This window comes from Vagococcus sp. WN89Y (genome assembly GCF_052220145.1).
In the GTDB taxonomy this organism is placed as follows: domain Bacteria; phylum Pseudomonadota; class Gammaproteobacteria; order Enterobacterales; family Enterobacteriaceae; genus Kosakonia.
Map to the genome: position 1 here is coordinate 1 of NZ_JBQPOM010000012.1, position 114,785 is coordinate 114,785.

Sequence of the window (114,785 nt, forward strand, 5' to 3'; positions counted from 1 at the left end):
TACCACGGCCGGAGATAGAGAATACGTCTTCGATCGGCAGCAGGAACGGCTTGTCAATTGCGCGCTCCGGTTCCGGGATGTAGGAATCCAGGAAGCCAGCCAGTTCGATGATTTTCGCTTCCCACTCGGCGTCGCCTTCCAGCGCTTTCAGAGCAGAACCACGAACGATCGGCGTGTCGTCGCCCGGGAAATCGTACTGAGACAGCAGCTCACGCACTTCCATCTCAACCAGTTCCAGCAGCTCTTCGTCATCAACCATGTCGCATTTGTTCAGGAACACGATGATGTACGGAACGCCTACCTGACGACCCAGCAGGATGTGCTCACGGGTCTGCGGCATCGGGCCGTCAGTCGCAGCAACAACCAGGATCGCGCCATCCATCTGCGCAGCACCGGTGATCANACGAGCAGCACCGCCGTAGGTTTTAGCCAGAACGGTAGTGATTGCAGCTGTCAGGGTAGTTTTACCATGGTCAACGTGGCCGATAGTACCGACGTTGACGTGCGGTTTTGTACGTTCAAATTTTTCTTTAGACACGGCTATATTCCTTACTATAGTGCTCTCTCCTTCTGGAGAGAGCACGGGACTTTGGTTTTAACCCTGTGGCTTATTTACCACGGGCTTCGATAACGGCCTGAGCAACGTTGTTCGGTGCATCATCATACTTCAGGAATTCCATAGTGTATGATGCACGACCTTTGGTCAGAGAACGCAGCTGAGTTGCATATCCGAACATTTCAGACAGCGGTACTTCAGCATGGATCTTAACGCCAGTGACTTCAGATTCCTGACCGCGCAGCATACCGCGACGACGGCTAAGGTCACCGATAACATCACCAGTGTTCTCTTCCGGGGTCTCCACTTCAACCTTCATGATAGGCTCAAGCAGAACTGGTTTCGCTTTCTTAAAGCCTTCTTTAAAGGCAAGAGACGCAGCCAGTTTAAACGCCAGCTCAGAGGAGTCAACGTCGTGGTAAGAACCGAAGTGCAGACGCACGCCGAGATCCACTACCGGGTAGCCAGCCAGAGGACCAGACTTCAGCTGCTCCTGGATGCCTTTATCAACGGCCGGGATGTATTCGCCAGGAATCACACCACCTTTAATGTCGTTGATGAACTCGTAACCTTTCGGGTTAGAGCCCGGCTCCAGCGGATACATGTCGATAACAACATGACCGTACTGACCGCGACCACCAGACTGTTTGGCGTGTTTACCTTCAACATCGGTAACTTTCGCGCGAATCGCTTCACGGTAAGCAACCTGAGGTTTACCAACGTTAGCTTCAACGTTGAATTCACGTTTCATACGGTCAACGATGATGTCGAGGTGCAGCTCACCCATACCAGCGATAATGGTCTGGTTAGATTCTTCGTCAGTCCATACGCGGAATGACGGGTCTTCTTTCGCCAGACGGCCCAGAGCCAGACCCATTTTTTCCTGGTCAGCTTTGGTTTTCGGTTCTACCGCGATGGAGATTACCGGTTCCGGGAATTCCATACGTTCCAGAATGATCGGATGTTCCGGGTCACACAGGGTGTCACCAGTGGTCACATCTTTCAGACCGATAGCAGCAGCGATATCGCCCGCGCGAACTTCTTTGATCTCTTCACGTTTGTTAGCGTGCATCTGAACGATACGACCGAAACGCTCACGTGCAGATTTCACGGAGTTCAGGATGGTATCACCAGAGTTAACAACACCAGAGTACACACGGAAGAAGGTCAGGTTGCCCACGAACGGGTCGGTAGCGATTTTAAACGCCAGAGCAGAGAACGGCTCATCATCGCTCGCGTGACGCTCAGCCGGAGTATCTTTACCGTCGTCCAGAATACCGTTGATCGCAGGTACATCAGTCGGGGATGGCAGGTAATCAATTACCGCATCCAGCATCGCCTGAACACCTTTGTTCTTGAACGCAGAACCACAGGTTACCAGGATGATTTCGTTGTTCAGAACACGCTGACGCAGAGCTTTTTTAATCTCTTCTTCAGTCAGTTCTTCACCACCCAGGTATTTTTCCATCAGCTCTTCGGAAGCTTCCGCTGCGGATTCGATCAGGTTCTGGTGCCATTCTTCAGCCAGTTCCTGCATATCAGCCGGGATGTCTTCGTATTCGAAGGTAACGCCCTGATCTGCATCGTTCCAGTTGATGGCTTTCATTTTCACCAGGTCAACAACACCGGTGAAACCTTCTTCAGCACCAATTGCCAGCTGCAACGGAACAGGGTTCGCGCCCAGACGGGTTTTGATCTGACCAACAACTTTCAGAAAGTTCGCACCCATGCGATCCATTTTGTTAACGAACGCAATGCGTGGAACTTTATATTTATTAGCCTGACGCCATACGGTTTCAGACTGCGGCTGAACACCACCAACTGCGCAGTAAACCATTACCGCACCGTCAAGAACACGCATTGAACGTTCAACTTCGATGGTGAAGTCAACGTGCCCTGGGGTGTCGATGATGTTTACGCGATGCGGTTCATACTGTTTCGCCATACCAGACCAGAATGCGGTAGTCGCAGCGGAGGTAATGGTAATACCACGCTCCTGCTCCTGCTCCATCCAGTCCATGGTTGCGGCGCCGTCATGAACTTCACCGATTTTGTGGTTAACACCGGTGTAGAACAGAATACGTTCGGTAGTCGTGGTCTTACCGGCGTCGATGTGCGCACTGATACCAATGTTACGGTAGCGTGCGATGGGTGTTGTACGAGCCATTTGATTCCTCGTTTATCTCTTTAAGGCGCTCAATTAAGTTACCCAGAGCGGGCCGCTTAGCTGAAGCGCCCGTCTGGTGACTAAAACTCCGCAGGAATTACCAGCGGTAGTGTGCGAACGCCTTGTTGGCTTCGGCCATACGGTGAACGTCTTCACGTTTCTTCACTGCAGTACCTTTGTTGTCTGCAGCATCAGAAAGTTCGTTCGCCAGGCGCAGAGCCATGGATTTATCACCGCGTTTACGAGCAGCTTCAACGATCCAACGCATTGCCAGAGCATTGCGGCGAACCGGACGGACTTCAACTGGAACCTGATAAGTAGAACCACCAACGCGGCGAGACTTAACTTCGACAGTCGGGCGCACGTTTTCGAGAGCGATCTCGAAAGCTTCCAGTTCAGTTTTACCAGAGCGCTGAGCCAGGGTCTCCAGCGCGCTGTATACGATTGATTCTGCAGTAGATTTTTTACCGTCTACCATCAGGATATTTACAAATTTAGCCAGCAGTTCTGATCCGAACTTCGGATCCGGCAGAATTTTACGCTGACCAATAACACGACGACGTGGCATGGAAATACTCCGTTGTTAATTCAGGATTGTCCAAAACTCTAAGAGTTTATTTTGACATTAAAGTTAAAACAGTTTGGCCTTACTTAACGGAGAACCATTAAGCCTTAGGACGTTTCACGCCGTACTTGGAACGAGCTTGCTTACGGTCTTTAACACCGGAGCAGTCAAGCGCGCCACGTACAGTGTGGTAACGAACACCCGGAAGGTCTTTTACACGACCGCCACGGATCAGGATCACGGAGTGCTCCTGCAGGTTGTGACCTTCACCACCGATGTAGGAAGTCACTTCGAAACCGTTTGTCAGACGAACACGGCATACTTTACGCAGTGCGGAGTTCGGTTTTTTCGGAGTGGTGGTATATACACGAGTACATACACCACGTTTTTGCGGGCATGCTTCCAGCGCAGGCACGTTGCTCTTTGCAACTTTGCGCGCGCGTGGTTTGCGTACCAGCTGGTTAACTGTTGCCATTAAATAGCTCCTGGTTTTAGCTTTTGCTTCGTAAACACGTAATAAAACGCCCTCATATATTATGAGGACGCAGAATTTTATGGCTGTGCTTAAAAGGTGTCAAGAAATATACAGTGATCCTGGGTTACCAACACATCTGAACAGCATGTTTTACCGTCAGACTTACGAAATCATTATAGCTAACCCTGGCGACACTGCTCGAAATTTGACCAGAAAGACCTCGCGCATCAACGTCTTCAGCCAGCGCATAGACATTAATGGGGGCGTTTAACAATAATGCAAGATAATGACTGCCTTCAAGCGCCGCCGTCACCCCGTCGCTGAGCAGCAGCACGTCATCGCCGGGGCTGAGCAGGCGCAGCAGGGCAGCCATATCGCAATGCCAGGGAGAGTGGGCCAGAGTATGCAACATAAACGCCTCAGAAGGTCATCACGACGTGGTAGTGGGAGAGTTTTTCACGCAGTGCTTCCGGCTCCAGGCGCTGCACGGGTAATACAAATGCAGTCTCTTCGCCTAAGCCGCGCTCGCGCAGCGACGCCGCACACAGCCAGCACTGCTCGATATCGTAAAGCGGGAGCACTTTAAATGTCGCGATATAATCCCGCGCCAGCACCGCGCCAGGCTGCTGATTTGCCAGCACCTGAAACACCCCGTCGCCAACAAAAAATACGCCGATATCATCGCTGAACGCAGACGTTGCCAGCAGTGCATCCAGCCCTTCGCGCCCGGAGGAGGAACCGTGTGGCGCTGAGGTAAACACAAAAGCGATGCGTTTCATCAGAACTGCACCACCCGATCGCAGGAGAGCGCGGCTTCAGCCAGCGCGCCCAGGCCGGTGAGCGCGAAACCTTCTTGCAGGTTTGCCGCAGGTAAACCCAGGCGCTGCGCTTCGTTCTCATCCACCACGCCACGGCGCAGCGCTGCCGCCACGCAGATATGCAGCTCAACCTGGTGTTCTTCATGCAAACGACGCCATGCCCGCACAAGGTCAAACTCATCGCTGGCGGGCGCGGTGAGCGCATTGGCGTTGCTCACCCCTTCACGATAAAAAAAGACGCTGGCGAGCGTGTGGCCCGCAGCCAGTAATGCCTGCGCGAACTGATAAGCGCTGCTGGCTTGCTGGGTGCCGTACGCCGGGCCAGTGACCATTAACGCAAAACGCATCACTTGTCCTGCCCGGAAAAATCACCGCTCTTAAACTGGCGGATATAGAGATAGACCGTGTGTTTGGAGATATTCAGGCGGTCGGCAACCTGGTTTATCGCGTCTTTGATATCGAAGATGCCTTTTTCGTAAAGATTCAGCACTATCTGGCGATTCTTGGCGTTATTAGAAACGTTACGGTCAGCGTTCACTTCTTCGATGGTAAATTCCAGTGTTTGTGTCACCAGGTCTTCCACGGAGGAAGCAAAGTTTACCGCAGAGCCTGCATCAGGCGTTTCCGGCGGGATAAAGGTGCTCATGATTTGCGAGAACGGTACATCGAGGTTCATGTTGATGCACAGCAGGCCTATCACCCGGTGGTCACGATTGCGGATAGCGATCGTCAGCGATTTCATCAGCACCCCGCTTTTGGCACGCGTAAAGTAGCACCGGGAGACGCTACTGTCGGCGCCTGTCATGTCATGCAACATGCGCAGCGCGAGGTCTGTAATGGGGGATCCTATTTTACGCCCTGTGTGTTCACCGTTGGCGATACGGATAGCAGAACATTTCAAATCTTGCAGGGAGTGCAACACGATTTCGCAATGGGAACCGATGAGCATCGCTAACCCGTCCACCACCGCTTCATATGATTTGAGGATATCGAAGTCGGTCTGATCGAAAGGACGTTGATCCAGTAAGTCAAGCTCACTGGTTTCATTGGTTAATAGCGACCTGGACATGAAAAAAAACACTCCTTTTCAGGAGCCTGTCGTTAAGTTTTCAGGGCAGGCTCATTATTTACATGGGATCTAAATTAATACATCCCAGGACAGGCTTTCCACACATTTATCTTTTTAGCCCTAAAACCCCATAAAAAAAATGCCGCCCGAAGGCGGCGTTGTCGCTATTTTACTTCTTGCTGCTGTCCGCAGCTTTCGCGTCGGCAGCGTTTGCCTCAGCGGCTTTATCGCCTTCTTCCGCTTTCGGCGTGGCTTTCACATCCAGCAGCTCGACGTCAAAGACCAGCGTGGAGTTAGCCGGGATGCCCGGAACGCCGGTTTTACCGTACGCCAGTGCCGGTGGGATAACCAGCTTGATTTTGCCGCCTTTTTTGATGTTTTTCAGGCCTTCGGTCCAGCCAGGGATCACGCCGTCCAGACGGAAAGAGAGCGGTTCGCCACGGGTGTAGGAGTTGTCGAACTCTTTACCGTCAATCAGCGTACCTTTGTAGTTAACCACCACGGTATCGCTGTCTTTTGGCGCATCGCCGGTACCTTCTTTCTCAACTTTGTACAGCAGGCCGGTAGAGGACGTTTTCACGCCTTTCTCTTTCGCAAAGGTGTCGCGGAAGGTTTTGCCTTTTGCTTCGTTCTCAGTGGCTTCTTTTTCCATGCGCTCCTGCGCGGCGGTTTTCACGCGGGTTTCAAACGCTTGCAGAGTCTGTTCGATTTCCTGATCGCTCAGTTTGCTTTTATCAGCAAACGCGTCCTGAACACCGGCAATCAGCTGGGTCTTATCCAGTTTGATGCCCAGTTTTTCTTGCTCTTTCAGGGAGTTTTCCATGTAGCGGCCCAGAGATGCACCCAACGCATAGGCAGATTTCTGGTCGTCGTTTTTAAACGCCGCTTTGCTGTCCGCTGCGGTAGCAGTGTTATCTTTTGCGGCGGTCTCTGCAGCAAAAGAGAGCGGTGCATTAAGGGCTACGGCCATTGTGGTCGCCAGCAGCGTAACTTTAAACAGTGATTTCATCCATTTCTCCAGGGCCGGGGCATCTCGCCCCGAGGTTAAACATAAAGTAAGAGACGTACTATAAAACGTTGCGGCGGAAAGCAACATAAGGATGCTCTCCGAAATGCTCTGTTTTGAGACTATTTTTGTTTAAATTAGTTTCTGCTTTCCCTGAACTTAAGCTGTATCGCGTGGCAAAGTTCAGTAAAATCCGCCCGAAGAGTGAAATTTGTGCCGGACGCAGAAGCGAGGTGAAAAATGCAAGCGTTAACAACAGAAGCGCGACTGGCTGAACTGGAAAGCCGACTGGCTTTTCAGGAGATGACCATCGAGGAGTTAAACCAGACGGTGACCGCCCATGAGCTGGAGATGGCGAAGCTGCGCGAGCACCTGCGTTTGATGGCGGAAAAGCTGAAGGCCAGCCAGCCGTCGCATATGGCATCGCCATCAGAAGAAACGCCCCCGCCCCATTATTGAGGCGTAAAAAAAGCGGGTTGCCCCGCTCTTTCGTATTACTGGTATTACTGATATTACGCAATGGCTTTCGCGCTGAAGGAAGGCGGCAAGTCTGAGAATCCCCGGGAGCATAGCTCACTATGTGACCGGGGTCAGAAGACGCAACCAACGCACCAGCAGCGTGAGACGACGCGTATTACGCAATGGCTTTCGCGCTAAAGGAAGGCAGCAAGTCTGAAAATCCCCGGGAGCATAGCTCACTATATGACCGGGGTTAGAAGACGCAGCCAACGCACCAGCAGCGTGAAAGACGACGCGTATTACGCAATGGCTTTCGCGCTGAAGGAAGGCGGCAAGTCTGAGAATCCCCGGGAGCATAGCTCACTATGTGACCGGGGTTAGAAGACGCAGCCAACGCACCAGCAGCGTGAAAGACGACGCGTAATTTAGTGACAGCCGCAACCGCCGCCGCCACAACCACCCTTACCGCCGTGGTCATGGCCATGCTCGTGACCGTGGCCGCCGCAGCAACCGTCATGGTCGTGATCGTGGTCATGATCGTGACCGTGCGGGCCGTGAACGTGGCCATGCGCCAGTTCTTCAGCCGTTGCTTCACGGATTGCGACAACTTCAACGTTAAACTTCAGATTCTGGCCCGCCAGCATGTGGTTACCATCGACGACGACGTGATCGTCTTCAACTTCGGTAATCTCAACCGGTACCGGCCCTTGATCGGTTTCAGCCAGGAAACGCATGCCAACCTGCAGCTCGTCAACGCCCATGAAGACGTCTTTCGGTACACGCTGTACCAGGTTTTCGTCGTACTGGCCGTAAGCGTCATTCGCCGTCACAGCAACATCGAATTTGTCGCCAACATCGTGGCCTTCCAGCGCGTTTTCCAGACCAGAAATCAGGGAGCCGTGACCATGCAGGTAGTCCAGCGGCGCGCTTACCGGAGACTCATCAACCAATACACCGTCTTCTGTACGTACCTGATAGGCCAGGCTGACCACCAGGTCTTTTGCTACTTTCATGATATCTCCTGAGCGTGGGAAAATTACTGGCGCAGATTGTAGCGGAATTCTGCACCCGTGTACCCTTTAGCTTAAAAAAACCTGCCTGATATCGCTAGTCCGGATGAAAAATCCCTATCACTTGCTCTTCTTTGCGAACATGCTCGCGGGCTTCTTTATCTGCCTCGCGCATCTGATGACCGCACTTAACACACTCAACAATATCAATATTATTTTCGCGCCACATCGCCAGCGAATCCTTTTGCTGGCATGAGGGGCACACGGCCCCGGCGATAAAACGTTTACGAACAGCCATTCGATACCCCTTATTCAAACTCGTCCCAGCCATCCAGCTGGCGACGCTCTTGTTGCATTTCACGCTGGAAAATCTCCTCCAGCTCGCGCCGCGCTTCACGGGCGCGGGAAATCTGCACCGTATCCGCCTGCACCGGCATCAGCTCGCGCAGCATACGCATATCGAGACGCCGGAAGTGCAATTGCGCGCGCTGCGCCTGGTGCGGATGCATACCCAGCGACACCAGCGTTTTACGCCCCAGCTCCAGCGCACTGGAGAAGGTTTCACGCGAGAACTGCTTGACGCCCGCCTGCAATAATTCGTGGGCTTCAACACGCCCGCGCGCCCGCGCAAGAATGGAAAGGTGTGGAAAATGTTGCTGGCACAGCGCCACCAGCTTCATGGTATCTTCTGGGTCATTACAGGTAATCACGATAGATTGCGCCGCTTCAGCCCCTGCCGAGCGCAACAGCTCCAGCTGTGTCGCATCACCGTAATAGACTTTATAACCGTACTTACGCATCAAATTGACCGCGCTGATATCACGCTCCAGCACGGTGATCCGCATCTTATTCGCCATTAACAAGCGGCCAATCACCTGACCGAAACGGCCAAAGCCCACCACAATCACCTGCGGTTTATCGTCCTCCACCCACGGGGTTTCGCTCTCTTCTTCCGGGGTATTAAAACGCCGGGAAAGGAACGCATCGATAGCGCGCATCAGAAGCGGCGTGGTCATCATTGAGAGCGTAACGGCCACCAGCAGCAGCGCCATCTGGTCGTCGTGGAACAGGCGTTGCGAAGAGGCGGTGGAGAACAGCACAAAAGCGAACTCCCCGCCCTGGCTGAGCACGCCTGCAAACTGCATGCGTTCCGAACTACGCAAACCATACACACGCGCCAGCAGGTAGAGCACCAGCGTTTTAACCGCCACCAGCACCGCGACGCTGCACAGCACCCACAACAGATGGGTATAGAGCACGCCCAGGTTTAGCGCCATGCCGACAGAGATAAAGAATAGGCCCAACAGCAGCCCTTTAAACGGGTCGATGGCTATCTCCAGCTCGTGGCGATACTCGCTCTCTGCCAGTAATACGCCGGCAAGAAACGTTCCGAGCGCCATCGACAGGCCAAGTGCATCCATAAACAGCGCCGAACCCAGCACCAGCAGCAGCGTCGCCGCGGTAAACACCTCGCGCACGCCGGAGCCAGCAATAAAGCGAAACACCGGGCGCAGCAGGTAGCGCCCGCCAATCAGCACGCCGACGAAAACCAGCACTTTGATGCCGAACTTTATCCAGTCAGGGTGATCGTCACCGTTTCCGGCCAGTAGCGGAACCAGCGCCAGCGCCGGGATCACCGCCAGGTCCTGAAACAGCAGCACCGAGAAACCAAGCTGCCCGGCCTCGCTGCGGTTCATCCCTTTTTCGCGCATCAGTTGTAGCGCCATCGCGGTCGAGGACATCGCCAGACCAATACCGCCCACCACCGCCGCCTGCCAGGAAAATTGCGACAGCATCAATAGCCCGGCGAGGATAGCGGCGCTGAACAACACCTGCGCGGCACCCACGCCAAAAATCGAGCGCCGCAATTCCCACAGCTTCGCGGGGTTCAGCTCCAGACCGATGATAAACATCAAAAACACCACGCCCAGCTCGGAGAAATGCAGGATTTCATCAACATCGCTGATAAAACCCAGCCCCCACGGGCCAATCGCGATCCCTGCCAGCAGATAGCCAAGCACCGCGCCGATGCCCAACCTGGCGGCAAGCGGCACGGCGACTACCGCCGCAAAGAGAAAAAGTACCCCCGCCAGTAAAAGTGCTGAGCCTTCCATCATCGACCTCCAGCGGGAAGCGGTGAGGCGAGCCAGTCACCGTAAGCTTTGGCGTGCAGTTCCAGTTGCTGCGGCGTTTGCCTGCGCGCCCAGTAGACAATGATAGGGCTAAGCCAGTGCATACGGCACATCGCCGCCGTCAGCTCAAACGGACGCAGGATTTCGCTCACCGGGTAACGGTTCAGCCCGTCGTGGCGGTAGGCGGTTTCCGGCTCGCCGGTGGTTATCACGCTGCGCCAGTATTTGCCCGCCAGTTGGTTTCCGCCGACGCCGCTGGCAAAGCCGCGGGTTAATACACGGTCCATCCACTCTTTAAGCAGCGCCGGGCAACTGTAGGTGTATAACGGGTGCTGAACCACAATGACGTCGTGCTCGCGCAGCAACGCCTGTTCATGCGGAATATCAATAAAAAAGTCCGGATAACTGGCGTACAGATCGTGCACCGTTACGTTTTGCAGTTGCGAAGCCGGTTTAAGCAAAACCCGGTTAGCCACCGAGTCCTGTGATTCCGGATGGGCATACAGCAGCAACACTTTCGCTGTCTGCGACATCTATTCCCCTCCCGGGTATGGAGCCTGTAAATGCTTCTGGCAAATTAGCGATTCGCGCGGCCAGAATGATTTTGTCTATCGTCTTCATTTTGGGCTACCATTGCGGGCCCGGTGCGACATTGGCCGCAAGCTTACATTATCACAATCACAAATTAACATAGTCAGAACATACGGCGCCTTATGATTGTTTTCTCCTCGTTACAAATTCGTCGCGGTGTGCGTGTCCTGTTAGATAACGCCACGGCCACCATCAACCCTGGGCAGAAAGTGGGCCTGGTGGGTAAAAACGGCTGCGGCAAATCCACCCTGCTGTCACTGCTTAAAAACGAGATAGGTGCCGATGGCGGCAGCTTCACGTTTCCGGGCACCTGGCAACTGGCATGGGTGAATCAGGAAACGCCTGCGCTGGACGAGGCGGCCATTGATTATGTGATAGATGGCGATCGCGAGTTCCGCCAGCTGGAAGCGCAGCTCAACGAGGCCAACGCGCGAAACGATGGTCACGCTATTGCGACCGTGCATGGTCAACTCGACGCTATCGACGCCTGGACCGTGCGCTCGCGCGCCGCCAGCCTGCTGCACGGGCTGGGGTTTTCTAACGCGCAGCTGGAACGCCCGGTCAGCGACTTTTCCGGCGGCTGGCGTATGCGTTTAAACCTTGCGCAAGCGCTGATTTGCCGCTCCGATCTGCTGCTGCTCGATGAACCGACCAACCACCTGGATCTGGATGCGGTTATCTGGCTGGAGAAGTGGCTGAAAAACTACCCCGGCACGCTGATCCTGATTTCGCATGACCGTGATTTTCTCGATCCGGTGGTGGATAAAATTCTGCATATTGAGCAGCAAAGCCTGTTCGAATACACCGGCAACTACAGCGCGTTTGAGCGCCAGCGCGCCACACGCCTGGCACAGCAACAAGCCACCTATGAAAGCCAGCAGCAGCGCGTTGCCCATCTACAAAGCTTTATCGACCGCTTTAAAGCCAAAGCCAGCAAAGCCAAACAGGCGCAGAGCCGTATCAAAATGCTTGAGCGCATGGAACTGATTGCCCCGGCGCATGTTGATAACCCGTTCCATTTCAGTTTCCGCGCGCCGGAAAGCCTGCCAAACCCGCTACTGAAGATGGAAAAAGTGAGCGCGGGCTATGGCGATCGCATCATTCTGAAGGCGATCAAACTTAACCTGGTGCCCGGTTCGCGGATTGGCCTGCTGGGGCGTAACGGCGCGGGCAAATCCACGCTGATTAAAATGCTGGCAGGCGAGCTTGAACCATTAAGCGGGGAAATCGGTCTGGCTAAAGGCATCAAGCTGGGTTATTTCGCCCAGCATCAGCTGGAGTATTTACGCGCCGACGAGTCGCCGCTGCAACATCTGGCACGCCTTGCGCCGCAAGAGCTGGAGCAGAAGTTGCGCGACTACCTCGGTGGTTTTGGCTTCCAGGGCGACAAAGTCACCGAAGCGACGGCGCGTTTCTCCGGCGGCGAAAAAGCACGCCTGGTGCTGGCGCTGATTGTCTGGCAGCGCCCGAATCTGTTGCTGCTTGATGAACCGACTAACCACCTGGATCTGGATATGCGCCAGGCGCTGACCGAGGCGTTAATCGAGTTCGAAGGCGCACTGGTGGTGGTCTCGCACGACCGGCATCTGTTGCGCTCGACCACCGACGATCTCTATCTGGTACACGACGGCCAGGTCGAACCTTTCGAAGGCGATCTGGAAGATTATCAGCAGTGGCTGAGCGATGTGCAAAAGCAGGAAAACCAGCCTGCGGAGAGCGCAAAAGATAACGTCAACAGCGCCCAGGCACGCAAAGATCAAAAACGTCGCGAAGCCGAACTGCGCGCACTTTCGCAGCCGCTGCGTAAAGAGATTGCCCGGCTGGAAAAAGAGATGGAGAAACTCAACGCACAGCTGGCGCAGGCGGAAGAGAAGCTCGGCGACAGCACCCTGTACGAGCCAGCCCGCAAAGCAGAGCTGACCCAGTGCCTGCAACAACAGGCGTCGGCGAAAGCGGGCCTGGAAGCGTGCGAAATGGCCTGGCTGGAGGCGCACGAGCAGCTTGAAACGATGCTGCAAGGAGAATAATTCGCCTGATGAAACCGGACATCGCCAACGACATCACCTTTCGCAAACTTGCGATTTTCATGACCTTTATGGAGAAGGGAAATATCGCTCGCGCCGCCGAAGCGCTCAACCTGAGCGGTGTCAGCGTGCATCGTGCGCTGCATACGCTTGAAGAGAACGTGCGTTGCCCGCTGTTTGTTCATAAAGGCCGCAACCTGCAACCATTACCCGCCGCGTTTACGTTGCTGGAGTATTGCCAGGAAGTGGTGCAGTTGATGGAGCGCGGGCTGGACGAGGCGCGTAAAACTGCCGGAGTCGGCCAGGGGCGTCTGCGTGTGGGGACGCTCTATTCGCTGACGCTGGAAACCGTGCCGCGCCTGATCATGGGCATGAAGTTGCGCCGCCCGGAGCTGGAAATGGATCTCACCATGGGCTCGAACGAGATGCTGCTGCATATGCTGGAAGAGGGGTCGCTGGATGCTATCCTGATTTCTATCTCAGAGGGCGAAATCGATAGCAACAGTTTCGAAATGCTGCCGCTGTTCCGTGATGATATCTTTCTCACCGCGCCCGCGAGCGCCACGCTGAATACCAACGCGCCTGCCGATCTGCGCGATTACCGTAGGCAAAAATTTGTCTCGCTGGCAGAAGGGTTCGCGACCTATGCCGGGTTCCAGGAAGCGTTTCATATCGCCGGGTTCGAGCCGGAAATCGTCACCCGCGTCAACGATATCTTCTCAATGTTAAGCCTGGTGCAGGCCGGCGTCGGTTTTACGCTAATGCCTGGCCGGATGAAAAAAGTGTATGAAGGCTCGGTGCAGATGCTGCGCCTGGCCGAGCCTTATCAAATGCAGCAGTTGATAGCGATTGTTTTCGCCCGCAACCGCGAGCGTGACCCGAACCTGCTGGCGCTGGCGGCAGAGGGGCGGATGTATGCCCGCAGTCTGGGAGAGGATGTTACGCCTGCGTCCTGAGCCGGTTCGCCAGGTGCACGGCAACGTCAACGCCGCTGCGCTCAAGCGAAATGCACTCCCCTTCCCACGCCGCCTGGCGCGTCAGGCAGGTCAGAATGCCGCCCGGCGGCATCTCTATCGCCAGCCGCCCTTCGCGCTCATTGGCCGCAATCATCGCCTCCTGCCAGCGCACGGTGCGCGCCATATTACCGGCCAGATCGTCGGCAATTTTCTCCGGCTGCCACAGAACGCGCCCGGTGCTGCCGCTTAAATACGCGCGCTTCGGTCGGTTGAGCGTCACGCCCGCAAACGCCTGCGCAAGTTTTTCTGCCGGTTTCGCTAATAGCGCACAGTGCGATGGCACGCTCACCGCCAGCCGTTTCGCTTTGTTCGCGCCTTTTTCCAGCGCGCGCTGCGCCACCTGCGCCATCGCCTCATCACTGCCTGCAATCACTATCTGCGTCTCGGCATTGAGATTCGCGATATACGCCCCGCTACCTTCCAGCAAATGCTCAACCGTGGGCAGCGTCAGGCCCATAATCGCCGTCAGCCCGTAGCCGTGCGGATATGCCTGCTCCATTAAATCGCCGCGCAGAGCCACCAGCTTTAACGCATCGCAAAAATCGAGCGCCCCGGCCACGACCGCCGCCGGATAAGCGCCAATCGACAGGCCACTGACGATATCCGCCGTCACGCCGCGACGTTCAAGCTCGCGCGTCCAGGCAACGCCTGCTATCAGCAGCGAAAGTTGCACCGCACGCGTGTGCTGCAAGGCTTCAGGCGTATCGAGCGTGTCGGCCTCTGCGCCCAACACCTCGCGCGCTTGCGCCATCTCTGTGCCCGGCAGCGCCTGTAACATGCCGGGGCGTTGTGTCCCCTGTCCCGGAAAGGTAAACAGAATCTTCATTATTCCTCCCTGTGCCAGGGGTCGCTGACCAGACGCGGCCCGTGGTTTGTTTTCAACATCACCCGCGCGTCGCGCAGCCACTCCGCCAGCGCAAAGCCGCCGTTGGGCGTCTCTACCTGGGTATCTGCCCGGCACAGCCCACCGCTAAGATACTGCTGCCAGCGGGCAAGCTCGCTGTGGGAAAGCGGCTGCGGCGCGCGGATCAGTAAATCAAGATCGCTTGTGGCGTGAAGAACCGGGATGCCGGTCGCCAGCGCATACGCGGTGCTGCCGGTCACGCCCCAGCACCACGCAAAGCGCAGCTGCGCCAGTTGCAGCGCGAGCTGAACCGGCGGTTGGGAAATAAAAGGCGAACGCAGCAGCGTTTGGGGTTCGACAAGTTGTTCGGGTGAAACCACGCGGGTAACGTGCTCAGGCTTCACCCAGGCCGCGGCGCGCTGCTCGCGACGCATACCACGTACGCCAACCGGCACGCGGCCATTGCTGGCAACATCACGCCGCACCACCACCGGCAGCCCGGTGTGCCAGATCTCATCGACCCAGGCGTCAGTCACACCTTCCAGCGCGTCGCGCGCGGTAAGCCAGAGAAGATCGTGCGGGCGTAATGTTGCGGTCATCGTTACATTCCTGACGTCAGTGAAATAAACAGCGGCAGCGACAGGATACAGAGCACGGAGCTTAGCAGCAGCACAGCTTCTGCGTCCGGCGACTGCACGCCAAAGCGGTTACCGAATACCACACCGAAGAAGCCAGCGGCCAGCGCAATCATCAGGATAGCGGTGATGGCCACCGAGCCGTGCAGACCGAATGCCAGCACAATGCCCCATGCGATTGCCGGTTGGATCAAAAGCTTGGTAATGGTGGAGGTAATCACCATGGTGTTGATAGCCAGTTTACGTGCCGAGAGGATAACACCGGTCAGGAACAGCGCCGCAGCGGTCGCGGAAAGCCCCAGCGGTTTGATGGACGCCAGCAGCAGGTCCGGCATTTTGATACCGATAGCCGACAGCACCACCCCTAACAGCGGGCCCCAGACGATAGGTTTTTTCACCGAACGCCACATCAGTACCGGCAGCATAGCCAGCGTAGACCCGGTGCTGCCGCCTTCGGCGCGTGCTTTTTCACGCTCCAGAATGAGCAGGCAGAACGGCGTCATCAGTACCGAGCCGCAGGCGATAGAAACCGCCACCGATAAAGACGTTGAGGGCACTTCACCCAGCACGCTGCCGAGGATAGGCAGGCCCAGCGCAGCGTAGTTCGGCAGCGCCACGGTCAGCGTCAGCACGGCTGCATCCTGCGGTGATTTTTTAAATACTTTCGTCGCCAGGAAGTAGATGGCGGCGTAGGTTATCCACATCGACAGGGTCAGCACGACGATCAGCGGCGATTGCGCGATGATACCGGCCCACGGGGTCTGCACGGTGGCGCTAAACAGCGCGGCGGGCAGGGCAAAATCCATCACAAAAATATTCAGCAGGGAAACATTTTTGTTGTCGACCATTTTGGCCTTCCCTGCCCAGAAGCCCAGCAGCATGATGACAAAAATAGGCGCGAGGGCATGAACAATTACATAAGTCATAAATCACCTTAAGAAGAAATCACTTCATCTTTCGTACTGCCTTTGCGCAGGCTTCAGGAACGTTTCGTTTCCGTGACTGCCGCCCGCAGGCTGCACGAACGATTGGGTGCTTAGAATCAACGAATGCGATGGTTATTATTTTTTCAGACGTAAACCGTATGGGCGCGGCGAACGCGCCCACAGGTGTTACGGTCTGGCAGGTTGTTGTATTTACCAGCTCGCTTTCATGCGTTCGCGCACAAGGGCGGAGCTGCGGCGGTTGGCAGCACCCAGTCGGTTTTTCAGACTGGTGTCCTGACGCGCGTCTTTGATTGCCTGTTGCAGGGTGGATTTCACCTGCGCCAGATCCGCCTCGGTGGGTGCATCCGGGTTGCTGAGATTCAGCAGATCCGAGAGCAGGCCAAGCGTGGCGTAGTTGCTGATGTCATAAGCCATCGGCGGGATCGTTGCCGCCAGTTTTTCCAGCGCGTCCACGGTGCGCAGCGTAATGCGCGCGGCAGATTCTTTGCCCATGGCATGGATCAACACGCCCGGATCGTTAACCGCAATCAGTCGGTTTGCCTGGTAACCGTGCGCCAGAAACGCGCCGGACATCGCTTTACCAACGATAAGGCCAATCACCGGATGACCCGCCAGGCGAGCGTTGGCATAGGCCGCAGCGGCACCGGCCAGCGCCTGGTGAATACCAAACGCTTCTTCGCGACGGCCATAGGCCTGGCTTGGCACATCAATTACCGCGACGATTGGGCGTTTGCTGCTGCTGTTTGCATCGGCGGCAACGGTTTCGGCGATAACTTTCGCCAGCGTCCAGCCTTCGAGCAGGCCCACTTCACCTTTGGCCGCACGCGGATAGTGGTTGTTAGCGTCCGGCACCACCGCGATAAAACGCGCGGCTTCGCCGTTGATTTCGCCATCAGCAACCTGCACAGACGGGCACAGGCCGCTCAGTCGTTGGGCGTTGGGCGTCAGTTTTTCCAGCCATAATGCGCCGCGGCTCACTGTCGTACTCATGCTTTACCCTCCCCGGCAAACAACGCGCTGATTTGTTCTGCATCCGCTTGTTTGCGGGTGTCGAACTGGCTCAGACGTTGCAAATAGTCGTCGTAGTTATCGGTGCGGTGTCTGGCTGGCACACCTTTGGCAATCGCTTCATTCATTGCCTGTTTCACCGCGTTTACGCCATCACCGACCAGCGCATCCACCAGCCCGCTGCGAGCACGCACTTCGCCGCCGGTCATGCTCCAGATAAACGGACGGTCGCGGGAGTCGTATTCGTCGATGCCAGCTTCCTGCTCAATAACTTGCGGGCCGTTCAGACCGAGGCGCGCTTCGCGGGTCACAATCAGGTAGCTGCACAGCGCAGCAGCGATGGACATCCCGCCGAAACAGCCCACGGTACCGGCAACGATACCGACCACCGGGGTGTAGCGGCGCAGATCGACAATCGCGGCATGGATATCCGCAATCGCCGCCAGGCCCAGGTTAGCTTCCTGCAAGCGCACGCCGCCGGTTTCCAGGCACAGTACCGCCTGAGTCGGAATACCGTTACGGTTATCCTCCGCCGCCAGCTCCAGCGCCGCCGCCATTTTCGCGCCGGAGACTTCGCCCATACTGCCGCCCTGGAAGGTTCCTTCGATGGCAATCACCACCGCTGGTTGACCGTTGATCGTGCCTTTCGCCACCACCATGCCATCATCCGACTGCGGAACGATGCCCTGCGGCCCTAACCACGGCGAGATGATGCCTTCGAACGGGTCAAGCAGCTCACGGTAGCTGCCTTCATCCAGCAGTGCATGGGCGCGTTGACGTGCTTTAAGCTCGATAAAACTGCTGTCGTCACGCATGGCTCACCTCCTCAAATACCTGCTCGATACGGATACGCGCCACGCCAGGCGTTGCCCCGAAATCGTGAATCACCATCTGGCCTGCGGGCAGCGTGCTGACCACGCCAAGACGGTTGAACAGCGCTTCCCAGCGTCCACGGCTGTTTTCCACAGAGGTGGTGATATCAATGGTTAATGTTTGCCCCTGGTCGGCGGTGAATAACACCTCCATATCCCCGGAGCCCACAACGCCTGCCAGCGCTTTACCGCGTAATGCGCGGCTGGCGGGCACGGTTAACGTAATGTGTTCCATAACTTCCTCTTAATTCGCTAAATAAGGCGTGGTGACCCGGTCAAGAAACAGCGTGGCGGCGAGTAAATCTGCCGCGCCCCCTGGTGAGGCGTTAAGTGCCAGCATTCGCACGTCGAGTTCTGCCAGAGCGCGTTGCCCCTGCTCGCTGGAAGCGCCGCCAGCCTGTAACACCGCCTGAGCGCCTTCGCGCATCGCCTTAAGCCCTTCAAGGCCCGCGCGCGATAACACACAGGTATCGCTCAGTGATGTCATGATGGCCATGAGCGCATCCAGCCGCGCCTGCGTCTCGCTTGCACCTTGTTGGCGGCTTTGCAGCAGTTGCGGCAATGCCAGGCGCATAATGTGCGGGAACGCTTGCCGGGCTTCTTCACGTGCTCCGGGTACCCGGTAGCGATGGGTGGCGCGAAGTCCTTTACTAAAGACTTTTGGCGCGGCGTCATCCGGCAAGCTCGCCAGTTGCGCGGCGGTGTTGGCGATAGCCCGGGCAGAACCTTTGCCGCCCAACATGGCTACCGCGCTGACCAGCAATCCCAGCGCCCAAATTGCGCCGCGATGGGTGTTCACACCGCCGGTTGCCGCCATCATTTGCTGTTCGCCTTCTCGTCCGAGTCGCCCTATGGTTTGCCTGAGCGCAATATCGGCGGGCCGCAGCCAGCTCTGTTGCGCCAGCGCCTGAAACGTAGGGGTCAGGCTGTGCGCGGAACGCTCCATCAGTTCGAGCGTTAAATCGTGATGCGCGCCGCTGCCCCGACTGTCCACCAGACCGGGCTTCGGGCTTAAACGTGCTTCGTCAATCAGACACTGTGTGGCGGTGTGCGCCAGACGTAAGGCACCGCCCTCAGCCGCAATCTGTGGCAGAAGTTTCATTACCAGCTCCGGAATTTCGCAGGTGGGTTGTAAAGACCGCCGGACCATTCCACCAGGTCAGCCACGCTGCTGGCCGCCAGCAACGAACGGGTTGCGTCCGTGCGGCGAATACCCATATCTTCCGGGTAAACCACTTTGCCGCTCTGGCGCAGTGCCGCGACGCGTTTGGCATCAACACCCAGACCGATGTCAGTAATACCGGCAACCGCAGCCACCATCGCGCGGCGTTCTTCCAGGGTCTCTGCACGATAGAGGTAAGCAATACCTTCTTCGGTCAGAACGTGCGTGACGTCATCGCCATAGATCATTACCGGCGCCAGCGGCATACCGGCACTTTTCGCCACATCGATGGCATCCAGGTTTTCCACGAAGGTCGGTTTCACGCCAGCCTGGAAGGTTTCAACCATCTGCACCACCAGCTTTTTGCCGCGCTGCATTGGGTCTGGCTCGGTAATCATGTTCAGCCAGGCAGGGGTTGCGTGACGGCGACCGTGCGGGTCATGGCCCATGTTCGGCGCGCCGCCAAAGCCAGAGAGACGACCACGGGTCACCGTTGACGAGTTCGCCAGGCCATCCACCTGCAAGGTCGAACCGATAAACATATCCACCGCGTACTGACCGGCTAACTGGCAGAACGCGCGGTTTGAGCGCATGGAGCCGTCGGCACCGGTAAAGAACACGTCCGGGCGCGCGCGGATGTACTCTTCCATCCCCATCTCGCCGCCGAAGCAGTGCACGCTTTCCACCCAGCCGCTCTCAATCGCCGGGATCAGCGTCGGGTGCGGGTTCAGCGTCCAGTGTTTACAGATTTTGCCTTTCAGACCGAGCTGCTCACCGTAGGTCGGTAGCAGCAGTTCGATTGCCGCCGTGTTAAAACCGATACCGTGGTTAAGAGATTGCACCTGATGCTCGGCGTAGATGCCTTTGATGGCCATCATCGCCATCAGGATATGCTCTTGTTTGATCAGGCGCGGGTCGCGGGTAAACAGCGGTTCGATGAAGAACGGTTTGTCCGCGACGACCACGTAGTCAATCCACGAGCCGGGGATATCCACGCGCGGCAGGTCGCACTCGTCATCAACCAGTTCGTTAACCTGGGCGATAACAATCCCGTCGCGAAAGGCGGCGGCTTCTACCAGCGCCGGGGTATCTTCGGTGCTTGGGCCGGTGTAGAGGTTACCTTTGCGGTCAGCTTTATAACCGGCAATCAGCGCCACGTTCGGGCACAGGTCAACATACAGGCGGGAGTAGAGTTCGATGTAGGTGTGGATTGCGCCGATTTCCAGCAGACCATCTTCGAGCAGTTGCGAAATGCGCAGGCTTTGCGTACCGGAGAAAGAGAAATCCAGTTTGCGTGCAATACCTTTTTCAAAAATATCAAGGTGTTCGCTACGCCCGACGCTCGGCATAATCATATGCAGGTCGTGCACTTTCTGCGGATTGACTTCCGCCAGCGAGCGGGAGAGAAAATCCGCCTGCTTTTGGTTGTTCCCTTCCAGAACGACGCGGTCGCCCGGTGCGATCAGTTTTTCCAGCATGGCGACAAGGTCGCCGGTTGGCAGTACCTTGCCCTGCACAGGGATGGACGCCAGACGGCGCTGTTTCTCGCTGCGCCGCGTGTTCCATACCTGTGCTGGCGTTTGCCCAGATAACATTATTAACCTCCTGATTCAGCTCATCGTTTTGATTTGCTTAATGCTGAACACAGTGTGCACTCTGGTGAGAAAGCCATCAATTAAGCGAGCAGGCAAATCATTAGCCTGAGAGTAATAATCAAAAGGAAGTATTTGTGACGTAAATCAGCTTTTGCCGTGCAGAAAAGTTTTATGAGGGCAGAAACAACGCCCGCGCAGAGGCGGGCGTGCGGGGAGATTATCGGTAACCGTCTGTTTTGAGGATTTTTTCCAGCGCTTTGATCTCAATATTGAGATCGTCCGTGTCATTCTCCAGCAGTTGCTGGTGCTGCTGGCGAAACGCCTGGCTCAGCGATGCCAGCGCCTCCTGCTGTTCAGCGATGGCCTGCTGGCGCTTCTCGGAATCGTCTAACTGGTGGGCGAGGGTTTGCCCTTTGGTGACGATTTTCTCAACGATCGGCAGATAACGTTGTAAAAATTGCCGCCCTGGCTCTTTGTCCCGCTCATCGGTCTGCATACAGCGGCGGATATCCCGTGCAGCGGCGACGATCTCCGCCAGCGTTTTTTGCACCGGCGCTGAGAGCGGGCCGATTTTTTCCAGCCGGGCAATTTGCTGGTCTAGCGCGTCATCCTGATGGGCGACCTGCGCTTTTGTCAGCGCAGCCTCTTCCTGCATCGTCTGGAGAGCGGCTTTTCTGCGCGCGGCAACTTTTTGGGCGTATTCGTATACCAAGCAGGCAATAAGCAAAACGCCAAAAAGCACCAGGTAGAGCGGATGCGCCACGAAAGAGTATTGGTCGTTATAGGCCGCAGTAGCCAGCACGGTAGCGATAAAGAGATACCAGAGAAAAATGAGTCGGAAATCGCGTCGGCTGCGGTAAAGATAGATAATTAGCGCCATGCTTCCGGCCCAGAACGGCATGGCGAGAGCATCGCCAAACAACATCCAGAGACCACCGGCAATCAGGCCAGCACAAAATGCGATGCGGTCAAACACTAACGTGCGGTAGAGGATGGCAAACCCTACCCAGCTAACAAAAAGCATCGTACCGCCCAGGTCGTCATCGGTTCCGTAAGCGGACCGGCTTTCGGTCACCCAGCGCATAAAAACGCTGGTGTACATACTGGCAAAAAAAAGCAGCAGAACCTGGACAGAAATGCGCCGGACGCGCGTTTTACGCAGCGTATTCAGAGCGGCATCTAACTTTTCAAACATACGCTCTTCCCTGATTTAAGGCTGACGGGCAGTACCGCTGGTCACGCTTGCCAGGCGATCGCGCAGCTCGTTTTCCATCGTTACCAGCTCTTTTTCGACTTCGAATCGGCGATGGCGCGCATCGCTGGCGATTTTCACCGACTCTTCGATAGTGTTTAGCAAACGCGACTGCACATCACGCAGGGTTTCGATATCCACCACGGAGCGCTCGACCTCCCGCGCGGTTTCCAGCGTACCGGTTTGCAGCATTTCCGCATTGCGTCGCAGCAAATCATTGGTCGTATCCGCCACATCTTTTTGCAGCTTCGCCGCCTGGCGCTGGGTATGCAGCGACATCGACAGCGCGATTTGGCTTTTCCACACCGGGATCGTTGAGAGAATACTGCTCTGAATTTTTTCCGCCAGCGACTGGCTGTTGCTCTGCATCAGGCGGATTTGCGGCGCGGTCTGAATAGCAATAGTGCGCGACAGCATCAAATCATGCAGGCGGCGCTCAAAACGCTGAATACCTTCCAGCAAATCCCGCAAACGCTGGGCGCTCATCGGGTCCGTCGCCGCCTGCGCTTGCAGGGCGGGCAGCTCTTGCTGATTGATTTGCGCCAGCTTCTGTTTGCCCGCAATAACGTGTAGCGTCACCTGCTGGAAAACCTCGCGGTTACGCTCAAAGAGGATCTCCAGCATGGAGATATTGCGCAGAAGATCCACCATCGCCTGATTCAGTTTCCCGGTGATGGTTTCCACCTGTTGCGCCAGCGTCTGGTACTCCAGCATGGTGCGCTCAAGACGGTTAAACAGCGTGCCCAGCACCGGCAGCGAGGCGAGAAAGCCCGGCTTTTCGTTGAAGACATTAATATCGACGTGGCGGATTTTTTGCAGCAGATCGGTCAGTTGCTCGCCGATAACGCCCGCATCTTTCGCCCGCACTTCCTGCATCAGCGATTCTGAGAATTGCGCAATGCTGTTCATGCTTTTGGCGCCATAGGAGAGAGAGAAAACCGGGTCGAAGACATTAATTTCTTTAACGATATTCTCGACTTCGTGCGCTTGCTCCGGGGTTAACGTCTCTGTAGCGGGCAGTGCATCTACCGCATTCGCAACATCCTGCCGTGGTGTAAGGTCAACTGAACTATTTTCCGTCATTAAAGACATTCCTCAAAAGGTCAAAAAGGCAGAAGATGACGCCAAATGCGCCGGGCAGGATATCGTAATAGTTTGAATTTTCTCAGCTATCGTCCCTGCTAACCGATCTCTGCACACTGCAACAGCAGCAAAGTATTAAACAGCTTAACTATTCGCAAGTATAATAACCGCAAAATTAATCGAATATTTTGACAATATGGCAGATATCACACCTGCACATCTCCTTGATGATCAAGAAGACTCGCGCAGTTTTCGCCCGATGCGCGGCGGGCGTAACCCGCACTTCCAGACGATGTTGCCGCGACTCATTCGCCGTCGTGTGCAGTTCGATCCCTGGTGGCAGCGCCTGGAGCTGCCGGACGGCGATTTCGTCGATCTCGCCTGGAGTGAGGAGCCGCACCAGGCACGCCATAAGCCCCGGCTGGTGGTGTTTCACGGCCTGGAAGGCAGCCTGCACAGCCCGTATGCTCACGGCCTGGTGGAAGCCGCCAAAGCGCGCGGCTGGCTGGGCGTGGTGATGCATTTTCGCGGCTGTAGCGGCGTGCCGAACCGTCTCAACCGAATCTACCACTCTGGCGAAACCGAAGACGGCACCTGGTTTTTGCACTGGCTGCGCGAGGAGTTTGGCACCGTCCCCACGGCGGCGGTCGGCTACTCGCTCGGCGGCAATATGCTCGGCTGCCTGCTGGCGAAAGCAGAAGATAACCTGCCCATCGATGCAGCGGTGATTGTTTCCGCGCCACTGGTGCTCGAAGCGTGCAGTTATCATATGGATAAAGGCTTTTCGCGTGTTTATCAGCGCTATTTGCTGAACTTACTCAAAGCTAACGCCGCGCGTAAGCTCCGTGCGTACCCCGGTTCGCTGCCGCTTACGCCCGCGGCGCTGCGCAAAGTGCGGCGCATCCGCGAGTTCGACGATTTAATTACCGCGAAAATTCATGGTTTTGCCGATGCGCTTGACTACTATCGTCGCTGTAGCGCCATGCCGATGCTGCCGTCTATCCGTAAACCGACGCTGATTATTCATGCAAAAGACGATCCGTTTATGGATCATAATGTTATCCCTGATGCCGCCCGGCTACCTGCTAATATTGAATATCAGCTCACGGAGCACGGCGGTCACGTCGGCTTTGTCGGCGGTACGCTGTTTCGCCCGCAAATGTGGCTGGAACAACGCATCCCGGACTGGTTGTCCGCATATCTGGAGGCGTAATGATTATTCCGTGGCAGGAAATTGAAGCGCAGACGCTCAATAATCTCATCGAGAGCTTTGTCTTGCGCGAAGGCACCGATTATGGTGAACATGAACGTTCACTTGAGCAAAAGGTCGCCGACGTAAAACGGCAGCTGCAACGCGGCGAAGCCGTGCTGGTATGGTCGGAACTGCACGAGACGGTGAATATTATGCCGCGCGGGCAGTTTCACGACTAACAAAATGCAGGGCGGCTTTACCACAAAAACTGTCAATTCAGGGAGTTGCTATGTCCGCCAAACATCCGGTTATTGCCGTCACGGGTTCCAGCGGCGCGGGAACCACCACCACCAGCCTCGCCTTTCGTAAAATCTTCGCCCAGCTTGGTTTGCAGGCCGCCGAAGTCGAAGGCGACAGCTTTCATCGCTATACCCGCCCGGAAATGGACATGGCCATTCGCAAAGCTCGCGATCAGGGGCGGCACATCAGCTATTTTGGCCCGGAAGCCAATGATTTTGCCTTGCTGCAACAAACCTTCAGCGAGTATGGCCTGAGTGGTACAGGCCAGGCGCGTAAGTATCTCCATACCTATGATGAAGCCGTGCCCTGGAACCAGGTTCCAGGTACATTTACCCCCTGGCAGCCGCTGCCGGAACCAACCGATGTGCTGTTTTACGAAGGGCTGCATGGCGGCGTGGTGACGGCGCAGCATGATGTGGCGCAGTACGTGGACTTGCTGGTGGGCGTGGTGCCGATTGTTAACCTGGAGTGGATCCAAAAACTGGTGCGCGATACCAGCGAGCGCGGGCACTCGCGCGAAGCGGTGATGGACTCGGTGGTGCGCTCCATGGAAGACTATATCAATTATATTACCCCGCAGTTTTCCCGCACCCATCTTAACTTTCAGCGCGTGCCGACTGTGGATACCTCTAACCCTTTTGCGGCGAAAGGCATTCCCTCGCTGGATGAAAGTTTTGTTGTTATTCACTTCCGCAATCTCGAAGGGATCGATTACCCCTGGCTGCTGGCGATGCTGCAAGGCTCGTTTATCTCGCATATGGACACGCTGGTGGTGCCTGGCGGGAAAATGGGGCTGGCGATGGAGCTGATTATGACGCCGCTGGTGCAGCGCCTGATGGAAGGGAAAAAAATCATCTAACACGGCCCGGCGGTGGCCGGGCGCGGTTTATCAGGCTTCAATAACTTCGTAAGAGTGGGTGATATTGACCGCTTTTTCCAGCATCAGCGCCACAGAGCAGTACTTCTCAGCCGACAGGTCCACGGCGCGGGACACCGCCGCATCTTTAAGATCGTGACCGGAAACGATAAAGTGCAGATTGATATGCGTGAACAGGCGCGGCGCTTCTTCACGGCGCTCGGAGGTCAGCTTGACTTCGCAATCGGTGACGTTATGCCGCCCTTTTTGCAGAATTGAAACCACGTCGATAGCACTGCACCCACCGGCAGCCATCAGCACCATTTCCATCGGGCTTGGCGCTTTGTCGCCGGAATTACCGTCCATCAGGATCTGGTGCCCTGACGCCGACTCACCCAGGAAAGTCAACCCTTCTACCCATTTCACACGAGCCTGCATTTTCATCACTCCAGTGTCGTCACTTTCTTTACAGATTACGCGCACATATCAAAACTCGCAACGGAAGGCGACCTGCGTCATGCTGAAGCGAGACACCAGGAGACAGGCGGTAAAAGCTATGCTAAAACAGTCTGGATGCTACAGAGTTACATAGACGTTACGAATGTACGCAAGGGATATCATACATTAGAGGCCGCAGAACCGCTGACGGCCCACTTCCCAGGATATTGGAAGCTTATACACTCACCATTCAGGATGCGTCGAGTCGGCTAGTTTGTGAATGCCCAAAGCCGGGCGGCGCAGGCGCGCTAACGCGAGCAAACGGAAGAATGGCGTGTAATGATTGCAACCCCGGATGTGTTTTTCGACATTCGGAGCCAGCTTATAACAGAGGATAATCGCGCATGGTGCTTGGCAAACCGCAAACAGACCCGACTCTCGAATGGTTCTTGTCTCATTGCCATATTCATAAGTACCCGTCGAAGAGCACGCTGATTCACCAGGGTGAAAAAGCGGAAACGTTGTATTACATCGTCAAAGGCTCAGTGGCTGTGCTCATCAAGGACGAAGAAGGTAAAGAGATGATTCTCTCCTACCTGAACCAGGGAGATTTTATTGGTGAACTGGGTCTGTTCGAAGAGGGTCAGGAGCGCAGTGCCTGGGTACGCGCCAAGACCGCTTGTGAAGTGGCCGAAATTTCCTACAAAAAATTCCGTCAGCTTATTCAGGTCAACCCGGATATTCTGATGCGTCTCTCCGCGCAAATGGCGCGTCGCCTGCAGGTGACATCGGAGAAAGTCGGCAACCTGGCGTTCCTGGACGTAACCGGTCGTATCGCGCAGACGCTGCTGAACCTGGCAAAACAGCCGGACGCCATGACCCACCCGGACGGCATGCAAATTAAAATCACCCGCCAGGAAATTGGTCAGATCGTCGGTTGCTCGCGTGAAACCGTGGGCCGCATCCTGAAAATGCTCGAAGATCAAAACCTGATCTCTGCCCACGGTAAAACTATCGTGGTCTATGGAACACGTTAATGCAGCTAACGGCGCGCCGCTTCCCCGGTGCGCCGTTGTTATGATTTCATGTGGCGCAGGTTAATTTATCACCCGGAGATTAACTACGCACTGCGGCAAACGCTGGTGCTCTGCCTCCCCGTGGCGGCAGGTCTGCTGATTGGCGACCTGCAACATGCCCTGCTGTTCTCTCTCGTTCCCGCCTGTTGCAACATCGCCGGTCTGGACACGCCGCATAAGCGATTTTTTAAACGCCTGATTATTGGTGCCTCGCTGTTTACCGGTACCAGCCTTGCCGTACAGCTGCTGATGGCGGAACACCTACCGCTACCGCTTATCCTCACGCTCCTGACCCTGCTGCTTGGTGTCACGGCGGAAATCAGCGCGCTACATGGCCGATTGCTCCCGGCGTCACTTCTCGCCGCCGTCTTCACGCTGCATCTTGCCGGAAACCTGCCGGTCTGGGAGCCGCTGCTGATTTATGCCTGCGGTACGCTGTGGTACGGGCTGTTCAACTGGTTCTGGCTCTGGCTGTGGCGTGAACAGCCGCTACGAGAATCATTAAGTCTGCTTTACCGGCAGCTGGCCGACTATTGCGAAGTCAAATACAGCACGCTGTTACAGCATACAGACCCGGAAAGCGCCCTGCCGCCGCTGCTTGTCCGTCAGCAAAAAGCGATGGACCTGATAAGCCAATGCTACCAGCAGCTGCATATGCTGGCGGCCAATCAGCACAATGATTACAAGCGCCTGATTCGTATTTTCCAGGTGGCGCTGGATTTGCAGGAACATATCTCGGTCAGCCTTTATCAGCCGGAGGATGTGAAAAAGCTCCTCAATGAAACCTTCGCCGAACAGGTGCTGCGCTGGAATGCGCAAACCGTCGCTGACCGGTTGCGCGTGCTGGCGGACGATATTCTCTATCACCGTTACCCGTCGCATTTTGCGATGAAGGAGCAAACGGGCGCGCTGGAAAAAATTGCCCGCCAGCACCCGGATAACTCGGTCGGGCAGCTCTGCGCCTGGCACTTCAGCCGTATCGCCCGCGTGCTGACCACTCAGCGCCCGCTTTACGCCCGTGATTTAATGACCGAAAAGCAGCGCCGCCTGCCGCTCCTGCTCGCGTTCAAAAACTATTGCTCGCTCAAATCCACCGCGCTGCGAAATGCGGCGCGTCTCAGCGTGATGCTCAGCATCGCCAGCCTGATGGGCAGCGCGCTGCATTTACAAAAACCCTACTGGATAATGCTGACGGTGCTGGTAGTGACGCAGCATGGCTATAGCGCCACGCGGGTGCGCATCGTGCACCGGGCGGCAGGCACCGTGGCCGGGCTGGTGATTGCGGGCGTCACCCTGCACTTTCATGTACCGCTCGGGCTGATACTGACCATCATGCTGTTCACGACGCTTGCCAGCTACCTGATTATCCGCAAAAGCTACGGCTGGGCGACGGTCGGTTTTACCATTACGGCGGTGTATACGTTGCAGCTACTCACGCTTCAGGGTGATGAGTTTATTGTGGCAAGGCTTATCGATACGTTAATTGGTTGCCTGATTGCGTTTGGCGGCATGGTCTGGCTTTGGCCGCAGTGGCAAAGCGGCTTGCTGCGCAAAAATGCCCAGGATGTGCTGGAAGCCGATCAGGAAGCGATTCGCCTGATCCTCAGTGACGACCCGCAGCCTACGCCGCTGGCCTGGCAACGTATGCGCGTTAACCAGGCGCATAACGCACTCTATAACTCACTTAACCAGGCGATGCAGGAGCCAGGTTTTAATACGCATTACCTGGCCGATATGAAGCTGTGGGTGGCGCACAGCCAGTTTATTGTTGAGGATATCAACGCCATGACCACGCTTGCGCGCGAACACACGATGCTGACGCCGGCGCTTGCGCAGAACTATCTCCAGGCGTGTGAAATTGCGCTGCAACGTTGCCAGCAGCGCCTGGAGTATGACGGGCCGGATGAACCGGCCAAAGGGGATATTATGCAAGCGCCGGAGACGCTGACGCACGGGCCGATGAGCACACTGGAGCAGCAGTTGCAACGCGTGCTGGGGCATCTCAACACTATGTACACGATTTCGTCCGTGGCGTGGCGCCAGCGCCCGCACCACGGCATCTGGTTAAGCCGCCTGGCGCGCCACTAAGCGTTTACCACCTTGCCGACCGCCGTCGCAAAACGCGCCATCCCTTCATTGATATCCTGCTCGTCAATAACCAGCGACGGCGCAAAGCGCATCACATCCGGGCCAGCGTTGAGCACCATCACACCTGCATCGGCGGCAGCGGCAAGGAACTCCCGCGCCCGCCCGTGATACGCGACTTTCAGTTCGGCGCCGACAAGCAGTCCCATGCCGCGAATATCGCTGAAAACGTCGTATTGCTTATCGATCTGCTGCAAATGCTCAACAAAACGCTGGCGTTTTTCTTTCACCCCGGCAAGCACCGCCGGTGTATTGATGATATCGAACGCCGCACCGGCGACCGCACAGGCCAGCGGGTTGCCGCCATAGGTAGAACCGTGAGAGCCAACATGGAACGCGCTGGCAATCTCCTGCGTCGTCAGCATGGCGCTTATCGGGAAACCGCCGCCAAGCGCTTTCGCACTGGTGAGAATATCCGGCGTCACGCCGTAGTGCATATAGGCAAACAGCTCGCCGCTGCGCCCCATACCGCACTGCACTTCATCAAACACCAGTAGCGCATTGTGCTGGTCGCACAGCTCACGCAAACCTTTAAGAAACTCAGGCGTTGCCGCCGTGACGCCGCCTTCCCCCTGCACAGGTTCCACCACCACAGCGCAGGTGTGATCGTCCATCACCGCCTGCACAGCATGCAAATCGTTAAACGGCACGTGGATAATATCTGCCGGTTTCGGCCCGAAGCCGTCGGAATACTTCGGCTGGCCGCCAACGGTGACGGTAAATAACGAACGCCCGTGGAAGGCATGATGGAAAGCGATGATTTTTGTTTTGTAAGGGCTATGACGAGTTGATGCATAATAACGCGCCAGTTTAAAAGCAGTTTCGTTCGCTTCCGTGCCGGAATTCATAAACACCACGCGCTCGGCAAAGGTCGCGTCGATGATTTTGCCCGCCAGGCGCAGCGCCGGTTCGTTGGTGAACACATTGCTGACATGCCAGAGGGTTTCACCCTGGGTTTTCAGCGCCTCCACCAGCGCCGGATGGCAGTGCCCAAGGGCAGTGACCGCGATACCTCCGGCAAAATCGACGTACTCTTTTCCCTGCTGATCCCACACGCGACTGCCCTTTCCCTTCACCGGGATAAACTCCGCCGGGGCGTAAATAGGGAGGATCACATCGTCGAACGTTGCGCGGGTTACTGCATTTTGCTGGGTTGCCATATCACTTACCATCCATTTTGCGCACAGCTATTAATGAAAATATAATCACCAAATATGCATAAAAAATCAGTGCATGGCAACCTGAAATCAGCGGATAAGGAAGTTATTCAGTAATGCGTGGCCCTGTTCGCTGAGAATACTTTCCGGGTGAAACTGCACCCCTTCCAGATCCCATTGCCGGTGGCGAATCCCCATGATCTCGCCGCTTTCGCTCAATGCCGTCACCTCAAAACAGGCGGGCAACGTTTCAGAGTCGATAAGCAGAGAATGGTAGCGCGTGACGGTTAACGGATTATTAAGGCCGCGAAACACGCCCTGGCCGTTATGCGTAATGGGAGAAGTTTTGCCGTGCATGACTTTTTGCGCACGCACGATGGTCGCGCCAAAGACTTGCGCAATGGCCTGATGCCCCAGGCAAACGCCAAGAATGGGCAGTTTCCCCGCATAGTGTTCAATCACCGCCAGCGAAATGCCGGACTCATCCGGCGTGCAGGGCCCGGGGGAAATCACAATTTTTTGCGGCGCAAGCGCAGCAATGTCGGTGAGGGTAATCTCATCATTACGCCTCACCATAACCTGCGCGCCCAGCTCGCAAAAATACTGGTACAGGTTCCAGGTAAACGAGTCGTAATTATCGATAAGCAGGATCATGGCGGCCTCTGTAAAAGCAAACCGCGCTAGTTTACTCGCTTTCGCCCGCTTCGCTCACCACTTTGCTGAAGATCTCGCGCAGCGGCGCTAAATCCCCCATTGCGCCTGCCTGGTTGGCCGTGCTCCAGCGTTCAACATCAGCTTTGCGCCAGTCGAGGCTGAAACCTGCGTGCAGCGCCAGCTGCTCAAAAAAGATACGCTGAGCGATACCGTTACCAATACGAAATGGATGCAACACATTAATTTCACAGTAGTAATGCGCCAGACGCTCAACAAATTCCTCTTTTTCCAGCCCGCACAGCCAGTTCTCCTCTTCCAGCTGTTGCATCAGGGCATTGCCCTCTTTTTCGATATACTCGAAATGGCAAAACCGCGTATCGCCTTTGTAGATATCCACTTCGCGGATTTTCCCTGCCCAGTCGAAGATATCCTGGTAGAGGTGATGATGGATGGCGCACAAATGCGGAAGACCGCGCGCCAGCGGGCCAAGCGTAAGCGTCGCCGCCCGCAGCGCGGTTAGTTCATACGCCGCTTGCTCCAGGCGCTGCGCCTCATGGATACCGAGCGCGTTACGCATCACGTTCAGCCCCGGGTAGAGATAAGGGTCGCGCCCGTCGCCAAATTTATCGCTCATAGTGCCTCCTGAGCGCTTCAATGCGCGCGTTCGCCTCATCGGTCGTCAGGGTAATGGGTTGGCTATCAATGCCTTCGAGCCGCCTGCTGGCCTGAAAATTGACATTGCGCTGCTGTTCCCAGAGAAGGTTCTTTTGCCTGTCGGTGAGTTTTTTCGCCATAGCGCCTCCCTGTTTCATGAGTGTCTGAGAAAGTATATACACAAAATCAGACGAGCCGCGTCGGGCTGGCAAGCGGGCGTGGGATAATAAAGCACAGCACGGGCGCGATAGCCCGTGCAGGGAAATGTTATGGCAGCACTTTGGCAGAAAGGATAACGACAGGTTTAGTCGGAACATTTTGATAAGGGCCAACGTCGTGCGTCTGCACCTGGGCAATCTTATCGGCGACATCCATTCCTTTCACAACTTTACCAAACACCGCGTAGCCAAAATCACGCTGGCCGTGATCGAGGAAAGCGTTGTCCGCAACGTTAATAAAGAACTGGCTGGTGGCGCTGTCTTTGTCTGCCGTACGCGCCATAGAAATGGTGCCGCGCGTGTTACGCAGACCGTTGTCGGCTTCGTTTTTAATCGGCGGATTAGGCTGCTTCGGCTGCATCTGCTCGTTAAAGCCGCCGCCCTGAATCATAAAACCGGGGATCACGCGGTGAAAGGTGGTGTTGTTATAGAAACCGCTGTTGACGTAATCCACAAAGTTTTTCACCGACACAGGGGCTTTCTGGTTGTTCAGCTCCAGTTCGATATTACCTGCAGACGTAGTGAGCAGAACATGCGTATCGCCTTTTGCCGCGAACGCAGCAGAAGAGATACCAGAGAGGGCAAAAACAGCTGCCAGAGCCGCAAGAGTCGATTTAACCATTAGGTTTCCTTAACGAAGTGCAGTACAGAAAGCGAGTGGCTTGATTCTAAAGAGCCGTCAGCCAGCAGGCCAGCCTTTTACTTAATTTTACGTATTTGGAAGTATTTGTTACGCCAGAAGCGTTTTTATCCCTCCCGGCGACAAAAATCCACCGCTTCGCCACCCCGGTCTGTTTGCACCCAGCTTTGTGCCGGTTGGGTGCTGGCAATCACCCGCCCCTGGCGGATAGACCAGCGTACCGGCGCCTGGCAACGTACCGCATCAAAGCCGCTCTCTACCGGCAAAATAACCATATTCGCCGGATTCCCTGGTTCGATGCCATACTGCGTCAAGCCAAAGGTGCGGGCGCTATTATGCGTAATTAAACGCAGGCCGTCCTCGATTTGCTGATACCCCATCAACTGGCACACGTGCAGCCCCATATGCAGCACCTGCAACATATTCCCCGTACCCAGCGGGTACCAGGGATCGTACACATCGTCATGACCAAAGCAGACGTTAATACCTGCCGCCAGCAGCTCTTTTACCCGCGTCACACCACGGCGCTTCGGGTAGTCATCAAAACGCCCCTGCAAGTGGATATTGACCAGCGGATTCGCCACGAAATTAATGCCGGAGAGCTTCAACAAGCGGAACAGCCGCGAGGTATACGCACCGTTATACGAGTGCATCGCAGTGGTGTGGCTGGCGGTAACACGCGGGCCGAGGTCATATTCCAGCGCCAGCGCAGCGACCGTTTCGATAAAGCGCGACTGCTCGTCATCGATTTCATCACAGTGTATATCCAGCGGGCGCTGGTACTTTTTCGCCAGTTCAAAAGCAATATGCAGCGATTCCACGCCATATTCACGGGTGAACTCAAAGTGCGGAATAGCACCGACGACATCGGCGCCAAGACGCAGCGCCTCTTCCAGAAATTGCGCACCATTTGGGTACGAAAGAATACCTTCTTGCGGGAAGGCGACGATTTGTAGCTCAACCCAGGGAGCGACCTCGGCTTTGACCTCCAGCATCGCTTTGAGCGCCACCAGGGAGGGGTCGGAGACGTCCACATGGGTGCGCACATACTGCACGCCGTTAGCCATCTGCCATTTCAGCGTTTGCCAGGCACGCGCTTTCACATCTTCGTGGCTGAGCAGCGCCTTTCGTTCCGCCCAACGCTCGATGCCCTCAAATAAGGTGCCCGACTGGTTCCAGTGCGGTTCACCGGCGGTTTGTGTGGTATCGAGGTGAATGTGCGGTTCAATAAACGGCGGCAGCGCCAGCCCGCCATGCGCATTTAACACCTCAAGGCTCTCGCTACGGAGGGTATCCATCAGCGAGACGTCACTAAAACGACCGTTTTCAATCGCGATTTGCCACAAACCTTCACGGCCAGGTAAATGTACGTTCTGAACTAACCAACGCGGTGTTGATGACATACCTTTCCCTCTCTTTTTCGTTTTCTATTTCGTATCAGATACGCGGCAAAAAAACCTCTTTTTTGTGCAAAAACTGCACAGCACAGAAAAGCCTGTGATTTCCATAACTTACAAAAAACGATTAAAATCAAATAAATACCCATTAAGTGGTAGGTAAAGATGCACTTGATGTATATCAAAAAGCGTTGAGGCTGAATCGTTAAGGTAGGAGGTAATAGAAAAGAAATCGAGGCAAAAATGAGCAAAGTCAAACTCGCTATTATCGGTAACGGCATGGTCGGTCACCGCTTCATTGAGGACCTCCTCGATAAAGCAGACGCCGCTCAGTTCGATATTACCGTCTTTTGTGAAGAGCCGCGTAAAGCCTACGATCGCGTCCATCTTTCATCCTATTTTTCTCACCATACAGCGGAAGAGCTGTCGCTGGTGCGCGAAGGGTTCTACGAGAAGCACGGCGTAAAAGTGCTGGTCGGCGAACGCGCTATTACCATTAACCGGCAGGAAAAAGTGATCCATTCCAGCGCCGGGCGCACGGTCTTTTACGACAAGCTGATTATGGCGACTGGTTCCTATCCCTGGATACCGCCCATTAAAGGTTCCGACACGCAAGACTGCTTCGTTTATCGCACCATCGAGGATCTCAACGCAATCGAAGCCTGCGCACGCCGCAGCCGTCGCGGTGCGGTGGTGGGTGGTGGTCTGCTTGGTCTGGAAGCGGCGGGCGCGCTGAAAAACTTAGGCGTCGAGACGCACGTCATTGAGTTTGCGCCGATGCTGATGGCCGAGCAGCTCGACCAGATGGGTGGCGAGCAGCTAAAACGTAAAATCGAAAGCATGGGCGTGCGCGTGCACACCAATAAAAACACCCAGGAGATCGTGCAGGAAGGCACCGAGGCGCGCAAAACCATGCATTTTGCCGACGGTAGCGAGCTGGAAGTGGACTTTATTGTCTTCTCTACCGGTATCCGCCCGCGCGACAAACTGGCGACCCAGTGCGGCCTGGCGGTCGGTCAGCGCGGCGGGATCATGATTAACGATTCCTGCCAGACCTCCGACCCGGATATTTATGCCATCGGTGAATGCGCAAGCTGGAACAACCGTGTCTTTGGCCTGGTCGCGCCGGGTTACAAAATGGCGCAGGTTGCCGTCGATCATATTCTCGGTACGCAGAATGCGTTCGAAGGCGCGGATATGAGCGCCAAACTGAAGCTGCTCGGCGTTGATGTGGGCGGTATCGGCGATGCGCATGCCCGCACGCAAGGCGCACGCAGCTACGTTTATCTCGACGAAAACAAAGAAATTTACAAGCGCCTGATTGTCAGCCCGGATAATAAATACCTGCTCGGCGCGGTGCTGGTGGGCGATACGAGCGATTTCGGCAACCTGCAACAACTGGTGCTGAACGCTATCGAACTGCCGGAAAACCCGGACTCGCTGATCCTTCCTGCGCATGCGGGGAGCGGCAAACCCTCTATCGGCGTGGATAAACTGCCGGACAGCGCGCAAATCTGCTCCTGCTTTGACGTCACCAAAGGGGCGTTAATTGCCGCCATCAATAAAGGTTGCCATACGGTTGCCGCGTTAAAAGCAGAAACCAAAGCCGGTACCGGCTGCGGCGGCTGTATTCCGCTGGTCACCCAAGTGCTGAATGCCGAGCTTGCCAAACAGGGCATTGAAATTACCAATAACCTGTGTGAACACTTCGCCTATTCGCGCCAGGAGCTGTACCACCTGATCCGCGTCGAAGGCATCAAATCCTTTGATGAACTGCTGGAAAAATATGGCAAAGGCTACGGCTGCGAAGTGTGTAAACCGACCGTCGGCTCGCTGCTGGCCTCATGCTGGAATGAGTACATTCTGTCGCCGAAAAATACGCCGCTTCAGGACAGCAACGATAACTTCCTCGCCAATATCCAGAAAGATGGCACTTACTCGGTGATCCCGCGCTCGCCGGGCGGTGAAATCACCCCGGAAGGGCTGATGGAAGTGGGCCGCATCGCGCGTGAATTCAATCTCTACACCAAAATCACCGGCTCTCAGCGTATCGCGCTGTTTGGCGCGCAAAAAGACGATCTGCCGGAGATCTGGCGTCAGTTAATTGATGCGGGCTTCGAAACCGGCCACGCCTACGCCAAAGCACTGCGTATGGCGAAAACCTGCGTTGGTTCCACCTGGTGCCGCTATGGCGTGGGGGATAGCGTCGGTCTTGGTGTTGAGCTGGAAAACCGCTACAAAGGCATCCGTTCGCCGCACAAAATGAAGTTTGGCGTATCGGGCTGCACGCGTGAGTGTTCCGAAGCGCAAAGTAAAGATGTGGGCATTATCGCTACCGAAAAAGGCTGGAACCTGTACGTCTGCGGTAACGGCGGGATGAAACCGCGCCATGCGGATCTGCTGGCGGCGGATCTCGACCGCGAAACCCTGATTCGCTATATCGACCGCTTTATGATGTTCTACATCCGCACCGCCGATAAGCTGACCCGTACCGCCTCATGGCTGGAGAATATGGAAGGCGGCATCGACTATCTGCGAAGCGTGATTATCGACGACAAGCTGGGCTTTGACGCACAGCTGGAAGCAGAAATGACCCGCCTGCGTGAAGCCGTAGTTTGTGAGTGGACGGAAACAGTAAATAACCCGGCCGCACAGACGCGCTTCAAACACTTTATCAACAGCGAGCGCCGTGACCCGAATGTCCAGGTGGTGCCGGAGCGCGCTCAGCATCGCCCGGCGACGCCGTATGAACGCATCCCTGTCACGCTAGTGGAGGAAAACGCATGAGCCAGTGGGAATCAATCTGCAAAATCGACGACATTTTGCCTGCCACCGGCGTGTGCGCGCTGGTCAATGGCCAGCAGGTGGCGGTGTTCCGCCCATACCATGACGAGCAGGTGTTTGCCATCAGCAATATCGACCCGTTCTTTGAGTCCAGCGTGCTGTCGCGCGGCATCATCGCAGAGCACCAGGGAGAATTGTGGGTCGCCAGCCCGTTGAAAAAACAGCGCTTCCGCCTGCGCGATGGTTTATGCATGGAAGATGAGAACTTTTCCGTCGCGCACTTCGAGGCACGCGTAAAAGACGGCGAAGTGCAGGTCAAAGCGTAACCTCTTGCGGGAGCGCAATGCTCCCGCCCTTTCCTTTTTACCTTTAACTTCCCGGGTTCTCTTGCTGGTATGCTACGGCACTAATTAAAACACCGAGGTCATGTCGTGGATCATTTGCCCATTTTCTGTCAGTTGCACGATCGTGCCTGCCTGCTGGTTGGCGGCGGCGATGTTGCAGAACGTAAAGCCCGCCTGTTGATGGATGCGGGCGCTCGTCTCACGGTCAACGCGCTGGTTTTTGTGCCCCAGTTCCAGGTGTGGGCGGAGCAAGGGATGTTGACGCTGGTCGAGGGGGAATTTGACGAAGCGCTGCTGGATGAATGCTGGCTCGCCATCGCGGCGACCGATGATGAAGCGGTCAACCAGCGCGTAAGCGAGGCCGCTGAAGTTCGCCGGATCTTCTGTAATGTGGTGGATGCGCCAAAGCAGGCCAGTTTTATTATGCCGTCGATTATTGACCGCTCGCCGCTGATGGTCGCCGTTTCATCCGGCGGCACCTCACCGGTGCTGGCACGCTTACTGCGTGAGAAGCTGGAGTCGTTGCTGCCGCAGCATCTGGGGCATGTGGCGCGCTATGCCGGAAAGCTACGCCAGCGGGTGAAACAGCACTTTGCCACCGTGGGCGAGCGGCGTCGCTTCTGGGAAAAGCTCTTTGTGAACGACCGCCTGGCCCAGTCGCTGGCGAATCAGGATATGTCAGCGGTTGAAAAAATAACCGGGCAGATGCTGGCAGAACCGCTGGAAAACCACGGCGAAGTGGTGCTGGTGGGCGCGGGGCCGGGGGACGCCGGGCTTTTAACGCTCAAAGGTTTGCAACAGATCCAACAGGCTGACGTGGTGGTTTATGACCGCCTGGTCTCCGATGAGATCATGAACCTGGTGCGCCGCGATGCAGACCGGGTGTTTGTCGGCAAACGCGCAGGCTATCACTGCGTGCCGCAGGAAGAGATCAACCAGATTTTGTTACGTGAAGCGAAACGCGGCAAGCGCGTGGTGCGCCTGAAAGGCGGCGACCCGTTTATTTTCGGGCGCGGCGGCGAAGAGCTGGAAACATTGTGCCATGAGGATATTCCCTTCTCGGTGGTGCCAGGCATTACAGCCGCCTCCGGCTGCTCGGCCTACTCCGGCATCCCGTTAACCCATCGTGATTACGCGCAGAGCGTGCGGCTGATCACTGGCCATCTGAAGACCGGCGGCGAGCTGGACTGGGCGAATCTGGCGGCAGATAAACAGACGCTGGTGTTCTATATGGGCCTGAATCAGGCAGCAACTATCCAGGCGCAGCTGATTACGCATGGCATGGCGGCACAGATGCCGGTGGCGCTGGTTGAAAACGGCACATCGGTGCGCCAGAAAGTGGTCAGCGGCACGTTAGCAGAACTGGGTGAACTGGCGCAGCAGGTGCAAAGCCCGGCGCTGATCATCGTCGGCCCGGTGGTGGGGCTGCGGGATAAGCTGAAGTGGTTTTAAAAACAGGGCAGGCGTCACCTGCCCTGGCATGTTACGGCTTGGCCACGAAACCAATGGCTTCGTAGACTTTCTTCAGCGTCACGGAGGCGCGCGCGCTGGCTTTTTCTGCGCCGTCTTTCATCACCTGTTGCAGGAACGCTTCATCGTTACGGAAGCGGTGATAGCGCTCCTGTAGCTCCGTCAGCATCCCGGACACGGCTTCGGCGACTTCACCTTTCAGATGACCATACATTTTGCCTTCGAAATGCTGCTCCAGCTCGGCAATGCTTTGACCCGTCACGGCAGAAAGAATGTCCAGCAGGTTAGAGACGCCTGCTTTGTTGGCGATATCGTAACGGACGACCGGCGGCTCGTCAGAGTCGGTCACCGCACGCTTGATTTTCTTCACCACCGATTTCGGATCTTCCAGCAGCCCGATAACGTTGTTGCGGTTATCGTCAGACTTGGACATCTTTTTGGTCGGCTCCAGCAGCGACATCACGCGCGCGCCGGATTTCGGGATAAACGGCTCTGGCACTTTAAAGACATCGCCATAGATTGCGTTAAAACGCTGGGCGATATCGCGGCTCAGCTCCAGATGCTGCTTCTGATCTTCACCCACCGGCACCTGGTTGGTTTGATACAGCAGAATGTCAGCCGCCATCAGCACCGGGTAATCAAACAGACCGGCGTTGATGTTTTCTGCATAGCGTGCGGACTTGTCTTTGAACTGAGTCATGCGGCTCAGCTCGCCGAAATAGGTGTAGCAGTTCAGCGCCCAGCCCAGCTGCGCGTGCTCCGGTACGTGAGACTGAACAAAGATGGTGCTCTTTTGCGGATCGATACCACAGGCCAGATAGAGCGCCAGCGTATCCAGCGTCGCTTTACGCAGCGCCTGCGGGTCCTGACGCACGGTGATCGCGTGCTGGTCAACGATGCAGTAGATACAGTGATAGTCGTCCTGCATGTTCACCCACTGACGCAGCGCACCCATATAGTTACCGATGGTGAGTTCACCTGAGGGCTGTGCGCCGCTAAAGACGATGGGCTTAGTCATTGTTTATTTCCTGATGTTCACTGTGCGAGAGCCCGAATGCGGGCAGGAGTTCTTCGAAACGTGCAAACACGTAGTCCGGTTCGCTTAAATTAATGGCTTCGCCATAGTTGTAGCCATAAGTCAGGCCAACGCTGACGCAACCTGCCGCTTTCGCCGCCTGAATATCATTGCGCGAATCCCCGACAAAGAGCAACTCATGCGGCTGGATGCCGAGCTTGTTGCAGACCAGCAGTAGCGGCTCCGGGTGCGGTTTTTTATTCACCACGTCATCGCCGCCCACTACAAAGGTAAAATAGCGGGCGATGCCCAGCGTTTCCAGCAAAGGCGCAACAAACGGCGTCGGCTTATTGGTCACCAGCGCCAGCGGCAGGCCTTTGGCATGCAGCGCTTCAAGCGTTTGGGCCACCTGCGGGAACAGGAAACTGCCCTCATCCACGGTCTCGGCATAGTAACGGTCAAACAGCTTACGCAGCATACGAACCTGCTCTGCCTGCGGGATGTCACCATCGTCGATGTCCGGTTTGCCCTGCGTCGCCCGCTGGATAGCCCGCTCCTGGCGCGCCCAGTTAAACGCGCGCTCCATCATCACATCCGCGCCGTTACCAATCCAGGTCACGACACGCGCTTCGCCCGCCTGCGGCAGCTCCAGCGCATACAATGCATTGTCAACCGCTGCCGTCAGCCCTGGCGCGCTGTCCACCAGCGTGCCGTCGAGATCAAAAGCGATGCCCTTTATCGACTGCATTTTATCCATGACTTACCTTCGATAACTCCTGACGCATTTCATCAATCACCTGCTTATAGTCCGGCTTGCCGAAAATCGCCGAACCCGCAACAAACATATCCGCGCCTGCCGCAGCTATCTCGCGAATGTTGTCCACCTTCACGCCGCCGTCGACTTCCAGGCGAATATCGTAACCGGAAGCATCAATGCGACGGCGCACTTCGCGCAGTTTATCCAGCGTATGGGGAATAAACGACTGCCCGCCGAAGCCGGGGTTCACCGACATCAGCAGAATAACGTCCAGCTTATCCATCACATAATCCAGGTAGCTCAGCGGCGTCGCCGGGTTGAACACCAGGCCCGCTTTACAGCCGTGCTCTTTAATCAGTTGCAGCGTGCGGTCAACATGCTCTGAAGCTTCAGGATGAAACGTGATAATGCTTGCGCCCGCAGCGGCGAAGTCCGGCACCAGGCGATCGACAGGTTTAACCATCAGATGGACGTCGATCGGTGCGGTAATACCGTAGTCTCGCAGAGATTTCAGCACCATCGGGCCAATGGTCAGGTTCGGCACATAATGGTTGTCCATCACGTCGAAATGGACGACATCGGCACCGGCGGCCAGTGCTTTGGCGGTATCTTCACCCAGGCGGGCGAAATCAGCCGACAGAATCGAAGGGGCAATCAAATACTGTTTCATCCACATCTCCTTGAGAAAGTATGGGCCGGGGCAATGAACGCGGCTTAGAGGATAGCCGGGCGATAGAGCGCCAGCAATTCATCCACCTTATTACGTGTGCCGCCGTTACTGCTGATACTGCGCCGCACTTTGACCACATGTAACTTTGCCTGGCGGTACCACTCACGCGTTAAGGCTGTGTCATGATTAGAGATCAGCACCGGTACCTGGTTGCGCATCAGGTTTTCGGCAAGCGCGGCCAGATGCACCTGCTGCTCCAGACTAAAGCTGTTCGTATGATACGCCGTAAAGTTTGCCGTTGCGGACAAGGGCGCATACGGCGGATCGCAATAGACGACGGAGTTCGCGTCGGCCCGCGCCATGCTGTCGGCGTAAGATTCACAATAGAAAAACGCATCCTGAGCTTTTTCGGCAAAATGGTACAGCTCAGCCTGCGGAAAATAGGGTTTTTTATAGCGCCCGAACGGAACATTAAACTCACCGCGCAAGTTATAGCGGCACAGGCCGTTGTAACCATGCCGGTTGAGATACAAAAACAGTAGCGCGCGCCGGAACGGATCTTTACTGCGGTTAAACTCTTCACGCAGTTGATAGTAAACCACAGATTGATTCGTCTCGGGCGCAAACAGCTCCCGCGCATAGCGGACGTACTCATCCGGGCGGTCTTTAACGATATTATATAGACTTATCAGGTCGCTATTGATATCTGCGAGGATATAGCGCGAGTAAGAGGTATTGAGGAACACCGATCCCGCGCCGACAAAGGGTTCAATAAGGCATTCACCTTTTGGCAGGTGCCTTCCGATATCATCCAGCAGGGGATACTTACCCCCTGCCCATTTCAAAAAAGCGCGATTTTTTTTCATGCTGACTGATTACTTACACTCTCTCCAGCTGTGGAGAAAGCTCCGACAGCATCCTGCGCTTTAAACATTACTTCAAATCGGCCTGTACCTGACGCAGCGGCTTAGCCCACGGATTTTTCGCCTGAACATCCGCCGGAAGCGTTGAAACTGCGCGTTTCGCTTCATCTTTCGATGCATATACGCCGCTTACCAGCACGTACCACGGCTGCCCGTTACGTGTCGTCTGATAAACAACAAAGTTTTTCAGATTGGATTTCTTCGCCCACGCGTTGAGGTTGTTGTAGTTCGATGAACTGCTCAACTGCAAGGTGTAATTGCTGGCCGGAGCAGACTTCAGCGCAGCGACATTGCCGCTGGCCTGCGCGCCGCTTGCTGGTGCCGCGCTTGCTGCCGCTTTCGGCTGTGCCGGGGTTTTCACCGGTGCGCTCTGCGCCGTTTCGTTACGTTTTGCTGGCGCAGCCGCAGGTTTAGACTCAGCTTTCGCCGCGGGCGCTTTGGCCTGCGTTTTTGGCTCAATCACCATCTGCTTGCGCTCAGGGCGCGTGGTCGCGTTATGCGTTTCATTAACGCCAGACGGCGAACGGCCAGCGTTAGCGTTGCCGTTACGCACCGGCGCAACGGTTGCCGGTTCGGTCGGCAGCGTCGAGCCCACAGCGCTATCAACCTGCGCCTGGCCCTGCGGCTGCGACAGCGCCGTATTCAAGTCGCCCGGCAGCTCAACGCGCTGCTGGCCTTCCGGCGTGACGGCAGGTGCCGCCTGCGAGGGGGTGGAAGAGATAGGCGGCAGCGTGACATCGCGCGGCGCATTTTCCGCCGCCGGGGACGTTTGTTCGTTCGATGAGGAAGGCGCAGGGGATTTCAGCGCGGAACCGATGCCAATAATCAACAGCAGCAGCACCAGAATACCAATACCCATCATCAGATACTGACGGGAAGCCGGTTTTGCCGCGACGGCCTTTTTACGCTTACGCGGACGGCGCTCTTCACGCTCGTCGTCCAGAATGCCTTCATCCTCTTCATAGCTTTCCTCTTCGCGCGCGCGGCGGCTGCGGGAAGGACGATCGTCGGCATCCAGATCAACATCATCAAAATTGATCTGCGGCTCATCGACACGATCGGAAGCCTGGCGAGAACGACCAGTTCGACGATCGCTGGGATCGGGTTTCAGCTCGTCTTCTGGTTTGAATTCATCCATTTAACACCCCACTCAAAGGCGTATGCCAACCACTTGCATCGCGCCCGAATTAAACGTCACGGCTCGCCGTGACCAGACCTTTCTAATAATTAAGCCTGCTGGCAATCAGCAATAGCGCCAAGTACTACGTCGTGCGACACTCCGCCGCGCACTTCACTCTTCCCTATTGCGAGGGGGAGCACCAGGCGCATCCCGCCCGCCAGCACTTTTTTATCACGCAGCATATGCGGCAGATAAGCCTGCGCTGACATCTCCTGCGGGCCTTTCACCGGTAAGCCCGCGCGCTCAAGCAGTGCAATGATACGCAGGGTTTCTTCACGGGTGAACTGCCCAAGGCGCTCTGATGTGCGTGCCGCCATCACCATGCCCGCCGCGACAGCTTCACCGTGTAGCCAGTTACCGTAGCCCATTTCAGCTTCGATAGCGTGCCCGAAGGTATGCCCTAAGTTCAGTAAAGCACGTAAGCCGGTTTCGCGCTCATCCGCCGCAACAACTTCGGCTTTAAGCTCACAACAACGGCGAATACAGTACGCCATCGCCGCGCCGTCAAGACGCAGCAGCGCGTCCATATTTTGCTCAAGCCAGCGAAAGAACTCGCCGTCCAGAATCACGCCATATTTTATCACTTCGGCAAGACCGGAGGAGAGCTCGCGGGCCGGAAGTGTTTTCAGGCAATCGAGATCGACAACCACCGACGCAGGCTGGTAGAACGCGCCGATCATGTTTTTGCCAAGGGGATGGTTAACCGCCGTTTTACCGCCAACGGAGGAGTCAACCTGAGAAAGGAGCGTCGTCGGCACCTGGATAAAGCGCACGCCGCGCTGATAACTTGCCGCCGCGAAGCCGGTTAAATCACCAACTACGCCGCCGCCGAGCGCAACCAGAGTGGTGTCGCGCCCGTGGGGTTTTTGCAACAGCGCGGTGAATACAGTGTCCATCACCGCCAGGCTTTTGTACTGCTCGCCATCCGGCAGGATCACGCTATCAACTTTCACCCCCGCCTGCTCCAGAACCTGGCGAACGTTATCCAGGTAGAGGGGTGCCAGCGTTTCGTTGGTGACCAGCATAACCTGATCACCCGACTTCAGAGGCAAGAAGGAAGCTGGATCGTTGAACAAACCAGCCGCGATGGTGATGGGGTAACTACGTTCCCCGAGAGTGACGGTGATCCTCTCCATGACGCGACATCCACCTTAGTTGCTTAAACCCGCAGGCCTGTTATTAAGCCAGAATTAATTGCTTTCCAGCATATGAATAATCTGGTTTGCGACCACTTTAGCGCTCTGATCGTCAGTACGAATGGTAACGTCAGCAATCTCCTCATACAGCGGATTACGTTCATCCGCCAGCGCTTCCAGTACTTCGCGTGGCGGTGTATCCACTTGCAGAAGCGGACGTTTTTTATCGCGCTGAGTGCGAGCCAGTTGCTTTTCGATAGTGGTTTCCAGATACACCACTACGCCACGGGCGGAGAGACGATTACGGGTTTCGCGAGATTTCACAGAACCGCCGCCGGTTGCCAGTACGATGCCCTGTTTTTCCGTCAGCTCATTGATGATTTTTTCTTCGCGATCGCGGAAACCTTCTTCACCTTCTACATCGAAGACCCAGCCCACATCAGCTCCGGTTCGTTTCTCAATCTCTTGATCAGAATCGTAAAATTCCATATTGAGTTGTTGAGCTAACTGGCGCCCAATAGTGCTTTTGCCGGCACCCATAGGCCCAACCAGAAAGATATTGCGTTTCTCTGCCATTTTTTCGGTACTACTAAGACTATTCGTTGATGATAAACCCGCTGCGCAAACACGAGGCGTAGCAGGGCATGAACTGAAACCTCTTATGCGATAGTGCGAGAGTCAGATCGAAAATTATCTCAGTACTCCGGCTTGTTTGGCAACTTATTAAATCATTAACCAGGCACAGAGCATTTTTAATAAGTCGGAGACCGCTGACGCTCAAATCGGTACTCCTTGTAAGCTAAATCATCCCTCACGTCAAACACCTGGACCAAGTTCCGCTGAAAAAGGAGCGCCAGAGACAAGATTAATTGAGCGCAGCGAGCCTGGGGGTAATAAACACCACCAGCTCCCGCCGCTCGTGGTCTTTCGCGGTGTGGCGGAATAATCTTCCAATGCCTGGAAGCGCGCCCAGCACGGGTATCTGATTTTTACCCGCCGTGTTTTTTTGCGAAAAAATACCGCCGAGCGCCAGCGTTTCGCCGCTTTTTACTTCAACCAGCGTTTCAATTTCCTGTTTATCGATAGCCATGGTTTCGCCTTCCGCCTGCTGTAGCATCCGGCCCGGCATGTTCTGGCTGATGCGCAACTTCAGACGCACGCGCTTATCCGCAAGCACGGTTGGCGTCACCTCCATGCCCAGCACCGCCTCTTTAAACTCAACAGACGTTTTACCGCTCTCGCCGCTGGAAACCTGATACGGTATCTCACTGCCCTGCTTGATGCTGGCAGGCTGCCGGTGAGAAGCGAGTAAACGCGGGCTGGCGATAATCTCAAGCTGCTGTTTTTGCTCCAGGGCCGATAATTCAACGTCGAGCGCTCGCGCATTGATGCTGCCAATGTTAAAACCTATGCGCGTACTGGCAGCGCCAACAGAAAGATCGGCAGACAGCGCAGACGCCAGCGGCGAGTTTTGCGCAAGTCCCCATTTTACGCCCAGCTCGCGCAGACTTTTTTCGCTGATGGTAACGATATGCGCCGCCAGTTCTATCTGCTCTACCGGCAAATCCATCTGTGAAATCCATTTTTCAACGCCTGCCAACGCTTCTTTATTATCCCGCACCAATAGTCGGTTGAGCCGTATATCGACGGTTATCGTGCCCTGTGGACTCAGCAGCTTCTCGCCCGCCTGCGCCAGTTCGCTGGCATCGGCATAACGCAGCGTGATACTTCGCGTGAGCAGTGGCGCATTCTGCTTGCGCCTTGCTTCGCCGGCATCCCGCTCAGCCTGCTTTTGCTGTTGCATGCTGGCGGTATGGACATGCCAGACATCCCCCTGCCGACTCAGCGCCAGCCCGGCACTGCTCGCCACCGTTTGCAAAGCTTGCAGCCAGGGGACATCGACCAGGTGCAACGACAGCTCCCCTTTTACCTCCGGCGGTATCACGATGTTCTGCTTTTCCTGCGCCGCCAGCGCCTGTAACACCTGAGCGACCGGCACGTCATCCAGCGTCAGCGTGACGAGCTGCGCCGCCTGCACCCACGCTGCCAACAGGCTGCTGAATACCAGCCCCGCTATCCATTTTTTCATTCCGGGTTCCTTCTCGTTTTAGTCTCCATTGTGCCGGGAGGCACTCCTCACCCCGCGTGAGAACCATTTCGTGCATAGTCATCGCTTCTACCTGCCACCCATTGTTCAGTTGCCTGCCAGCAGTAACCCGATGCCAGCGCCCTTCTGCATCGCGTAAAAAACCCAGCGCCTGCCCGCCCGTTACCGCGCCGTGATACTGCCAGCGCTCAGGTAGCATGCCCTGGCAGGGCTGCGCCGCTGGCTGGAAAGGGTTGCGCATCCCGCTTAGCAACAGGCAAAGCGTTGCGGCCAACAACAGACGTTTAATCACTATCGCCCTGCTCCAGTTGCATGATGAAACGCAGCGTGTTACCCGTGCCCGCCAGTGAAAAGGCGGGAATGTGCATATCGCACTGCGCCAGGCGTTGAAAGACATTCACCGCTGCCTCCCAGCCTGTTTCCAGTTCCGCTTCTGCGCCATCACGTTCCGGCTGCCAGCGCACGAGTTGCTGCTCCTGCGACGGTAAACTCAGCGGCGAAAAAAGGCATGTGTGAGCAAAAGCGGGCAACGGCGCACCCGCAGGTGGTTCCAGCGCACGCAATGTACGCCACAGGACCTGCCGGGACGCTTCCCGTGCCGTGCGCTCTCTGGCAAGCTGCGCCAGCTGTTTTTGCTGCGGCGATATCAAAAGCCACCACAGTAGCGCCAGGCCGCATAGCGTTGCCGCCAGCCAGCACAACAGGCGCGCGGTTACTGACAGGGCCAGCCAGCGGTCAAGGTTGCAGCCCATCGTTATGCTCCCGGTTAAGCTGATACTGAAAACGCCAGCGCCCCTGTGTATCGCGGACCATCGCCCCGGCGGGTTGCAGAGCAAAACCCACCACGCCCTGCAGGCGCAGTTCCATTTCGCGTAATGCGCTAAAGGAGCCTGCCAGCCCGGAAAGCGTCAGCCGTTCCTGCTGCCAGCGAAGTTCTGTAAGCCAGGCCTGCGGCGGCAAACGTTCTGCCAGTGCCAGCAGCGTGTCGCGCCAGAGGCGGGTGTTGTGCTGGCGCAACGCGCGGGCCTGTGCTTGCTGCCACTGCTGCTGGCGCAGTTGCAAAGGCTTTTTGGCCCCGTCAAGCGCAGCGGCTATTTCGCCGTCTGAGTGCTGCCACAGTGCCGCGTGATGAAAGCGCAGCGCAGCCTGCCCCTGCCATGCGATACCGCTTGCGGCAATAACCAGCGCCGTCAGCAGGAAAGCACAGGCCCAGCGGCGAGCGCTACGCCGCTGCCGGAGACGACGCCAGGGAAGAAAATTGACAACCGGCAGCATCAGTACCCCCTCGCCAGCGCCAGCCCAAGCGCGATGGCAAAACGCTCTCCCGCCGCCGGTAGCGGTGGCTGGCGCTGAGCAATGGCACACCAGCAGTCGAAGCCGCTGGCAGTGTCGCAGCACTGCACTATCTCGTCTGTGGGCAGCCCCAGTATGCCTGCCAACTGCGCCGCGCCCTTCGCATCCTCTCGCGCACGACGCCCCCAGCCCTCTTTCATAGCCCATAGCCATTGCCGCTCATCGCACCAGGCAAGGCAACGCACGGGTGTTGTCAGCCAGGGAAGCAGAGTTTGTAGCGCGCAGGCATCCGGCGTAATGGAGGAGAGGTGAAGAGAGAGCGCGCGAGCGATATCCAGCAGCGCGGCAATGTCTTTGTTTTGCACCGCCGTCACGCCGTAATTTGCCCCGGGCTCGTCTTCGGTAAAATCAAAACAGAGGTCTGTTTCGGACATTTCCAGCTCTTGCGCCATCGCCTGCGAAACCCACCTGACAAGCTTTGGCTCGCGCAGAGAGACCGCCGGGCGAGGCAGCTTTTTTTGCAGCGTCTGCCCGGCGGGAATGGCCAGCCGCACACAGTGGCGCTGTGGCAGCGTCCGCCGCCAGGGGTGAAGTGCCGCAAGCAGGTGTTCCGGCGCTTTTATTCGCCCCTGAACGACCGTGCCGGGAGGTAAAGGAAGGTGCCACCAGCGCCGTAACGCCAGGCCGCGATGACCTGTCGCCAGCGCGACAGCGTAAACGCCATCCTCTTGAATATGCACGCCTATTTGCCAATGCCTGAATGCCATAAAATACGATCTCCTTATCGACTTGCGGGTTGCTGCTATATCAATGCTTCAGGCTTGCCTTTATACTACCGCGCGTTTGTTTATAAACTGCCCAATTGCCACCAGATGGGAAATTTACAGTGAAGTTCGTAAAGTATTTATTCATCCTTGCAGTCTGTTGCATTCTGCTGGGAGCAGGCTCGATATACGGTCTGTACAAATTTATTGAGCCGCAGTTGCCTGATGTGGCGACGCTGAAAGATGTGCGGCTGCAGATCCCCATGCAGGTCTACACTGCCGATGGCGAATTGATCGCGCAGTACGGTGAAAAACGCCGTATCCCTTTGACACTTAGCCAAATTCCACCTGAGTTTGTGAAAGCATTTATCGCGACCGAAGATAGCCGTTTTTATGAGCATCATGGCGTCGATCCGGTGGGGATTTTCCGTGCCGCAAGTGTTGCGCTGTTTTCCGGCCATGCTTCGCAAGGAGCCAGCACCATTACGCAGCAGCTGGCGCGTAACTTCTTCTTAAGCCCTGAACGCACGCTGATACGTAAAATTAAAGAAGTGTTCCTGGCGATTCGTATCGAGCAGATGCTGAATAAAGACGAAATCCTGGAGCTGTATCTCAACAAAATTTACCTCGGCTACCGCGCCTATGGCGTAGGTGCCGCCGCACAGGTCTATTTCGGCAAAACGGTCGATCAACTGACTTTAAGCGAGATGGCCGTTATTGCCGGGCTGCCAAAAGCGCCTTCGACGTTTAACCCGCTTTACTCGCCCGACCGCGCGCTAGCGCGCCGCAACGTGGTGCTGGCCCGTATGCAAAGCGAAGGGTATATCAGCCAGCAACAGGCCGAACAGGCGCGCAGCGAGGCAATCGAAGCCCGCTACCATGCGCCGGAAATCGCGTTCTCTGCCCCCTATCTCTCTGAGCTTGTGCGCCAGGATATGGTCGCGCGCTATGGCGAGAAAGCTTACGAAGATGGCTACCGTATTTACACCACGATTACGCGAAAAACCCAGCAAGCCGCCCAGGCTGCCGTGCGTAAAAACGTGATGGACTACGATATGCGCCACGGTTATCGCGGGCCGTCAAACGTGCTGTGGAAAGTGGGTGAAACGCCCTGGGACAGCAAGAAAATTACCGACTCGTTAAAAGCGCTGCCAACGTATGGGCCGCTGCTTCCGGCGGTGGTGACCAGCGCCAACCCGCAGGAAGCCACCGCGCTGCTGGCGGACGGTTCTACGGTGTCGCTGAAGTTAGAAGGCGTACGCTGGGCGCGCCCTTATCGCTCCGATACGCAACAAGGCCCGACACCGCGCAAAGTCACTGATGCCGTGCAGACCGGGCAGCAAATCTGGGTGCGCCAGGTCGGTGATGACTGGTGGCTGGGGCAGGTGCCGGATGTCAACTCCGCGCTGGTTTCTCTTAACCCGCAAAATGGCGCGGTACTGGCGCTGGTCGGCGGTTTTGACTTCAACCAGAGCAAATTTAACCGCGCGACCCAGGCACTGCGCCAGGTCGGGTCAAATATCAAACCGTTCCTCTACACCGCCGCGATGGATAAAGGCCTGACGCTGGCGAGCATCCTCAACGATGCGCCAATCTCCCGCTGGGATGCTGGTGCCGGTTCTGACTGGCGGCCAAAAAACTCGCCGGATCAATATGATGGCCCGATTCGCCTGCGCCAGGGATTAGGGCAGTCGAAAAACGTGGTGATGGTGCGTGCGATGCGCGCGATGGGCGTGGATTACGCCGCCGAGTATTTGCAGCGCTTCGGTTTCCCGGCGCAAAACATTGTGCGTACCGAGTCGCTGGCACTCGGCTCCGCCTCTTTTACACCGCTCCAGGTGGCGCGGGGCTATGCGGTCATGGCCAATGGCGGCTTTTTGGTCGACCCTTTTTACATCGCAAAAATTGAAGACGGCCAGGGTAACGTGCAGTTTGAAGCGAAACCGAAAGTGGCCTGCGCGGATTGCGATATTCCGGTGATTTACGGCGAAACACCTAAGTCTGACGTGCTGGAAAACAAAGACATGGAAAATGTCGCCACCTCGCAGGAGCAGAATAATGCTTTCGTGCCGATGCCGCAGCTTGAGCAGGCAAACCGGGCGCTGGTGCAGCGAAGCGGCGGCGAAGAGTATGCGCCGCATGTGGTCAGCACGCCGCTGGCGTTTTTGATTAAGAGCGCGCTGAACAGTAACGTCTTTGGCGAGCCGGGCTGGCAGGGTACCGGCTGGCGGGCGGGGCGCGATCTCAAGCGCAACGATATTGGCGGCAAAACCGGGACGACGAACAGTTCGAAAGACGCCTGGTTCTCTGGCTATGGCCCTGGTGTGGTGACGTCTGTCTGGATTGGTTTTGACGACCATCGCCGCAACTTAGGGCGTACCACCGCTTCCGGTGCTATCAAAGATCAGATCTCAGGCTATGAAGGCGGAGCGAAGAGCGCGCAGCCTGCGTGGGATGATTATATGAAAGCCGTGCTGGACGGCGTGCCGGAACAGCCTCTCACCCCGCCGCCGGGCGTGGTGACGGTCAATATCGACAGACGCACCGGGCAACTGGCGAACGGCGGTAGCAGCCGTCAGGAGTACTTTATCGAAGGTACGCAGCCAACCCAGCAGGCGGTGCAGGAAGTGGGAACCACGCTGATTGATAACGGTGAGACGCACGAACTGTTCTAGCGCTGCGTTGCGCAATACGTAAAAAGGGCGCTTCGGCGCCCTTTTTGATTGCTCAGAGCCGCCCCTGCTCTCTTAGCCACTCGCGGACTAAAAACAGGGCGCTGACGTTGCGCGCTTCGGTAAAGTCCGGCTCTTCAAGCAAATCCATCATATGCTTTAACGGCCAGCGCACCTGCGGCAACGGTTCAGGTTCATCACCCTCCAGCGACTCCGGGTAAAGCTCCTCGGCGACGACAATGTTCATCTTGCTGGAGAAGTAAGAGGGCGCCATGCTTAACTTTTTCAAAAAAGTCAGATTTTTTGCGCCAAATCCTACCTCTTCTTTTAACTCACGGTTCGCCGCTTCGTATATACTCTCACCAGCATCAATGAGACCTTTGGAAAAACCAAGCTCGTAAGACTCCGTGCCGACCGCATATTCACGGATAAGAATCAGGTGATCATCGACAATGGGCACGATCATCACGGCTTCGTGAGTGGAAGGACGCATGCGCTCGTAAACACGGCGCACGCCGTTGCTGAACTCCAGATCCACGCTTTCCACATTAAAAAGCCGTGAAGAAGCGACGGTTTCGACGTGGAGAATGGTGGGTTTTTGCAATGATTCGCTCATTATTATCGGTCTTTGCAGAGAAACTCTCGTTATTGTGCGACACTACGCACACTTTGAGCAATCTATTCGCCTTTAATTTACATTCCTGCAACCTTAAAGATAAAAATCCTAAATAAGCACAAAAGTCAAGTGGTTGAATTAAAACTAAGAATTTGCTGATATTCCCCTATAGGTGGTTTTGCTATCCTTTCACGCGATGGTATCCGCCTAAAAAGACTGAGAATAACGTCGGCCAACCATTCTGATTGTCTACGGGAAGGGTGCAACTGACTACACCTGTTCGGAAAAGTAAGATGGGGAAAGCATGAGCACCATTTTGATTTTTTTCGCTGCTATGCTGGCCTGCGTATTCCTCGCCGGATGGATTTATAGGTTAAGGTCGCAGCGTCGCTATCGACTGCCTTTTTTACAGGCCTTTTCTGGTGCGACCGCCCGTAAGCTGACCGCAGAAGAACGCGAAGCCGTCGAAAGCTATCTCGACTCCCTTTCCCGTACCCAAAATACACCAGGCCCTACGGGCGCAACCGCCGCGCCGGTGACCATTAAATTAAATGCCCATAGCAACACCGTGCTGTTTGTTTCGCACCCGATAACACGCTATGGCATCACCCCGGATGCGCCCAATAAATGGCGCTACTATCTCGATTCCGTCGAAGTGCATCTGCCGCCTTTTTGGGAGCAGTATATTAACGACGAGAACAACGTCGAAGTGATCCGCACCGATTCCCTGCCGCTGGTGATCTCGCTGAACGGGCATACGCTTGGTGAATATATTCATGAAGAGCGCGGCAGCGAACTGGAAGGCCTTCCTGCACATCATTCGGCCATTCGCGGTGAAGAGAGCGAACAGATAGAGCTTCTGAATATCCGCCGTGAAACGCCTGAAGAGCACGCGTTAAGTCGCCCGGACGGCATGCGCGAAGCGTTACTTATTTGCGCGGCTTTTTTACTCTTTTTCTTTTGCCTGATCTCACCGGATGTTTTTGTCCCGTGGCTGGCTGGCGGCGCGATTCTACTGCTTGCGGCCGGGCTATGGGGGCTGTATGCGCCACCGGCTAAAAACACGCTGCGCGAGATCCATTGCCTGCGCGGTACGCCAAAACGCTGGGGGCTGTTTGGTGAAAACACCCAGGACCAGATGAACAACATCTCGTTGGGGATTATCGATCTTATCTATCCGCGCCACTGGCAGCAGTTTGTCGCCCAGGACCTCGGGCAGCAGACCGATATTGATATTTACCTCGATCGTCACGTGGTGCGCCAGGGGCGTTTTTTATCCCTGCATGACGAAGTGAAAAATTTCCCGCTCCAGCACTGGGTGCGCAGCGCCGTGATTGCCGCCGGTTCGCTGGTTGTGGTGGTGATGCTGCTGGTCTGGGTTCCGCTGGATATGCCTATCAAATTCACCGTTTCGTGGATTAAGGGCGCGCAAACCATTGAAGCAAACAGCGTTGCTCAGCTTGAGGCCACGGCTCTGCGTATTGGCGACACGCTGCGCATCAACGGCACCGGGATGTGTAATATTCACATGCAGAATAACTGGTCTTCGCGCCGGGCCTCTCCGTTTACGCCGTTCGACTGCTCGCAGGTCATCTGGAACAACGCCCCGCCCCTGCCGTTGCCAGAATCTGAGACCGTGACCAAAGCCACTGCCCTTGCTCAAGCCGTTAGCCGCCAGCTTCACCCAACTGCTGAAGAAGACTCTCGCGTTAGCCCGGTACTTCGCTCCGCCATTCAGAAATCTGGTATGGTTTTGCTGGATGATTTCGCTGACATCGTACTGAAAACTCAGGACTTGTGTGCTGCTGAAGACGAATGCCTGCGGCTGAAAAACGCGCTGGTAAACCTTGGCAACACTAAAGACTGGGAGACGCTGACCAGGCGTGCCCTTGATGGCAAACTGACGGGCATGAATGTCTTGCTGCGCCCGGTGAGCGCCGAGTCGCTGGATAACCTGGTGACCACCTCTACCGCGCCCTTTATTCTGCGCGAAACGACCCGTGCGGCGCAGGCGCTGAACAGCCCGGCTCCGGGAGGTTTTATGATTATCAGCGAAGAAGGCAGCGAGCTGGTGGATCAGCCGTGGCCGCCGATTCCTCTCTATGATTACCCGGCACAGGAGCAGTGGGACGAGTTCCAGAGGCTGGCGCAAATGCTGATGCATACGCCGTTCCGCGCCGAAGGGATCATCACAAATATTTATACCAATGCGAACGGCACAAAAGTTATCAGCCTGCACCGCATGCCGGATGCCAGCGGCCTGTGGCGCTATACCGGCACAACTTTGCTGCTTTTCGCTATGGTGGTGAGCGGCCTGTACAACGGCGTCGTCGCGCTGCGTCGCTACCAGCGTAACCGCTCTCGCTTCGAACAAATTCAGCAGTATTATGAAAGCTGCCTGAACCCGCATTTGCTCGACACGCAGGAAAGCCTCAGCCAGTAACGACCCGCAACGCGAGCTGTGCTACCCTGTCGCGCACGTTTTCCTCGGCTGGAATTCCACTATGCATATTGATATTGCCTGGCAGGACGTTGATACCGTTCTGCTGGACATGGACGGCACCCTGCTTGACCTCGCGTTTGATAACTTTTTCTGGCAAAAACTGGTACCGGAAACCTATGCCGCGCAGCAGGGTATCACGCCTGATGAAGCACAGCGCCTGATTGGTCAGGAATATCACGCCGTACAGCATACGCTAAACTGGTATTGTCTGGATTACTGGAGCGAACGCCTCGGTCTTGATATTTGCGCCATGACCACCCAGCACGGCCCGCGCGCGCTATTGCGTGAAGACACAGTGCCGTTTCTGGATGCGCTGAAAAAAAGCGGCAAGCGCCGTATTTTGCTGACCAATGCGCACCCGCATAATCTGGCGGTAAAACTTGAGCACACCGGGCTTGCGTCGCACCTTGATTTATTACTTTCCACCCACACATTTGGTTATCCGAAAGAGGATCAGCGCTTGTGGCAGGCGGTTGCGCAGGAAACAGGGTTAGACCCCGAAAGAACCCTGTTTGTTGATGACAGCGAACCGATTCTGGATGCTGCTGCGAAATTCGGCATTCGTTACTGTCTGGGCATCACCAACCCGGACTCCGGCATGGCGGAAAAGCGCTATCTGCGCCATCCCGGCATGAACGATTACCGTCGCTTGATCCCCTCGCTTCTTAAGGAGGTGTGATGAAACAGCAGCCAGCGCAAGAGATCCGGCTGGATAAATGGCTATGGGCGGCACGTTTTTATAAAACACGCGCTCTGGCTCGCGAAATGATTGAAGGCGGCAAAGTGCATTACAACGGGCAGCGCAGCAAGCCGAGTAAAATCGTTGAGCTGAACGCCACCCTCACGTTGCGCCAGGGAAACGACGAGCGCACCGTGATAGTCAAAGGTATTACGGAACAGCGCCGCCCGGCGGCGGAAGCTGCCGCGCTCTACGAAGAGACGGCAGAGAGCGTTGAAAAACGCAAAAAAATGGCACAGGCCCGCAAGCTGAACGCGCTAACGATGCCGCACCCGGACAGGCGGCCGGGCAAAAAAGAGCGCCGCGATCTGATAAAATTTAAATACGGTGACAGCGAGTAACGCTCACCCGCAAGAGAGATAATTATGGCCCATCAAGACCAATTACACCGCTATCTGTTTGAAAACTATGCCGTGCGCGGCGAGCTGGTGACTGTTTCCAACACCTGGCAACAGATGCTGGAGAACCACAACTACCCGTTGCCGGTAAAAACGTTGCTGGGTGAGCTGCTGGTGGCTACCAGCCTGCTGACCGCGACGCTGAAGTTTGCCGGTGATATTACCGTCCAGCTGCAGGGTGATGGCCCGATGAGCCTTGCGGTCATCAACGGTAACAACCGTCAGCAAATGCGCGGCGTGGCGCGTGTTCAGGGTGAAATTCCGGACGATGCCGACCTGAAAACCCTGGTGGGCAATGGTTATCTGGTTATCACTATCACGCCGGAAGAGGGCGAGCGTTACCAGGGCGTGGTGGGTCTGGAAGGCGACACGCTGGCCGCGTGCCTGGAAGATTATTTCCTGCGCTCTGAGCAGCTGCCGACGCGTCTTTTTATTCGTACCGGTGAAGTGGAAGGTCAGCTGGCGGCAGGCGGTATGCTGTTGCAGGTGCTGCCCGCACAAGACACGCAGGCGAATGACTTCGAGCATCTGGCGGTACTGACCGAGACCGTGAAAGCCGAAGAGCTGCTGGCGCTTAGCGCGGAAGATGTGCTGTGGCGTCTGTATCACGAAGAAGAAGTCACCCTCTACGATCCGCAGGATGTGGTGTTCAAATGCACCTGCTCACGCGAGCGCTGCGCGGATGCGCTGAAAACGCTGCCGGAGGAAGAAGTGGACAGCATCATCGCCGAAGAGGGCGAAATTGATATGCACTGCGATTACTGCGGCAACCATTATGTGTTCAACGCAATGGATATTGCTGAAATCCGCAACAACGCCTCCCCCGCCGATCCGCAGCTTCATTAAGCAATCACGCCGCCTCCGGGCGGCGTTTTTGCCAACTCCGTCACGTTTCCGTTAAAATCCTGTATGAAAGTGTTACGTAATTTACTTTCATGAAAGCGATTACAGTCACAAACTTGCGGTTAAATATTTTGCTTTATAGCCTTTTAAGAAAACTTTCCCGATCATTGTGCCTTATTCCTGACATAATTCGTCGCCTAACGTGATGAAAGTCGCAGCATTGCCCGTAAGCCTGGTTTGTCGAGATACGTAAATCTATGAGCCTCGTCCCGGTTACACAATGAAGAATGACCCTACAATTTCCAGCAGTACATTTGGCTAAGGAGTAGTGAAATGCGTGTTAAGAGCTTAACCCCGCAAGATCTCAAGGCTTATGGTATCAACGATGTACAGGATATCGTTTACAACCCCGATTACGATACGTTGTATCAGGAAGAGCTCCGTCCAGACCTGGAAGGTTACGAGCGTGGTGTGTTAACGAATTCTGGTGCTGTCGCCGTCGACACCGGTATTTTTACCGGCCGTTCGCCAAAAGATAAGTATATCGTCCGTGATGACACCACCCGCGACACCGTGTGGTGGTCCGATAAAGGTAAAGGCAAGAACGACAACAAGCCGCTCTCGCCAGAAGTGTGGCAGCATTTAAAAGGTCTGGTCACTGAAGAACTCTCCGGCAAACGTCTGTTTGTCGTTGATGCGTTTTGCGGTGCCAACCCGGACTCCCGCCTCGCGGTGCGCTTTATCACCGAAGTCGCCTGGCAGGCACACTTCGTCAAAAATATGTTTATCCGCCCGACCGATGAAGAGCTGGCAAGTTTTGAGCCGGACTTTATTGTGTTGAATGGCGCGAAATGCACCAATCCACAATGGCAGGAACAGGGTCTTAATTCAGAAAACTTTGTCGCCTTTAACCTGACCGAGCGTATGCAGCTGATCGGCGGTACCTGGTACGGCGGCGAGATGAAAAAAGGCATGTTCTCCATTATGAACTACCTGCTGCCGCTGAAAGGCATCGCCTCGATGCACTGCTCGGCGAACGTGGGCGAGAAAGGTGATGTCGCCGTTTTCTTCGGCCTTTCTGGCACCGGCAAAACCACCCTTTCCACCGATCCGAAGCGTCGTCTGATTGGCGATGACGAGCACGGCTGGGATGACGACGGCGTGTTCAACTTCGAAGGCGGTTGCTACGCAAAAACCATCCGTCTCTCTGAAGAAGCCGAACCGGACATCTTCCACGCCATCCGCCGCGATGCGCTGCTGGAAAACGTCACCGTCCGCGCCGATGGCAGCATCGATTTTGATGATGCATCGAAAACGGAAAACACCCGTGTGTCGTATCCGATTTACCATATCCAGAATATCGTTAAACCGGTGTCGAAAGCGGGCCACGCCACAAAAGTTATCTTCCTGACGGCGGATGCATTCGGCGTATTGCCGCCGGTGTCACGCCTGACCGCGAGCCAGACGCAGTATCACTTCCTCTCCGGTTTTACCGCGAAACTGGCGGGAACCGAGCGCGGCGTGACTGAACCGACCCCGACCTTCTCCGCCTGCTTCGGCGCGGCTTTCCTCTCGCTGCACCCGACACAGTACGCTGAAGTGCTGGTAAAACGGATGCAGGATGCAGGCGCGCAGGCGTATCTGGTCAATACCGGCTGGAACGGCACCGGCAAACGTATCTCTATTAAGGATACGCGCGCGATTATCGATGCCATTCTTAATGGTTCGCTGGATGATGCAGAGACCTTTACGCTGCCGATTTTCGACCTGGCGATCCCGACACAGCTGCCGGGCGTCGATGCGGCCATTCTGGACCCGCGTAACACCTGGGCGTCACCGGAGCAGTGGCAGGAGAAAGCAACCCAGCTGGCGAATCTGTTTATCGATAACTTCGAGAAGTACACTGATACCCCGGCGGGCGCAGCGCTGGTCAGTGCCGGTCCGAAGCTTTAACGGCTGCAAACCATAAAAAAACCCGCCGATTTATGGCGGGTTTTTTGTTCAGACTTCTTTGGCGGGCAGCGGCTGGCGGCCAATAGGAATGGGCAGCCAGGCGCGAATACACAGCCCGCCTCGTTCGCTGGTGCCAAGCTCCAGCAGGCCATTATGGTTATCGACAATACGCTGCACGATTGCCAGCCCCAGGCCGGTTCCGCTGGAGCTGCGCGCGCTGTCGCCGCGCACAAACGGCTGGAACAGATGCTTGCGCTGCTCAGGCAAGATCCCCGGCCCGTCATCTTCCACCTGAAACCATGCGCGGTTCAGCTCCGTGCCGCTGCTGACCTTGATCCAGCCGTTGCCGTAACGGGCTGCGTTCACCACCATATTGGCGACCGCGCGTTTAATCGACAGCGGGTGCATACGCACGTAGATTTCGCTGTCATTCAGCGCCGTTTCGATTTCCCGCTCGTAACCGCTTTCAGCGGCCACCACTTCGCCCAGCACCGCGTTCAGCTCGGCGACCTCCATCGGCATCTCCTGCCCGGTTCGCAGGTAGTCGATAAACTGCTCGATGATAGCGTTACACTCTTCGATATCTTTATTAATCGACTCCGCCAGATAGCCATCTTCCTGCGCCATCATCTCTGTCGCCAGGCGGATACGCGTCAGCGGTGTACGTAAATCGTGGCTCACCCCGGCCATTAACAGCGTGCGATCGTCCGCCAGCTGTTTCACCCCGGCGGCCATCTGGTTAAACGCACGGGTCACCGAGCGCACCTCCGACGCGCCATATTCACGCAGCGGCGGCGGGATATGCCCTTTCCCCACCTTCAGCGCCGCGTGCTCAAGGTCTACAAGCGGTCGGTTTTGAATGCGGATAAACAGCCAGGCTCCGCCGATTGCCAGCAGCATAATCGCCAGCGTATAGCGGAACAGCGGAGAGAAGTCCCCCTGATGGATCTCCGTTAGCGGGACACGCACCCAGATATTGGGCGAGAGCCAGGTTTTCAGCCACACCACCGGCGAGCTTTTATTCACTTCGACGCGCACTTCCGTCGGCCCGCCAAGCTGCTGCGCCATTTGCTGGCTTAAAAATTCGTAATGCTGCGCCCAACGCAGCCCCGCGTCTTCCGCCGCTTCGTTAGAATAGAGCGAGATCCCCAGCTCACGATAAATCTCACGACGAAACGCCGGGGGCACCATCAGTTGCGTCCCATCCTCCAGTTGCAGTTTATCGGTCATCAGCATACGGACTTCGTAGGCGAGCACCTTATTGAACTGCTGGAGGCTGGGCAAAATGGCGAAGTTCAGCACCACCAGGTAAGTCGTCACCAGGCTTACGAACAGCAAGGTGACAATCAGTAACAGCGTGCGGGCGAAAGAACTGCGCGGCGAGAAGCGCATTCGCTTCATGCTTTAGAACCGTCCGGCACAAAGACGTAGCCCAGGCCCCAAACGGTCTGGATATAGCGCGGATGCGCCGGATCTTCTTCCACCATGCGGCGCAGGCGGGAGATTTGCACATCGATAGAACGCTCCATCGCCGAGTATTCACGCCCGCGCGCCAGGTTCATCAGCTTATCGCGCGAGAGCGGCTCACGCGGGTGGCTAACCAGCGCTTTCAGCACGGCGAACTCGCCGCTGGTCAGCGGCATCGGCTCATCTTCACGGAACATTTCGCGCGTGCCGAGGTTCAGCTTGAATTTACCAAACGCAATGACCGCTTCTTCCTGCGACGGCGCGCCTGGCAGCTCATTGGCCTGGCGGCGCAGCACCGCGCGGATACGCGCCAGCAATTCACGCGGGTTAAAGGGTTTAGGAATATAGTCATCAGCGCCGATTTCCAGCCCTACGATACGATCCACTTCTTCCCCTTTCGCCGTGACCATAATGATAGGCATCGGGTTGCTTTGGCTACGCAGGCGGCGACAGATGGAGAGACCATCTTCGCCCGGCAGCATCAAATCCAGCACCATCAGGTGGAATGATTCACGCGTGAGCAAGCGATCCATCTGTTCAGCGTTAGCGACGCTACGAACCTGGAAGCCCTGCTCGGTCAGATAACGCTCAAGTAATGCGCGCAGACGCATATCGTCATCCACCACCAGAATCTTATAATTCTCTTGCATTGTTTATACTCCCAAAGGTTCCGACAATTATGTGTTCGTATTCTAAAAAAGTGCGCGTTCACGACCAGCGAAATCTGGTATAAATTCTAGTCGAAATTGTTACAAAGCATATTTAACAGCAAGTTATATGCACATTTCATCACATAAACCATGATTAATCCGCACTTTAAGACGTTTCGATTGTAATAGTGTGGACGGAAGAAAGCGTAAAGAAATAAGGCTACTGAATGAAAACGCCCCTGATCACGCGTGAAGGCTACGACAAACTGAAGCAGGAACTCGATTTTCTCTGGCGCCAGGAGCGCCCCGAGGTCACCAAAAAAGTGACCTGGGCAGCAAGCCTTGGCGATCGCAGCGAAAATGCGGACTATCAGTACAATAAAAAACGCCTGCGCGAAATTGACCGCCGGGTACGCTATCTCACTAAGTGTCTGGAAAATTTAAAAATTGTTGATTATTCCCCCCAACAGGAAGGCAAAGTCTTTTTTGGTGCCTGGGTGAAAATTGAAAACGACGACGGTAACACGCTGCGTTTTCGTATCGTCGGTTATGACGAGATTTTTGGCCGCAAAGATTATATCTCTATCGACTCGCCGATGGCCCGCGCGCTGTTAAAAAAAGAGGTAGGCGATGTGGCCATCGTGCAGACGCCCGCAGGCGAAGCCACCTGGTACGTGGTTGACATCGATTATGTGAAGCCTGGCCCCGGAAGAGTCTGAGAGCACCCACGTCGGCTGGTATTTTTCGCTGCCAGTCCGTATAACTAGTCGCTGATTTTTGTACTGAAGATGATAAAGAAATGATGAATGATTCGCTCTGCCGCATTATTGCGGGTGAACTTCAGGCGCGGACTGAACAGGTGGAATCCGCCGTTCGCCTGCTTGATGAAGGGAATACCGTGCCGTTTATCGCGCGTTATCGTAAAGAGGTCACCGGTGGTCTGGACGACACGCAACTGCGTCAGCTCGAAACCCGCCTCGGTTATCTGCGCGAGCTGGAAGAACGCCGCCAGGCCATTCTCAAATCCATTAGCGAACAGGGCAAGCTCAGCGACGAGCTGGCGAAAGCTATCAACGGTACGCTGAGCAAAACCGAGCTTGAAGACCTCTACCTGCCCTACAAACCCAAGCGCCGCACGCGCGGGCAAATCGCTATCGAAGCCGGGCTGGAGCCGCTGGCCGACACGCTCTGGAACGATCCTTCCCAGGAGCCGGAAGCGCTGGCCGCCACCTTTGTTGACGCAGAAAAAGGCGTTGCTGACAGTAAAGCGGCGCTGGATGGCGCGCGCTATATCCTGATGGAGCGTTTCGCTGAAGATGCCGCGCTGCTGGCAAAAGTTCGCGACTATTTGTGGAAGAACGCGCATCTGGTCTCGACCGTGGTGAGCGGCAAAGAGGAAGAGGGCGCGAAATTCCGCGACTATTTCTCGCATAACGAACCGCTCTCAGGCGTGCCTTCTCACCGCGCGCTGGCGATGTTCCGTGGTCGCAACGAGGGCGTGCTGCAACTGTCGTTGAACGCCGACCCGCAGTTTGACGAGCCGCCGAAAGAGAGCCACGGCGAGCAGATTATTATCGACCATCTTGGCCTGCGCCTGAACAACGCACCGGCGGATAGCTGGCGCAAAGGCGTGGTGAGCTGGACGTGGCGTATTAAGGTGCTGATGCATCTGGAAACAGAGCTGATGGGCACGGTGCGCGAGCGTGCCGAGGATGAAGCCATCAATGTGTTCGCCCGCAACCTGCACGATCTGCTGATGGCCGCGCCAGCCGGTTTGCGCGCCACCATGGGTCTTGATCCTGGCCTGCGCACCGGCGTAAAAGTCGCGGTCGTCGATGCGACCGGCAAACTGGTGGCGACAGACACTATCTATCCACACACTGGTCAGGCGGCCAAAGCCGCGGTGGCCGTAGCGGCGCTGTGCGAGAAGCACAATGTCGAGCTGGTGGCGATCGGTAACGGAACCGCTTCGCGTGAAACCGAGCGCTTCTTCCTGGATGTGCAAAAACAGTTCCCGAAAGTCACCGCGCAAAAAGTGATTGTCAGCGAGGCGGGCGCATCGGTTTATTCCGCCTCCGAACTGGCAGCGCAGGAGTTCCCGGATCTGGATGTTTCGCTGCGCGGTGCGGTCTCTATCGCGCGCCGATTGCAGGACCCGCTGGCCGAGCTGGTGAAAATTGACCCGAAATCTATCGGCGTCGGCCAGTATCAGCACGATGTCAGCCAGACGCAGCTGGCCCGCAAACTGGACGCGGTGGTGGAAGACTGCGTGAACGCCGTGGGCGTGGATCTCAACACCGCTTCTGTACCGCTGCTGACCCGCGTGGCAGGCCTGACGCGCATGATGGCGCAGAATATTGTCTCCTGGCGTGATGAAAATGGTCAGTTCCAGAACCGCCAGCAATTGCTGAAAGTCAGTCGTCTGGGGCCGAAAGCCTTTGAACAGTGCGCAGGCTTTTTGCGTATTAACCACGGCGACAACCCGCTGGATGCCTCAACCGTGCACCCGGAAGCCTACCCGGTGGTCGAGCGAATTCTTGCGGCAACGGAGCAATCGCTGCGTGATTTGATGGGTAACAGCGCTGAGCTGCGCAAGCTGAAAGCCTCGGAGTTTACCGACGAGCGTTTCGGCGTGCCGACGGTGAGCGATATCATCAAAGAGCTGGAAAAACCGGGCCGCGACCCGCGCCCTGAGTTTAAAACGGCGACCTTCGCCGAAGGCGTCGAAACCATGAATGACCTGCTGCCCGGCATGGTGCTGGAAGGCGCGGTGACTAACGTCACCAATTTTGGCGCGTTCGTGGATATCGGCGTGCATCAGGATGGCCTGGTGCATATCTCTTCGCTGGCGGATAAGTTTGTTGAAGATCCGCACACGGTGGTGAAAGCAGGCGATATCGTGAAGGTGAAGGTGCTGGAAGTGGATTTGCAGCGCAAGCGAATCGCGCTGACGATGCGCCTGGACGAGCAGCCAGGCGATGCCAACGCGCGCCGGGGCAATGGCGGTGCTCGCGATACCGGCAACCGTGGCAATTCACGCCCGGCGAAAGCGCCGCGTGGTCGCGATGCCCAACCCAGCGGCAACAGCGCAATGATGGATGCGCTGGCGGCGGCGATGGGTAAAAAACGCTAATCATTTTCCCCTCTTTGGCGAAAGAGGGGATTTTTTGCTTTTATTTAATACCTCGCAAACCGCGAGAATTATCCGTCAATAACTATATAAAATATTCAGATAACCTTCCCTGTTACTTTCTCTTAATAAATCCATAAAAATTTTTAATGAATTTATTCACACCTTGCAGAATTTCTTTATTTTATTTTTTTTAGCACAAAATGCAAACCGTACAAAATATTGAGCCACGTCAAACCGGAAACGAATTAATACCGCTTCCGGCGGCGATCGCATTTTTATATTTGATGACGGAAACCATTCTCATTATCATCGATAACTGTCGATTATTTATTCAACGTTTACAGCAATGACGAGAAGACGTTATGCAATACAGTCCTGAAAGTGCGTGGAAAATTACGGGTTTCTCGCAAGGCATCAGCCCTGCCTGGCGGCAAAAGTTGCTGTCATTAGGCATGTTGCCTGGTTCTTCATTCCACGTGGTACGTGTAGCGCCGTTCGGCGATCCTATTCATATTGAAACGCGCCGTGTTAGCCTGGTGCTGAGAAAAAAAGATCTCGCGTTCCTCGAACTGGAAGCGGTTTCACGCTAATAGTTTGCGCCGTTACAGAGAGCGAAGAAAAATGAAAAAAATAACCATTGGATTGATTGGAAATCCTAATTCTGGCAAGACAACTTTATTCAACCAGTTAACAGGTTCACGTCAACGAGTAGGTAATTGGTCCGGCGTGACCGTTGAGAGAAAAGAAGGTCAATTTACGACGACCGATAATCAGGTCACCCTTGTCGACCTCCCCGGCACTTACTCTCTGACCACCATTTCTGCCCAGACCTCACTGGATGAGCAGATTGCCTGCCACTATATTCTGAGCGGCGATGCCGATCTGCTGATAAACGTCGTGGATGCTTCAAACCTGGAGCGTAACCTCTACCTGACGCTGCAACTGCTGGAGCTGGGCATTCCGTGCATTATTGCCCTGAACATGCTAGATATTGCCGAAAAACAGCATATCCGTATTGATATCGATGCACTGACCCGCCGCCTCGGCTGCCCGGTTATCCCGCTGGTTTCCACGCGCGGGCGCGGCCTCGAAGCGCTGAAACTGGCTATCGACTGCCACCAGGCAAACGACGAGGTGGAGCTGGTGCATTACGCCAGGCCGCTCGCAGAGGAAGCAAGCGCGCTGGCAGAGGCGATGGATCCTGAGATACCGTGGCGTCACCGCCGCTGGATGAGTTTGCAAATTCTCGAAGGCGATATCTATAGCCGGGCGAATGCCGGGATCACGCCGTTGCAGCTCGAAGCCTCACTGACTCGCCTGCGCTCTGCGATGGACGATCCGGCGCTGCATATCGCCGATGCGCGCTATCAATCGATTGCCGCCCTGTGCGATACCGTCAGCAACACCTTAACCGCCGAACCCAGCCAGTTCACCGCAGCGGTCGATCGCATCGTCCTCAACCGGGTGTTAGGCCTGCCGATTTTCCTGTTTGTGATGTACCTGATGTTTCTCTTCGCCATCAATATCGGCGGCGCGCTGCAGCCGATTTTTGATATCGGTTCGGTCGCGATTTTCGTTCACGGTATCCAGTGGCTCGGCTACACCCTGCACTTCCCGGAGTGGCTCACCGTTTTTCTCGCCCAGGGCCTCGGCGGCGGTATCAATACCGTGCTACCGCTGGTGCCGCAGCTTGGCATGATGTACCTGTTTATGTCTTTTCTCGAAGACTCCGGCTATATGGCGCGCGCGGCTTTTGTGATGGACAGGCTGATGCAGTCGCTCGGATTGCCGGGTAAATCATTCGTGCCGCTGATTGTCGGCTTCGGCTGTAATGTTCCTTCTATTATGGGTGCGCGTACGCTGGATGCGCCGCGCGAGCGGCTGGTCACCATTATGATGGCGCCGTTTATGTCCTGCGGCGCGCGGCTGGCTATCTTTGCCGTCTTTGCCGCCGCATTTTTCGGCCAGCAAGGCGCATTGACCGTCTTCTCACTGTATGTGCTGGGCATAGTGATGGCAGTGCTCACTGGCCTGGTGCTGAAATACACGCTGCTGCGCGGCGAAGCGTCGCCGTTTGTTATGGAGCTGCCGGTTTACCACGTTCCGCATCTGAAAAGCCTGCTTTTGCAAACCTGGCAGCGCCTGAAAGGCTTTGTTGTGCGCGCCGGTAAAGTGATAATCATTGTCAGCATTGTTCTCAGCGCCCTGAACAGTTTCGCGCTGGATGGTCGCCGGGTCGATAAAATCGATGATTCGGCGCTGGCCTCCATCAGCCATGTGTTCACGCCTCTGCTGGCACCTATCGGCGTGCAGCCCGACCACTGGCAGGCAACGGTGGGGCTTTTTACCGGGGCGATGGCGAAAGAGGTGGTCGTCGGGACGCTGAACTCGCTCTATACCGCTGAAAATATTCAGGAAGATGCGTTCAACCCGCAGGAATTCAGCCTCGGTTCAGAACTGGCCGCTGCGCTAGAAGAGACCCGCCAGAGCCTGGCTGACACCTTCAGCCTGAGCGTGCTGGCAAACCCAATCGAAGCCAGCAAAGGCGACGGCGAAATGGCCACCGGCGCAATGGGCGTGATGGGTGAAAAATTCGGCAGCGCCGCCGCCGCGTACAGCTACCTGGTCTTCGTGCTGCTCTATGTGCCGTGCATTACGGCGATGGGGGCCATCGCGCGGGAATCGAGCCGTGGCTGGATGGGCTTTTCGGTACTGTGGGGGTTAAACATGGCGTATTCGCTCGCCACGTTGTTCTATCAGAGCGCCACCTTCTCCGCTCACCCCACTTACAGTCTGACCTGCATTCTGGCGGTGCTGGTGTTTAACGCGCTGGTCATTGTTGCACTGCGTCGCGCCAGAAGCCGTGTCGATATTAACCTGCTGGCGTCGCGCAAAACGCCCGCCAGTTGCTGCACCAGCCCGGCGGGAGATTGCCACTAAGGTAGAAAATGATGGCGACGTTAATTGATGTGCGAAATTTACTGGCGCTGCGCGGGCGGATGGACGCGCAGCAACTCAGCAATGAGTTACATCTTCCCAGAGCGATGATCGATGCCATGCTTGAACGTATGGAAGCGATGGGCAAAGCGCAGCGCATCAGGCAACAGGCTACCGGCTGTTTAACCGGTAGCTGTAAGCAGTGCCCGGACGGGAAAACCGCCTGCGCACAGGAGTGGTGGACGCTGCGTTAAGGTGTTTTTAGCGCAATCAGCGCGTCGCAAAACTCAGCCGGATGAGAGATAAACGGCGCGTGGGCTGCTTTGGGGAAGATAAACGCCTTGCTGGCTGGCCACATTTCGTCAAGCTGCGGCACAATTTTGCGCGGCACTAACCCGTCAAGCCAGCCATACAAACGTAAAAACGGCACCGTCAGGGCGCATAAATCCTCACGCAGATCCTCGGTTTTGAGGATTTCCAGCCCGCCGTTAAGCACCTCTGTTGACGGCATCTCCAGCGCCAGCACGGCGCTTTTTAACATCCGCGCATCCTGGCGCGCCGTTTCGGTGCCCAGGGTTTGCAGCGCCAGAAAACGCTCAACGGTACGTTGAAAATCCGCACTGAGCTGCTGCTGGAAACCGGCCAGCACGTCGGGTTTGATGCCCGGCCAATCGTCGCGCGCGCTAAAACAGGGTGACGAGGCAACCGTCACCAGCGCCCGAACCCGCTCGGGTGCCAGCAGCGCAATTTTGCTCGCCACCAGCCCGCCGAGGCTCCAGCCGAGCCATATCGCGTTTACCGGGGCGTGCGAAAGGACAATATCCGCCATCTGCGTCAGCGTCAGCGCGCCGAAACCTGTACTTCTGCCATAACCCGGCAGATCCACCAGATGCAGTGTAAAGTGCGAGCTGAGTTCCGGCGTGATGCAATCCCAGACCTGAGAATTCAGCCCCCAGCCGTGCAACAGCACAAGATCAACATCGCCCTCGCCTTTGGTCTGCCACCAGATATCCTTCATCAGTTATTGTTCTCTTCTTTCACACATGGAGGTGGAACATGCTAACAGTGCCGGGCTTGTGCTGGCTATGCCGAATGCCGCTGCGATGTGCTCACTGGGGCATTTGCTCCGGCTGCACCCGCGCGGTTCGCCAGCGGGAGAAAGTTTGCCCTTTGTGCGGTTTACCCGCCGGGCAGGAAAATATTGCCTGCGGGCGTTGCCTGCAAAATCCTCCGCCCTGGCAGCGGCTGGTGGCGGTGAGCAATTACGCGCCGCCGCTCAGCCCGCTGGTGCATCAGTTTAAATTCTTCCCGCGCCCGGAAATCGCCCGCCCACTGGCACGCCTGCTGCTGTTAGCGGTGCGCGATAAACCCTGCCCCGCGCCGGATATACTGCTGAGCGTGCCGCTGCACGCGCGCCGCCAGTGGCGCAGAGGGTTTAACCAAAGCGACCTGCTGTGTCGGCCGCTGGCTCACTGGCTGCAATGCCGCTATACCTGCGCAACACTCAGCCGCTTGCGGGCGACATCGGTGCAGCATCACCTCAGCGCCCGCAGGCGAAAACAGAACGTGAAAGACGCCTTTCACCTTGAATTGCCCGTTGGCGGACTCCATATCGCCATTGTGGATGATGTCGTCACAACCGGCAGCACCGTTGCAGAAATCAGCCGTCTGCTTTTACGCAGCGGCGCGGCGACTGTTCAGGTTTGGTGCCTGTGTCGAACCTTGTAGACCCTCGATGATGGGCGTATTATAACCAAGTAAAATAGTCAACTATTAGGCCAAAGCTATGATCCGTATTTCCGACGCAGCCCAAGCGCACTTTGTAAAACTGCTGGCAAATCAGGAAGAAGGGACACAAATCCGCGTATTTGTGATAAATCCTGGTACGCCAAACGCTGAATGCGGCGTCTCTTATTGCCCGCCGGACGCGGTCGAAACCACCGACACCGCGCTTAAATTTGAGCAATTGATTGCCTATGTCGATGAATTGAGCGCCCCGTATTTGGAAGATGCGGAAATTGATTTTGTTACTGACCAGTTGGGTTCACAGCTCACGCTGAAGGCGCCCAACGCCAAAATGCGTAAAGTCTCTGATGACGCTCCGCTGATGGAGCGCGTGGAGTATCTGCTGCAATCGCAAATCAACCCGCAGCTGGCAGGCCACGGCGGTCGCGTATCGCTGATGGAGATAACAGACGAAGGCTACGCCATTCTGCAATTTGGCGGCGGCTGTAACGGTTGCTCCATGGTGGACGTTACGCTGAAAGAGGGTATCGAGAAGCAACTGCTGACCGAGTTCCCGGAGCTGAAAGGCGTGCGCGATCTCACCGAGCATCAGCGCGGCGAGCACTCCTACTACTAATAATGCCCGTGAATGTTTTTGTTCTTCCCTGCGGGGAAGAACATGTTACCTGTATCTTTACCACCGTGTTTTTCCTTTCCCTGCTAAATAATTCCCCTGCGTTAATATGACCCGGATCTCATATTTAACATTTAGATCGCCTGAGTGATTCTCTTACCCATGATGTTACCCGTATCATTCTATCCGGCACCGACAATATAAAATCATCCGGCTACAATTTTTAGCGACGGATGTGAACCGTAACGGTGCCGCAGCCTGTTGTGCGCTTCATGTCCGCGCTCAGCAGTTGCATACTTTTTGTCGTTACCCATAACAATTGAAAGGCCAGGTAAATCATGCCATTAGTCATTGTCGCTATCGGTGTTGCCCTCTTGTTACTGTTAATGATCCGCTTCAAGATGAACGGATTTATTGCGCTGATTCTCGTGGCACTCGCTGTCGGGATGATGCAGGGCATGCCACTGGATGCTGTTATTAAATCTATCAAAGCCGGTGTTGGCGGAACCCTTGGTAGCCTTGCGCTGATCATGGGCTTCGGTGCCATGCTCGGTAAATTGCTGGCGGACTGCGGCGGCGCGCAGCGTATCGCCACCACGCTTATCGAAAAGTTTGGCCGCAAACATATTCAGTGGGCGGTGGTATTAACCGGTTTTACCGTCGGTTTCGCCCTGTTCTATGAAGTCGGCTTTGTCTTGTTGCTGCCGCTGGTGTTCACCATTGCCGCTTCAGCACGTATTCCGCTGCTCTATATCGGCGTACCGATGGCGGCTGCGCTCTCTGTTACACACGGCTTCCTGCCGCCGCACCCAGGCCCGACCGCTATCGCCACCATTTTCCACGCGGATATGGGTAAAACTCTGCTCTACGGTACGCTGCTCGGCATCCCGACGGTGATCCTCGCAGGCCCGGTCTACGCTCGCTTTTTGAAAAGCATCGATAAACCGATCCCGGAAGGGCTGTATAACGCGAAAACGTTTAGCGAAGAAGAGATGCCGGGTTTTGGCGTCAGCGTCTGGACCTCCCTGGTGCCGGTCATCCTGATGGCCCTGCGCGCGGTGGCGGAAATGGTGCTGCCAAAAGGCCATGCGCTGCTGCCGTATGCTGAGTTCTTCGGCGATCCGGTCATGGCTACGATGATTGCGGTGCTGATTGCAGTCTTCACCTTTGGTCTGAACCGTGGCCGCTCTATGGATGAGATCAACGACACGCTGACCTCCTCTATCAAAATCATCGCGATGATGCTGCTGATTATCGGCGGCGGCGGTGCGTTCAAACAGGTGCTGGTCGATAGCGGCGTGGATAAATACATCGCCGCGATGATGCACTCCACCAACCTGTCGCCGCTGTTTATGGCCTGGTCCATTGCTGCGGTACTGCGTATTGCGCTGGGTTCCGCGACCGTTGCGGCCATCACCGCGGGCGGTATTGCCGCGCCGCTGATTGCCACCACCGGCGTTAGCCCGGAACTGATGGTTATCGCTGTGGGTTCCGGTAGCGTGATTTTCTCACACGTTAACGATCCGGGCTTCTGGCTGTTTAAAGAGTATTTCAACCTGACTATCGGTGAAACGATGCGTTCCTGGTCTGCGCTGGAAACCATCATCTCCGTGTGCGGCCTGGTCGGCTGCCTGCTTTTGGCAAACGTGGTATAAAACAAAAACGCCCGGCATGTCCGGGCGTTTTTTTTAGCGCTTGCGTCGTCGGTCAAGGTCTTTGAGTAACCTGTTGACCTCCGGGTCAGCAAACATCTCTTCCAGCGTGACGGAGAGCTTGCGCCGCCAGTTTTTGTACTGATTGCTGGTGCCAGGCACGTTCACCGGTTTATCCATATTCAGCCAGTCTTCCGGCTGCAATCCCAGCAACGCACTGTTGCTCTCTGCGATATAACGTTGCATCCCGCGATTGAGCGTTGCCGACATGGCCGTTCGTGAGGCGTTGCGCCCGGCACGTTTCGGCAGGCAACCATGCAAATGCAGCGCATTCAGTAGCCCCTGCTTGGCCTGCTCGCGATCCTCATACAGACCGCTAAGCACCTCATCATCGGGATAGAGTCCCAGGGTTTTGCCCAGCGTTAAATCACCGCACTCCCAGTAACCGCGAAGCGTAGGCAGATCGTGCGTGGTTGCCACGGCCATCGACTGCTGCGGGTAGTTCTGCGGCGCGCGAAACGCGTTCTGTTGCTCGTTTTCAAAGTAGAGCACTTTATACGAGTAGACCCCGCTGCGGCGCAGTTTGCCGACAATCTCCTGTGGGACGGTGCCTAAATCTTCGCCAATCACCATGCAATGATGGCGCTGACTTTCCAGCGCCAGAATCGCGAGCAGATCGTCAACCGGATAGTGCACATACGCGCCGTGATCGGCGGTTTCGCCATAGGGTATCCACCACAGGCGCAGCATCGACATCACATGGTCGATACGCAACGCCCCGCAATGTTGCATATTGGCACGCAGCAGATCGACAAACGGCTGGTAGCCGCGCGCGCGCATCACATGCGGGTCCATCGGCGGCAGTCCCCAGTTTTGCCCCAGCGGGCCGAGGATATCCGGCGGCGCGCCGACGGAAGCCTTCAGGCAATAGAGTTCGCGGTCACACCATGTTTCCGCCCCCCCTTCCGCCACGCCAACCGCCAGGTCGCGATAGAGGCCAATCGGCATCCTGTGACGCTGGCTGATAGCCCAACAATCGGCAAACTGCGTAGACGCCAGCCATTGCAGCCAGGTCCAGAACTGCACGTCGTCGCTGTGCTCCGTGCAAAAGGCTTTGACCTGCGGGCTACGGATGGATTGATACTCTGTCGGCCAGACCGGCCAGCCCCAGCGCGACGCATCCTGCTGCGCCTGCATGGCGTGCAGCGCGTCGAACGCGGCCTGCCAGTAAAGGCTGTCGCCGCCTTGATGCGCAAACGCGCGAAAAGCGCTGAGCTGCGCGTCATCACTCTGGCGGGTCTTAAAGTGCTGCCATGCCATACGCAGCGCGGTGAGTTTCAGCGTCGTGACCGCCGTGTAGTCCACCCACTCACTGGCGCGGGCATCTTGCAGCGCTTTTTGCGTGGCAGGTTTGCGCCACCACGCCTGTGCCTCTTCGCTGGCGCGAAAATCCTCCACCGCATTGATATCGATATAGATAATATTCAGCCAGCGTCGGGAAGAGGGGCTGTACGGGCTGGCGCTTTCCGGGTTTGCCGGATAAAGGGCATGGATTGGGTTCAGCCCGATAAACGCCCCGCCGCGCTGCCCTATTTCGCCGAGCATGTTTTTCAGATCGCCGAAATCGCCAATCCCCCAGTTATCCTGCGAGCGTAAGGTATAGAGCTGTACGCATGCGCCCCACAGCTTTTTGCCTTCGCGTAGCGCCTGCGGTTCATAGCAGCGCGCGGGGGCGACAATGACCCGGCACTGCCAGTGATGCTGATTTTGCGTAAGCGTCAGGTTGTGATAACCGAGCGCCAGCCGGGACGGCAGCGTTACGCTCTCGCCGCCGTTGATTTCCCCGTGATAGCGCCTGCCCTCTTCGGTAACCAGTTGCCACTGATAGGTGCCTTTACCCGACACCGGTAATAGCTTCTTTTTACCGGGTTGCAATACCGTAACGACAGGTATCGGCGGTGGGCCGGACTCCGGCGCGGGGTGCATAGCCGCAAGCAAACGCTGCCGGGTTTGTTCGCTGATGACCTGAGGTTTGCCGTGCGCATTGATATAGCTTGGGCTGATCCCTGCCGCCAGCGCAGTTTGCTCCAGACGATTACTCTCCATACTCCTCCCTTAGCGTTTAGCCTGCCAGATGCGGGTTTGGTAGTCACGAATCGACCGATCGGAGCTGAACATGCCGCAGCGGGCGGTGTTCAGAATAGCCGCACGGGTCCAGGCTTCCTCGTCGCGGTATAACGCATCAACACGTTTTTGCGCTTCCACGTAGGCGGCAAAATCCGCAAGCACCAGATACGGGTCACCGCCCTGTTTGCCGATACTGTGCAACAACGGCTCAAACGCATGCTTGTAGCCATCGCTGTATTTACCACTCTCCAGCTCTTTCAACACAGCGTTCAACAGCTTGTCCTGCTTGCGATATTTCACCGGGTCATAGCCACCGGCTTTCAGCGCTTTTACCTCATCGACCGTGTGGCCGAAAATAAAGATATTCTCTTCACCGACCTGCCCGGCAATTTCCACATTGGCACCATCCAGCGTGCCGACGGTGAGCGCGCCGTTAAGCGCCAGTTTCATGTTGCCGGTGCCGGAGGCCTCTTTGCCCGCCGTGGAGATTTGCTCAGAGACATCCGCCGCAGGGATCATTTTCTCCGCCGCCGACACGCAGTAATCAGGCAGGAACACCACTTTCAGCTGGTCGCCTACTTTGGCATCGTTATTAATGACGTCGGCCACTTTATTGATAGCGTAGATAATGTTTTTCGCCAGGTAGTAGCCTGGCGCGGCTTTTGCGCCAAACAAGAACACGCGTGGCACGCGATCGTGATGCGGGTTTTCGCGGATCTCTTTATACAGCGCGAGAATATGCAGCAGGCCAAGATGCTGGCGTTTGTATTCATGCAGGCGTTTGATCTGCACATCGAACAGTGCATGCTCATTGATCTCAATGCCGGTACGCGCTTTCACGAACGCCGCCAGCCGGGATTTGTTGTGCTGTTTGATTTGGCGATACTGCTTACGGAAAGCGGCATCGTCAGCGTATTTCTCCAGTTTCTTCAACTGGTCGAGATCGTTGACCCACTCTTTTTTCAGCGTTTTATCCAGCAGCGCCGCCAACAGCGGATTGCACTGTTTGATCCAGCGGCGCGGCGTGATGCCATTCGTCACGTTATGGAATTTTTTCGGCCACAACAGGTGATATTCCGGGAACAGATCTTTAACCACCAGCTCTGAGTGCAGCGCCGCCACGCCGTTGACCGCAAAGCCGCCCACCACGCAGAGGTTCGCCATGCGTACCTGCTTGTTATGCACCACCGCAAGCTTCGCCCAGACGGCCTCATCGCCCGGCCAGGTTTTCTCCACCAGGGTTTTAAACCGGTCATTGATCTGATGGATAATCTGCATATGGCGCGGCAACAGCGCTTTCACTAACGTCTCATCCCAGCACTCCAGCGCCTCTGGCATCAGCGTATGGTTGGTGTAAGCGAAGGTACGGCTGGTGATAGCCCAGGCATCGTCAAAACTTAGCTGGTGCTCATCGAGCAATACGCGTATCAGCTCCGGGATGGCTATCGTCGGGTGCGTATCATTCAGTTGAATCACTTCGTAGTCCGGCAACTGCGAAAGCTTGCGCCCGGTAAGATGGTGGCGGCGTAAAATGTCGGCAACCGAGCAGGCGCACTGGAAATATTGCTGCATCAAACGCAGCTTTTTCCCGGCCTGATGGTTATCGTTCGGGTAGAGGACTTTGGTCAGTTTTTCCGCATCGATACCGGTTTGTTCGGCACGAAGAAAGTCGCCATTGTTAAATTTTGTTAAATCAAAGGGGTGAGCGTGCGTCGCCTGCCACAGGCGCAGCGGTTGGGTGATGCCGTTACGGTAACCAATGACCGGCAGATCCCAGGCTTCGCCAATTATGGTGAATGCAGGTTGCCAGTGCCCCTCTTTGCTCACCTTACCGCCAATCCCTACCTGCACATCTAATTGCGCGTTATGGCGAAACCAGGGATAGCTACGGCGCTGCCAGTCATCCGGCGCTTCGTGTTGGTGGCCATCAACGAACGACTGACGGAAAAGGCCGTACTGATAATTAAGGCCGTAGCCGGTCGCTGACTGACCCACCGTTGCCATAGAGTCAAGGAAGCAGGCCGCGAGGCGACCCAGGCCCCCGTTGCCCAGCGCCGGATCGGTCTCCTCTTCCAGCAAATCAGTCAGGTTAATGTCGTGCTTTTCCAGGACCTCGCCCACGTCTTTATACCAACCCAAGTTTAACAGGTTGTTACCCGTCAGGCGGCCAATCAAAAACTCCATAGAGATGTAGTTAACGTGGCGCTGTTTTTTCTGCGATTTCGGCGCAGGCTGCGCGGCCAGAAGTTCTGCCAGCGCGCCGCTTACCGCCTGCCACCACTGGCGAGTTGTCATCTCACTTGCAGACTGCATTCCCAGGCGCTGCCACTGGCGCGTCAGGGCCGCTTCAAATTGGGCTTTGTTGAACGTTGGCTTAGACATAAAGAATCCGGGTCCTTGTATAAAGTGAATCGTTACTAATACTAGTGTGCCTGGCTCAATTTATGACTTCCTCATCCTGCCGGGGATTAGCCAGGGAGGAGTGACGGGGATGAGCGAAAAGTGTGATCGCCGCCACTTAAAGGTAGCGTGTAGCCTGTTCTTTATTTCACCAGCTCGCCTGAAATTTGTACGAGAATAACCATAGCCCTTGTAAGAGAACAAATGAAGCGGAGGGGAAAATGCGTTTCGTTGAAAAAGTGGATAAAACAGGAAATAAAATTCACTTAAGTAAAGTTTATCATTTTTGTTATTTTAGTTTTTACGTAAATACTTTTAATAATATTTTTAACAGACCTGATCAAATAGCGGTGATACCGCGCTGTGGCTGCGTATAGCGCGCTATTATTGAAACCCGTAGTTCTACCATTATTGCCTTTGATTTATTCTTCCTAATATAAGAAATGTGACATAGTGCAAATTCACAATCGCCAGAACCGGACATAACTTGCAATATTTCTTAATCTGGTCGAAATTATTATTATTATTTACGAGGCGCAAAAAAAATCGCATCCCCTGTTTTTCCCCACAGTGAAGTGATAACTATGTTGATTCCGTCTAAATTAAGTCGTCCGGTTCGTCTCGACCACACCGTGGTGCGTGAACGATTACTGGGCAAACTTTCCGGCGCGAACAATTATCGCCTTGCGCTGGTGACAAGCCCGGCCGGTTACGGAAAAACAACGCTCATTTCACAATGGGCGGCAGGTAAAAACGATATCGGCTGGTTTTCCCTTGATGAAGGCGATAACCAGCAAGAGCGTTTTGCCAGTTATTTTATCGCGGCTATTCAGCAAGCGACGGGCGGCTATTGCACCAGTAGCGAAGTAATGGCGCAAAAGCGTCAGTACGCCAGCCTTGCTTCTCTGTTTTCACTGTTGTTTGTAGAGCTGACTGAATGGCAGCGCCCGCTCTTTTTGGTGATTGATGATTATCATCTGATAACCAACCCGGTTATTCACGATGCGATGCGCTTTTTCTTACGTCATCAGCCGGAAAATATGACGCTGATTGTGCTGTCGCGTAATTTGCCGCAGCTTGGTATTGCGAACCTGCGCGTGCGCGAGCAGTTGCTGGAAATAGGCAGCCAGCAGCTGGCATTTACCCACCAGGAGGCGAAACAGTTCTTTGATTGCCGCCTCAACTCACCAATTGAAGCCGCAGAAAGCAGCCGCCTGTGCGATGACGTGGCCGGTTGGGCGACGGCGCTGCAACTTATTGCGCTCTCCGCCCGGCAAAATCACAGCGCACCGCATCAGTCGGCGCGACGTCTGGCCGGGATCAATGCCACTCATCTTTCCGATTACCTCGTTGATGAGGTACTCGACAATGTTGATGTAAAAACCCGCCAGTTTCTCTTAAAAAGCTCTCTGCTGCGCTCAATGAACGATGCGCTGATTGCGCGTGTTACCGGAGAAGAAAACGGGCAGATGCGGCTGGAAGAGATAGAGCGTCAGGGCCTGTTTTTACAACGGATGGACGACTCCGGCGAATGGTTTAGCTATCACCCGCTGTTTGGCAGTTTTCTGCGCCAGCGCTGCCAGTGGGAGCTGGCGCCTGAGCTGCCGGACATTCACCGCGCGGCAGCGCAAAGCTGGATGGCGCAAGGCTTTCCGAGCGAAGCCATTCACCATGCGCTGGCCGCCAGCGATGGCAACATGCTGCGCGACATCCTGCTGCATCACGCGTGGGGGTTATTTAACCATAGCGAGCTGAGCCTGCTGGAAGAATCACTCAAAGCGCTGCCGTGGGAGAGCTTGCTGGAGAACCCCCGGCTGGTGCTGTTACAGGCCTGGCTGATGCAGAGCCAGCACCGTTATAGCGAGGTCAATAGCCTGCTGGCGCGTGCCGAGCAGGAGATGACCACGCAGATGGATGCTTCTTTGCACGGGGATTTCAACGCGCTGCGCGCCCAGGTTGCCATAAATGACGGCGATCCTGTTGAGGCAGAACGGCTGGCGAAAGTAGCGCTGGATGAGCTACCGCTGGCGAACTATTACAGCCGTATTGTGGCGACTTCGGTACACGGCGAAGTGCTGCACTGTAAGGGCGAGCTGGCCAATTCTCTGGCGGTGATGCAACAGACAGAACAGATGGCCCGCCGCCATGATATCTGGCATTACGCGTTGTGGAGCCTTATCCAGCAAAGCGAGATCCTCTTTGCCCAGGGCTTTTTACAAGCGGCCTGGGAGATGCAGGAGAAAGCTTTTACGCTGATTCATGAGCAGCATCTTGAGCAGCTACCGATGCATGAGTTTTTGTTACGCATCCGCGCCCAATTGCTGTGGGCGTGGGCGCGGCTGGATGAGTCCGAAGCGGCGGCGCGCAAAGGGATGGAGGTGCTGGTCGAGTTGCAGCCGCAGCAGCAGTTGCAATGCCTGGCGCTACTGGTGCAAAACTCGCTGGCGCGCGGTGATTTGGATAATGCGCGCAATCATCTGCACCGCCTGGAGAATTTGCTCGGCAACGGTCAGTATCATAGCGATTGGGTATCGAATGCCGACAAAGTGCGGGCTATCTACTGGCAAATGACCGGCGATAAAAAAGCCGCCGCTCAGTGGCTGCGCCAGACGCCAAAACCGGCCTTCGCCAATAACCATTTCCTGCAAAGCCAGTGGCGTAATATCGCCCGCGTGCAGATTTTGCTCGGCGAGTTTGAACCGGCTGAAATAGTGCTGGAGGAGTTAAACGAAAACGCGCGCAGTTTGCGCCTGATGAGCGATCTTAACCGTAACCTGCTGCTGCTCAACCAGCTCTACTGGCAGGCGGGGCGTAAAAATGATGCCCAGCGCGTGCTGCTTGAAGCATTACAACTGGCGAACCGCACCGGCTTTATCAGCCATTTTGTGATTGAAGGCGAACCGATGGCGCAGCAGTTGCGCCAGCTTATTCAGCTCAACACCCTGCCTGAGCTGGATCAACACCGCGCGCAGCGAATTTTGCGCGATATTAACCAGCACCACCGCCATAAGTTTGCCCATTTTGATGAAAGCTTTGTCGAGCGGCTGCTGACCCACCCGGAAGTGCCGGAGCTTATCCGTACCAGCCCGCTGACCCAACGCGAGTGGCAGGTGCTGGGGCTTATCTATTCCGGCTACAGTAATGAGCAGATTGCGGGCGAGCTGGCGGTGGCATCAACGACCATCAAAACCCATATCCGCAACCTGTATCAAAAACTGGGCGTCGCGCACCGCCAGGATGCCGTACAGCACGCGCAGCAATTGCTGAAGATTATGGGTTACGGCGTTTAAGCGTCAGCAGAGTTCCAGTTGAATATTATTGCTGGTAAGAACCTGCATCACGCCTGAGGGCGGCATACTGTCGGTGTAGACGGCGTCCACCATGCTAATGCTGCCCATATTCACCATCGCGTTACGGCCAAATTTGGAGTGATCCACCACCAGGATGACATGGCGCGAGTTTTCAATAATCGCGCGCTTGGTGCGCACTTCATGATAGTCAAACTCCAGCAGCGAACCGTCTGCATCAATACCGCTAATGCCGAGAATGCCAAAGTCGAGGCGAAACTGAGAGATAAAATCCAGCGTCGCTTCGCCAACGATACCGCCGTCGCGGCTGCGCAGCTCGCCGCCTGCCAGAATGACGCGAAAATCATCTTTCTTCATTAACGTATTGGCGACGTTGAGATTGTTGGTGACAACACGCAAATCGCTGTGTTCGAGTAGCGCATGCGCTACCGCTTCCGGCGTGGTACCGATATCAATAAACAGCGTCGCGCCGTCGGGGATTTGCTCCGCCACTTTGCGCGCGATGCGCTCCTTCTCCGCCATCAGCGTCGTCTTGCGATCGTGCCAGGAGGTGTTCACAGAACTGGAGGGCAGCGCCGCGCCGCCGTGGTGACGCAGGATTTTGTTTTGATCCGCAAGATCGTTCAAATCGCGGCGAATGGTCTGCGGGCTAACGGAAAACTGCTCCACCAGTTCTTCGGTGCTGACATATCCCTGTTGTTTTACCAGTTCAATGATCGCGTCATGACGCTGTGTTTGTTTCATGAATTATCCCTGGATTACTGTGTTCGTTTTCGCACATTTTGGCTGTCTACCAGCGCCATTGCCAGCCCAATCACCAGGCCTGCGGTATGCGCGCCGCTGGCAACGCTAAAGCCTGTCAGACCAAACCACTCGGCCACCATTAACAGCACCGTAAAGATAAACAGGCCATTGGGCAGCGCCACCTGAGGTTCGGGATCGCGCACGCCGCGCAGCCAGACGTAACCAATCAGGGCGTACACCACACCGGACAAGCCGCCGAACCACGGGCCGGTCAGCTCGTGCTGAATAAACCCGCTCAGTAGCGCGCTGATAAGCGTTATCACCAGCAACTTGCCGCTGCCAAGCCGCTTCTCTACCGCCCCGCCAAGATACCACCACCAGAACAGGTTAAAGACAATATGCAGCAGCGAAAAATGCATGATTGCATGGGTGAAATAGCGCCAGGCTTCATATTGCACGCTGGCATCCCACGGCCAGGCGAGCCACATCATAACGCTTTGATCGCCCAGAATACCCATTAAAACAAACACCAGCACGCTCAAAGCAGCAATCGCCAGCGTCAGCGGGCCGGTGCGTTCACGCACGGCGGCCATCAGCGGAAAGCGGCGATAGTGCAGGCCGCTGTCGGTATGTCCTGACTGCCAGCTTGCCGCCAGATAGCGTGGATCGCCGGGGTTTTCCATAAAACGCGCCAGCTCGGCTCGCACCCGCTCGGCCTGGCTTTCATCGGCCAGCCAGATATCGCTTTGCGCATGGTGCTGAACGGTCAGGATGACGCCCTGGGTCTGCATATAATCAACAAACGCCTGGGCAACGCGGGGGTTGTTAAAAGAGGTAATCATCAACATGGCTGGCGTCGCTTAATCCATACAAAAGGAAACAGTATAGCCCGGAGAAGTCGCGGGCCTAAAGGGAACCCTGCGCCACTTCAGCCGGGAAATGACGATGCCAGGCATCGAAGCCGCCGTCCACACTGTAGACCTGGTCGTAGCCCTGTTGCAGCAAATATTGCGCCGCGCCTTTGCTGCTGTTGCCGTGGTAGCACATCACCATCACCGGCGTGTCGAAATCGTGCTCGCGCATAAACGCGCCCAGCGTGTCGTTGGTTAAATGAAACGCGCCTGCCACATGGCCCATAGCGAAGCTTTGCGGATCGCGCACATCCACCAGCACAGCCTGCTGCTGCTGCAATTTTTGGTGGGTTTCTTCTACGTTAATGCATTCAAAGTGTTCCATGGTGTTCTCTTGACTGTCACGGTAATTAACTATTCTGCCGACAAGTGTACGTCGTGAAAGCAGTGAAGCGCCATAATGTTATGCGTATCACTCTAAATTGTTTTTTTGATGTTACCAAAAGCGCGATCCTTTGCTATTATGAGCGATATCGAACATTTTTGAGCTTTAACGAAAGTGCATGAGGGCAGCATGGAAACCAAAGATCTGATTGTGATAGGTGGGGGTATCAACGGTGCCGGTATCGCGGCAGACGCCGCCGGGCGTGGTTTGTCCGTGCTGATGCTGGAGGCGCAAGACCTCGCCTGCGCCACCTCCAGCGCCAGTTCCAAACTGATCCACGGGGGGCTGCGCTACCTTGAACACTACGAATTCCGCCTGGTGAGCGAAGCGCTTGCCGAGCGTGAAGTGTTGTTAAACATGGCGCCGCATATCGCTTTCCCGATGCGCTTTCGCTTACCTCATCGCCCGCACTTGCGTCCGGCCTGGATGATCCGTATTGGTCTTTTTATGTACGACCACCTCGGAAAACGTACCAGTTTGCCTGCTTCAACCGGTTTGCGTTTTGGCGCAGAATCGGTACTTAAGCCGGAGATTTTGCGCGGTTTCGAATATTCTGATTGTTGGGTAGACGATGCGCGCCTGGTGCTGGCTAACGCACAAATGGTTGAGCGTAAGGGCGGCAAAGTGATGACCCGCACCCGTGCGACCAGCGCGCGGCGCGAAAATGGATTGTGGATTGTCGAAGCGGAAGATATCGACACCGGGGAAAAATTTAGCTGGCAGGCTCGCGGTCTGGTGAATGCAACCGGCCCGTGGGTGAAAGAGTTCTTTGATGAGGGGATGCATTTGCCTTCGCCTTATGGCATCCGCCTGATCAAAGGCAGCCATATTGTGGTGCCGCGCGTGCACTCCCAGAAGCAGGCTTATATTCTGCAAAACGAAGACAAACGTATCGTGTTTGTTATTCCGTGGATGGATGAGTTTTCTATTATCGGTACCACTGATGAAGAGTATCACGGCGACCCGAAACAGGTGCAAATCAGTGAAAACGAAGTGGATTACCTGCTGAAGGTGTATAACGCGCACTTTAAGAAACAGCTGGGCCGCGACAATGTGGTCTGGACTTACTCAGGCGTGCGCCCGCTGTGTGATGACGAGTCCGACTCGCCGCAGGCTATCACCCGCGACTATACGCTGGATATTCATGACGATAATGGCCAGGCGCCGCTGCTGTCGGTATTTGGCGGCAAGCTGACCACCTATCGCAAACTGGCGGAACACGCGCTGGAGAAACTGACGCCGTATTATAAAGGTATCGGCCCGGCGTGGACGAAAGGGAGCGTGTTGCCAGGCGGAGAGATTGCGGGCGACCGCGAGGATTACGCCGCCAAACTGCGCCGCCGTTACCCGTTTATCAGCGAGTCTCTGGCGCGCCACTATACCCGCACCTACGGCAGCAATAGCGAGCTTATCCTGGCAAATGCCAGCAGTATTGACGATCTTGGCGAGCATTTCGGTCACGAGTTTTATGAAGCCGAGCTGCGCTACCTCGTCGAGCATGAATGGGTACGCCGCCTTGACGATGCTATCTGGCGTCGTACCAAGCTCGGTATGTGGCTCAACGCCGAAGAGCAGTCCCGTGTTGCCCAGTGGCTGGCGCAACACAGTAAAGCCGAGCTGTCGCTCGCGTCATAACACTCCACGCCGGGTCAGCCAGCCGCTGCCCGGCGTTTTTTATAACCGTACCGGCTTAATATTCCAGATATGGTCAGCATATTCCTGAATGGTACGGTCTGAAGAGAAATAGCCCATATTGGCGATGTTATGCATCGCTTTGGTTGTCCACTCCTCCGGGCGACGATACAGCTCGTCAACATCATCCTGGCAATCTACATAGCTGCGATAATCCGCCAGCACCTGATAGTGATCGCCAAAGTTAATTAACGAATCCACCAGGTCACGGTAGCGGCCAGGTTCTTCCGGGCTGAACACGCCGGTAGCGATCTGCGTCAGAACCGTGTGCAACTCGTCGTCGTTTTCATAATATTCACGCGGTTTATAACCCTTGCGACGCAGCGCTTCCACTTCAGCGGCGGTATTGCCGAAGATAAAGATATTCTCCTCGCCCACATGTTCGCGCATTTCCACATTCGCGCCGTCCAGCGTACCGATCGTCAGCGCGCCATTAAGCGCGAACTTCATATTGCTGGTGCCGGATGCTTCGGTGCCCGCCAGCGAAATTTGCTCTGAAAGATCCGCCGCCGGGATGATGACTTGTGCGAGGCTGACACTATAGTTCGGGATAAACACTACCTTTAACTTGTCGCCTATCTGCGGATCGTTATTGATGACCCGCGCCACATCGTTAATCAAATGAATAATATGCTTCGCCATATAATAAGCAGAAGCCGCCTTACCGGCGAAAATATTCACCCTGGGCACCCAGTCAGCGCGCGGGTCCTCTTTGATACGGTTATAACGGGTGATGATATGCAGGACATTCATCAACTGGCGCTTATATTCATGGATGCGTTTGATCTGCACATCAAACAGCGCTTTAGGATTGACCACCACATTCAGCTGCTGGGCGATAACAATGGCCAGCCGCTTTTTGTTTTCTGTTTTCGCCTGGCGCACCGCCTGGTTTACCATCGGGTAGTCAATATGCTGTTTGAGTTCGCTCAGCTGGCTCAAATCCGTGCGCCAGGTGCGGCCAATATTTTCATCCAGCACTTCTGAGAGCGACGGGTTCGCCAGCGCCAGCCAGCGCCGTGGCGTCACGCCATTGGTCACGTTGAGAAAACGCATCGGGAAAATATGGGCAAACTCAGCGAACAATGATTGCACCATCAGGTTAGAGTGCAGCTCAGACACCCCGTTCACCTTATGGCTGACCACCACCGCCAGCCAGGCCATCCGCACGCGACGCCCGCTGGACTCATCAATAATGGATAACCGACTCAGCAAACCGGTATCGTTGGGATACTGTTCCTGTAAGGTTTTGAGGAAATAATCATTAATTTCAAAAATGATTTGCAGATGGCGCGGCAGGATCTTGCCGAGCATATCCACCGGCCAGGTCTCCAGCGCTTCGCTCATCAAGGTATGGTTGGTGTAGGAGAACACCTGGCACGTCACTTCAAAGGCTTCATCCCAGCTGAATTTATGCTCGTCAATCAACAAACGCATCAGTTCAGGAATCGATAACACCGGATGGGTGTCATTAAGATGGATAGCAATTTTGCTCGCCAGGTTGCTGTAGGTTTGATGCAGCATATAGTGACGATTCAGGATATCCTGAACCGTGGCGGAGACGAGGAAGTACTCCTGGCGCAGGCGCAATTCACGCCCTGAATAAGTGGAATCATCGGGATAGAGAACACGGGACACATTTTCCGAGTGGTTTTTGTCTTCCACCGCCGCGAAGTAATCGCCCTGGTTAAATTTACCGAGGTTGATTTCGCTACTGGCCTGCGCGTTCCATAGTCTCAATGTATTTGTCGCATTGGTATCATAACCTGGGATAATCTGGTCATAGGCAACGGCCAGGATCTCTTCGGTTTCTACCCAGCGGCTCTTTTTCCCTTCTTGCTGGATACGCCCCCCAAAACGCACGGTGTAACGGGTATTGTGGCGCTTAAACTCCCACGGATTGCCATACTCCAGCCAGTAGTCCGGCGACTCTTTCTGCCGCCCGTCGACGATGTTCTGCTTAAACATACCGTAGTCATAGCGGATACCGTAGCCGCGCCCCGGTAGCCCCAGGGTTGCCAGCGAATCGAGGAAGCAGGCCGCGAGCCGCCCAAGCCCCCCGTTGCCCAGCCCTGGGTCGTTTTCTTCATCAATCAACTCTTCAAGATCCAGCCCCATCTCTTCCAGCGCGTTTTTGACGTCATCGTAAATACCCAGCGACAACAACGCATTAGACAGGGTGCGCCCAATCAGAAACTCCATCGACAGGTAGTAGACCTGGCGCACTTCCTGAGAGAGCTGCGCGCGTGATGAACGCAACCAGCGCTCCACCAGACGATCGCGCACGGCAAACAGCGTCGCGTTCAACCATTCATGCTTGTTGGCAATCGCGGGATCTTTGCCAATAGTGAACATGAGTTTGTAGGCAATCGAATGTTTCAATGCCTCAACGGTGAGCGTAGGTGAAGCATAGATAAATGGAGCATTCATACGCGTGATTCCTGGAAAACTATTTCAACCGAAAGTAAAGATCGCGGTACGACTGTGCAGCGACCTGCCAGCTAAAATCCATTGCCATCGCCTGACGTTGTACAAAACGCCACAGCGAAGGGCGGGACCACAAGACGAAAGCACGCCTGATAGCACGTAATAACGACCAGGCATTACTGTCTTCAAAGGTGAAACCCGTGGCGATTCCGTCAGCCAGATTCTCCAGCGAACTGTCGGAGACAGTATCCGCCAAACCACCGGTACGGCGCACCAGCGGCAGCGTTCCATATTTCAGACCATAGAGTTGCGTTAATCCGCACGGCTCAAAACGGCTCGGTACCAGGATAACATCCGCGCCGCCCATAATGCGATGGGAGAATGCTTCGTGGTAACCAATCTGCACGCCGACCTGCCCGGAGTGCTCGGCCGCTGCGGCCAGAAAACCTTCCTGCAGCACCGGATCGCCCGCGCCAAGCAGCGCCAGTTGCCCGCCCTGCTCCAGCAGGCCAGGTAGCGCTTCGAGCACCAGATCCAGCCCTTTTTGACTGGTCAAACGGCTGACCACGGCAAACAGCGGCACTTTATCATTCACCTTCAGCCCCATGGCGATTTGCAGCTGCCGTTTGTTCTCCGCCTTCTCTTCAATCGTATCGCGCGTGTAACGTGCGCTCAGCAGCAGATCCGTGGCCGGGTCCCAGATTTTCTCATCCACGCCGTTAAGAATACCGCTCAGACGCCCTTCCTTATGGCGCTGCAGCAGCAGACCCTCCATGCCGTAGCCAAACTGCGGCTCGGTTATCTCCCTGGCATAGGTCGGACTGACAGCGGTGATATGATCAGCGTAGTACAATCCGGCCTTAAGAAACGAAATCTGCCCTTTAAACTCCAGGCCATGCATATTAAAGAATGACCATGGCAGTTCGATGTCATCCATATGTTTGGCATTGAACAGGCCCTGATAGGCCAGATTGTGCACCGTAAAGATAGATTTTGCCGGATGGCCACGCGCTGCAAGATAAGCAGGCGTCAGCCCCGCATGCCAGTCATGCGCATGCACGATGTCGGGACGCCAGAAAGGGTCCAGGCCGCACGCCATTTCGCACCCTACCCAACCGAGTAGCGCAAAGCGCAGCACGTTGTCAGAATACGCATAGAGATTGGTATCGTGATAAGGACTACCGGGGCGATCGTAGAGCTGGGGAGCATCTATCATATAGATCCCTACCCCATTGAAGTGCCCGAATAATAAAGAGATTAGACCGGCAAATGTATCCCGCCGCGATATGACCTGGGCATCAGGCACACCGCGACGGATATCGGGAAATGCGGGCAGAAGAACACGTGTATCGACGCCACCGGCGATTTGCGCCGCAGGTAACGCCCCTATCACATCTGCCAGACCGCCCGTTTTCAGCAAAGGAAACATCTCAGAACATACATGTAAAACCTGCATTATCGCTCCTGTCAAAACCACCCTGCTGTGGCTGGAAAACAGCGCGCGGACCCCTTCCGCGCAAGGTTGTAATTGATGTATTCAGTTTTGCAGATTGCGCAACATCTCTCGCGTGACCAGTACAATGCCTTCTTCAGAACGATAAAACCTGCGGGCATCTTCCTCGGCGTTTTCACCTATAACCATGCCTTCCGGAATGACGCACGCCCGGTCAATAATGCAGCGGTGCAGGCGGCAAGAACGGCCAACCACCACCTCCGGAAGCAGTATTGACGATTCGATATTGCAAAATGAGTTGACGCGCACGCGGTAAAACAGCACCGAATTCACGACAACCGAACCTGAAATTATGCAGCCGCCCGAAACCAGAGAATTCAATGTCATGCCATGACTGCCGGAACGATCCTGAACAAATTTCGCCGGCGGCAAAGATTGATTATAGGTACGGATAGGCCAGTTTTGATCGTACATATCCAGTTCCGGCTGTAATGACGCCAAATCAAGGTTCGCTTTCCAGTAAGCTTCCAGCGTGCCCACATCACGCCAGTAGGGTTCCGACGCAGGATTAGTATGTACGCTGGAACGGGGAAAAGGATGCGCCCAGGCCAGACCGGATTTTACGACCTGCGGAATAATGTCTTTACCAAAATCGTGACTGGATTGTTCGTTTTTATCATCCTGTTCCAGCAGTTCATAAAGAAAATCTGCATCAAAAACATAGATACCCATACTGGCCAGCGCTTTGCTGTCGTCGCCTGGCATGGCGGGCGGCTGCGCCGGTTTTTCCACGAAATCGATAATTTTATCGTCGTCATCTACCGCCATCACACCAAAAGCGGTCGCTTCATGCAGCGGCACCGGTAAACAGCCCACGGTACAACGCGCGCCTTTCAGCACGTGGTCAATCAGCATGCGTGAATAGTCTTGCTTATAAATATGATCGCCAGCGAGGATAACGATATATTGCGCACCGTAGCGGCGAATGATATCGAGGTTCTGCGTGACCGCATCCGCCGTCCCGCGATACCAGTGCTCGCCGTGCAACCGCTGCTGGGCTGGCAGCAAATCGACGAACTCGTTCATCTCTTCATTATTAAAAAAAGACCAGCCGCGTTGAATATGCTGCACCAGCGTATGCGACTGATATTGCGTAATCACCCCAATTCGACGAATGCCGGAGTTAATACAATTCGAGAGGGCAAAGTCGATAATGCGAAACTTACCGCCAAAATGAACGGCCGGTTTGGCGCGTTTTTTAGTCAAATCTTTCAGGCGAGTTCCGCGCCCTCCCGCCAGGATGAGGGCAACCGACTTCAATGGCAGCTGGCGCGCTAACATCGCGGTGTCGTTCTTATCTATACTCACCATGTCTCACTCCTTTTATATTGACCTCTGAAATACGCAAACTCCGTGCGCGGGCCCATGCCAGACTGACATTTCTACCGGGTTGTCATCTCCGGCAAAGGGGGGAACGGCACGCCACTCCCCTTCTGGTAACGTAAATTGCGCCTCCTCAGGCGTGGCATTCGCAAGCAGCAACACCTCGCCTGAGAGCAGAATTTGAATACGATGGGCTTCCCAGGCCCACTCCTGTGACTGGAGCGGCTGTCCCTGACTGTTTAGCCAGACGACGTTGCCATCGCCCTCCTCCCACCAGCTATTTTGGCTGAGAGCAGGTATCTGCTGACGCAGGCGAATAAGCGCGGCGACAAAATCCGCCAGCGCATAATCCGCCTGCGCCCAATCCAGCCAGGTCAGCGCATTATCCTGGCAGTAAGCATTATTGTTCCCCTGCTGGCTGTGCCCCATCTCATCGCCTGCCAGCAACATTGGCGTCCCCTGTGCCAGCAACAACGAGGTGAGCAGCGCCTGCATACTGATTCGCCGCCGCAGTTGCGTGTCCGGGTCTGCATTCAGCCCCTCAACACCGTGGTTGTAGCTGTGGTTAATCGTCGCGCCGTCGCGGTTGTTCTCGCCGTTTGCTTCGTTATGCTTGTGGTCAAAAGAGACCAGGTCTCGCAGCGTGAAGCCATCGTGGGCGGTAATAAAGTTGACCGACGAGGAGGGCGCGCGCTCAGGGCGTTTATAAATGTCGCTGGAGGCGGCAAAGCGCGTGGCGAAATCGCCCAGCGGCAACGAGTGCTCCAGCCAAAAGCGACGTGTCGCATCACGAAAACGATCGTTCCATTCCACAAACGGCGCAGAGAAGTTCCCCACCTGGTAACCATCGGATCCGACATCCCACGGCTCGGCGATCAGTTTGAGGTTGCGCAGTTGCGGATCGTTGCGGATCATCTCCAGCAGCGGCGCCTGCGCGTTAAAACCCGGCGTGCGCCCCAGAACCGTGGCCAGGTCAAAGCGAAAACCGTCCACGTGAAACGTGTCAACCCAATAGCGCAGGCAGTCGTGGATATATTCCACCACCACCGGATTGCTGCAATTAATAGTATTACCGCAGCCGGTCCAGTTGAAGTAGTCGCCATCATCCTGCAACCAGTAATACACGGCGTTATCAATGCCACGCAGAGAGAACGTCGGCCCGTGAATATCCAGCTCGGCGGAGTGGTTAAGCACAATGTCGAGGATCACCTCGATCCCCGCCTGATGGAGCGCTTTCACCGCGTCGCGCAGTTCGTTGATAGCGTTTTGTGAATTGCTGGCATAGCGCAGCTCCAGCGCGAATATCCCCAGCGGGTTATAGCCCCAGTAGTTACTCAAGCCTAATTTTTGCAAGCGAGGCTCGCTGGCCATGCTGGCAATCGGTAGCAGCTCCACTGCGGTGATCCCCAGGCGTTTAAACCAGTCGATCATCACCGGATGCCCGAGCGCTTTATAGGTGCCGCGGATCTCTGGCGGCAGCGCCGGGTGTCGCAGTGTCAGCCCTTTGACATGGGCTTCATAGATGACCGTCTTGCCCCAGGGCGTGCGTGGCGGGGCATCGCCCTGCCAGTCGTAAGGCGCGTCGACCACTACACTTTTTAAGGCAATGGCCGCATTGTCCAGCGGGCTGGGTGTTTCGTAACCGCTATGGAAAAGCGGGTTATCGGCGGCCTGGCCCTCAATGCGCCGCGCATAAGGGTCGAGCAGCAGTTTGGCGGGGTTAAAACGATGCCCTCTTTCCGGCTGCCAGGGGCCGTGCAGGCGATAACCGTATTTTAAGCCAGGCTTTGCGCCTTCCAGAAAGCCGTGCCAGATATCGCCCGTTTTTCCTGGCAGGTTAACGCGCTGTTCGTTGCCGTTATCATCGAACACGCACAGCTCTACCTGCTCTGCATGGGCAGAAAAAAGCGCAAAGTTGACGCCGCTCTGTTGTACCTGCGCGCCAGGCGGCCCTGCTTCACCGACGGTTAGCGCTATCATTCTCCCTCCCGCACCAGCCAGATGGTGCCAAGAGGCGGCAGAGACAGCGCTAAGGAATGCTCGCGCCCGCGATTTGGAATCGCATCGCTGTGGACCACGCCGCCATTGCCCGTATTGCTGCCGTGATAGTGCATGGAGTCGCTGTTGAGCGCTTCACGCCAGCGCCCTGGCTGATTGATACCAAAACGATAGTTGTAGCGCGGCACGGGGGTAAAGTTGCTGGCAACAATGATTTCATTGCCTTGCTTGTCGCGGCGAACAAAAACGTAAACCGATGCCTCGTTATCGTCCACCACCAGCCATTCGAAACCGTACGGGTCAAAATCCAGCTCATGCAGCGCTTTGTGATGACGGTAAAGGTGGTTCATGTCGCGCACCAGCCGCTGCACCCCGTGGTGCCAGTTATCGGCACCGTCCAGCAAGTGCCAGTCCAGACTGCTATCATGGTTCCACTCGCGCCCCTGGGCGAACTCGTTGCCCATAAACATCAGTTTTTTACCGGGGAATGCCCACATCCATGCATAGTAAGCGCGCAGATTGGCGAATTTCTGCCAGGCATCGCCAGGCATACGGTCGAGGATAGATTTTTTACCGTGCACCACTTCATCGTGCGACAGCGGCAGAATAAAGTTTTCGGTGTAGTTGTAAAGCATGCCGAAGGTGAGCTTGTCGTGGTGATATTTACGATACACCGGGTCGAGCTTCATATAGTCCAGCGTGTCATGCATCCAGCCGAGGTTCCACTTATACCAGAAGCCTAACCCTCCCATTGACGGTGGCCGCGTGACGCCATCAAAGTCCGTGGACTCTTCTGCCATCGAGACCGCACCGGGGGTTTGCTCGCCAAGCACACGGTTGGTGTGGCGTAAAAACTCAATCGCTTCGAGGTTTTCGCGCCCGCCGTATTCATTGGGAACCCATTCCCCTTCTTTACGGCTGTAGTCGCGGTAGATCATGGAGGCCACCGCATCCACGCGTAAGGCATCAATGCCGAAGCGCTCAATCCAGTAAAGTGCATTGCCTACCAGGTAGTTACTGACTTCGCGACGCCCGTAGTTGTAGATAAGCGTATTCCAGTCCTGGTGAAAGCCTTCGCGGGGGTCGCTGTGTTCATAAAGGTGTGTGCCGTCAAAGTTCGCAAGACCGAACTCATCCGACGGGAAATGGCCTGGCACCCAGTCGAGGATCACGCTCAGCCCGGCGGTATGGGCGACGTGCATAAAATGCAGGAAGTCATCACGCGTACCGTAGCGGCGGGTGGGGGCGTACAACCCGGTCGGCTGATAGCCCCAGCTACCGTCAAACGGGTGTTCATTCACCGGCAACAGCTCAATGTGGGTAAAGCCCATCCATTTAGCGTACGGCACCAGCTGGTCCGCCAGTTCCCGGTAGCTGAGCCAGTAATTATTATCCGTATGTCGCCGCCAGGAGCCGAGATGGACTTCATAAATAGAGATGGGCGCATCGAACTGATTAGCCTGCTTGCGCTCGTCGCTCTGGATTTTCTTGCCCGGTAACCCGCAAATCAGCGAGGCATTGTCCGGGCGCATCTGCCCTTCAAACGCGTAAGGATCGGCTTTGATTCGCAGGTTGCCGTTCGCATCGATCAACTCAAATTTATAGAGTTGCCCGTTGAGCGCGCCGGGAACAAACAGCTCCCAGATCCCGCTCTCTTTACGCAGGCGCATCGGGTGACGGCGGCCATCCCAGTAGTTAAACTGCCCGACAACCGAGACACGCCGCGCATTCGGCGCCCAGACGGAAAAGCGTGTTCCCACCACGCCATCGATAGTATCTGCATGTGCGCCCAGGGTTTCATAAGGCCGCAAATGCGTGCCTTCGCTCAGCAGCCAGACATCCATCTCCTGTAACAGCGGCCCAAAACGATAGGGATCGTCAATCAGGTTCAGCTGATCATGCCAGTTGACGGCAAACTGGTAGCGAAAAGGGTTTTTACGGCGCGGGATAACACCACAAAAAAAGCCTCTTGAGTCGAGGCACTCCAGCTTGCCCACTTTACGTCCTGTTTTCGTCTCAATGACCCATACCTCTGTGGCATCGGGCAACAGCGCGCGGACTTCCAGCCCGGCCTCTGTCTGGTGCATACCAAGAACGGAAAAAGGATCGGCAAAATGGCCCGTAATTAGCGCTTCAATCACGCTCCGCTCAACATAATTAGACATGTTTTTCATCCTGTTGTAGTGGTACCGCCCCTTCCACCGAGACGTCCGGTTGCGGCACTTTTTTGACTTGAACGGCGCAGCACAAAATGTGCATCCTCTTTGCGCCGACACATCATCATTTAAGATGCTCCAACACCTTACTTAAAGCATAGCCAACACTTTTCGATAGTTGAGAAATAAAAAAGTAGTTCTCTCGTCTTAAAAATGCGAAATCAAAGTGGGTATATATTTACTCTGCTCTGCGTTTTTTCTTTCTACCTGCACAACATCTCCACAATCTGCCGTTTGATCCTTATCAAGGAGCTTGTATGAATCTGAAAAAAGTATTGGTAACAGGTGGTAGCCGGGGAATTGGTTTGGGCATTGCGCTTAGGTTTGCGCGCGAAGGTTTCTGTGTCGGCATCGTGGGGCGCAGTCAACAACATCTTATTGCCGCGCAAGAGAAAGCTGCTCAACAAGGGCTGGTACTGCATGTGTACAGCTGCGATTTGCAGGATTCGGCGCAATTAACCGACACGGTGTCGCGCTTTGCTAAGCAACACAACGGGTTAGATATTCTTTGCTGCAATGCGGGTATTTTTCCTTCGGCACCGCTGGCTGAAATGACGGAGCAGCAGTGGGATGACGTGCAGGCCGTAAACAGCAAAGGAACATTTCTCAGTGTGAAGGCCGCCCTTCCCTGGTTAAAGCAGGCGGAGTATGGCCGCGTCGTCATTACCTCATCGATCACCGGGCCGGTGACCGGCTACCCTGGCTGGGCGCATTACGCAGCGAGTAAAGCCGCGCAACTGGGGTTTATGCGCACTGCAGCGCTGGAACTGGCGGGCTGGAACATTACCGTCAATGCCGTGCTGCCAGGCAATATCTTTACCGAAGGGCTGGAGAGTATGGGCGAGGCATATGCCGCCGCGATGATAAATGCTGTGCCGCTAAAACGCCTCGGCACGGTAGAGGATATCGCCGCAGCAGTACATTTTCTGGCGTCAAAAGAGGCCGGTTTTATTACCGGCCAGACGCTGATTGTTGATGGCGGGCAGATCCTGCCGGAATCGACTGGCTGAAAAACACTCAGGCCAGCTGGCGCAGGATGCGGCGCAGCGGTTCAGCAGCGCCCCACAGCAGCTGATCGCCGACGGTAAAGGCAGAGAGGTACTCCGGCCCCATGTTCAGCTTACGCAGACGCCCCACCGGGGTGCTCAGCGTGCCGGTCACGGCAGCAGGCGTTAGCTCACGCATACTCAGCTCGCGATCGTTTGGCACCACTTTCGCCCACGGATTATGCGCGGCCAGCAGCTCTTCGATTGTCGGGATGGAGACATCTTTTTTCAGCTTGATGGTAAACGCCTGGCTGTGGCAGCGCAGCGCGCCAATGCGCACACACAGGCCATCCACCGGGATCGTTTTTTCCGTGCCGAGGATTTTGTTCGTTTCCGCCTGGCCTTTCCACTCTTCACGGCTCTGGCCGTTATCCAGCTGTTTGTCGATCCACGGGATCAGGCTGCCTGCCAGCGGAACACCGAAATTATCCGCCGCCAGCTCGCCGCTGCGGGTCAGCGCGGTCACTTTGCGTTCAATATCCAGAATCGCGGAGGCCGGGTCCGCCAGCTCAGCAGCAACATAGCTGTGCAGTTGGCCCATCTGCGTTAGCAGCTCACGCATATGGCGCGCGCCGCCGCCGGATGCGGCCTGATAAGTGGCAACCGAAACCCACTCAACCAGATCGTTTGCAAACAACCCGCCGAGCGACATCAGCATCAGGCTGACGGTACAGTTGCCGCCAACAAAGGTTTTGATGCCGTTGTTCAGGCCGTCGGTGATCACCGCCTGGTTGACCGGGTCAAGGATGATTATTGCGTCATCTTTCATACGCAGCGAAGAGGCGGCATCAATCCAGTAACCCTGCCAACCGCTTTCACGGAGCTTTGGATAGATTTCATTGGTATAATCGCCGCCCTGGCAGGTAACAATAATATCGAGCGCCCTGAGCGCATCCAGGTCAAAGGCATCCTGAAGGGTGCCCGCCTGCGCCTGGCCGCCAAACGCGGGGGCTGCCTGCCCGAACTGAGAAGTAGAAAAGAAAACAGGGCGAATGACGTCGAAATCGCGCTCTTCTACCATGCGTTGCATGAGTACAGAGCCGACCATTCCACGCCAGCCAATAAAGCCGACTTTTTTCATAGCGAATTCCTGCGAAGGTGTGTGCTGTGTTTGTGCGAGCCAGTTAGCCACTGGTTTATCACTCCACCTTACAAAATGCAGCCAAAGTCGCAAGTGAAATTAATCAATGATTGTTCTGATATCAGAAACGCGGCTAATCACCGCTATTTTTGTGGCAAGCTTCCGGGATACGAATGAATGACTGAAATCATCTCCGCAACAGTATTATTGATTCTGATAATGGACCCGCTGGGCAACCTGCCTATCTTTATGTCCGTGTTAAAACATACTGAGCCAAAGCGCCGCCGGGCGATTATGATCCGCGAGCTGCTGATAGCGCTGCTGGTGATGTTTATTTTTCTCTTCGCGGGCGAAAAAATCTTGTCGGTATTGAGCCTGCGTGCCGAAACGGTGTCTATTTCCGGCGGCATCATCCTGTTTCTCATCGCCATCAAAATGATCTTTCCGAGCGCCACGGGAAACAGCTCCGGGCTGCCCGCCGGGGAAGAGCCATTTATCGTGCCGCTGGCGATCCCGCTGGTCGCAGGCCCGACGCTGCTCGCCACGCTGATGCTGCTGTCGCACCAGTACCCGAACCAGATGGGTCATCTGGTGATTGCGCTGCTGATTGCCTGGGGCGGCACGGTGGCTATCCTGCTGCAATCAACGCTTTTTCTGCGTCTGCTTGGCGAGAAAGGGGTCAATGCGCTGGAGCGCCTGATGGGGCTGATTCTGGTCATGCTGGCCACACAGATGTTTTTGGACGGTATTCGCATGTGGATGAAAGGTTGAGGCGTATGATGCGCATTGCCACATACCAGATAGATTAGCGTCTGATGGCTTTCACATATTCTTAATTTTTTGTACTTCCTCCCGCCCTTCTTTATGTGTATGCGTGTGTATAATGCTTTTTCAGGTTAGGGAGGACGCATGAAATCTGCTGACCTGTTGAAAGAACTGATAGCCGTAGGGTGTGTTCTTCAACGGCATAACGGGGGAGCCATCAAATTTGGTGGTCGCCCATAACGGGAAAAACATTTCCTGTACCGCATCCGAAGAAGGATTTACCACTGGACACTGTCAGGTCAATCAAAAAAATGGCGGGGATCTGATCCCCGCCGACTTTGGAGGTAACTATGTTTTTCTCTGTCGGGGTTGAATCTCCTCAAGACGTAGATACAGCATTCGGCATCACTGTTCCGGCTTTTGATCGCTTTGATTATGGTTGCGTGTCGGCGGCTGATGAGCAGAAAGACATCCCTGTGATGGCTCGCGAAGCTATCCTGAGTATTGTGGAAGAGATGCTCATCAGTGGCGCGCATTCAGTGGAGGATATTACTGATGCCGGGTACAGGGTGTATGCAGCTAATCCGGAATACGCGCATTGCGATTCCTGGTTTATGATTGACGTCGATCTGACTGGGTTAGAAGGTAAACAGCAGCGCCTGAATATCACGTTACCTGATGTGCTTGTTAAGCGTCTTGATGGATTTATTCAGGACAAACGCGCTATCTACAAAGACAGGAGCCATTTTCTGGCACAGGCAGCTCGTCACGAACTGGCTAATAAATAAAAAATTCGCCTGCCAGAAATAAAAACACCACGCATATGCGTGGTGTTTTTATTGCGATGCCTTAACTCAACAACGTAAACGCAATCATCCCGATAATCGCACCGGTGGTGCCGAGAATGGTTTCCATCATGGTCCACGTTTTCAGCGTTTGTGCTTCTGTCGCACCGGTAAAGCGGCCATACAGCCAGAAACCGGCGTCATTCACATGGCTTACCACAATCGAACCACCCGCGATACAGATGGAAAGCGCCGCCATCTGCGCGCCGCTAAAGTTCAGCTGTTCGATAACCGGCATCACCAGACCGACCGCCGTGAGGCAGGCAACCGTTGCCGAACCCTGAATGATACGCACCGCCGCTGCCAGCACAAAACAGGTCACAGCGATGGGCAGACCCATCCCGGTCAGCGCTTCGCCCAGCGCAGGCCCCACGCCGGAATCAACCAGCACCTGTTTGAATACGCCGCCTGCGCCGATCACCAGCAGAATAATCCCTGCCGGTTGCAACGCCTGGCCGCAAATCGCCATCACTTTATCTTTCGCCATGCCCTGACGGTACGCCAGACCATAAATCGCCACCAGGCAGGCAACGAGGATAGCGGTAAACGGATGGCCGATAAATTCCAGCCAGTCGTACAATGTGCTGCCTTCCGCCACAAAACGCGCCGCGATGGTTTTCATCCCGACCAGCACCAGCGGCAGCAGGATCAGCGACAAGCTAAAGGCAAAAGAGGGCATTTTCCCTTCACCGAGGTGCGGCTCGCTGATGTCTTCCGGAATATGCAGCTCCACATGGCGGCTAATAAAGTTGCCCCACAGCGGCCCGGCGATCAGCATACCTGGAATCGCAGCGCACAGGCCAATCAAAATCATCCAGCCGAAATCTGCATGCATCTGCGATGCCAAAAGCATCGGCGCTGGCCCCGGCAGCAGAAACGCCGCTGCCGCCGCAACACCTGCAAACAGCGGAATAACCAGTTTCACCAGATTGGTGCCGGTGTGGCGCGCCATAGAAAACGCAACGCTTATCAACAGCACAATCGCCACTTCAAAAAACAGCGGCAAAGCACAAATCAAACCGGCAAGGCCAATCGCATAATGGGCGCGATTGTGACCGAAAGAGTGAAGCATCTTGACGGCAATTTGATCGACTGCACCGGTTTCATGCAGAATCTTGCCGAACATGGCGCCAAGCGCCACCACAATGGCGAGAAAGCCGAGCGTTCCCCCCATCCCTTTTTCCATGGTCTGCGCGATTTTAATCAGCGGCATCCCGGAAAAAAGCCCTGCACCTACCGACACCACCATCAAAGCGAGGAAAGCGTGCATACGGGCTTTCATCACTAAAAACAGCAGCAGTAAAACTGACCCTACTGCTGTTAAAACAAGCGTTAATGTACTCACTTATCACTGCCTTTATTAATGACTGCAATGGTACTGGCGACAACATCTTCCAGCGGTTGGTTGATATCGACGACCAGAACATCGCGCTCATCTGCACCCGGCTCTTCCAGGGTTTCAAACTGCGTCACCAGCATCTGAGTTTTAAAGAAGTGACCTTTGCGCGCCTTCAGGCGTGCTTCAATCACATCAAACGCCCCTTTAAGATAGATAAAGGAGAGGTTCGGGTTACCATCGCGCAGCAGGTCGCGATAGTGCTTTTTCAGCGCAGAGCAAACAATCAGCGAGACTTTGTTGGTGCGCTGCATAGCAAAAGCGGCATCGTTAAGCGCCTGCAGCCAGGGTTTACGGTCTTCGTCATTCAGCGGTTCGCCGGACGCCATCTTATTGATGTTGCTGCGCGGGTGAAGGAAGTCGCCATCGAGAAATGCGGCATGCAGCTGATGAGCCACTTCGCTGGCTACAGCTGATTTACCACTGCCGGAAACGCCCATCAGGACATAAATGTGGTTTTCGTGATTAGTCGTGCTCAAAGGTAGCTCCCAGGATGCAAAAGTAAATGTTACGGGTAACTGTTATCGGTAACATTGTCCTGCCGGGGTCAGGCAGAAGCAATATCCAAACATGGGCGAGATAAATAAGTGTGAGCTACTTCAAATTTGTCAGACTAAATAGATCCGCCCGGTGACAAAGTGAAACCTAAATCTAACATTTTCGGCGTCACCACCTCTCCACGAATGCGCGCCAGCAACCGCTCAGCGCCGATATACCCCATGCGTTCACGCGGCGTCAGCACGCTCGCCAGGCGTGGTTCCATCACCTGGCCAATGTCGTGACCGTGGAACCCGGCGATGGCCATGTCCTGAGGAATTCTCAACCCAAGCCGCTGGCACTCAAACGCCGCGCCAACCGCCAGGTCATCGTTGGTACAAAAAATACCGTCAAGCTGCGGATACTCGCGGCGCGCCTGGCGCATCAGCTCAATACCGGAAGAATAGGATGAAGATTGCTCAACCATCACGCTGTAGGGCGTCAGCCCCGCATCGCGCATCGCCTGCTCGTAACCTTGTTGTTTGATAATAGTACGTTCATCCAGACGTGCGCCAAGATAAGCAACGCGACGGTGCCCGCGCCCAATGATCGCCGCCGTCATCTGGCGCGCCGCTTCGAAGTTGTCAAAACCCACGGCAATATCGAGGCACGGCGATTTGCTGTCCATCAGTTCAACCACCGGAATGCCAGCGACTTCAATCATTTTCAGCGTGCGCGGTGTGTGGGTGCGCTCGGTGAGGATCAGCCCGTCAATATTCCATGAGAGCATCGATTCCAGCCGTTCCTCTTCCATTTCCGCTTTATAGCCGTAGTGCGCCAGCATCGTTTGATAGCCAAACGCATCCGTCACGCTTTCAATACCGCGTAATACTTCGGCGAACACCTGGTTTGTCAGAGAAGGGAGCAGCACGCCAATGGCCCGGCTGGTGGCATTTGAGAGGATATCGGGCGCGCGGTTCGGAATGTAACCCAGTTCATCAAGCGCAGCAGCGATTTTGCTGCGTAGCGCGACAGAAACCTGCTCCGGGTTACGCAAAAATCGGCTGACGGTCATTTTTGTCACGCCAACACGATCGGCTACATCCTGAAGTACGGGTCTTTTCTTTTTCATCGTCCTGACAGTTTACGCAAAGAGAGATTGCCTGAGTTTATCACGGACAACGCGCAACCTTCCGTTCTTAACAGAAGGTTGCGTAATTATTTAGACAATATTAAACCGGCGGCAGATCGAACAGCAGAATTTCGCTTTCGCTGTCGGCATGAACAGACAAGGCTTGCTCATCCCAAATCGCCAGGCCGTCGCTGGTGGACGCCTTCGTACCGTTAATGGTTACGTTACCTTTTACCACCTGGATCCACACCCGGCGATCGGCGGCAATCTGGTGAATGGACTGCTCATCTTTCAACAGCGCCCAACGGTAGAGTTCCATATCCTGGTACACTTTCAGCGACCCGTCACGGGCGTCCGGCGACAGCACCAGCTGTTTGCCCTGCGCGGCGTCAAAACGGCGCTGCTCATAGCGCGGCGTGATGCCGGTTGCTTGCGGAATAATCCAGATCTGATACAAACGCAGGCGATCGGTCGCGCTCGGGTTGTACTCAGAGTGACGCACCCCGGTACCGGCGCTCATAATCTGGAACTCACCGGCAGGCACCTGCTCTTTGTTACCCATGCTGTCCTGGTGTTCTACCGCGCCTTCCAGCACATAGGTCAGGATTTCCATGTCTTTGTGCGGGTGCGTGCCAAAACCCTGGCCCGGATCGATCACGTCATCATTGATAACGCGCAGCGCCGAGAACCCCATAAAATTCGGGTCATAATAGTCAGCGAATGAAAAGGTATGCCAGGAATCCAGCCAGCCGTGGTTGGCATGCCCGCGGTCGTTTGCTTTGCGTAAATAAATCATGTTTCACCCCCGTATGTTTTCGATAAAGCAAGTGTGGACCCAATCGCTTATCAATCATAGAGGGTGAAAATTGACTCCTCTGTTCAAAAAAAATGAACAAGTTCACGCATGCCCGACAGCGTTATTTTGCAAGCGTTACCGTCGCCGGTGATGCCTGCTCAAACCCGCGTTCCAGGATCTCAAGATTGGTAAGAACTTCAGATTCCTTGACGTAATTCGGCGCGCCCTGCGTCAGCGTGGCGTACAACGCATCATACACGCGGCCATAGTCGCCGGTTTCCGGGGCAAACTCTTCACGCACCGTTTCACCCGCTGCGTTCACGTACTCCATGATGGCGATGCTATTATCTGCGCCAAAGCCTGGTTCGCCCGGCATGATGTTCGCTTTCAGGCTGGTCTCCTGCTGGTCGATACCGTATTTGATAAACGACCCTTTCGTGCCGTGGACGATAAATTTCGGGTAGTCGATTTTCACTAGATGGCTGGTTTTCACGATAGCTTTCATATCGCCGTAAAACAGCTGCGCTTCAAACGTATCGTCCGGGTTCGCTTTATTACGCAGGCTGCGGATGTCATACGAGACATGGTCCGGGCGGCCAAATAAGGAAATTATCTGATCCAGCGTATGTACGCCCAGCCCGTAGAACATGCCATCCTGCGGCAGCCCTGGTTTGGTTTCCGCAACAGGCCGGTAGTAATCGAAATGGCTTTCTATCTCGACGATATCGCCTAATTTTCCGCTTTCGATGGCTTTTTTCGCAGTGAGGAAACAGGAGTCGAAGCGGCGATTCTGATAAGGCGTGACCGTCAGCCCTTTGCTTTTTGCCAGCTCAAACAGCGTGATAGCCTCCGCCATCGTCGGCGTGAAGGGCTTCTCTACCAATACATTTTTTCCTGCTTCCAGCGCGCGCTTTGCGTATTCGAAGTGGCTGTCGGCATGGGTGCAGACTATCACCAGTTTGACCTGCGGGTCGTTCAGCACCTCATCCAGCTCGCTGGTGAAATGGATGTGCTGATACTGTGGATGCTGCTCTTCTGGCTTCATATGACGACGGAAGATGTGTGCGACATGCCAGTCGGCCCGGCGATTGAGTACGTAAGGGAGATGATAACGGATGGCGCTTTTGCCAAACCCAATAAATGCGCAGTGTAAAGTCATAACAGTGTCCTTTGTTGATACATCTCTTCACCTTAACTAAATTGGGCCTTTTGCTGTACCCCAACAATCTGATTCGTTATTAACGCTTTAATTATTAAGCATTTGCTTAATCTTAAATTGTTAAATTTTTCTTGACCAAAGCACCCTATTCCCGCATAACTCACCTGACAATAGCTGATTTATTGTTCCACTCGGATTCATTTTTCGAATCACACACAAAGGGAGTTGTGCACAATCCAGTATGAACAGGCATTTTCGGTTTTTAAATCTTGCACTGGCTTTCTGGGCGCTTGCGCTGGTGAGCTGGTGCCAATACGCCCTTCTCTGGACGCTTCTGGCTGCTGTTCTGGCCCTGCTCACTTTCTTCTTACATATTGTACAACATCAGGTTAACGCTATGTTTGGTAAGACAAAAAACTCTGAAGCCCCGCAATTACCGGTTCCAACCGCCGTACCGTTAAAAATGGAGAAAGACGCCGTGCGGGAAGAAAAACAAAACACCGTGATTGCCAGCGGCGTGCAGCTCACCGGTAATATCACTTCCGCAGGCCAGGTGCATATTTTCGGTACCGTCACCGGCAACATCGACGCTAAAGAGAGTGTAGTGAAGGTGATGCGCAATGGCCTGGTTGAGGGCAATATTCTTTGCCGTGAGCTGGTTATCGATGGCACGGTGAACGGCGAGTGTCAGAGCGAAGCGATACATATCGAAGAGAATGGCGTCATTACCGGCACCTTGTCTTACAGCACCCTGACCATCAAAAAAGGTGGAACCTTTGCCGGGCAGGCGAAGATCAACACGCCGGTTGTCAGAGCGTTACCCGAGAAGAAAGCCGCAGAATAACAGGCAAAAAAAAAGCCAGCACCCGGCTGGCTAATAAATACTGGAAGCAATGTGAGCAATGTCGTGCTTTCAGGACTACCGCGAAGGTTTCCCTGAACGCATAGCAATAATAATCATTATCATTCGCACTTGTCCAGTATTTTTATAAAAAAGGCGTTGACGCTGGTCGAGAAACTTCTGAAAGTGTTATGGAAAACACCTGAAGAGGGAAAAAGATGAGTGAGATAGTGATACGTCATGCCGAAGCGCGCGACGCCGAATCTTTACGTCAGATGTATGCAGATCCAGACGTTTACCCGGATTTGTTACAGCTACCTCACCCTTCATCTGAGTTCTGGCAAGAGCGCCTTAAGCCGCAACCTGGCCGCCGCTGGCTGGTTGCGTGTATCGGTGAAACGGTCTGCGGAAATTTATGCCTGGCGGTGGAACAAAATCCACGTCGCAGCCATGTCGCCACGTTTGGTCTTGCGGTATCGGCAGCTTGTCAGGGGCGCGGCGTAGCCAGCGCGTTGATGGGCGAGATGATTGCTCTGTGCGACAACTGGCTGCGCATTGAACGTATTGAATTGACCGTGTTTGTTGATAATGCTCCGGCATTGGCAGTGTACCGTAAGTTTGGTTTCGAAGTAGAAGGCACCGCCAAAGGTTACGCCTTACGCAATGGTGAGTATGTGGATTCGTACTTTATGGCGCGCATAAGGTGATCTAAAACTTGCCCTGCCCCTTGTGCGGAGACAGGGCTAAGAGACTTATCAATAACCTGCGGTTAAATCATCCACCGTTCGTGGGTCAGACGCACCGTACAGCATGCCATCAGGCGTAACCATAATGCTTTGCGTGCTGCCCATCGCTTCTTTCACCACCACCTTCTGCCCTTTATCGGCCAGCAGTTTCAGCGTGTCCGGGCTAAAGCCTTTCTCCACTCGCAGCTCATCCGGCAACCATTGATGATGGAAGCGCGGCGCATTCGTCGCTTCGGCGACGTTCATCCCAAAATCAATGCTGTTGACCACCATTTGCAGCACAGTTGTGATAATACGGCTGCCGCCAGGACTGCCCGTCACCAGCCAGGTTTTGCCATCTTTGAGCACAATCGTTGGCGACATAGACGAAAGCGGGCGCTTAGCTGGCCCTACCGCATTGGCATCGCCGCCAACCAGGCCATACACATTCGGTACGCCGGGCTTGGCGGAAAAATCATCCATCTCGTTATTCATCAAGATCCCGGTATCACCCGCGACAATGCCGGTGCCGAAGGTGGTGTTTAGCGTGTATGTCACCGCCACCGCGTTGCCATCTTTATCCACCACGGAAAAGTGCGTGGTTTGATTGCTTTCATAAGGCTCCAGCTTGCCGGGGCGAATTTCGCTGGATGGGCGCGCTTTATTCAGCTCGATTTTCTCTGCGATGGATTTTGCATAATCTTTATTGGTCAACGCCTGCCAGGGAACCTTCACAAAATCCGGATCGCCGAGGTACTCCGAGCGATCGGCGTAGGCATATTTCTCCGCTTCAGCCATCAGATGCATCGCATCGGCGCTGCCGAAACCATATTTCGCTAAATCAAAATTCTCCAGAATATTCAGGATTTGCACGATATGGATACCGCCAGACGAGGGCGGCGGCATGGAGTAAATCTGGTAGCCGCGATAGTCACCGCTGATAGGCGTACGCTCGACGGCTTTATAATTCGCCAGATCCTCTTGCGTGATAAGCCCGCCATTTTTGCTCATTTCCTGCGCGATTTGCGCCGCGATATCCCCTTTATAGAACGCATCCGGTCCCTTTTCGGCGATCATTTCCAGGCTTTTGGCCAGATTGCTCTGCACCAGTTTGTCGCCCTTTTTCAGCGGCTCGCCCTCTTTCCAGAAAATGGCTTTGCTGTTGGCATGCTGCGGCAACACTTCGCTACCATACGTTTTCAAATCATCGGCCAGCGCATCGTTCACCACGAAACCCTGCTTCGCTAACTTAATCGCGGGCTGTACCACTTTATTGAGCGGCAGCGTGCCATATTTTTCCAGCGCCAGCGAGAAACCTGCCACGGTGCCGGGCGTGCCGGACGCCAGGTGAGAGGTCAGGGATTTTTTGCTGTCCGGATTGCCCTGATCGTCAAGAAACATATCGCGCGTGGCACCGGAGGGCGCCATTTCGCGAAAATCGATAGCCGTCACGTTCCCGTCTTTGGTACGCAGCATCATAAACCCGCCGCCGCCGAGATTACCGGCCTGCGGATGGGTCACCGCCAACGCATAACCTACTGCGACCGCCGCATCCACGGCATTTCCCCCTTGTTTAAGGATATCGACCCCAACGCGGGTTGCCGTTTCGTCTACGGATGCGACCATCCCCTGCCTTGCGCTAACGGGATGGAAGACGTCAGCTTCCACGCCATATGAGACAGGCGCGGGCGCGGGAGGTGCCTGCACCGGCGGCGGCGCAGCGCCAACGCTAAAACAACTACCCGCCGTCAGAGCCGCGATCGCTACCCAACGTGCAAACTTCTGTTTCATCATCGTTGTTCTCCGGGAAATGAGCCACAGTACCGCTTAAGCCTGGTTCACAACGCTCAAAAAATCATCGCAATGAATAAAAAGGATTAAACTTATACCAAGCATGAATGGAGGAAACGACGATGAAAGGCGTTTTTATGCTGGCAGCCCTGCTGCCTTTTGCGGTTATCGCACAACCCTTTAATACAACAGATCAGGAGTATGTGAACCCCAGCCAGCAGCGTTTGCAAACACAAATGCAAGTTCAGCAACAGCAGCAAAAAGGGATGCTGAACCAGCAGTTGCAGACGCAAACACGCCTGCAGCAGCAACATCTGGAGTCGCAGATCAACAACAACACACAACGGGTAAAACAGGGTCAGCCGGGAATGCTCAGCCCTGGCCAGCAGGTGCTCCCTAACACCAGCGGCGGAATGCTCAGCGGTGGCGTAAATAGCGGTAGCGCTTCACAGCATATGTTGCAGCAAAACCCGAACAGCGGCGTGCAGCAAACGTCGCCGCAGGCCACTATTCCGTTAAAAACCCTGACGCCTTAATACTGAAAATCCGGGCCGATAAGGTCTATTTTATCGGTGCAGATACAATCCACGCCCCAGCGCAGCAGCTCCGCTGCCCGTTGGGGCTGGTTGACGGTATACACAAGAATGCGCAGACCCGCTTCGCGCAGCATCCGCACGCGAACTTCATCCAACAAGCGGTGATTTAAATGAATCGACACGCACGCAAGCCGCGTGGTCAGCGCTTGCCAGTCATCGCGCCACTCATCCAGCAAAAGCCCGCGAGGCAGCTCCGGTACCGCCTGTTGTGCGGCTTCCAGCGCATCGATGTCAAAGGATGAGAGCAGCGGTACGGTCATGCCAGCCCACAGTTCACGGGCAGCGAGCGCCACCGCTTTTCCCGTCAGCGCGCCGGTTCCGCTCGTCGGTTTGATCTCGATATTCGCCATCATGCCGTACTGGCGGCAGCGCTGCGCGACGTCTGACAACAGCGGCAACGGCTCACCTTTGTATTCGCCGCTAAACCAGCTCCCGGCATCCACTTTAAGCAAGTCATTCCACGCCAGCTCCCCGGCCACGCCCCAGCCGTTGCTGGTGCGCTCAAGCGAGTCATCATGTAGCAGGAAGATCTGCCCATCTTTTGATAATTTCGCATCAAACTCTATCATTTTATGCCCGTAACGCGCGCCGACATCTATAGCGGCCAGCGTGTTTTCCGGGGCGAGTTTGCCGCCGCCACGGTGGGCGACGATATGTGGATAAGGCCAGTTGCTCATACGCGTTGTCCTGTTTCACCCTCAAAAAGGTGCAAATGCTGCTCCGGGAAATGGAGCCACAATGTGCTGCCCGCAGCGGGACGCTCCTGGTGCGCCAGACGTACCACCAGCTTCTGCTCTTGCCAGCGCCCGTGCGCCAGGTTGTCTGCGCCGAGCATCTCCAGCGTCTCCATCACCAGCGGCACGCCCCCTGCGGACTGTGAGCTTAGCGCAATATGTTCCGGGCGAATACCCAGCGTCATCCTGCGCCCGGCATAGTGACGATAATTCCCGCTGATCGGCAGCGCCATGCCGCTGTCGAGTTCGAAATGGCTCCCGGCGCTGCTGATGCGCCCATCCAGCAGATTCATTGCCGGGCTTCCGATAAAGCTTGCCACAAAACGGCTGGCGGGCTTTTCATACACCTCCACCGGCGTGCCGATTTGCTCTGCGACACCTTTATTCATCACCAGCACGCGCTGCGCCAGCGTCATCGCTTCGACCTGATCATGCGTCACATACAGCGACGTGGTATTCAGCCGACGGTGGAGCTGCTGTAATTCAAGGCGCATCTGAACGCGCAGCCTGGCATCCAGGTTGGAGAGCGGTTCATCGAACAGAAAGACCGCTGGATCGCGCACAATGGCGCGCCCCATGGCAACGCGCTGGCGCTGGCCACCTGAAAGCTCGCGCGGGCGGCGCTTTAATAACCCATCCAGCTCAAGAATACGCGCCGCTTCGGCAACACGGCTGGTGATATGTTCTTTGCCCATCCCACGGATTTTCAGCCCCCACGCCATATTCTCTTCCACGCTCATATGCGGGTAGAGGGCGTAGTTTTGAAACACCATAGCGATACCGCGATCTTTCGGCTCCATTTCGGTGACGCGCTGAGTATCTATCCAGATGTCGCCGCCGGAAACGCGCTCCAGCCCGGCAACCATACGCAATAAGGTGGATTTCCCGCAGCCAGACGGGCCAACCATTACAATAAATTCACCGTCGGCCACATCCAGCGTCAGCGGTTGGATCACCTGCGTTTTGCCGCCATCCCAGCTTTTGGTCACGGCTTGTAATTTTAATCCTGCCATCTTCGGTTATTTACCTTTGTTCTGCGCCGCTGGCGGCAACTTATTTTTCACTGTCGACCAGGCCGCGCACAAATGCGCGCTGCATGGCTAAAACAATCACCACCGGGGGAATGAGCGTCAGCAGCATCGCGGCCATCACCTGGTTCCATTGTGTCGTACCTTCACCGCTGGCAATCATTCCTTTCACGCCCGCTACAGCCGTGCCGAGACTGGCATCGCTGATGATAAGCAGCGGCCACAGATACTGGTTCCAGCCATAGATAAAGGTGATCACAAACAGCGCCGCGAGATTGGTTTTTGACAGCGGCAGCACGATGTCGCGGAAAAAACGCATCGGCGAAGCGCCGTCGATGCGCGCCGCTTCCATCAGCTCATCCGGCAGCGTCATGAAAAACTGGCGAAACAAAAACGTCGCCGTGGCTGAGGCCATCAGCGGCAGCGTCAGCCCTGTATAGCTATCAAGCATCTTCAGGTTAGCGATGACCTCTACCGTCGGGAAAATTCGCACCTCCACCGGCAGCATCAGCGTGCTAAAAATGAGCCAGAAGAAGAGGTTACGCAGCGGGAAACGAAACCAGACAATAGCAAATGCAGACAAGAGCGAGACCGCAATTTTCCCGATGGTTATCACCAGCGCCATGATGAAACTGTTGGTTAACATTAACCAAAACGGCGCGCTGTTCACCCCCACGCCGTGCACCCAGATAGTGCGCAGGTTTTCCAGCAGATGCGTGCCGGGTATCAGCGTCATCGGCGTGTCATAGACCGCGTTGATATCCAGCGTCGCGGTGACGAACGCGACATACAGCGGAAACAGGATCACGACAATGCCAAGAATAAGCATGATATGGCTAAACCAGGTCAGCCCTGGGCGATTCTCAATCATTGGTAGCGTACCTTGCTTTCAACATAGCGGAACTGAACAACCGTCAGCACAATCACCAGCACCATCAGCACCACCGATTGCGCGGCAGAAGTGGAAAGATCCAGCCCGGCAAACCCTTCGCGGTAGATTTTGTAGATAAGCGTGGTTGTGGCTTGTACCGGCCCGCCTGCGGTTGCCGCATCGATGACCGGGAAGGTGTCGAAGAAGGCATACACCAGGTTCACCACCAGCAGGAAAAAACTCACCGGCGCGATAAGCGGTAATGACAACGTGAAGAAGCGGCGAACCGGCCCTGCGCCATCGATGGCGGCGGCTTCCACCAGCGAGCGGGGAATGGATTGCAGCGCGGCGAAAAAGAACAAGAAGTTATAGCTGATTTGCTTCCAGACCGAGGCGAATACGACAAGAAACATCGCCTGCCCGCTATTTTGTGCGTGGTTCCAGCTATACCCAAAATATTCCAGAAAATGGGTAATTAACCCACGACCAGGGTTAAACAGGAAAATCCACAGCACGGCGGCCACCGCCGGAGCGACGGCGTAAGGCAGCAGCATCAGCGTCTGGTAAATACGGCTTCCGCGCACAACGTTATCAACAAGGGCCGCGAAAAAGAGCGACACCAGCAGCCCGCTGAATGTCACCAGCGCGCTAAAGCGCAGCGTCGTCCAGAAGGAGTCCAGATAGTAGCTGTCGTGAAACAGCGCGACAAAGTTCTCCAGCCCAACAAACTGACTGGATAGCCCGAACGGATCGACACTTTGTACCGAGTACCATAGCGCTTCGCCCGCAGGCCAGATAAAGAAAATAAACGTGATTGCCAGCTGCGGCGCAACCAGCAAGTAAGGCAGCCAGTGTGAACGAAACACCGGACGAGATGAAGACATAAGTTGGCTCTACGTTGTTTACTCTTCGCGCCTCCCGATTAAGGAGGCAACTGACCCTCCCGGTAAAAAGAGGGTCAGCATGGAGGATTTAAGATCAGGAACGGGTGGACTGCTCGAAGCGGCGCAGCAGCTGGTTTCCGCGTTCAACGGCTGCATCCAGCGCCTGTTGCGGAGTTTTCTTACCGGTCCACACGCTTTCCAGTTCTTCATCAACAATGGTGCGAATTTGCGGCATATTGCCCAGACGCAGCCCTTTGGTAAACGCCAGCGGCGGTTTGTTCAGCATCTGGCGTGTCGCGATATCGGCACCTGGATTCTTGTCATAGAAGCCCTGCTCACGCGTTAAGTCATAAGCTGCGGTGGTGATGGGCAGATAACCCGTTTTCTGGTGCCATTCCGCTGCGTTTTCCGGTTTCGCCAGGAAATCGAGGAACTGCGCGACGCCTTTATAGGTGGCATCGTTTTTACCCTGCATCACCCACAGGCTGGCTCCACCGATGATGGCGTTTTGCGGTGCGCCCTTCACGTCAGCATCGTAGGGCATCATGCCAACACCGTAGTTAAATTTTGCGTAATGGCGAATGTCGGCCAGCGAGCCGGAAGAGGCTGTCGTGATGGCGCAGTCACCGTTATAAAACTTCTCGGTGGACTCATCTTTACGGCCAAAGTAGCTGAAATCGCCTTTTTTATTCAGCTCTTGCAGCAGGGCGATATGTTTAACTTGTTCCGGCTTATTAAATTCCAGCACCGCATCGGTGCCGTCAAAACCGTTGTTTTTGCTGGCCACCGGCAAACCGTGCCATGCGCTGAAGTTTTCTATCTGGATCCAGCCCTGCCAGCCGCTGGCGTAGCCACACTTCATACCGGCGGCTTTCAGCTTCGCGGTGTAAGCGGCCAGATCCTGCCAGGTCTTCGGCGGTTGCTCCGGATCTAAGCCTGCTTTTTTGAAGGCGTCTTTGTTGTAGTACAGCACCGGCGTGGAACTGTTGAACGGTTGAGAGAGCAAGTGGCCGCTTTTGGCGTCGGTGTAATAACCAGAAACGGTCGGTACGAACTGGCTTTCATCAAAGTTGATCCCGGCGTCTTTGAAGACTTCATACACCGGTTTGATCGCTTTAGAGGCCATCATGGTCGCCGTACCGACTTCATAAACCTGCAAAATGGCGGGCGCATTTCCGGTACGGAAAGCCGCGATACCCGCGCTAAGGCTCTGTTCGTAATTGCCTTTATAGACCGGCACGATTTTATAGTCAGGGTGGGTTTCATTGAAACGTTGCGCAAGGGAGTCAACTTCTTTACCCAGTTCCCCCTCCATGGAATGCCAGAACGGAATCGAGGTGACGGCCATAGCGTTACCGGCAAAAACGAATCCCATCGCCAGACCCAAAGCTGTATGTCGTAACGTTGTCATTGTGCTCTCTCTTTTTATACGGGATGCGCGATATCACGCGTTTTATGCTCGCGAGGTAACATGACACGCTCGAATGACAGAAAAATAACCTTTTGATTACAAATATATGACAACCAGGCGTCAGCGATATGTCGCGGGGATGATAGTACGGTGAAGGAAAAATGGCGGGAAATCGGGAAAGCACGTAACAGAAAAAGGGCTCCCCCGCGAGCGGAGAAGCCCTCTGTAAAGACGCCCGGCCTGACACACCACTTCCTGGAAAGGCGGGGATCGCTCCCCGCCTCCAGGTCGCTACTTACCGGATTCGTAAGCCATGAAAGCTGCCACCTCCCTCACCGGATCTTTGTAGCGGATTTCGCACAGCGATTTCCGCGTCAGATACGTGAATATCAACAGTGTGAAACACACGATAAACACGCACCAGATAAAGGTTTGCGGTAACTTCATAGCCTGCTGCTCCTTGCCTTTCGGCGGGTAAGAGGCTACTCTGAATGTGTTCAGCATACAGGTGGCCTCGTCGGTTAATTGAAAAATTACCTTCGGGGCTTTCTTCTTTCTGCCGCACAACTTTCAATCGTCATGAGGCAAAAAGCCTCAAGCGCCACAGCGATAATACCACTTAACTACTTTCATTCGAAAGAAAAAGGGCTCCCCCGCGAACGGAGAAGCCCTCTGTAAAGACGCCCGGCCTGACACATCACTTCCTGGAAAGGCGGGGATCGCTCCCCGCCTCCAGGTTGCTACTTACCGGATTCGTAAGCCATGAAAGCTGCCACCTCCCTTACCGGATCTTTGTAGCGGATTTCGCACAGCGATTTCCGCGTCAGATACGTGAATATCAACAGTGTGAAACACACGATAAACACGCATCAGATAAAGGTTTGCGGTAACTTCATAGCCTGCTGCTCCTTGCCTTTCGGCGGGTAAGAAGCTACTCTGGATGTGTTGGGCATACAGGTAGCCTCGTTGGTTAATTGAAAAATTACCTTCGGGGCTTTCTTCTTTCTGCCGCACAACTTTCAACCGTCATGAGGCAAAAAGCCTCAAGCGCCAGCCGTATCATACCCCAGCCCGCCGCACGCTCTTATCCGAAAATTAACAAGTTTATGAAGGAATTAGTTCGCACGTTATTACCGCAGAAAGCGTGAATAACTAAGACGAGATGATAAAGAAAGGAGCACGCTGGCTCCTTTCATGATGTGAGGAATTTAGCCGCCCAAATAGGCGCTTCGCACCGCTTCGTTAGCCAAAAGCGCGTCGCCGCTATCTTCCAGCACCACGTGGCCATTCTCCAGCACGTAGCCGCGATCGGCGAGCTTTAACGCCTGATTCGCATTCTGCTCGACGAGGAAAATGGTCATCCCTTCTTGACGTAGCTGCTCGATAGTGTCGAAGATTTGCTGGATGATGATCGGCGCAAGGCCAAGCGAGGGTTCATCAAGCAGCAACAGGCGCGGCTGGCTCATCAGCGCACGGCCAATCGCCAGCATTTGCTGCTCTCCCCCGGACATTGTTCCGGCGCGCTGAATGCGTCGTTCATACAGACGCGGAAACAATTCATACACCCATTTTATACGCGCCTGATACCGCTCACGATCAGCGAAGAAGCCGCCCATCGCCAGGTTTTCTTCTACTGTCATACGTGAAAAAACGCGGCGGCCTTCCGGCACAATGGCCACAGCCTCGCGCATAATCTTCGCCGTTTGCCAGTCAGTGATATCTTTATCATCAAACACAATGCGCCCGCTGGTGGCTCGCGGATCGCCACACAACGTGCCGAGCAGCGTGGTTTTACCCGCACCGTTAGCACCAATCAGCGTAACAATCTCGCCCTGATTAATATGCAGACTGACCTCATGCAGCGCCTGAATCTTGCCGTAGTGGGCACTTACTTTGTCAAAAGATAACATCACTTTTTCCATCTTATGCCTCACCTAAATAGGCACGGATCACATCCGGGTTGTTACGAATTTCTTCCGGCGTACCGTTCGCCAGCGGCGTCCCCTGGTTCACCACGTAAATCCTGTCGGAAATGCCCATCACCAGCTTCATATCGTGCTCAATCAGCAGGATAGTGGTGTTGTGATGGTTACGCAGCTCGACAATCAGCTCGTCCAGCTCTTTCGTCTCTTTCGGATTTAGCCCTGCAGCGGGTTCATCAAGCATCAGGATCTCAGGCTGGGTGACCATACAGCGCGCGATCTCCAGGCGGCGCTGATCGCCATAGGCAAGATTGCTGGCCTGTCGGTTAGCGTGCGCTAACAAACCAATACGCTCAAGCCAGGTCGCTGCTCTGTCCAGCGCTTCATCCTGCGCGCGACGAAAAGAAGGTGTTTTCAGCAGGCCGGAAAACACGCCGGTTTTCAACTGCTGATGTTGCGCGACCAGCAAGTTTTCGATAACCGTCATCTCACGAAATAATCGTACATGCTGAAAGGTTCGCACCACGCCCATCCGCGCGATTTGCTGCCCCGGCAAGCCTTCCAGATGCTTCTCGCGCAGCATAATGGTGCCGCCGGAAGGTTTATAAAAACCGGTCAGGCAGTTAAACACCGTGGTTTTACCCGCGCCGTTAGGGCCAATAAGCGAAACGATTTCCTGGGGATGGAGATCCAGCGCGACATTATTCACGGCCAGCAGACCGCCGAAGCGCATCATCAGGCCGTTTACGGTTAATAATGGCTGACTCATGCCTGCTCTCCTTTCGCTTGCCCGTTTTTCAGTTTCAACTGCGGGCGGGTCATCGGCAGCAAGCCTTGCGGACGCCAGATCATCATCAGCACCATTAAACCACCCAGCATTAACATGCTGTATTCATTGAAATCACGCATCAATTCGCGGGAAACAACCAGCAAAATGGCCGCGAGGATCACCGCAAACTGCGATCCCATGCCACCGAGCACCACAATTGCCAGCACAAATGCCGACTCGGCAAACGTGAAGGATTCCGGGCTGACGAACCCCTGGCGCGCAGCGAACAGCGTTCCGGCGAAACCGGCAAACGCAGCGCTAATCGTAAACGCAGTCAGCTTGATACGGGTCGGGTTCAGGCCCAACGAACGGCAGGCGATTTCATCTTCACGCAGCGCTTCCCAGGCACGCCCCAGCGGCATACGCAACAGACGATTAATCACAAACAGCGTAACGACGACCAACAGCAGCGCAACCAGGTACAGGAACACCACGCGGTCGCTGGGATCGTATTTCACATTGAAGAAGTTGCTGAAGGTATCCCACCCGCCTTCGCGCGCACTACGACTGAACTCAAGTCCGAACAGTGTTGGTTTTGGGATCTGGCTGATACCGTTCGGGCCACCGGTCACTTCGGTATTATTGAGCAGCAGAATACGCACGATCTCCCCGAAACCCAGCGTGACAATCGCCAGATAATCGCCGCGCAAACGCAGCACCGGGAAGCCGAGCAGAAAACCCGCAGCAGCAGAGACCAGACCCGCCAGCGGCAGGCATGTCCAGAACCCGAGGCCGTAATAGTGATTGAGCAGCGCAAAGGTGTATGCGCCGATGGCATAAAAGCCGCCGTAGCCCAGCACCAGCAAACCCGATAAACCTACCACCACGTTCAACCCAAGCCCGAGGATGATATAAATCATCGTCATGGTGGCAATATCTACCGTGCCGCGCGACACCATAAACGGCCACACTACGGCAATGACCAACAGCGCCAGCAGAAACAGCTTCTGTTTAACCGTCGAACCATCGATCGCCGGTAGAATAAACTTCGGCCCGGAGACGCCCTTCAGGCTTTTCTGTAGTGTGGGGCGCAGAAGCTGGAAGAAAAAGACCACCGCCGTACCGATAAACACCCACTGCCAGCGGATATCCGCTGCGGTATCCACCACCAGTTTGGTGCCGTCCAGCGCCAGTTGAACGCCCATGAAAACGCCCGCCAGCACAAAAAACATCGCAGCTGACAGCAGCGCCATCGCAAAATGCATCGGTTTCATACTTTTTCAACCTCCGGGCGACCCAGGATACCGGTTGGCATCACCAGCAGTACGACAATCAGCAATGCAAATGAAACCACGTCTTTGTATTCAGTGCTGAGATACGCTGAGGAGAGGGATTCCGCCACGCCGAGGATCAAACCGCCAATCATCGCGCCAGGAATGCTACCAATGCCGCCTAACACCGCAGCGGTGAAAGCTTTCATACCAGCCATAAAGCCAATGTATGGGTTGATAACGCCATAGAATTGTCCGAGCAGCACACCTGCTACGGCCGCCATCGCAGCGCCAATCACAAAGGTCAGCGCGATCACGCGGTCAGTATTGATACCGAGCAGGCTCGCCATTTTTAAATCTTCCGCACACGCACGGCAGGCGCGGCCCATGCGGGAGTATCGGATAAAAATCGTCAGTGCCAGCATGGCGATAAAGGTCACAATCCAGATAACCAGCTGCATGGTGGTAATTGATGCGGAGAAGTTTTCGCTGCTGCCGACTATCCATTGCCCGTTGAATAGGCTTGGCAGGGCGACATCGCGGGAACCTTCCGTCAGGCTGACATAGTTTTGCAGGAAAATAGACATACCGATGGCAGAAATCAGCGCTATCAGGCGTTTGGAACTGCGTACCGGGCGATAAGCCACACGCTCAATGCTCCAGCCATAGGCGCTGGCTATCACTATCGCCCCGACAAACCCGGCCGCCACCAGCAACCAGCTGGTGTCGATACCCATCATCATCAGCGCGGCAATGATCATAAAGGAGACATAGCTACCGATCATGTAGACCTCGCCGTGGGCGAAGTTAATCATGCCGATAATGCCGTACACCATGGTATAGCCAATGGCAATCAATGCGTAGGTGCTTCCCAGCGTTACGCCGTTAAACATCTGCTGCAAAAAATAGAGAAACTGCTCGGACATAACATAACCTTCTTAAATCTCTCCGGACATTGCGCCCGGAGAGTGGGATGACAGTTATTTCGCCACGGAAGACGAACCATCGGCGTGCCATTGGAAGACACCGAATTCAAATCCCTTCAGATCGCCTTTTTCATCCCAGTTCAGCGGCCCAATCACGGTTTTAGCTCCGTTAGCTTTTAAATCTTTTATCAACGCCAGCGGATCATCGCTGCCGCTACGCTCAAGCGCCGTTGCCAGAGACTGTACGGCGGCGTAAGTGATCCAGACATATGGCCCGCTGGCATCTTTTTTCTGCGCCTGTAACACTTTAACAATACCGCTATTTGCCGGGTCCTGGTCATAACGCTTCGGCATGGTCACCAGCATCCCTTCGGCTGCCGTACCGGCAATGTTCGACAACGACGCGTTACCTACACCTTCAGGCCCCATAAACTGTGTCTTCAGACCGTTTGCACGCGCCTGGCGCAGCATTTGCCCCATTTCCGGGTAATAACCGCCGTAATAGACAAAATCGATGTTCTCTTTTTGCAAACGGGCGATAAGCGCAGAGAAATCTTTCTCACCTGCGGTTATCCCGTCAAAGAACACAGCATTCACGCCACCGGCTTTTAAGCTTTCCTGCACTGAGCGTGCAAGGCCTTCACCGTATTGCTGCTTATCATGAATAATAGCGACACGCTGCGGTTTCACCGTATTGAGAATGTATTTGGCAGCGGTCGGCCCCTGAGAGGAGTCCAGCCCGGCGGTACGCATAATGTACTGGTAGCCGCGCTGCGTCAGTTCCGGATTGGTGGCACCAGGAGAGATCATCAAAATGCCTTCGTCTTCATAGATATCAGAAGCAGGCTGCGTTGATGAGGAGCAAAGATGACCGATAACGTACTTCACGCCATCGTT

At 55.3% G+C, this 114,785-nt stretch carries 107 protein-coding genes and 2 pseudogenes (1 of these 109 running past the window's edge); 34 read left to right on the forward strand and 75 right to left on the reverse strand.

Features of this window, described 5'->3' with window-relative positions:
* From ACTU3N_RS02820 to fkpA, 9 genes are all read right to left on the reverse strand, one after another.
* On the reverse strand, nt 1-538 hold a 538-nt coding region (locus tag ACTU3N_RS02820; protein ID WP_443084618.1), incomplete at its 3' end, for a GTP-binding protein.
* Between the two features lie 70 nt (nt 539-608).
* Nucleotides 609-2,723, reverse strand: coding sequence for an elongation factor G (fusA, locus tag ACTU3N_RS02825; protein WP_443084619.1), 2,115 nt, complete (start codon nt 2,721-2,723; stop codon nt 609-611).
* A 97-nt stretch (nt 2,724-2,820) separates the two neighbouring features.
* Nucleotides 2,821-3,291 carry a 30S ribosomal protein S7 gene (gene rpsG / locus ACTU3N_RS02830; protein ID WP_443084620.1) on the reverse strand — a complete coding sequence of 157 codons (471 nt, stop codon included), beginning with the start codon at nt 3,289-3,291 and terminating at the stop codon, nt 2,821-2,823.
* A 97-nt stretch (nt 3,292-3,388) separates the two neighbouring features.
* Entirely contained in the window at nt 3,389-3,763 is a 375-nt protein-coding gene (gene rpsL, locus ACTU3N_RS02835) for a 30S ribosomal protein S12 (protein ID WP_000246815.1), read from the reverse strand.
* Nucleotides 3,764-3,887: 124 nt separating this feature from the next.
* Nucleotides 3,888-4,175, reverse strand: coding sequence for a sulfurtransferase complex subunit TusB (gene tusB, locus ACTU3N_RS02840; RefSeq protein ID WP_443084621.1), 288 nt, complete (start codon nt 4,173-4,175; stop codon nt 3,888-3,890).
* 7 nt (nt 4,176-4,182) lie between these two features.
* Complete coding sequence (tusC, locus tag ACTU3N_RS02845; protein ID WP_443084622.1) at nt 4,183-4,542, reverse strand: sulfurtransferase complex subunit TusC; 360 nt, start codon at nt 4,540-4,542, stop codon at nt 4,183-4,185.
* Nucleotides 4,542-4,928: a sulfurtransferase complex subunit TusD gene (tusD, locus tag ACTU3N_RS02850; RefSeq protein WP_443084623.1), complete on the reverse strand. Its 387-nt coding sequence runs from the start codon at nt 4,926-4,928 to the stop codon at nt 4,542-4,544. The genes tusC and tusD overlap by 1 nt, the downstream gene beginning before the upstream one ends.
* Entirely contained in the window at nt 4,928-5,650 is a 723-nt protein-coding gene (locus ACTU3N_RS02855) for a helix-turn-helix transcriptional regulator (RefSeq protein ID WP_443084624.1), read from the reverse strand. The genes tusD and ACTU3N_RS02855 overlap by 1 nt, the downstream gene beginning before the upstream one ends.
* A 169-nt stretch (nt 5,651-5,819) precedes the next feature.
* Nucleotides 5,820-6,659: an FKBP-type peptidyl-prolyl cis-trans isomerase gene (fkpA, locus tag ACTU3N_RS02860; protein ID WP_443084625.1), complete on the reverse strand. Its 840-nt coding sequence runs from the start codon at nt 6,657-6,659 to the stop codon at nt 5,820-5,822.
* Between the two features lie 237 nt (nt 6,660-6,896).
* On the opposite strand from fkpA, the gene ACTU3N_RS02865 reads away from it, so the two are divergent.
* Nucleotides 6,897-7,115, forward strand: a complete 219-nt coding sequence (locus ACTU3N_RS02865; RefSeq protein ID WP_443084626.1) for a protein SlyX — start codon at nt 6,897-6,899, stop codon at nt 7,113-7,115.
* A 425-nt stretch (nt 7,116-7,540) separates the two neighbouring features.
* Here the strand turns inward: ACTU3N_RS02865 and slyD are convergent, their stop codons facing one another.
* The 4 genes from slyD to kefG all read right to left on the reverse strand — a co-directional run bounded on the left by slyD (nt 7,541) and on the right by kefG (nt 10,790).
* The gene (gene slyD / locus ACTU3N_RS02870; protein ID WP_443084627.1) at nt 7,541-8,128 is read right to left on the reverse strand and encodes a peptidylprolyl isomerase; all 588 of its coding nucleotides are present in this window, start codon (nt 8,126-8,128) and stop codon (nt 7,541-7,543) included.
* A 94-nt stretch (nt 8,129-8,222) separates the two neighbouring features.
* The gene (locus tag ACTU3N_RS02875) at nt 8,223-8,423 is read right to left on the reverse strand and encodes a YheV family putative zinc ribbon protein (protein WP_443084628.1); all 201 of its coding nucleotides are present in this window, start codon (nt 8,421-8,423) and stop codon (nt 8,223-8,225) included.
* Between the two features lie 10 nt (nt 8,424-8,433).
* Nucleotides 8,434-10,242 (reverse strand): glutathione-regulated potassium-efflux system protein KefB, encoded by a 1,809-nt coding sequence (kefB, locus tag ACTU3N_RS02880; protein WP_443084629.1) that lies wholly within the window; start codon nt 10,240-10,242, stop codon nt 8,434-8,436.
* Nucleotides 10,239-10,790, reverse strand: coding sequence for a glutathione-regulated potassium-efflux system ancillary protein KefG (kefG, locus tag ACTU3N_RS02885; RefSeq protein ID WP_443084630.1), 552 nt, complete (start codon nt 10,788-10,790; stop codon nt 10,239-10,241). Before kefG ends, kefB begins: the two co-directional genes overlap by 4 nt.
* A gap of 180 nt (nt 10,791-10,970) precedes the next feature.
* Here kefG and ACTU3N_RS02890 point away from each other — a divergent pair, with 180 nt between their 5' ends.
* Both ACTU3N_RS02890 and ACTU3N_RS02895 read left to right on the forward strand, forming a co-directional pair.
* Nucleotides 10,971-12,875, forward strand: a complete 1,905-nt coding sequence (locus ACTU3N_RS02890; protein ID WP_443084631.1) for an ABC transporter ATP-binding protein — start codon at nt 10,971-10,973, stop codon at nt 12,873-12,875.
* An 8-nt stretch (nt 12,876-12,883) separates the two neighbouring features.
* Nucleotides 12,884-13,828, forward strand: a complete 945-nt coding sequence (locus tag ACTU3N_RS02895; RefSeq protein WP_443084632.1) for a LysR family transcriptional regulator — start codon at nt 12,884-12,886, stop codon at nt 13,826-13,828.
* Here ACTU3N_RS02895 and mdcH read toward each other — a convergent pair.
* From mdcH to ACTU3N_RS02945, 10 genes and pseudogenes are all read right to left on the reverse strand, one after another.
* The gene (mdcH, locus tag ACTU3N_RS02900) at nt 13,812-14,714 is read right to left on the reverse strand and encodes a malonate decarboxylase subunit epsilon (RefSeq protein WP_443084633.1); all 903 of its coding nucleotides are present in this window, start codon (nt 14,712-14,714) and stop codon (nt 13,812-13,814) included. The genes ACTU3N_RS02895 and mdcH overlap by 17 nt on opposite strands.
* Nucleotides 14,714-15,331, reverse strand: coding sequence for a malonate decarboxylase holo-ACP synthase (locus ACTU3N_RS02905; protein WP_443084634.1), 618 nt, complete (start codon nt 15,329-15,331; stop codon nt 14,714-14,716). The genes mdcH and ACTU3N_RS02905 overlap by 1 nt, the downstream gene beginning before the upstream one ends.
* 2 nt (nt 15,332-15,333) lie before the next feature.
* Nucleotides 15,334-16,272: pseudogene (locus ACTU3N_RS02910) on the reverse strand (AEC family transporter); the annotation flags it as partial.
* A 231-nt stretch (nt 16,273-16,503) separates the two neighbouring features.
* Entirely contained in the window at nt 16,504-17,304 is an 801-nt protein-coding gene (gene mdcE, locus ACTU3N_RS02915; RefSeq protein WP_443084635.1) for a biotin-independent malonate decarboxylase subunit gamma, read from the reverse strand.
* The gene (locus ACTU3N_RS02920) at nt 17,301-18,137 is read right to left on the reverse strand and encodes a biotin-independent malonate decarboxylase subunit beta (RefSeq protein WP_443084636.1); all 837 of its coding nucleotides are present in this window, start codon (nt 18,135-18,137) and stop codon (nt 17,301-17,303) included. Before ACTU3N_RS02920 ends, mdcE begins: the two co-directional genes overlap by 4 nt.
* Nucleotides 18,130-18,429 (reverse strand): malonate decarboxylase acyl carrier protein, encoded by a 300-nt coding sequence (mdcC, locus tag ACTU3N_RS02925; protein ID WP_443084637.1) that lies wholly within the window; start codon nt 18,427-18,429, stop codon nt 18,130-18,132. Before mdcC ends, ACTU3N_RS02920 begins: the two co-directional genes overlap by 8 nt.
* Nucleotides 18,430-18,438: 9 nt before the next feature.
* Nucleotides 18,439-19,296, reverse strand: a complete 858-nt coding sequence (locus ACTU3N_RS02930; RefSeq protein WP_443084638.1) for a triphosphoribosyl-dephospho-CoA synthase — start codon at nt 19,294-19,296, stop codon at nt 18,439-18,441.
* Nucleotides 19,296-20,951: a malonate decarboxylase subunit alpha gene (mdcA, locus tag ACTU3N_RS02935; RefSeq protein WP_443084639.1), complete on the reverse strand. Its 1,656-nt coding sequence runs from the start codon at nt 20,949-20,951 to the stop codon at nt 19,296-19,298. The genes ACTU3N_RS02930 and mdcA overlap by 1 nt, the downstream gene beginning before the upstream one ends.
* A gap of 217 nt (nt 20,952-21,168) precedes the next feature.
* Complete coding sequence (locus ACTU3N_RS02940; RefSeq protein WP_443084640.1) at nt 21,169-22,146, reverse strand: 5-bromo-4-chloroindolyl phosphate hydrolysis family protein; 978 nt, start codon at nt 22,144-22,146, stop codon at nt 21,169-21,171.
* 15 nt (nt 22,147-22,161) lie between these two features.
* Nucleotides 22,162-23,286 (reverse strand): toxic anion resistance protein, encoded by a 1,125-nt coding sequence (locus ACTU3N_RS02945; protein WP_443084641.1) that lies wholly within the window; start codon nt 23,284-23,286, stop codon nt 22,162-22,164.
* A gap of 196 nt (nt 23,287-23,482) precedes the next feature.
* On the opposite strand from ACTU3N_RS02945, the gene ACTU3N_RS02950 reads away from it, so the two are divergent.
* Genes ACTU3N_RS02950 through ACTU3N_RS02960 form a run of 3 tightly spaced genes read left to right on the forward strand, consistent with a single transcriptional unit; the run spans nt 23,483 to nt 25,637 of the window.
* A complete protein-coding gene (locus tag ACTU3N_RS02950; protein ID WP_443084642.1) occupies nt 23,483-24,499 on the forward strand; it encodes a hydrolase in 1,017 nt (338 codons plus the stop codon).
* Nucleotides 24,499-24,717, forward strand: a complete 219-nt coding sequence (locus ACTU3N_RS02955; protein WP_443084643.1) for a YheU family protein — start codon at nt 24,499-24,501, stop codon at nt 24,715-24,717. Before ACTU3N_RS02950 ends, ACTU3N_RS02955 begins: the two co-directional genes overlap by 1 nt.
* A 50-nt stretch (nt 24,718-24,767) precedes the next feature.
* Nucleotides 24,768-25,637, forward strand: coding sequence for a phosphoribulokinase (locus ACTU3N_RS02960; RefSeq protein ID WP_443084644.1), 870 nt, complete (start codon nt 24,768-24,770; stop codon nt 25,635-25,637).
* A gap of 30 nt (nt 25,638-25,667) precedes the next feature.
* Here the strand turns inward: ACTU3N_RS02960 and ACTU3N_RS02965 are convergent, their stop codons facing one another.
* Complete coding sequence (locus tag ACTU3N_RS02965; protein WP_443084645.1) at nt 25,668-26,078, reverse strand: OsmC family protein; 411 nt, start codon at nt 26,076-26,078, stop codon at nt 25,668-25,670.
* 398 nt (nt 26,079-26,476) lie between these two features.
* Here ACTU3N_RS02965 and crp point away from each other — a divergent pair, with 398 nt between their 5' ends.
* Both crp and ACTU3N_RS02975 read left to right on the forward strand, forming a co-directional pair.
* Nucleotides 26,477-27,109, forward strand: coding sequence for a cAMP-activated global transcriptional regulator CRP (gene crp, locus ACTU3N_RS02970; RefSeq protein ID WP_000242755.1), 633 nt, complete (start codon nt 26,477-26,479; stop codon nt 27,107-27,109).
* 48 nt (nt 27,110-27,157) lie between these two features.
* The gene (locus ACTU3N_RS02975; protein WP_443084646.1) at nt 27,158-29,236 is read left to right on the forward strand and encodes a YccS/YhfK family putative transporter; all 2,079 of its coding nucleotides are present in this window, start codon (nt 27,158-27,160) and stop codon (nt 29,234-29,236) included.
* Here ACTU3N_RS02975 and argD read toward each other — a convergent pair.
* From argD to ACTU3N_RS03005, 6 genes are all read right to left on the reverse strand, one after another.
* Nucleotides 29,233-30,453: a bifunctional acetylornithine/succinyldiaminopimelate transaminase gene (gene argD / locus ACTU3N_RS02980; RefSeq protein ID WP_443084647.1), complete on the reverse strand. Its 1,221-nt coding sequence runs from the start codon at nt 30,451-30,453 to the stop codon at nt 29,233-29,235. The two genes, ACTU3N_RS02975 and argD, sit on opposite strands and share 4 nt — an antisense overlap.
* Nucleotides 30,454-30,540: 87 nt before the next feature.
* Nucleotides 30,541-31,104: an aminodeoxychorismate synthase component 2 gene (gene pabA, locus ACTU3N_RS02985; RefSeq protein ID WP_443084648.1), complete on the reverse strand. Its 564-nt coding sequence runs from the start codon at nt 31,102-31,104 to the stop codon at nt 30,541-30,543.
* A gap of 31 nt (nt 31,105-31,135) precedes the next feature.
* The gene (locus ACTU3N_RS02990) at nt 31,136-31,738 is read right to left on the reverse strand and encodes a putative adenosine monophosphate-protein transferase Fic (protein ID WP_443084649.1); all 603 of its coding nucleotides are present in this window, start codon (nt 31,736-31,738) and stop codon (nt 31,136-31,138) included.
* Nucleotides 31,728-31,898, reverse strand: a complete 171-nt coding sequence (locus ACTU3N_RS02995) for a YhfG family protein (RefSeq protein WP_443084650.1) — start codon at nt 31,896-31,898, stop codon at nt 31,728-31,730. Before ACTU3N_RS02995 ends, ACTU3N_RS02990 begins: the two co-directional genes overlap by 11 nt.
* 127 nt (nt 31,899-32,025) lie before the next feature.
* The gene (gene ppiA, locus ACTU3N_RS03000; RefSeq protein ID WP_443084651.1) at nt 32,026-32,598 is read right to left on the reverse strand and encodes a peptidylprolyl isomerase A; all 573 of its coding nucleotides are present in this window, start codon (nt 32,596-32,598) and stop codon (nt 32,026-32,028) included.
* A 125-nt stretch (nt 32,599-32,723) separates the two neighbouring features.
* The gene (locus ACTU3N_RS03005; RefSeq protein WP_443084652.1) at nt 32,724-34,019 is read right to left on the reverse strand and encodes a cytosine deaminase; all 1,296 of its coding nucleotides are present in this window, start codon (nt 34,017-34,019) and stop codon (nt 32,724-32,726) included.
* Nucleotides 34,020-34,256: 237 nt separating this feature from the next.
* Between ACTU3N_RS03005 and nirB the strand changes: the two genes are divergently transcribed.
* From nirB to cysG, 3 genes are all read left to right on the forward strand, one after another.
* On the forward strand, nt 34,257-36,800 hold the full coding sequence (gene nirB, locus ACTU3N_RS03010) for a nitrite reductase large subunit NirB (protein WP_443084653.1): 2,544 nt from the start codon (nt 34,257-34,259) through the stop codon (nt 36,798-36,800).
* A complete protein-coding gene (nirD, locus tag ACTU3N_RS03015; RefSeq protein ID WP_443084654.1) occupies nt 36,797-37,123 on the forward strand; it encodes a nitrite reductase small subunit NirD in 327 nt (108 codons plus the stop codon). The genes nirB and nirD overlap by 4 nt, the downstream gene beginning before the upstream one ends.
* Nucleotides 37,124-37,228: 105 nt before the next feature.
* Nucleotides 37,229-38,593, forward strand: coding sequence for a siroheme synthase CysG (gene cysG / locus ACTU3N_RS03020; protein WP_443084655.1), 1,365 nt, complete (start codon nt 37,229-37,231; stop codon nt 38,591-38,593).
* A 31-nt stretch (nt 38,594-38,624) separates the two neighbouring features.
* On the opposite strand, the gene trpS is transcribed toward cysG, so the two are convergent.
* The 12 genes from trpS to ACTU3N_RS03080 all read right to left on the reverse strand — a co-directional run bounded on the left by trpS (nt 38,625) and on the right by ACTU3N_RS03080 (nt 48,459).
* On the reverse strand, nt 38,625-39,629 hold the full coding sequence (gene trpS, locus ACTU3N_RS03025) for a tryptophan--tRNA ligase (RefSeq protein WP_443084656.1): 1,005 nt from the start codon (nt 39,627-39,629) through the stop codon (nt 38,625-38,627).
* The gene (gph, locus tag ACTU3N_RS03030) at nt 39,622-40,383 is read right to left on the reverse strand and encodes a phosphoglycolate phosphatase (protein WP_443084657.1); all 762 of its coding nucleotides are present in this window, start codon (nt 40,381-40,383) and stop codon (nt 39,622-39,624) included. The genes trpS and gph overlap by 8 nt, the downstream gene beginning before the upstream one ends.
* Entirely contained in the window at nt 40,376-41,053 is a 678-nt protein-coding gene (gene rpe / locus ACTU3N_RS03035) for a ribulose-phosphate 3-epimerase (protein ID WP_443084658.1), read from the reverse strand. The genes gph and rpe overlap by 8 nt, the downstream gene beginning before the upstream one ends.
* Nucleotides 41,054-41,097: 44 nt before the next feature.
* On the reverse strand, nt 41,098-41,919 hold the full coding sequence (gene dam, locus ACTU3N_RS03040; protein WP_443084659.1) for an adenine-specific DNA-methyltransferase: 822 nt from the start codon (nt 41,917-41,919) through the stop codon (nt 41,098-41,100).
* A gap of 67 nt (nt 41,920-41,986) precedes the next feature.
* Complete coding sequence (gene damX / locus ACTU3N_RS03045; protein WP_443084660.1) at nt 41,987-43,114, reverse strand: cell division protein DamX; 1,128 nt, start codon at nt 43,112-43,114, stop codon at nt 41,987-41,989.
* 89 nt (nt 43,115-43,203) lie between these two features.
* Nucleotides 43,204-44,292 carry a 3-dehydroquinate synthase gene (gene aroB / locus ACTU3N_RS03050; RefSeq protein ID WP_443084661.1) on the reverse strand — a complete coding sequence of 363 codons (1,089 nt, stop codon included), beginning with the start codon at nt 44,290-44,292 and terminating at the stop codon, nt 43,204-43,206.
* A gap of 54 nt (nt 44,293-44,346) precedes the next feature.
* A complete protein-coding gene (gene aroK, locus ACTU3N_RS03055) occupies nt 44,347-44,868 on the reverse strand; it encodes a shikimate kinase AroK (RefSeq protein ID WP_017459852.1) in 522 nt (173 codons plus the stop codon).
* Between the two features lie 289 nt (nt 44,869-45,157).
* Nucleotides 45,158-46,381 carry a DNA uptake porin HofQ gene (gene hofQ / locus ACTU3N_RS03060; protein ID WP_443084662.1) on the reverse strand — a complete coding sequence of 408 codons (1,224 nt, stop codon included), beginning with the start codon at nt 46,379-46,381 and terminating at the stop codon, nt 45,158-45,160.
* On the reverse strand, nt 46,293-46,691 hold the full coding sequence (locus ACTU3N_RS03065) for a HofP DNA utilization family protein (RefSeq protein WP_443084663.1): 399 nt from the start codon (nt 46,689-46,691) through the stop codon (nt 46,293-46,295). The genes hofQ and ACTU3N_RS03065 overlap by 89 nt, the downstream gene beginning before the upstream one ends.
* Complete coding sequence (locus ACTU3N_RS03070) at nt 46,684-47,151, reverse strand: HofO family protein (RefSeq protein WP_443084664.1); 468 nt, start codon at nt 47,149-47,151, stop codon at nt 46,684-46,686. The genes ACTU3N_RS03065 and ACTU3N_RS03070 overlap by 8 nt, the downstream gene beginning before the upstream one ends.
* Nucleotides 47,135-47,674: a PilN domain-containing protein gene (locus ACTU3N_RS03075; protein WP_443084665.1), complete on the reverse strand. Its 540-nt coding sequence runs from the start codon at nt 47,672-47,674 to the stop codon at nt 47,135-47,137. Before ACTU3N_RS03075 ends, ACTU3N_RS03070 begins: the two co-directional genes overlap by 17 nt.
* Complete coding sequence (locus ACTU3N_RS03080; protein ID WP_443084666.1) at nt 47,674-48,459, reverse strand: hypothetical protein; 786 nt, start codon at nt 48,457-48,459, stop codon at nt 47,674-47,676. The genes ACTU3N_RS03075 and ACTU3N_RS03080 overlap by 1 nt, the downstream gene beginning before the upstream one ends.
* A gap of 119 nt (nt 48,460-48,578) precedes the next feature.
* Here ACTU3N_RS03080 and mrcA point away from each other — a divergent pair, with 119 nt between their 5' ends.
* Nucleotides 48,579-51,131, forward strand: coding sequence for a peptidoglycan glycosyltransferase/peptidoglycan DD-transpeptidase MrcA (mrcA, locus tag ACTU3N_RS03085; protein ID WP_443084667.1), 2,553 nt, complete (start codon nt 48,579-48,581; stop codon nt 51,129-51,131).
* 52 nt (nt 51,132-51,183) lie between these two features.
* Here mrcA and nudE read toward each other — a convergent pair whose 3' ends face one another.
* Nucleotides 51,184-51,744, reverse strand: a complete 561-nt coding sequence (gene nudE / locus ACTU3N_RS03090; protein WP_443084668.1) for an ADP compounds hydrolase NudE — start codon at nt 51,742-51,744, stop codon at nt 51,184-51,186.
* A gap of 304 nt (nt 51,745-52,048) precedes the next feature.
* On the opposite strand from nudE, the gene ACTU3N_RS03095 reads away from it, so the two are divergent.
* The 5 genes from ACTU3N_RS03095 to pckA all read left to right on the forward strand — a co-directional run bounded on the left by ACTU3N_RS03095 (nt 52,049) and on the right by pckA (nt 58,180).
* On the forward strand, nt 52,049-54,187 hold the full coding sequence (locus tag ACTU3N_RS03095) for an intracellular growth attenuator family protein (RefSeq protein ID WP_443084669.1): 2,139 nt from the start codon (nt 52,049-52,051) through the stop codon (nt 54,185-54,187).
* Nucleotides 54,188-54,248: 61 nt separating this feature from the next.
* A complete protein-coding gene (gene yrfG / locus ACTU3N_RS03100) occupies nt 54,249-54,926 on the forward strand; it encodes a GMP/IMP nucleotidase (protein ID WP_443084670.1) in 678 nt (225 codons plus the stop codon).
* A complete protein-coding gene (gene hslR, locus ACTU3N_RS03105; protein ID WP_443084671.1) occupies nt 54,926-55,327 on the forward strand; it encodes a ribosome-associated heat shock protein Hsp15 in 402 nt (133 codons plus the stop codon). The genes yrfG and hslR overlap by 1 nt, the downstream gene beginning before the upstream one ends.
* A gap of 24 nt (nt 55,328-55,351) precedes the next feature.
* Nucleotides 55,352-56,230, forward strand: coding sequence for an Hsp33 family molecular chaperone HslO (gene hslO / locus ACTU3N_RS03110; RefSeq protein ID WP_443084672.1), 879 nt, complete (start codon nt 55,352-55,354; stop codon nt 56,228-56,230).
* 330 nt (nt 56,231-56,560) lie between these two features.
* On the forward strand, nt 56,561-58,180 hold the full coding sequence (gene pckA / locus ACTU3N_RS03115; protein ID WP_443084673.1) for a phosphoenolpyruvate carboxykinase (ATP): 1,620 nt from the start codon (nt 56,561-56,563) through the stop codon (nt 58,178-58,180).
* 48 nt (nt 58,181-58,228) lie between these two features.
* Here pckA and envZ read toward each other — a convergent pair whose 3' ends face one another.
* Entirely contained in the window at nt 58,229-59,581 is a 1,353-nt protein-coding gene (gene envZ, locus ACTU3N_RS03120; protein WP_443084674.1) for a two-component system sensor histidine kinase EnvZ, read from the reverse strand.
* A complete protein-coding gene (gene ompR / locus ACTU3N_RS03125; protein WP_001157751.1) occupies nt 59,578-60,297 on the reverse strand; it encodes an osmolarity response regulator transcription factor OmpR in 720 nt (239 codons plus the stop codon). The genes envZ and ompR overlap by 4 nt, the downstream gene beginning before the upstream one ends.
* A 227-nt stretch (nt 60,298-60,524) precedes the next feature.
* Here ompR and greB point away from each other — a divergent pair, with 227 nt between their 5' ends.
* From greB to feoC, 5 genes are all read left to right on the forward strand, one after another.
* Complete coding sequence (greB, locus tag ACTU3N_RS03130; RefSeq protein WP_443084675.1) at nt 60,525-61,016, forward strand: transcription elongation factor GreB; 492 nt, start codon at nt 60,525-60,527, stop codon at nt 61,014-61,016.
* Nucleotides 61,017-61,096: 80 nt separating this feature from the next.
* Nucleotides 61,097-63,430, forward strand: a complete 2,334-nt coding sequence (locus tag ACTU3N_RS03135) for a Tex family protein (protein WP_443084676.1) — start codon at nt 61,097-61,099, stop codon at nt 63,428-63,430.
* Nucleotides 63,431-63,792: 362 nt separating this feature from the next.
* Complete coding sequence (feoA, locus tag ACTU3N_RS03140) at nt 63,793-64,020, forward strand: ferrous iron transporter A (protein WP_443084677.1); 228 nt, start codon at nt 63,793-63,795, stop codon at nt 64,018-64,020.
* Between the two features lie 31 nt (nt 64,021-64,051).
* A complete protein-coding gene (gene feoB / locus ACTU3N_RS03145; protein ID WP_443084678.1) occupies nt 64,052-66,370 on the forward strand; it encodes a Fe(2+) transporter permease subunit FeoB in 2,319 nt (772 codons plus the stop codon).
* An 8-nt stretch (nt 66,371-66,378) separates the two neighbouring features.
* Nucleotides 66,379-66,621 carry a [Fe-S]-dependent transcriptional repressor FeoC gene (gene feoC, locus ACTU3N_RS03150; RefSeq protein WP_443084679.1) on the forward strand — a complete coding sequence of 81 codons (243 nt, stop codon included), beginning with the start codon at nt 66,379-66,381 and terminating at the stop codon, nt 66,619-66,621.
* Here the strand turns inward: feoC and bioH are convergent.
* Nucleotides 66,618-67,385, reverse strand: a complete 768-nt coding sequence (gene bioH / locus ACTU3N_RS03155; protein WP_443084680.1) for a pimeloyl-ACP methyl ester esterase BioH — start codon at nt 67,383-67,385, stop codon at nt 66,618-66,620. The genes feoC and bioH overlap by 4 nt on opposite strands.
* A gap of 38 nt (nt 67,386-67,423) precedes the next feature.
* Between bioH and gntX the strand changes: the two genes are divergently transcribed.
* The 3 genes from gntX (at nt 67,424) to gntT (ending at nt 70,381) form a co-directional block, all read left to right on the forward strand.
* Nucleotides 67,424-68,095, forward strand: coding sequence for a DNA utilization protein GntX (gene gntX / locus ACTU3N_RS03160; protein WP_443084681.1), 672 nt, complete (start codon nt 67,424-67,426; stop codon nt 68,093-68,095).
* A 58-nt stretch (nt 68,096-68,153) separates the two neighbouring features.
* Nucleotides 68,154-68,729, forward strand: a complete 576-nt coding sequence (nfuA, locus tag ACTU3N_RS03165; protein ID WP_443084682.1) for a Fe-S biogenesis protein NfuA — start codon at nt 68,154-68,156, stop codon at nt 68,727-68,729.
* Nucleotides 68,730-69,064: 335 nt separating this feature from the next.
* Nucleotides 69,065-70,381: a gluconate transporter gene (gene gntT, locus ACTU3N_RS03170; protein WP_443084683.1), complete on the forward strand. Its 1,317-nt coding sequence runs from the start codon at nt 69,065-69,067 to the stop codon at nt 70,379-70,381.
* Between the two features lie 33 nt (nt 70,382-70,414).
* On the opposite strand, the gene malQ is transcribed toward gntT, so the two are convergent.
* Nucleotides 70,415-72,484, reverse strand: coding sequence for a 4-alpha-glucanotransferase (gene malQ / locus ACTU3N_RS03175; protein ID WP_443084684.1), 2,070 nt, complete (start codon nt 72,482-72,484; stop codon nt 70,415-70,417).
* Nucleotides 72,485-72,493: 9 nt separating this feature from the next.
* Entirely contained in the window at nt 72,494-74,887 is a 2,394-nt protein-coding gene (malP, locus tag ACTU3N_RS03180) for a maltodextrin phosphorylase (protein ID WP_443084685.1), read from the reverse strand.
* Between the two features lie 602 nt (nt 74,888-75,489).
* On the opposite strand from malP, the gene malT reads away from it, so the two are divergent.
* Nucleotides 75,490-78,195, forward strand: a complete 2,706-nt coding sequence (gene malT / locus ACTU3N_RS03185; protein ID WP_443084686.1) for an HTH-type transcriptional regulator MalT — start codon at nt 75,490-75,492, stop codon at nt 78,193-78,195.
* A 3-nt stretch (nt 78,196-78,198) separates the two neighbouring features.
* Here malT and ACTU3N_RS03190 read toward each other — a convergent pair whose 3' ends face one another.
* Genes ACTU3N_RS03190 through glpE form a run of 3 tightly spaced genes read right to left on the reverse strand, consistent with a single transcriptional unit; the run spans nt 78,199 to nt 80,193 of the window.
* Nucleotides 78,199-78,957, reverse strand: coding sequence for a DeoR/GlpR family transcriptional regulator (locus ACTU3N_RS03190; protein ID WP_443084687.1), 759 nt, complete (start codon nt 78,955-78,957; stop codon nt 78,199-78,201).
* A 14-nt stretch (nt 78,958-78,971) separates the two neighbouring features.
* On the reverse strand, nt 78,972-79,805 hold the full coding sequence (gene glpG, locus ACTU3N_RS03195) for a rhomboid family intramembrane serine protease GlpG (RefSeq protein ID WP_443084688.1): 834 nt from the start codon (nt 79,803-79,805) through the stop codon (nt 78,972-78,974).
* Between the two features lie 58 nt (nt 79,806-79,863).
* Nucleotides 79,864-80,193, reverse strand: a complete 330-nt coding sequence (glpE, locus tag ACTU3N_RS03200) for a thiosulfate sulfurtransferase GlpE (RefSeq protein WP_443084689.1) — start codon at nt 80,191-80,193, stop codon at nt 79,864-79,866.
* A gap of 189 nt (nt 80,194-80,382) precedes the next feature.
* Between glpE and glpD the strand changes: the two genes are divergently transcribed.
* Nucleotides 80,383-81,888, forward strand: coding sequence for a glycerol-3-phosphate dehydrogenase (glpD, locus tag ACTU3N_RS03205; RefSeq protein ID WP_443084690.1), 1,506 nt, complete (start codon nt 80,383-80,385; stop codon nt 81,886-81,888).
* A gap of 39 nt (nt 81,889-81,927) precedes the next feature.
* Here glpD and glgP read toward each other — a convergent pair whose 3' ends face one another.
* From glgP to glgB, 5 genes are all read right to left on the reverse strand, one after another.
* The gene (glgP, locus tag ACTU3N_RS03210) at nt 81,928-84,375 is read right to left on the reverse strand and encodes a glycogen phosphorylase (protein WP_443084691.1); all 2,448 of its coding nucleotides are present in this window, start codon (nt 84,373-84,375) and stop codon (nt 81,928-81,930) included.
* 19 nt (nt 84,376-84,394) lie between these two features.
* Nucleotides 84,395-85,828 (reverse strand): glycogen synthase GlgA, encoded by a 1,434-nt coding sequence (gene glgA / locus ACTU3N_RS03215; protein ID WP_443084692.1) that lies wholly within the window; start codon nt 85,826-85,828, stop codon nt 84,395-84,397.
* 81 nt (nt 85,829-85,909) lie between these two features.
* A complete protein-coding gene (gene glgC / locus ACTU3N_RS03220; protein WP_443084693.1) occupies nt 85,910-87,196 on the reverse strand; it encodes a glucose-1-phosphate adenylyltransferase in 1,287 nt (428 codons plus the stop codon).
* A 12-nt stretch (nt 87,197-87,208) separates the two neighbouring features.
* Nucleotides 87,209-89,188 carry a glycogen debranching protein GlgX gene (gene glgX / locus ACTU3N_RS03225; RefSeq protein WP_443084694.1) on the reverse strand — a complete coding sequence of 660 codons (1,980 nt, stop codon included), beginning with the start codon at nt 89,186-89,188 and terminating at the stop codon, nt 87,209-87,211.
* Entirely contained in the window at nt 89,185-91,371 is a 2,187-nt protein-coding gene (gene glgB / locus ACTU3N_RS03230) for a 1,4-alpha-glucan branching enzyme (protein ID WP_443084695.1), read from the reverse strand. Before glgB ends, glgX begins: the two co-directional genes overlap by 4 nt.
* 308 nt (nt 91,372-91,679) lie before the next feature.
* On the opposite strand from glgB, the gene fabG reads away from it, so the two are divergent.
* Nucleotides 91,680-92,432 carry a 3-oxoacyl-ACP reductase FabG gene (gene fabG / locus ACTU3N_RS03235; protein ID WP_443084696.1) on the forward strand — a complete coding sequence of 251 codons (753 nt, stop codon included), beginning with the start codon at nt 91,680-91,682 and terminating at the stop codon, nt 92,430-92,432.
* Nucleotides 92,433-92,439: 7 nt separating this feature from the next.
* On the opposite strand, the gene asd is transcribed toward fabG, so the two are convergent.
* Nucleotides 92,440-93,549, reverse strand: a complete 1,110-nt coding sequence (gene asd, locus ACTU3N_RS03240; protein WP_443084697.1) for an aspartate-semialdehyde dehydrogenase — start codon at nt 93,547-93,549, stop codon at nt 92,440-92,442.
* A gap of 177 nt (nt 93,550-93,726) precedes the next feature.
* On the opposite strand from asd, the gene ACTU3N_RS03245 reads away from it, so the two are divergent.
* The 3 genes and pseudogenes from ACTU3N_RS03245 (at nt 93,727) to ACTU3N_RS03255 (ending at nt 95,102) form a co-directional block, all read left to right on the forward strand.
* On the forward strand, nt 93,727-94,320 hold the full coding sequence (locus tag ACTU3N_RS03245) for a YhgN family NAAT transporter (protein ID WP_443084698.1): 594 nt from the start codon (nt 93,727-93,729) through the stop codon (nt 94,318-94,320).
* Between the two features lie 212 nt (nt 94,321-94,532).
* Nucleotides 94,533-94,640, forward strand: a pseudogene (locus ACTU3N_RS03250) (type II toxin-antitoxin system HicA family toxin); the annotation flags it as partial.
* A 24-nt stretch (nt 94,641-94,664) separates the two neighbouring features.
* Nucleotides 94,665-95,102, forward strand: a complete 438-nt coding sequence (locus tag ACTU3N_RS03255; protein ID WP_443084699.1) for a type II toxin-antitoxin system HicB family antitoxin — start codon at nt 94,665-94,667, stop codon at nt 95,100-95,102.
* A 61-nt stretch (nt 95,103-95,163) separates the two neighbouring features.
* Here the strand turns inward: ACTU3N_RS03255 and gntU are convergent, their stop codons facing one another.
* The 5 genes from gntU to ACTU3N_RS03280 form a co-directional block, all read right to left on the reverse strand.
* The gene (gene gntU, locus ACTU3N_RS03260) at nt 95,164-96,504 is read right to left on the reverse strand and encodes a gluconate transporter (protein ID WP_443084700.1); all 1,341 of its coding nucleotides are present in this window, start codon (nt 96,502-96,504) and stop codon (nt 95,164-95,166) included.
* On the reverse strand, nt 96,501-97,034 hold the full coding sequence (gene gntK / locus ACTU3N_RS03265) for a gluconokinase (RefSeq protein ID WP_443084701.1): 534 nt from the start codon (nt 97,032-97,034) through the stop codon (nt 96,501-96,503). The genes gntU and gntK overlap by 4 nt, the downstream gene beginning before the upstream one ends.
* Before the next feature lie 134 nt (nt 97,035-97,168).
* Nucleotides 97,169-98,164: a gluconate operon transcriptional repressor GntR gene (gntR, locus tag ACTU3N_RS03270; RefSeq protein WP_443084702.1), complete on the reverse strand. Its 996-nt coding sequence runs from the start codon at nt 98,162-98,164 to the stop codon at nt 97,169-97,171.
* A gap of 100 nt (nt 98,165-98,264) precedes the next feature.
* Nucleotides 98,265-98,960, reverse strand: a complete 696-nt coding sequence (locus ACTU3N_RS03275) for a pirin family protein (RefSeq protein WP_443084703.1) — start codon at nt 98,958-98,960, stop codon at nt 98,265-98,267.
* A 121-nt stretch (nt 98,961-99,081) separates the two neighbouring features.
* A complete protein-coding gene (locus ACTU3N_RS03280; protein ID WP_443084704.1) occupies nt 99,082-100,119 on the reverse strand; it encodes an oxidoreductase in 1,038 nt (345 codons plus the stop codon).
* Nucleotides 100,120-100,516: 397 nt separating this feature from the next.
* On the opposite strand from ACTU3N_RS03280, the gene ACTU3N_RS03285 reads away from it, so the two are divergent.
* Both ACTU3N_RS03285 and yhhY read left to right on the forward strand, forming a co-directional pair.
* Nucleotides 100,517-100,963, forward strand: coding sequence for a bactofilin family protein (locus ACTU3N_RS03285; RefSeq protein WP_443084705.1), 447 nt, complete (start codon nt 100,517-100,519; stop codon nt 100,961-100,963).
* Between the two features lie 215 nt (nt 100,964-101,178).
* Nucleotides 101,179-101,667 carry an N-acetyltransferase gene (yhhY, locus tag ACTU3N_RS03290; protein WP_443084706.1) on the forward strand — a complete coding sequence of 163 codons (489 nt, stop codon included), beginning with the start codon at nt 101,179-101,181 and terminating at the stop codon, nt 101,665-101,667.
* A gap of 48 nt (nt 101,668-101,715) precedes the next feature.
* Here the strand turns inward: yhhY and ggt are convergent, their stop codons facing one another.
* Nucleotides 101,716-103,479: a gamma-glutamyltransferase gene (gene ggt, locus ACTU3N_RS03295; RefSeq protein WP_443084707.1), complete on the reverse strand. Its 1,764-nt coding sequence runs from the start codon at nt 103,477-103,479 to the stop codon at nt 101,716-101,718.
* Nucleotides 103,480-103,598: 119 nt separating this feature from the next.
* Between ggt and ACTU3N_RS03300 the strand changes: the two genes are divergently transcribed.
* The gene (locus ACTU3N_RS03300; protein ID WP_443084708.1) at nt 103,599-104,012 is read left to right on the forward strand and encodes a DUF2756 family protein; all 414 of its coding nucleotides are present in this window, start codon (nt 103,599-103,601) and stop codon (nt 104,010-104,012) included.
* Here the strand turns inward: ACTU3N_RS03300 and ugpQ are convergent.
* The 12 genes from ugpQ to livK form a co-directional block, all read right to left on the reverse strand.
* On the reverse strand, nt 104,009-104,749 hold the full coding sequence (ugpQ, locus tag ACTU3N_RS03305) for a glycerophosphodiester phosphodiesterase (protein WP_443084709.1): 741 nt from the start codon (nt 104,747-104,749) through the stop codon (nt 104,009-104,011). The genes ACTU3N_RS03300 and ugpQ overlap by 4 nt on opposite strands.
* Nucleotides 104,746-105,819: a sn-glycerol-3-phosphate import ATP-binding protein UgpC gene (locus ACTU3N_RS03310; protein ID WP_443084710.1), complete on the reverse strand. Its 1,074-nt coding sequence runs from the start codon at nt 105,817-105,819 to the stop codon at nt 104,746-104,748. Before ACTU3N_RS03310 ends, ugpQ begins: the two co-directional genes overlap by 4 nt.
* Before the next feature lie 40 nt (nt 105,820-105,859).
* Nucleotides 105,860-106,705 carry a sn-glycerol-3-phosphate ABC transporter permease UgpE gene (ugpE, locus tag ACTU3N_RS03315; RefSeq protein ID WP_443084711.1) on the reverse strand — a complete coding sequence of 282 codons (846 nt, stop codon included), beginning with the start codon at nt 106,703-106,705 and terminating at the stop codon, nt 105,860-105,862.
* Nucleotides 106,702-107,589: a sn-glycerol-3-phosphate ABC transporter permease UgpA gene (gene ugpA, locus ACTU3N_RS03320; protein WP_443084712.1), complete on the reverse strand. Its 888-nt coding sequence runs from the start codon at nt 107,587-107,589 to the stop codon at nt 106,702-106,704. Before ugpA ends, ugpE begins: the two co-directional genes overlap by 4 nt.
* Before the next feature lie 94 nt (nt 107,590-107,683).
* Nucleotides 107,684-109,000: a sn-glycerol-3-phosphate ABC transporter substrate-binding protein UgpB gene (gene ugpB / locus ACTU3N_RS03325; RefSeq protein WP_443084713.1), complete on the reverse strand. Its 1,317-nt coding sequence runs from the start codon at nt 108,998-109,000 to the stop codon at nt 107,684-107,686.
* Nucleotides 109,001-109,291: 291 nt separating this feature from the next.
* Complete coding sequence (locus tag ACTU3N_RS03330; protein WP_443084714.1) at nt 109,292-109,504, reverse strand: type I toxin-antitoxin system Hok family toxin; 213 nt, start codon at nt 109,502-109,504, stop codon at nt 109,292-109,294.
* Nucleotides 109,505-109,740: 236 nt separating this feature from the next.
* Nucleotides 109,741-109,866, reverse strand: a complete 126-nt coding sequence (locus tag ACTU3N_RS03335) for a type I toxin-antitoxin system Hok family toxin (RefSeq protein ID WP_443084715.1) — start codon at nt 109,864-109,866, stop codon at nt 109,741-109,743.
* 342 nt (nt 109,867-110,208) lie between these two features.
* Nucleotides 110,209-110,910 (reverse strand): high-affinity branched-chain amino acid ABC transporter ATP-binding protein LivF, encoded by a 702-nt coding sequence (gene livF, locus ACTU3N_RS03340; RefSeq protein WP_443084716.1) that lies wholly within the window; start codon nt 110,908-110,910, stop codon nt 110,209-110,211.
* Nucleotides 110,911-110,923: 13 nt separating this feature from the next.
* A complete protein-coding gene (gene livG / locus ACTU3N_RS03345) occupies nt 110,924-111,691 on the reverse strand; it encodes a high-affinity branched-chain amino acid ABC transporter ATP-binding protein LivG (RefSeq protein WP_443084717.1) in 768 nt (255 codons plus the stop codon).
* Nucleotides 111,688-112,965, reverse strand: a complete 1,278-nt coding sequence (livM, locus tag ACTU3N_RS03350; RefSeq protein WP_443084718.1) for a branched chain amino acid ABC transporter permease LivM — start codon at nt 112,963-112,965, stop codon at nt 111,688-111,690. The genes livG and livM overlap by 4 nt, the downstream gene beginning before the upstream one ends.
* Nucleotides 112,962-113,888 (reverse strand): high-affinity branched-chain amino acid ABC transporter permease LivH, encoded by a 927-nt coding sequence (gene livH / locus ACTU3N_RS03355; RefSeq protein ID WP_443084719.1) that lies wholly within the window; start codon nt 113,886-113,888, stop codon nt 112,962-112,964. The genes livM and livH overlap by 4 nt, the downstream gene beginning before the upstream one ends.
* A 54-nt stretch (nt 113,889-113,942) precedes the next feature.
* Nucleotides 113,943-114,785: the 3' portion of a high-affinity branched-chain amino acid ABC transporter substrate-binding protein LivK gene (gene livK, locus ACTU3N_RS03360; protein WP_443084720.1), read on the reverse strand. 267 nt of this gene lie beyond the right edge of the window; only the last 843 of its 1,110 coding nucleotides appear in the window; its start codon lies off the right edge, out of view; it ends in the stop codon at nt 113,943-113,945.

Coding starts and splice junctions, on each gene's coding strand:
- fusA (WP_443084619.1), bottom strand. CDS start 2,723: ATGGCTCGTACAACACCCATCGCACGCTACCGTAACATTGGTATCAGT.
- rpsG (WP_443084620.1), bottom strand. CDS start 3,291: ATGCCACGTCGTCGTGTTATTGGTCAGCGTAAAATTCTGCCGGATCCG.
- rpsL (WP_000246815.1), bottom strand. CDS start 3,763: ATGGCAACAGTTAACCAGCTGGTACGCAAACCACGCGCGCGCAAAGTT.
- tusB (WP_443084621.1), bottom strand. CDS start 4,175: ATGTTGCATACTCTGGCCCACTCTCCCTGGCATTGCGATATGGCTGCC.
- tusC (WP_443084622.1), bottom strand. CDS start 4,542: ATGAAACGCATCGCTTTTGTGTTTACCTCAGCGCCACACGGTTCCTCC.
- tusD (WP_443084623.1), bottom strand. CDS start 4,928: ATGCGTTTTGCGTTAATGGTCACTGGCCCGGCGTACGGCACCCAGCAA.
- ACTU3N_RS02855 (WP_443084624.1), bottom strand. CDS start 5,650: ATGTCCAGGTCGCTATTAACCAATGAAACCAGTGAGCTTGACTTACTG.
- fkpA (WP_443084625.1), bottom strand. CDS start 6,659: ATGAAATCACTGTTTAAAGTTACGCTGCTGGCGACCACAATGGCCGTA.
- ACTU3N_RS02865 (WP_443084626.1), top strand. CDS start 6,897: ATGCAAGCGTTAACAACAGAAGCGCGACTGGCTGAACTGGAAAGCCGA.
- slyD (WP_443084627.1), bottom strand. CDS start 8,128: ATGAAAGTAGCAAAAGACCTGGTGGTCAGCCTGGCCTATCAGGTACGT.
- ACTU3N_RS02875 (WP_443084628.1), bottom strand. CDS start 8,423: ATGGCTGTTCGTAAACGTTTTATCGCCGGGGCCGTGTGCCCCTCATGC.
- kefB (WP_443084629.1), bottom strand. CDS start 10,242: ATGATGGAAGGCTCAGCACTTTTACTGGCGGGGGTACTTTTTCTCTTT.
- kefG (WP_443084630.1), bottom strand. CDS start 10,790: ATGTCGCAGACAGCGAAAGTGTTGCTGCTGTATGCCCATCCGGAATCA.
- ACTU3N_RS02890 (WP_443084631.1), top strand. CDS start 10,971: ATGATTGTTTTCTCCTCGTTACAAATTCGTCGCGGTGTGCGTGTCCTG.
- ACTU3N_RS02895 (WP_443084632.1), top strand. CDS start 12,884: ATGAAACCGGACATCGCCAACGACATCACCTTTCGCAAACTTGCGATT.
- mdcH (WP_443084633.1), bottom strand. CDS start 14,714: ATGAAGATTCTGTTTACCTTTCCGGGACAGGGGACACAACGCCCCGGC.
- ACTU3N_RS02905 (WP_443084634.1), bottom strand. CDS start 15,331: ATGACCGCAACATTACGCCCGCACGATCTTCTCTGGCTTACCGCGCGC.
- mdcE (WP_443084635.1), bottom strand. CDS start 17,304: ATGAGTACGACAGTGAGCCGCGGCGCATTATGGCTGGAAAAACTGACG.
- ACTU3N_RS02920 (WP_443084636.1), bottom strand. CDS start 18,137: ATGCGTGACGACAGCAGTTTTATCGAGCTTAAAGCACGTCAACGCGCC.
- mdcC (WP_443084637.1), bottom strand. CDS start 18,429: ATGGAACACATTACGTTAACCGTGCCCGCCAGCCGCGCATTACGCGGT.
- ACTU3N_RS02930 (WP_443084638.1), bottom strand. CDS start 19,296: ATGAAACTTCTGCCACAGATTGCGGCTGAGGGCGGTGCCTTACGTCTG.
- mdcA (WP_443084639.1), bottom strand. CDS start 20,951: ATGTTATCTGGGCAAACGCCAGCACAGGTATGGAACACGCGGCGCAGC.
- ACTU3N_RS02940 (WP_443084640.1), bottom strand. CDS start 22,146: ATGTTTGAAAAGTTAGATGCCGCTCTGAATACGCTGCGTAAAACGCGC.
- ACTU3N_RS02945 (WP_443084641.1), bottom strand. CDS start 23,286: ATGACGGAAAATAGTTCAGTTGACCTTACACCACGGCAGGATGTTGCG.
- ACTU3N_RS02950 (WP_443084642.1), top strand. CDS start 23,483: ATGGCAGATATCACACCTGCACATCTCCTTGATGATCAAGAAGACTCG.
- ACTU3N_RS02955 (WP_443084643.1), top strand. CDS start 24,499: ATGATTATTCCGTGGCAGGAAATTGAAGCGCAGACGCTCAATAATCTC.
- ACTU3N_RS02960 (WP_443084644.1), top strand. CDS start 24,768: ATGTCCGCCAAACATCCGGTTATTGCCGTCACGGGTTCCAGCGGCGCG.
- ACTU3N_RS02965 (WP_443084645.1), bottom strand. CDS start 26,078: ATGAAAATGCAGGCTCGTGTGAAATGGGTAGAAGGGTTGACTTTCCTG.
- crp (WP_000242755.1), top strand. CDS start 26,477: ATGGTGCTTGGCAAACCGCAAACAGACCCGACTCTCGAATGGTTCTTG.
- ACTU3N_RS02975 (WP_443084646.1), top strand. CDS start 27,158: ATGTGGCGCAGGTTAATTTATCACCCGGAGATTAACTACGCACTGCGG.
- argD (WP_443084647.1), bottom strand. CDS start 30,453: ATGGCAACCCAGCAAAATGCAGTAACCCGCGCAACGTTCGACGATGTG.
- pabA (WP_443084648.1), bottom strand. CDS start 31,104: ATGATCCTGCTTATCGATAATTACGACTCGTTTACCTGGAACCTGTAC.
- ACTU3N_RS02990 (WP_443084649.1), bottom strand. CDS start 31,738: ATGAGCGATAAATTTGGCGACGGGCGCGACCCTTATCTCTACCCGGGG.
- ACTU3N_RS02995 (WP_443084650.1), bottom strand. CDS start 31,898: ATGGCGAAAAAACTCACCGACAGGCAAAAGAACCTTCTCTGGGAACAG.
- ppiA (WP_443084651.1), bottom strand. CDS start 32,598: ATGGTTAAATCGACTCTTGCGGCTCTGGCAGCTGTTTTTGCCCTCTCT.
- ACTU3N_RS03005 (WP_443084652.1), bottom strand. CDS start 34,019: ATGTCATCAACACCGCGTTGGTTAGTTCAGAACGTACATTTACCTGGC.
- nirB (WP_443084653.1), top strand. CDS start 34,257: ATGAGCAAAGTCAAACTCGCTATTATCGGTAACGGCATGGTCGGTCAC.
- nirD (WP_443084654.1), top strand. CDS start 36,797: ATGAGCCAGTGGGAATCAATCTGCAAAATCGACGACATTTTGCCTGCC.
- trpS (WP_443084656.1), bottom strand. CDS start 39,629: ATGACTAAGCCCATCGTCTTTAGCGGCGCACAGCCCTCAGGTGAACTC.
- gph (WP_443084657.1), bottom strand. CDS start 40,383: ATGGATAAAATGCAGTCGATAAAGGGCATCGCTTTTGATCTCGACGGC.
- rpe (WP_443084658.1), bottom strand. CDS start 41,053: ATGAAACAGTATTTGATTGCCCCTTCGATTCTGTCGGCTGATTTCGCC.
- dam (WP_443084659.1), bottom strand. CDS start 41,919: ATGAAAAAAAATCGCGCTTTTTTGAAATGGGCAGGGGGTAAGTATCCC.
- damX (WP_443084660.1), bottom strand. CDS start 43,114: ATGGATGAATTCAAACCAGAAGACGAGCTGAAACCCGATCCCAGCGAT.
- aroB (WP_443084661.1), bottom strand. CDS start 44,292: ATGGAGAGGATCACCGTCACTCTCGGGGAACGTAGTTACCCCATCACC.
- aroK (WP_017459852.1), bottom strand. CDS start 44,868: ATGGCAGAGAAACGCAATATCTTTCTGGTTGGGCCTATGGGTGCCGGC.
- hofQ (WP_443084662.1), bottom strand. CDS start 46,381: ATGAAAAAATGGATAGCGGGGCTGGTATTCAGCAGCCTGTTGGCAGCG.
- ACTU3N_RS03070 (WP_443084664.1), bottom strand. CDS start 47,151: ATGGGCTGCAACCTTGACCGCTGGCTGGCCCTGTCAGTAACCGCGCGC.
- ACTU3N_RS03075 (WP_443084665.1), bottom strand. CDS start 47,674: ATGCTGCCGGTTGTCAATTTTCTTCCCTGGCGTCGTCTCCGGCAGCGG.
- ACTU3N_RS03080 (WP_443084666.1), bottom strand. CDS start 48,459: ATGGCATTCAGGCATTGGCAAATAGGCGTGCATATTCAAGAGGATGGC.
- nudE (WP_443084668.1), bottom strand. CDS start 51,744: ATGAGCGAATCATTGCAAAAACCCACCATTCTCCACGTCGAAACCGTC.
- ACTU3N_RS03095 (WP_443084669.1), top strand. CDS start 52,049: ATGAGCACCATTTTGATTTTTTTCGCTGCTATGCTGGCCTGCGTATTC.
- yrfG (WP_443084670.1), top strand. CDS start 54,249: ATGCATATTGATATTGCCTGGCAGGACGTTGATACCGTTCTGCTGGAC.
- hslR (WP_443084671.1), top strand. CDS start 54,926: ATGAAACAGCAGCCAGCGCAAGAGATCCGGCTGGATAAATGGCTATGG.
- hslO (WP_443084672.1), top strand. CDS start 55,352: ATGGCCCATCAAGACCAATTACACCGCTATCTGTTTGAAAACTATGCC.
- pckA (WP_443084673.1), top strand. CDS start 56,561: ATGCGTGTTAAGAGCTTAACCCCGCAAGATCTCAAGGCTTATGGTATC.
- envZ (WP_443084674.1), bottom strand. CDS start 59,581: ATGAAGCGAATGCGCTTCTCGCCGCGCAGTTCTTTCGCCCGCACGCTG.
- ompR (WP_001157751.1), bottom strand. CDS start 60,297: ATGCAAGAGAATTATAAGATTCTGGTGGTGGATGACGATATGCGTCTG.
- greB (WP_443084675.1), top strand. CDS start 60,525: ATGAAAACGCCCCTGATCACGCGTGAAGGCTACGACAAACTGAAGCAG.
- ACTU3N_RS03135 (WP_443084676.1), top strand. CDS start 61,097: ATGATGAATGATTCGCTCTGCCGCATTATTGCGGGTGAACTTCAGGCG.
- feoA (WP_443084677.1), top strand. CDS start 63,793: ATGCAATACAGTCCTGAAAGTGCGTGGAAAATTACGGGTTTCTCGCAA.
- feoB (WP_443084678.1), top strand. CDS start 64,052: ATGAAAAAAATAACCATTGGATTGATTGGAAATCCTAATTCTGGCAAG.
- feoC (WP_443084679.1), top strand. CDS start 66,379: ATGATGGCGACGTTAATTGATGTGCGAAATTTACTGGCGCTGCGCGGG.
- bioH (WP_443084680.1), bottom strand. CDS start 67,385: ATGAAGGATATCTGGTGGCAGACCAAAGGCGAGGGCGATGTTGATCTT.
- gntX (WP_443084681.1), top strand. CDS start 67,424: ATGCTAACAGTGCCGGGCTTGTGCTGGCTATGCCGAATGCCGCTGCGA.
- nfuA (WP_443084682.1), top strand. CDS start 68,154: ATGATCCGTATTTCCGACGCAGCCCAAGCGCACTTTGTAAAACTGCTG.
- gntT (WP_443084683.1), top strand. CDS start 69,065: ATGCCATTAGTCATTGTCGCTATCGGTGTTGCCCTCTTGTTACTGTTA.
- malQ (WP_443084684.1), bottom strand. CDS start 72,484: ATGGAGAGTAATCGTCTGGAGCAAACTGCGCTGGCGGCAGGGATCAGC.
- malP (WP_443084685.1), bottom strand. CDS start 74,887: ATGTCTAAGCCAACGTTCAACAAAGCCCAATTTGAAGCGGCCCTGACG.
- malT (WP_443084686.1), top strand. CDS start 75,490: ATGTTGATTCCGTCTAAATTAAGTCGTCCGGTTCGTCTCGACCACACC.
- ACTU3N_RS03190 (WP_443084687.1), bottom strand. CDS start 78,957: ATGAAACAAACACAGCGTCATGACGCGATCATTGAACTGGTAAAACAA.
- glpG (WP_443084688.1), bottom strand. CDS start 79,805: ATGTTGATGATTACCTCTTTTAACAACCCCCGCGTTGCCCAGGCGTTT.
- glpE (WP_443084689.1), bottom strand. CDS start 80,193: ATGGAACACTTTGAATGCATTAACGTAGAAGAAACCCACCAAAAATTG.
- glpD (WP_443084690.1), top strand. CDS start 80,383: ATGGAAACCAAAGATCTGATTGTGATAGGTGGGGGTATCAACGGTGCC.
- glgP (WP_443084691.1), bottom strand. CDS start 84,375: ATGAATGCTCCATTTATCTATGCTTCACCTACGCTCACCGTTGAGGCA.
- glgA (WP_443084692.1), bottom strand. CDS start 85,828: ATGCAGGTTTTACATGTATGTTCTGAGATGTTTCCTTTGCTGAAAACG.
- glgC (WP_443084693.1), bottom strand. CDS start 87,196: ATGGTGAGTATAGATAAGAACGACACCGCGATGTTAGCGCGCCAGCTG.
- glgX (WP_443084694.1), bottom strand. CDS start 89,188: ATGATAGCGCTAACCGTCGGTGAAGCAGGGCCGCCTGGCGCGCAGGTA.
- glgB (WP_443084695.1), bottom strand. CDS start 91,371: ATGTCTAATTATGTTGAGCGGAGCGTGATTGAAGCGCTAATTACGGGC.
- fabG (WP_443084696.1), top strand. CDS start 91,680: ATGAATCTGAAAAAAGTATTGGTAACAGGTGGTAGCCGGGGAATTGGT.
- asd (WP_443084697.1), bottom strand. CDS start 93,549: ATGAAAAAAGTCGGCTTTATTGGCTGGCGTGGAATGGTCGGCTCTGTA.
- ACTU3N_RS03245 (WP_443084698.1), top strand. CDS start 93,727: ATGACTGAAATCATCTCCGCAACAGTATTATTGATTCTGATAATGGAC.
- ACTU3N_RS03255 (WP_443084699.1), top strand. CDS start 94,665: ATGTTTTTCTCTGTCGGGGTTGAATCTCCTCAAGACGTAGATACAGCA.
- gntR (WP_443084702.1), bottom strand. CDS start 98,164: ATGAAAAAGAAAAGACCCGTACTTCAGGATGTAGCCGATCGTGTTGGC.
- ACTU3N_RS03275 (WP_443084703.1), bottom strand. CDS start 98,960: ATGATTTATTTACGCAAAGCAAACGACCGCGGGCATGCCAACCACGGC.
- ACTU3N_RS03280 (WP_443084704.1), bottom strand. CDS start 100,119: ATGACTTTACACTGCGCATTTATTGGGTTTGGCAAAAGCGCCATCCGT.
- ACTU3N_RS03285 (WP_443084705.1), top strand. CDS start 100,517: ATGTTTGGTAAGACAAAAAACTCTGAAGCCCCGCAATTACCGGTTCCA.
- yhhY (WP_443084706.1), top strand. CDS start 101,179: ATGAGTGAGATAGTGATACGTCATGCCGAAGCGCGCGACGCCGAATCT.
- ggt (WP_443084707.1), bottom strand. CDS start 103,479: ATGATGAAACAGAAGTTTGCACGTTGGGTAGCGATCGCGGCTCTGACG.
- ACTU3N_RS03300 (WP_443084708.1), top strand. CDS start 103,599: ATGAAAGGCGTTTTTATGCTGGCAGCCCTGCTGCCTTTTGCGGTTATC.
- ugpQ (WP_443084709.1), bottom strand. CDS start 104,749: ATGAGCAACTGGCCTTATCCACATATCGTCGCCCACCGTGGCGGCGGC.
- ACTU3N_RS03310 (WP_443084710.1), bottom strand. CDS start 105,819: ATGGCAGGATTAAAATTACAAGCCGTGACCAAAAGCTGGGATGGCGGC.
- ugpE (WP_443084711.1), bottom strand. CDS start 106,705: ATGATTGAGAATCGCCCAGGGCTGACCTGGTTTAGCCATATCATGCTT.
- ugpA (WP_443084712.1), bottom strand. CDS start 107,589: ATGTCTTCATCTCGTCCGGTGTTTCGTTCACACTGGCTGCCTTACTTG.
- ugpB (WP_443084713.1), bottom strand. CDS start 109,000: ATGACAACGTTACGACATACAGCTTTGGGTCTGGCGATGGGATTCGTT.
- ACTU3N_RS03330 (WP_443084714.1), bottom strand. CDS start 109,504: ATGCTGAACACATTCAGAGTAGCCTCTTACCCGCCGAAAGGCAAGGAG.
- livF (WP_443084716.1), bottom strand. CDS start 110,910: ATGTTATCTTTTGACAAAGTAAGTGCCCACTACGGCAAGATTCAGGCG.
- livG (WP_443084717.1), bottom strand. CDS start 111,691: ATGAGTCAGCCATTATTAACCGTAAACGGCCTGATGATGCGCTTCGGC.
- livM (WP_443084718.1), bottom strand. CDS start 112,965: ATGAAACCGATGCATTTTGCGATGGCGCTGCTGTCAGCTGCGATGTTT.
- livH (WP_443084719.1), bottom strand. CDS start 113,888: ATGTCCGAGCAGTTTCTCTATTTTTTGCAGCAGATGTTTAACGGCGTA.